General features: G+C 67.4%; 110 protein-coding genes and 1 tRNA gene (1 of these 111 running past the window's edge). 33 read left to right on the top strand and 78 right to left on the bottom strand.

Annotation, left to right across the window (positions count from 1 at the left end; genetic code table 11):
- The 29 genes from map to RU09_RS06565 form a co-directional block, all read right to left on the bottom strand.
- Positions 1-167 carry the start of a type I methionyl aminopeptidase gene (gene map / locus RU09_RS06710; RefSeq protein ID WP_042538790.1) on the bottom strand. Its footprint begins 682 nt before the window's first position, so only the first 167 of its 849 coding nucleotides appear in the window; it begins with the start codon at positions 165-167; its stop codon lies off the left edge, out of view.
- Between the two features lie 10 nt (positions 168-177).
- Positions 178-774 (bottom strand): adenylate kinase, encoded by a 597-nt coding sequence (locus tag RU09_RS06705; protein ID WP_042538788.1) that lies wholly within the window; start codon positions 772-774, stop codon positions 178-180.
- Positions 771-2,093: a preprotein translocase subunit SecY gene (secY, locus tag RU09_RS06700; RefSeq protein ID WP_042538786.1), complete on the bottom strand. Its 1,323-nt coding sequence runs from the start codon at positions 2,091-2,093 to the stop codon at positions 771-773. Before secY ends, RU09_RS06705 begins: the two co-directional genes overlap by 4 nt.
- Before the next feature lie 101 nt (positions 2,094-2,194).
- Positions 2,195-2,821 carry a 50S ribosomal protein L15 gene (gene rplO / locus RU09_RS06695; RefSeq protein ID WP_079113390.1) on the bottom strand — a complete coding sequence of 209 codons (627 nt, stop codon included), beginning with the start codon at positions 2,819-2,821 and terminating at the stop codon, positions 2,195-2,197.
- Positions 2,821-3,006 (bottom strand): 50S ribosomal protein L30, encoded by a 186-nt coding sequence (rpmD, locus tag RU09_RS06685; RefSeq protein ID WP_042538783.1) that lies wholly within the window; start codon positions 3,004-3,006, stop codon positions 2,821-2,823. Before rpmD ends, rplO begins: the two co-directional genes overlap by 1 nt.
- Positions 3,006-3,680: a 30S ribosomal protein S5 gene (gene rpsE / locus RU09_RS06680; protein WP_052492887.1), complete on the bottom strand. Its 675-nt coding sequence runs from the start codon at positions 3,678-3,680 to the stop codon at positions 3,006-3,008. Before rpsE ends, rpmD begins: the two co-directional genes overlap by 1 nt.
- A 20-nt stretch (positions 3,681-3,700) precedes the next feature.
- Positions 3,701-4,060, bottom strand: a complete 360-nt coding sequence (gene rplR, locus RU09_RS06675) for a 50S ribosomal protein L18 (RefSeq protein ID WP_042538778.1) — start codon at positions 4,058-4,060, stop codon at positions 3,701-3,703.
- Positions 4,061-4,062: 2 nt separating this feature from the next.
- On the bottom strand, positions 4,063-4,599 hold the full coding sequence (gene rplF / locus RU09_RS06670; protein ID WP_042538776.1) for a 50S ribosomal protein L6: 537 nt from the start codon (positions 4,597-4,599) through the stop codon (positions 4,063-4,065).
- Between the two features lie 6 nt (positions 4,600-4,605).
- On the bottom strand, positions 4,606-5,004 hold the full coding sequence (rpsH, locus tag RU09_RS06665) for a 30S ribosomal protein S8 (protein ID WP_042538774.1): 399 nt from the start codon (positions 5,002-5,004) through the stop codon (positions 4,606-4,608).
- A 120-nt stretch (positions 5,005-5,124) separates the two neighbouring features.
- Positions 5,125-5,715, bottom strand: a complete 591-nt coding sequence (rplE, locus tag RU09_RS06660) for a 50S ribosomal protein L5 (protein ID WP_042538772.1) — start codon at positions 5,713-5,715, stop codon at positions 5,125-5,127.
- A complete protein-coding gene (rplX, locus tag RU09_RS06655) occupies positions 5,715-6,074 on the bottom strand; it encodes a 50S ribosomal protein L24 (protein ID WP_042538767.1) in 360 nt (119 codons plus the stop codon). Before rplX ends, rplE begins: the two co-directional genes overlap by 1 nt.
- A gap of 3 nt (positions 6,075-6,077) precedes the next feature.
- Positions 6,078-6,446 carry a 50S ribosomal protein L14 gene (gene rplN, locus RU09_RS06650; protein WP_042538766.1) on the bottom strand — a complete coding sequence of 123 codons (369 nt, stop codon included), beginning with the start codon at positions 6,444-6,446 and terminating at the stop codon, positions 6,078-6,080.
- The gene (gene rpsQ, locus RU09_RS06645) at positions 6,443-6,760 is read right to left on the bottom strand and encodes a 30S ribosomal protein S17 (protein ID WP_042538763.1); all 318 of its coding nucleotides are present in this window, start codon (positions 6,758-6,760) and stop codon (positions 6,443-6,445) included. The genes rplN and rpsQ overlap by 4 nt, the downstream gene beginning before the upstream one ends.
- Entirely contained in the window at positions 6,760-7,077 is a 318-nt protein-coding gene (gene rpmC / locus RU09_RS19015) for a 50S ribosomal protein L29 (protein WP_017829202.1), read from the bottom strand. The genes rpsQ and rpmC overlap by 1 nt, the downstream gene beginning before the upstream one ends.
- A complete protein-coding gene (rplP, locus tag RU09_RS06635; protein ID WP_042538761.1) occupies positions 7,077-7,496 on the bottom strand; it encodes a 50S ribosomal protein L16 in 420 nt (139 codons plus the stop codon). The genes rpmC and rplP overlap by 1 nt, the downstream gene beginning before the upstream one ends.
- Positions 7,496-8,251 (bottom strand): 30S ribosomal protein S3, encoded by a 756-nt coding sequence (rpsC, locus tag RU09_RS06630; protein ID WP_042538759.1) that lies wholly within the window; start codon positions 8,249-8,251, stop codon positions 7,496-7,498. Before rpsC ends, rplP begins: the two co-directional genes overlap by 1 nt.
- Complete coding sequence (gene rplV / locus RU09_RS06625; protein WP_042538756.1) at positions 8,251-8,649, bottom strand: 50S ribosomal protein L22; 399 nt, start codon at positions 8,647-8,649, stop codon at positions 8,251-8,253. The genes rpsC and rplV overlap by 1 nt, the downstream gene beginning before the upstream one ends.
- A 25-nt stretch (positions 8,650-8,674) precedes the next feature.
- Positions 8,675-8,956: a 30S ribosomal protein S19 gene (gene rpsS, locus RU09_RS06620; RefSeq protein WP_017829205.1), complete on the bottom strand. Its 282-nt coding sequence runs from the start codon at positions 8,954-8,956 to the stop codon at positions 8,675-8,677.
- 12 nt (positions 8,957-8,968) lie between these two features.
- A complete protein-coding gene (rplB, locus tag RU09_RS06615) occupies positions 8,969-9,808 on the bottom strand; it encodes a 50S ribosomal protein L2 (RefSeq protein ID WP_042538755.1) in 840 nt (279 codons plus the stop codon).
- A gap of 20 nt (positions 9,809-9,828) precedes the next feature.
- On the bottom strand, positions 9,829-10,152 hold the full coding sequence (gene rplW, locus RU09_RS06610; protein ID WP_042538754.1) for a 50S ribosomal protein L23: 324 nt from the start codon (positions 10,150-10,152) through the stop codon (positions 9,829-9,831).
- The gene (rplD, locus tag RU09_RS06605) at positions 10,149-10,811 is read right to left on the bottom strand and encodes a 50S ribosomal protein L4 (RefSeq protein WP_042538752.1); all 663 of its coding nucleotides are present in this window, start codon (positions 10,809-10,811) and stop codon (positions 10,149-10,151) included. The genes rplW and rplD overlap by 4 nt, the downstream gene beginning before the upstream one ends.
- A 2-nt stretch (positions 10,812-10,813) precedes the next feature.
- Entirely contained in the window at positions 10,814-11,473 is a 660-nt protein-coding gene (rplC, locus tag RU09_RS06600) for a 50S ribosomal protein L3 (protein WP_042538750.1), read from the bottom strand.
- A gap of 8 nt (positions 11,474-11,481) precedes the next feature.
- Positions 11,482-11,790 carry a 30S ribosomal protein S10 gene (gene rpsJ / locus RU09_RS06595; protein WP_005050520.1) on the bottom strand — a complete coding sequence of 103 codons (309 nt, stop codon included), beginning with the start codon at positions 11,788-11,790 and terminating at the stop codon, positions 11,482-11,484.
- 861 nt (positions 11,791-12,651) lie between these two features.
- Positions 12,652-12,864 carry a hypothetical protein gene (locus tag RU09_RS06590; protein ID WP_042538748.1) on the bottom strand — a complete coding sequence of 71 codons (213 nt, stop codon included), beginning with the start codon at positions 12,862-12,864 and terminating at the stop codon, positions 12,652-12,654.
- A 159-nt stretch (positions 12,865-13,023) separates the two neighbouring features.
- Entirely contained in the window at positions 13,024-14,043 is a 1,020-nt protein-coding gene (locus tag RU09_RS06585; protein ID WP_042538746.1) for a M23 family metallopeptidase, read from the bottom strand.
- Positions 14,043-14,549 (bottom strand): hypothetical protein, encoded by a 507-nt coding sequence (locus RU09_RS18680; RefSeq protein ID WP_197065980.1) that lies wholly within the window; start codon positions 14,547-14,549, stop codon positions 14,043-14,045. The genes RU09_RS06585 and RU09_RS18680 overlap by 1 nt, the downstream gene beginning before the upstream one ends.
- A gap of 78 nt (positions 14,550-14,627) precedes the next feature.
- Complete coding sequence (locus RU09_RS06575; RefSeq protein ID WP_082041053.1) at positions 14,628-16,139, bottom strand: sugar transferase; 1,512 nt, start codon at positions 16,137-16,139, stop codon at positions 14,628-14,630.
- A 69-nt stretch (positions 16,140-16,208) separates the two neighbouring features.
- Positions 16,209-17,945 carry a DUF4012 domain-containing protein gene (locus tag RU09_RS18255; RefSeq protein ID WP_042538742.1) on the bottom strand — a complete coding sequence of 579 codons (1,737 nt, stop codon included), beginning with the start codon at positions 17,943-17,945 and terminating at the stop codon, positions 16,209-16,211.
- Positions 17,946-18,018: 73 nt separating this feature from the next.
- The gene (locus tag RU09_RS06565; protein ID WP_052492886.1) at positions 18,019-20,091 is read right to left on the bottom strand and encodes a glycosyl hydrolase; all 2,073 of its coding nucleotides are present in this window, start codon (positions 20,089-20,091) and stop codon (positions 18,019-18,021) included.
- Between the two features lie 166 nt (positions 20,092-20,257).
- Here RU09_RS06565 and RU09_RS06560 point away from each other — a divergent pair, with 166 nt between their 5' ends.
- Both RU09_RS06560 and RU09_RS06555 read left to right on the top strand, forming a co-directional pair.
- Positions 20,258-21,385: a glycosyltransferase gene (locus RU09_RS06560; protein ID WP_042538740.1), complete on the top strand. Its 1,128-nt coding sequence runs from the start codon at positions 20,258-20,260 to the stop codon at positions 21,383-21,385.
- Complete coding sequence (locus RU09_RS06555; RefSeq protein ID WP_042538738.1) at positions 21,382-22,347, top strand: glycosyltransferase family 4 protein; 966 nt, start codon at positions 21,382-21,384, stop codon at positions 22,345-22,347. Before RU09_RS06560 ends, RU09_RS06555 begins: the two co-directional genes overlap by 4 nt.
- Here RU09_RS06555 and RU09_RS06550 read toward each other — a convergent pair whose 3' ends face one another.
- The 5 genes from RU09_RS06550 to RU09_RS06530 all read right to left on the bottom strand — a co-directional run bounded on the left by RU09_RS06550 (position 22,348) and on the right by RU09_RS06530 (position 28,411).
- Positions 22,348-23,448: a glycosyltransferase gene (locus RU09_RS06550; protein ID WP_042538736.1), complete on the bottom strand. Its 1,101-nt coding sequence runs from the start codon at positions 23,446-23,448 to the stop codon at positions 22,348-22,350. It abuts the gene before it with no gap.
- Positions 23,445-24,494, bottom strand: a complete 1,050-nt coding sequence (locus RU09_RS06545) for a polysaccharide pyruvyl transferase family protein (protein WP_042538734.1) — start codon at positions 24,492-24,494, stop codon at positions 23,445-23,447. The genes RU09_RS06550 and RU09_RS06545 overlap by 4 nt, the downstream gene beginning before the upstream one ends.
- Before the next feature lie 129 nt (positions 24,495-24,623).
- Positions 24,624-26,294: an ABC transporter ATP-binding protein gene (locus RU09_RS18675; protein ID WP_231567484.1), complete on the bottom strand. Its 1,671-nt coding sequence runs from the start codon at positions 26,292-26,294 to the stop codon at positions 24,624-24,626.
- Positions 26,287-27,138: an ABC transporter permease gene (locus tag RU09_RS06535; RefSeq protein ID WP_052492885.1), complete on the bottom strand. Its 852-nt coding sequence runs from the start codon at positions 27,136-27,138 to the stop codon at positions 26,287-26,289. Before RU09_RS06535 ends, RU09_RS18675 begins: the two co-directional genes overlap by 8 nt.
- Positions 27,139-27,244: 106 nt before the next feature.
- Positions 27,245-28,411 carry a nucleotide sugar dehydrogenase gene (locus tag RU09_RS06530; protein ID WP_042538732.1) on the bottom strand — a complete coding sequence of 389 codons (1,167 nt, stop codon included), beginning with the start codon at positions 28,409-28,411 and terminating at the stop codon, positions 27,245-27,247.
- Between the two features lie 40 nt (positions 28,412-28,451).
- Here RU09_RS06530 and RU09_RS06525 point away from each other — a divergent pair, with 40 nt between their 5' ends.
- A complete protein-coding gene (locus RU09_RS06525) occupies positions 28,452-30,785 on the top strand; it encodes a glycosyltransferase (protein ID WP_042538869.1) in 2,334 nt (777 codons plus the stop codon).
- 16 nt (positions 30,786-30,801) lie between these two features.
- Here RU09_RS06525 and RU09_RS06520 read toward each other — a convergent pair whose 3' ends face one another.
- Positions 30,802-31,851, bottom strand: a complete 1,050-nt coding sequence (locus RU09_RS06520) for a hypothetical protein (RefSeq protein ID WP_042538729.1) — start codon at positions 31,849-31,851, stop codon at positions 30,802-30,804.
- Positions 31,852-31,947: 96 nt separating this feature from the next.
- Between RU09_RS06520 and RU09_RS06515 the strand changes: the two genes are divergently transcribed.
- The 5 genes from RU09_RS06515 to RU09_RS06495 all read left to right on the top strand — a co-directional run bounded on the left by RU09_RS06515 (position 31,948) and on the right by RU09_RS06495 (position 42,054).
- On the top strand, positions 31,948-32,916 hold the full coding sequence (locus RU09_RS06515) for a hypothetical protein (RefSeq protein ID WP_042538727.1): 969 nt from the start codon (positions 31,948-31,950) through the stop codon (positions 32,914-32,916).
- Between the two features lie 15 nt (positions 32,917-32,931).
- The gene (locus tag RU09_RS06510; RefSeq protein ID WP_042538725.1) at positions 32,932-35,271 is read left to right on the top strand and encodes a glycosyltransferase; all 2,340 of its coding nucleotides are present in this window, start codon (positions 32,932-32,934) and stop codon (positions 35,269-35,271) included.
- A gap of 11 nt (positions 35,272-35,282) precedes the next feature.
- On the top strand, positions 35,283-37,661 hold the full coding sequence (locus RU09_RS06505) for a glycosyltransferase (protein WP_042538722.1): 2,379 nt from the start codon (positions 35,283-35,285) through the stop codon (positions 37,659-37,661).
- Positions 37,662-37,718: 57 nt separating this feature from the next.
- The gene (locus RU09_RS06500) at positions 37,719-40,784 is read left to right on the top strand and encodes a glycosyltransferase (protein WP_156145886.1); all 3,066 of its coding nucleotides are present in this window, start codon (positions 37,719-37,721) and stop codon (positions 40,782-40,784) included.
- Between the two features lie 151 nt (positions 40,785-40,935).
- Positions 40,936-42,054, top strand: a complete 1,119-nt coding sequence (locus RU09_RS06495) for a polysaccharide pyruvyl transferase family protein (protein WP_042538718.1) — start codon at positions 40,936-40,938, stop codon at positions 42,052-42,054.
- Between the two features lie 87 nt (positions 42,055-42,141).
- Here RU09_RS06495 and RU09_RS18885 read toward each other — a convergent pair whose 3' ends face one another.
- The gene (locus RU09_RS18885) at positions 42,142-45,276 is read right to left on the bottom strand and encodes a glycosyltransferase (RefSeq protein ID WP_442922286.1); all 3,135 of its coding nucleotides are present in this window, start codon (positions 45,274-45,276) and stop codon (positions 42,142-42,144) included.
- Positions 45,277-45,516: 240 nt separating this feature from the next.
- Between RU09_RS18885 and RU09_RS18875 the strand changes: the two genes are divergently transcribed.
- Both RU09_RS18875 and RU09_RS06485 read left to right on the top strand, forming a co-directional pair.
- On the top strand, positions 45,517-45,714 hold the full coding sequence (locus tag RU09_RS18875) for a hypothetical protein (RefSeq protein WP_231567481.1): 198 nt from the start codon (positions 45,517-45,519) through the stop codon (positions 45,712-45,714).
- A gap of 747 nt (positions 45,715-46,461) precedes the next feature.
- On the top strand, positions 46,462-48,603 hold the full coding sequence (locus RU09_RS06485; protein WP_042538714.1) for a hypothetical protein: 2,142 nt from the start codon (positions 46,462-46,464) through the stop codon (positions 48,601-48,603).
- 115 nt (positions 48,604-48,718) lie between these two features.
- On the opposite strand, the gene RU09_RS06480 is transcribed toward RU09_RS06485, so the two are convergent.
- The 13 genes from RU09_RS06480 to RU09_RS06425 form a co-directional block, all read right to left on the bottom strand.
- Positions 48,719-49,729, bottom strand: a complete 1,011-nt coding sequence (locus RU09_RS06480) for a hypothetical protein (protein ID WP_042538712.1) — start codon at positions 49,727-49,729, stop codon at positions 48,719-48,721.
- Between the two features lie 111 nt (positions 49,730-49,840).
- The gene (locus tag RU09_RS18050) at positions 49,841-50,503 is read right to left on the bottom strand and encodes a VanZ family protein (protein WP_052492884.1); all 663 of its coding nucleotides are present in this window, start codon (positions 50,501-50,503) and stop codon (positions 49,841-49,843) included.
- 193 nt (positions 50,504-50,696) lie between these two features.
- Positions 50,697-51,887 carry an elongation factor Tu gene (tuf, locus tag RU09_RS06470; protein WP_042538710.1) on the bottom strand — a complete coding sequence of 397 codons (1,191 nt, stop codon included), beginning with the start codon at positions 51,885-51,887 and terminating at the stop codon, positions 50,697-50,699.
- Positions 51,888-52,035: 148 nt separating this feature from the next.
- Positions 52,036-54,153 (bottom strand): elongation factor G, encoded by a 2,118-nt coding sequence (gene fusA / locus RU09_RS06465; RefSeq protein WP_042538708.1) that lies wholly within the window; start codon positions 54,151-54,153, stop codon positions 52,036-52,038.
- Between the two features lie 84 nt (positions 54,154-54,237).
- Complete coding sequence (gene rpsG / locus RU09_RS06460; RefSeq protein WP_042538706.1) at positions 54,238-54,708, bottom strand: 30S ribosomal protein S7; 471 nt, start codon at positions 54,706-54,708, stop codon at positions 54,238-54,240.
- A gap of 5 nt (positions 54,709-54,713) precedes the next feature.
- Positions 54,714-55,082: a 30S ribosomal protein S12 gene (gene rpsL / locus RU09_RS06455; RefSeq protein WP_042538704.1), complete on the bottom strand. Its 369-nt coding sequence runs from the start codon at positions 55,080-55,082 to the stop codon at positions 54,714-54,716.
- Positions 55,083-55,295: 213 nt separating this feature from the next.
- Positions 55,296-55,943 (bottom strand): hypothetical protein, encoded by a 648-nt coding sequence (locus RU09_RS06450; RefSeq protein ID WP_042538702.1) that lies wholly within the window; start codon positions 55,941-55,943, stop codon positions 55,296-55,298.
- Between the two features lie 59 nt (positions 55,944-56,002).
- Positions 56,003-56,434, bottom strand: coding sequence for a hypothetical protein (locus RU09_RS06445; protein WP_052492890.1), 432 nt, complete (start codon positions 56,432-56,434; stop codon positions 56,003-56,005).
- Between the two features lie 68 nt (positions 56,435-56,502).
- Positions 56,503-57,543, bottom strand: a complete 1,041-nt coding sequence (locus tag RU09_RS06440) for a hypothetical protein (RefSeq protein WP_042538699.1) — start codon at positions 57,541-57,543, stop codon at positions 56,503-56,505.
- Between the two features lie 132 nt (positions 57,544-57,675).
- Positions 57,676-57,828, bottom strand: a complete 153-nt coding sequence (locus RU09_RS18480) for a hypothetical protein (RefSeq protein WP_153302240.1) — start codon at positions 57,826-57,828, stop codon at positions 57,676-57,678.
- 72 nt (positions 57,829-57,900) lie between these two features.
- The gene (locus tag RU09_RS06435) at positions 57,901-58,824 is read right to left on the bottom strand and encodes a sugar ABC transporter permease (protein WP_042538698.1); all 924 of its coding nucleotides are present in this window, start codon (positions 58,822-58,824) and stop codon (positions 57,901-57,903) included.
- Position 58,825: 1 nt separating this feature from the next.
- Entirely contained in the window at positions 58,826-60,430 is a 1,605-nt protein-coding gene (locus RU09_RS06430) for an ABC transporter permease subunit (RefSeq protein ID WP_042538696.1), read from the bottom strand.
- Positions 60,431-60,497: 67 nt separating this feature from the next.
- Positions 60,498-61,706 (bottom strand): sugar ABC transporter substrate-binding protein, encoded by a 1,209-nt coding sequence (locus RU09_RS06425; protein ID WP_042538694.1) that lies wholly within the window; start codon positions 61,704-61,706, stop codon positions 60,498-60,500.
- A 187-nt stretch (positions 61,707-61,893) separates the two neighbouring features.
- On the opposite strand from RU09_RS06425, the gene RU09_RS06420 reads away from it, so the two are divergent.
- Together RU09_RS06420 and RU09_RS06415 are read left to right on the top strand one after the other, a co-directional pair.
- Positions 61,894-62,382, top strand: a complete 489-nt coding sequence (locus tag RU09_RS06420; protein WP_042538692.1) for a YajQ family cyclic di-GMP-binding protein — start codon at positions 61,894-61,896, stop codon at positions 62,380-62,382.
- 439 nt (positions 62,383-62,821) lie between these two features.
- Positions 62,822-63,457 carry a GntR family transcriptional regulator gene (locus tag RU09_RS06415; protein ID WP_228385561.1) on the top strand — a complete coding sequence of 212 codons (636 nt, stop codon included), beginning with the start codon at positions 62,822-62,824 and terminating at the stop codon, positions 63,455-63,457.
- Between the two features lie 19 nt (positions 63,458-63,476).
- On the opposite strand, the gene RU09_RS06410 is transcribed toward RU09_RS06415, so the two are convergent.
- The 6 genes from RU09_RS06410 to RU09_RS06385 all read right to left on the bottom strand — a co-directional run bounded on the left by RU09_RS06410 (position 63,477) and on the right by RU09_RS06385 (position 69,464).
- Positions 63,477-64,484, bottom strand: a complete 1,008-nt coding sequence (locus RU09_RS06410) for an alpha/beta hydrolase (RefSeq protein ID WP_042538690.1) — start codon at positions 64,482-64,484, stop codon at positions 63,477-63,479.
- A 28-nt stretch (positions 64,485-64,512) separates the two neighbouring features.
- The gene (locus RU09_RS06405; protein ID WP_042538688.1) at positions 64,513-65,562 is read right to left on the bottom strand and encodes a hypothetical protein; all 1,050 of its coding nucleotides are present in this window, start codon (positions 65,560-65,562) and stop codon (positions 64,513-64,515) included.
- A gap of 62 nt (positions 65,563-65,624) precedes the next feature.
- Positions 65,625-67,019, bottom strand: a complete 1,395-nt coding sequence (locus tag RU09_RS06400) for an FAD-dependent oxidoreductase (RefSeq protein WP_042538686.1) — start codon at positions 67,017-67,019, stop codon at positions 65,625-65,627.
- 58 nt (positions 67,020-67,077) lie between these two features.
- The gene (locus RU09_RS06395; protein WP_042538684.1) at positions 67,078-68,139 is read right to left on the bottom strand and encodes a polyprenyl synthetase family protein; all 1,062 of its coding nucleotides are present in this window, start codon (positions 68,137-68,139) and stop codon (positions 67,078-67,080) included.
- Positions 68,140-68,184: 45 nt separating this feature from the next.
- Positions 68,185-68,904, bottom strand: a complete 720-nt coding sequence (locus RU09_RS06390) for a class I SAM-dependent methyltransferase (RefSeq protein WP_042538682.1) — start codon at positions 68,902-68,904, stop codon at positions 68,185-68,187.
- Positions 68,901-69,464 (bottom strand): hypothetical protein, encoded by a 564-nt coding sequence (locus RU09_RS06385; protein ID WP_042538680.1) that lies wholly within the window; start codon positions 69,462-69,464, stop codon positions 68,901-68,903. Before RU09_RS06385 ends, RU09_RS06390 begins: the two co-directional genes overlap by 4 nt.
- 62 nt (positions 69,465-69,526) lie before the next feature.
- Between RU09_RS06385 and RU09_RS06380 the strand changes: the two genes are divergently transcribed.
- Entirely contained in the window at positions 69,527-70,786 is a 1,260-nt protein-coding gene (locus tag RU09_RS06380) for an isochorismate synthase (protein ID WP_042538678.1), read from the top strand.
- A 21-nt stretch (positions 70,787-70,807) separates the two neighbouring features.
- Here the strand turns inward: RU09_RS06380 and RU09_RS06375 are convergent, their stop codons facing one another.
- The 3 genes from RU09_RS06375 to RU09_RS06365 are packed head-to-tail and all read right to left on the bottom strand — an operon-like array spanning position 70,808 to position 73,723.
- On the bottom strand, positions 70,808-71,650 hold the full coding sequence (locus RU09_RS06375; protein ID WP_042538676.1) for a polyphosphate kinase 2 family protein: 843 nt from the start codon (positions 71,648-71,650) through the stop codon (positions 70,808-70,810).
- Positions 71,651-71,693: 43 nt separating this feature from the next.
- The gene (gene menD, locus RU09_RS06370) at positions 71,694-73,358 is read right to left on the bottom strand and encodes a 2-succinyl-5-enolpyruvyl-6-hydroxy-3-cyclohexene-1-carboxylic-acid synthase (RefSeq protein ID WP_042538674.1); all 1,665 of its coding nucleotides are present in this window, start codon (positions 73,356-73,358) and stop codon (positions 71,694-71,696) included.
- A complete protein-coding gene (locus tag RU09_RS06365; RefSeq protein WP_042538672.1) occupies positions 73,355-73,723 on the bottom strand; it encodes a PLD nuclease N-terminal domain-containing protein in 369 nt (122 codons plus the stop codon). Before RU09_RS06365 ends, menD begins: the two co-directional genes overlap by 4 nt.
- An 89-nt stretch (positions 73,724-73,812) precedes the next feature.
- Between RU09_RS06365 and RU09_RS06360 the strand changes: the two genes are divergently transcribed.
- Positions 73,813-74,226, top strand: coding sequence for a hypothetical protein (locus RU09_RS06360; protein WP_042538670.1), 414 nt, complete (start codon positions 73,813-73,815; stop codon positions 74,224-74,226).
- A gap of 87 nt (positions 74,227-74,313) precedes the next feature.
- On the top strand, positions 74,314-74,967 hold the full coding sequence (locus RU09_RS06355) for a DsbA family protein (protein ID WP_042538668.1): 654 nt from the start codon (positions 74,314-74,316) through the stop codon (positions 74,965-74,967).
- A 1-nt stretch (position 74,968) separates the two neighbouring features.
- On the opposite strand, the gene RU09_RS06350 is transcribed toward RU09_RS06355, so the two are convergent.
- A complete protein-coding gene (locus tag RU09_RS06350; RefSeq protein WP_042538666.1) occupies positions 74,969-75,370 on the bottom strand; it encodes a MerR family transcriptional regulator in 402 nt (133 codons plus the stop codon).
- Positions 75,371-75,419: 49 nt separating this feature from the next.
- Here RU09_RS06350 and RU09_RS06345 point away from each other — a divergent pair, with 49 nt between their 5' ends.
- Entirely contained in the window at positions 75,420-76,400 is a 981-nt protein-coding gene (locus RU09_RS06345; RefSeq protein WP_197065979.1) for an oxidoreductase, read from the top strand.
- Positions 76,401-76,420: 20 nt separating this feature from the next.
- Here RU09_RS06345 and RU09_RS06340 read toward each other — a convergent pair whose 3' ends face one another.
- Positions 76,421-77,578 (bottom strand): PQQ-dependent sugar dehydrogenase, encoded by a 1,158-nt coding sequence (locus RU09_RS06340; protein WP_231567480.1) that lies wholly within the window; start codon positions 77,576-77,578, stop codon positions 76,421-76,423.
- Between the two features lie 126 nt (positions 77,579-77,704).
- On the opposite strand from RU09_RS06340, the gene RU09_RS06335 reads away from it, so the two are divergent.
- Positions 77,705-79,780: a bifunctional lysylphosphatidylglycerol flippase/synthetase MprF gene (locus tag RU09_RS06335; RefSeq protein ID WP_042538859.1), complete on the top strand. Its 2,076-nt coding sequence runs from the start codon at positions 77,705-77,707 to the stop codon at positions 79,778-79,780.
- A 9-nt stretch (positions 79,781-79,789) separates the two neighbouring features.
- Here RU09_RS06335 and arfB read toward each other — a convergent pair whose 3' ends face one another.
- Together arfB and RU09_RS06325 are read right to left on the bottom strand one after the other, a co-directional pair.
- Positions 79,790-80,230 (bottom strand): alternative ribosome rescue aminoacyl-tRNA hydrolase ArfB, encoded by a 441-nt coding sequence (arfB, locus tag RU09_RS06330; RefSeq protein WP_042538664.1) that lies wholly within the window; start codon positions 80,228-80,230, stop codon positions 79,790-79,792.
- A 34-nt stretch (positions 80,231-80,264) separates the two neighbouring features.
- Complete coding sequence (locus RU09_RS06325) at positions 80,265-81,566, bottom strand: MFS transporter (RefSeq protein WP_231567479.1); 1,302 nt, start codon at positions 81,564-81,566, stop codon at positions 80,265-80,267.
- A 70-nt stretch (positions 81,567-81,636) separates the two neighbouring features.
- On the opposite strand from RU09_RS06325, the gene RU09_RS06320 reads away from it, so the two are divergent.
- Together RU09_RS06320 and RU09_RS06315 are read left to right on the top strand one after the other, a co-directional pair.
- Entirely contained in the window at positions 81,637-82,251 is a 615-nt protein-coding gene (locus RU09_RS06320; protein ID WP_042538662.1) for a TetR/AcrR family transcriptional regulator, read from the top strand.
- Positions 82,252-82,340: 89 nt separating this feature from the next.
- Positions 82,341-83,534 carry a low temperature requirement protein A gene (locus RU09_RS06315; RefSeq protein ID WP_042538660.1) on the top strand — a complete coding sequence of 398 codons (1,194 nt, stop codon included), beginning with the start codon at positions 82,341-82,343 and terminating at the stop codon, positions 83,532-83,534.
- A gap of 33 nt (positions 83,535-83,567) precedes the next feature.
- On the opposite strand, the gene RU09_RS18475 is transcribed toward RU09_RS06315, so the two are convergent.
- Positions 83,568-83,643 (bottom strand) — tRNA-Met (locus RU09_RS18475).
- A gap of 136 nt (positions 83,644-83,779) precedes the next feature.
- Between RU09_RS18475 and RU09_RS06310 the strand changes: the two genes are divergently transcribed.
- Entirely contained in the window at positions 83,780-84,706 is a 927-nt protein-coding gene (locus tag RU09_RS06310) for a hypothetical protein (RefSeq protein WP_042538658.1), read from the top strand.
- On the opposite strand, the gene RU09_RS06305 is transcribed toward RU09_RS06310, so the two are convergent.
- A complete protein-coding gene (locus RU09_RS06305; protein ID WP_042538656.1) occupies positions 84,703-85,689 on the bottom strand; it encodes a helix-turn-helix transcriptional regulator in 987 nt (328 codons plus the stop codon). The two genes, RU09_RS06310 and RU09_RS06305, sit on opposite strands and share 4 nt — an antisense overlap.
- 61 nt (positions 85,690-85,750) lie before the next feature.
- Between RU09_RS06305 and RU09_RS06300 the strand changes: the two genes are divergently transcribed.
- Both RU09_RS06300 and RU09_RS06295 read left to right on the top strand, forming a co-directional pair.
- Positions 85,751-86,788 carry an ATP-binding cassette domain-containing protein gene (locus tag RU09_RS06300; RefSeq protein ID WP_082041051.1) on the top strand — a complete coding sequence of 346 codons (1,038 nt, stop codon included), beginning with the start codon at positions 85,751-85,753 and terminating at the stop codon, positions 86,786-86,788.
- Entirely contained in the window at positions 86,785-87,567 is a 783-nt protein-coding gene (locus RU09_RS06295) for an ABC transporter permease (protein WP_042538654.1), read from the top strand. The genes RU09_RS06300 and RU09_RS06295 overlap by 4 nt, the downstream gene beginning before the upstream one ends.
- Positions 87,568-87,625: 58 nt before the next feature.
- Here RU09_RS06295 and RU09_RS06290 read toward each other — a convergent pair whose 3' ends face one another.
- Positions 87,626-88,624 (bottom strand): NADP-dependent oxidoreductase, encoded by a 999-nt coding sequence (locus RU09_RS06290; protein WP_042538652.1) that lies wholly within the window; start codon positions 88,622-88,624, stop codon positions 87,626-87,628.
- A 34-nt stretch (positions 88,625-88,658) separates the two neighbouring features.
- On the bottom strand, positions 88,659-89,372 hold the full coding sequence (locus tag RU09_RS06285; protein WP_042538650.1) for an SDR family oxidoreductase: 714 nt from the start codon (positions 89,370-89,372) through the stop codon (positions 88,659-88,661).
- Positions 89,373-89,477: 105 nt separating this feature from the next.
- Here RU09_RS06285 and RU09_RS06280 point away from each other — a divergent pair, with 105 nt between their 5' ends.
- Positions 89,478-90,080: a TetR/AcrR family transcriptional regulator gene (locus tag RU09_RS06280; protein WP_042538648.1), complete on the top strand. Its 603-nt coding sequence runs from the start codon at positions 89,478-89,480 to the stop codon at positions 90,078-90,080.
- A 21-nt stretch (positions 90,081-90,101) separates the two neighbouring features.
- On the opposite strand, the gene RU09_RS06275 is transcribed toward RU09_RS06280, so the two are convergent.
- The 5 genes from RU09_RS06275 to RU09_RS06255 form a co-directional block, all read right to left on the bottom strand.
- Positions 90,102-91,508, bottom strand: a complete 1,407-nt coding sequence (locus RU09_RS06275) for a DUF6716 putative glycosyltransferase (RefSeq protein WP_052492883.1) — start codon at positions 91,506-91,508, stop codon at positions 90,102-90,104.
- On the bottom strand, positions 91,505-92,377 hold the full coding sequence (locus tag RU09_RS06270) for an N-acetylneuraminate synthase family protein (RefSeq protein ID WP_042538646.1): 873 nt from the start codon (positions 92,375-92,377) through the stop codon (positions 91,505-91,507). The genes RU09_RS06275 and RU09_RS06270 overlap by 4 nt, the downstream gene beginning before the upstream one ends.
- 85 nt (positions 92,378-92,462) lie before the next feature.
- Complete coding sequence (locus RU09_RS06265) at positions 92,463-93,671, bottom strand: acylneuraminate cytidylyltransferase (protein WP_042538851.1); 1,209 nt, start codon at positions 93,669-93,671, stop codon at positions 92,463-92,465.
- A 56-nt stretch (positions 93,672-93,727) separates the two neighbouring features.
- Entirely contained in the window at positions 93,728-95,086 is a 1,359-nt protein-coding gene (locus RU09_RS06260) for a polysialyltransferase family glycosyltransferase (protein WP_042538644.1), read from the bottom strand.
- Complete coding sequence (locus RU09_RS06255) at positions 95,083-96,063, bottom strand: glycosyltransferase family 2 protein (protein ID WP_042538642.1); 981 nt, start codon at positions 96,061-96,063, stop codon at positions 95,083-95,085. Before RU09_RS06255 ends, RU09_RS06260 begins: the two co-directional genes overlap by 4 nt.
- A gap of 154 nt (positions 96,064-96,217) precedes the next feature.
- On the opposite strand from RU09_RS06255, the gene RU09_RS06250 reads away from it, so the two are divergent.
- Both RU09_RS06250 and RU09_RS06245 read left to right on the top strand, forming a co-directional pair.
- Positions 96,218-97,111, top strand: coding sequence for a hypothetical protein (locus RU09_RS06250; RefSeq protein ID WP_042538640.1), 894 nt, complete (start codon positions 96,218-96,220; stop codon positions 97,109-97,111).
- Between the two features lie 37 nt (positions 97,112-97,148).
- A complete protein-coding gene (locus RU09_RS06245; protein WP_042538849.1) occupies positions 97,149-97,451 on the top strand; it encodes a DUF4229 domain-containing protein in 303 nt (100 codons plus the stop codon).
- A gap of 1 nt (position 97,452) precedes the next feature.
- Here RU09_RS06245 and RU09_RS06240 read toward each other — a convergent pair whose 3' ends face one another.
- The 4 genes from RU09_RS06240 to RU09_RS06225 are packed head-to-tail and all read right to left on the bottom strand — an operon-like array spanning position 97,453 to position 99,842.
- The gene (locus RU09_RS06240) at positions 97,453-98,430 is read right to left on the bottom strand and encodes a 1,4-dihydroxy-2-naphthoate polyprenyltransferase (protein ID WP_042538638.1); all 978 of its coding nucleotides are present in this window, start codon (positions 98,428-98,430) and stop codon (positions 97,453-97,455) included.
- A gap of 54 nt (positions 98,431-98,484) precedes the next feature.
- On the bottom strand, positions 98,485-99,132 hold the full coding sequence (locus RU09_RS06235; protein WP_197065981.1) for a dihydrofolate reductase family protein: 648 nt from the start codon (positions 99,130-99,132) through the stop codon (positions 98,485-98,487).
- 34 nt (positions 99,133-99,166) lie between these two features.
- Positions 99,167-99,457, bottom strand: a complete 291-nt coding sequence (locus tag RU09_RS06230) for a DUF4287 domain-containing protein (protein WP_042538633.1) — start codon at positions 99,455-99,457, stop codon at positions 99,167-99,169.
- A 22-nt stretch (positions 99,458-99,479) separates the two neighbouring features.
- Positions 99,480-99,842, bottom strand: a complete 363-nt coding sequence (locus RU09_RS06225; RefSeq protein WP_042538631.1) for a cupin domain-containing protein — start codon at positions 99,840-99,842, stop codon at positions 99,480-99,482.
- 45 nt (positions 99,843-99,887) lie between these two features.
- On the opposite strand from RU09_RS06225, the gene RU09_RS06220 reads away from it, so the two are divergent.
- Entirely contained in the window at positions 99,888-100,931 is a 1,044-nt protein-coding gene (locus RU09_RS06220) for an ArsR/SmtB family transcription factor (protein ID WP_082041049.1), read from the top strand.
- A gap of 33 nt (positions 100,932-100,964) precedes the next feature.
- Here RU09_RS06220 and RU09_RS06215 read toward each other — a convergent pair whose 3' ends face one another.
- Positions 100,965-101,426, bottom strand: a complete 462-nt coding sequence (locus tag RU09_RS06215; RefSeq protein ID WP_042538629.1) for an Lrp/AsnC family transcriptional regulator — start codon at positions 101,424-101,426, stop codon at positions 100,965-100,967.
- Positions 101,427-101,498: 72 nt separating this feature from the next.
- On the opposite strand from RU09_RS06215, the gene RU09_RS06210 reads away from it, so the two are divergent.
- Complete coding sequence (locus RU09_RS06210; RefSeq protein ID WP_042538626.1) at positions 101,499-102,938, top strand: DUF6421 family protein; 1,440 nt, start codon at positions 101,499-101,501, stop codon at positions 102,936-102,938.
- A 105-nt stretch (positions 102,939-103,043) separates the two neighbouring features.
- Positions 103,044-103,685 carry an SDR family oxidoreductase gene (locus tag RU09_RS06205; RefSeq protein ID WP_042538625.1) on the top strand — a complete coding sequence of 214 codons (642 nt, stop codon included), beginning with the start codon at positions 103,044-103,046 and terminating at the stop codon, positions 103,683-103,685.
- A gap of 15 nt (positions 103,686-103,700) precedes the next feature.
- Here the strand turns inward: RU09_RS06205 and RU09_RS06200 are convergent, their stop codons facing one another.
- Positions 103,701-105,170: an MFS transporter gene (locus tag RU09_RS06200; RefSeq protein ID WP_042538624.1), complete on the bottom strand. Its 1,470-nt coding sequence runs from the start codon at positions 105,168-105,170 to the stop codon at positions 103,701-103,703.
- Positions 105,171-105,259: 89 nt separating this feature from the next.
- Between RU09_RS06200 and RU09_RS06195 the strand changes: the two genes are divergently transcribed.
- On the top strand, positions 105,260-106,327 hold the full coding sequence (locus RU09_RS06195) for a threonine aldolase family protein (RefSeq protein WP_042538623.1): 1,068 nt from the start codon (positions 105,260-105,262) through the stop codon (positions 106,325-106,327).
- Between the two features lie 90 nt (positions 106,328-106,417).
- On the opposite strand, the gene RU09_RS06190 is transcribed toward RU09_RS06195, so the two are convergent.
- Positions 106,418-107,017, bottom strand: coding sequence for an NUDIX hydrolase family protein (locus tag RU09_RS06190; protein ID WP_042538622.1), 600 nt, complete (start codon positions 107,015-107,017; stop codon positions 106,418-106,420).
- A gap of 113 nt (positions 107,018-107,130) precedes the next feature.
- On the opposite strand from RU09_RS06190, the gene RU09_RS06185 reads away from it, so the two are divergent.
- The 4 genes from RU09_RS06185 to RU09_RS06170 all read left to right on the top strand — a co-directional run.
- Positions 107,131-107,787 (top strand): alpha/beta hydrolase, encoded by a 657-nt coding sequence (locus tag RU09_RS06185; protein ID WP_442922281.1) that lies wholly within the window; start codon positions 107,131-107,133, stop codon positions 107,785-107,787.
- Between the two features lie 257 nt (positions 107,788-108,044).
- Complete coding sequence (locus RU09_RS06180) at positions 108,045-109,769, top strand: ABC-F family ATP-binding cassette domain-containing protein (RefSeq protein ID WP_042538620.1); 1,725 nt, start codon at positions 108,045-108,047, stop codon at positions 109,767-109,769.
- Between the two features lie 111 nt (positions 109,770-109,880).
- Positions 109,881-114,455 (top strand): ATP-dependent helicase, encoded by a 4,575-nt coding sequence (locus tag RU09_RS06175; protein ID WP_042538618.1) that lies wholly within the window; start codon positions 109,881-109,883, stop codon positions 114,453-114,455.
- Between the two features lie 34 nt (positions 114,456-114,489).
- Positions 114,490-115,343 (top strand): EI24 domain-containing protein (locus RU09_RS06170; RefSeq protein ID WP_156145885.1); only part of this gene is annotated, 854 nt, incomplete at its 3' end.

Below are 115,343 nucleotides of genomic sequence, written 5' to 3'. Positions count from 1 at the left end.
GCACCACGGGCGAGGATCACGCGGTTGGCCTCGGCGTCGAGCTCGAGGGTCGTGACCCCCGGTCGGATCAACGGCCGGACGGCGTCCAGCGCCGCGGCAGTGATGAGGCCGGGCTCGACCATCGCTCGCAGCTGAGCCGCATTCTTGTAGATCGACTTGCGGAACATCGCGCGGTGTTCAGGCCGCGAGACGCAGGCCGCGAGCGACGAGAGCCGCGAAGACGCGCTCGGTGATCTCGTCGAGCGAGCCGACGCCGTCGATCCGGTCGACGATGCCACGGGGCCCGTAGACCTCGAGGATCGGGGCCGTCTCGTGCTCGTAGATGTCCAGGCGGTGCGCGATGGCCTCGTCGGTGTCGTCCGAACGGCCCTGCTCGGCCGCACGGAGCTTCAACCGCTCGATGCTCTCCTCGCGGGGAACGTCGAGAAGGATGACCGCGTCGAGCGACTCGCCGCGAGCGGACAGGAACGCGTCGAGATGCTGCACCTGGGCGGCGTTGCGCGGGTAGCCGTCGAGGAGGAAGCCGTTCGCGGCGTCGTCCTGCGACAGGCGATCGCGAACGATCTCGCTGGTCAGCTCGTCGGGAACGAGGTCTCCCTTGTCGAGGACAGCCGTGACCTGCTGGCCGAGCGGCGTGCCCTCTTTGATGTTCGCGCGGAAGATGTCTCCGGTCGAGACGACCGGGATGCCGTACGACTCGGCGATGCGGACACCCTGGGTGCCTTTGCCCGAGCCCTGCGGACCGACGATGAGAAGACGAGCTGATCGAGTCATCGGAGGAGCCCTTCGTAGTGACGCTGCTGCAGCTGGGCGTCGATCTGCTTGACCGTCTCGAGACCGACACCCACGATGATGAGGATCGACGCGCCGCCGAACGGGAAGTTCTGGTTGGCGCCGACGGTGGCGAGAGCGATCAGTGGGATCAGCGCGATCAGACCGAGGTAGATCGACCCGGGAAGCGTGATGCGGGTGAGCACGTAGTCGAGGTACTCGGCGGTGGGACGACCGGCACGGATGCCGGGGATGAACCCGCCGTACTTCTTCATGTTGTCTGCGACCTCGACCGGGTTGAAGGTGATCGCGACGTAGAAGTACGTGAAGCCGATGATCAGCAGGAAGTACACCGCCATGTAGATGGGGCTGTTGCCTGTCGTGAAGTTCGCGCTGATCCAGGTCACCCATGCCGCCGGCTCGGAGCCGTCCTGCGGAGTGTTGAACTGCGCGATGAGCGCAGGGATGTACAGCAGCGAGGAGGCGAAGATCACAGGGATCACGCCGGCCATGTTGACCTTGATCGGGATGTAGGTGTTGGTGCCGCCGTAGGTGCGACGACCGACCATGCGCTTGGCGTACTGCACCGGGATGCGCCGCTGCGACTGCTCGACGAACACGACGAGCGCCATCACGATGATTCCGACCAGGAGCACCAGGAGGAAGACCTCGAAGCCCTTGCTCTCCCAGATGAGCCACATGGCGCCGGGGAAGGTGGCGGCGATCGAGGTGAAGATGAGCAGCGACATGCCGTTGCCGATGCCGCGCTCGGTGACGAGCTCGGCGAACCACATGATGAGTCCGGTGCCTGCGGTCATGGTCATGATCATGAGCAGCTGCGCCCACCACACGTCGTTGGTGAGGAGGTTCTGGCACGCCGCGATGTCGGTCGTGCCGAAGAGCTGACCGCTGCGGGCCACGGTCACGAGCGTGGTCGACTGCAGCAGCGCCAGCGCGATCGTGAGGTACCGCGTGTACTGGGTCAGGCGGGCCTGGCCGGCCTGGCCCTCCTTGTGCAGAGCCTCGAAGTGAGGGATCACGACGCGGAGGAGCTGCGTGATGATCGTCGCGGTGATGTACGGCATGACGCCGAGCGCGAAGATCGAGAGCTGGAGGAGCGCGCCACCCGAGAACAGGTTGACGAGCCCGAGGAGTCCCTCTGTCCCGGAGTTCAGCGCGAGGCACTCCTCGACGTTCGGGAAGTTCACGAACGGAGCAGGCACATTCGAGCCGAGCCGGTAGATGGCGACGATGGCGAGGGTGAAACCGATCTTCCGACGCAGGTCGGGCGTGCGGAAGATCCGCGCGATGGCGCTAAACAAGGACGTCCTCCTGAAAGGTTGCCGATCCCTGAAGGACGGCTGAAAGAACAGGCTAACCCATAAGAGGGGCCGGAGAATCTCCGACCCCTCTCATGAAGTGGTTACTTGACGGATCCGCCGGCCGCCACGATCTTCTGCTCGGCAGAACCCGAGACCTTGTCGACCGCTACGGTGAGCTTCACGGCGATGTCGCCGTTTCCGAGAACCTTGACCTTCTCGTTCTTGCGAACGGCACCCTTGGCGACCAGGTCGCCGATGGTGACGTCGCCACCCTTGGGGTACAGCTCCGCGAGCTTCTCCAGGTTCACGACCTGGTACTCGACGCGGAACGGGTTCTTGAACCCGCGCAGCTTCGGGGTGCGCATGTGCAGCGGCATCTGCCCACCCTCGAATCCGACGCGAACGGTGTTGCGAGCCCTCGTACCCTTGGTACCGCGACCCGCGGTCTTGCCCTTGGAGCCCTCACCGCGACCGACACGGGTCTTCGCGGTGTTGGATCCGGGAACCGGACGCAGGTGGTGCACCTTCAGCACGCCGGGGCGGGATGCCGGAGCATCCTTCTTCGGCGCAGCCTTCTTGGCAGCGGGCTTCTTGACGGCGTCGGCCTTTGCCGAAGACGCCTTTGCAGGTGCCTTCTTGGCGGCGGGCTTCTTCTCGGCTGCGGCCTTGGGAGCGGCAGCCTTCTTCGGGGCCTTCTCGGCCTCGACGGCTTCGTTCTTCTCAGCCATTAGTCGATCTCCTCAACCTTGACGAGGTGGGCGACGGTCTTGACGTAACCGCGCGTCTGCGCGTCGTCGGGGCGAACGGTGCTGTCACCGATGCGCTTCAGACCGAGGCTGCGCAGCGTGTCACGCTGGTTCTGCTTCTCGCTCACCTTGGATTTGACCTGCGTGACCTTCAGGCGCGCAGCCATCAGGCACCTACCTTCTGTGCGGCGATGGCGTCAGCCTCCGCACGGACAAGACGCGCGGGTGCGACCTGGTCGAACTCGAGGCCACGACGTGCGGCGACCGCACGGGGCTCCTCGAGCATCTTCAGGGCCGTCACCGTCGCGTGCACGATGTTGATCGTGTTCGACGAGCCGAGCGACTTCGAGAGCACGTCGTGGATGCCGGCGCACTCGAGCACGGCGCGGACGGGACCACCGGCGATGACACCGGTACCGGCAGCGGCCGGACGAAGCAGGACGACGCCTGCTGCAGCCTCACCCTGCACGGGGTGCGGGATGGTGCTGCCGACGCGCGGCACGCGGAAGAAGTTGCGCTTGGCCTCTTCGACACCCTTGGCGATCGCCAGGGGGACCTCGCGAGCCTTGCCGTAGCCGACGCCCACCAGACCGTTGCCGTCACCGACGACCACGAGAGCGGTGAAGCTGAAGCGACGACCACCCTTCACGACCTTCGAGACGCGGTTGATGGTGACCACGCGCTCGAGGAACTGGTTGTCCCCACGGTCGCGGGAGTTGCGGTCACGGCCACCCTGGTTGCGGTCACCACGGCCACCGCCGCGGCGGTTGTCGCGCTGAGACGGCTCTGCCTGCGTGGTGCCGGTGGCAGTCTCGGAAGTGGCAGCTGCCGCTTCGGTCACTTCGTTCTCCTTGTTGTCACTCACAGTGCCAGACCCCCTTCGCGGGCGCCGTCGGCGATGGCGGCGACACGACCGGCGTAGCGGTTGCCGCCACGGTCGAACACTGCCTCGGAAACGCCGGCAGACTTCGCACGCTCGGCGAGAAGCTCGCCGACCTTGCGGGCCTTGGCGGTCTTGTCACCCTCGAGCGAGCGCAGGTCGGTCTCGAGCGTCGATGCCGACGCCACGGTGTGACCCTTGCTGTCGTCGACAAGCTGCACGAAGACGTGGCGAGCCGAGCGGTTGACGACGAGACGCGGACGCGACTCGGTGCCGACGACCTTCTTGCGAAGGCGGGCATGACGACGCGCGCGGGCGTCAGACTTTGACTTGAGAGCCATGGTTACTTACCACTCTTTCCGGCCTTGCGACGCACGATCTCGCCGGCGTAGCGCACACCCTTGCCCTTGTACGGCTCGGGCTTGCGGATCTTGCGGATGTTCGCAGCTGCCTCGCCGACAGCCTGCTTGTCGATACCACTGACCGTGAGCTTGTTGGTGCCCTCGACCGTGAGCGTGATACCGGCGGGCGGGTCGATGAGGACCGGGTGCGAGAAGCCGAGGGCAAACTCGACCGAGCTGCCCTTCTGTGCCACTCGGTAACCGGTTCCGACGACCTCGAGACCCTTGGTGTAGCCCTGGGTCACGCCGATGATGTTGTTGTTGATGAGCGTGCGGGTCAGGCCGTGAAGCGACCGGGACTCGCGCTCGTCGTCGGGACGGGTGACGAGAACCTGGTTCTCCTCGACCGCGACCTCGATGGGCTTGGCGACCGTCAGGGTGAGCTCACCCTTGGGGCCCTTCACCGCGACCTCACGGCCGTCGACCGAGATGGTCACGCCCGCGGGAACGTCGATGGGAAGTCGTCCAATACGCGACATTTTCGATTACCACACGTAGGCGAGAACTTCTCCGCCCACGCCCTTCTGCTCTGCCTGACGGTCAGTGAGAAGACCGGAGGAGGTGGACAGGATGGCCACGCCGAGTCCGCCGAGGACCCTGGGCAGCTCGGTGGACTTCGCGTACACGCGGAGGCCGGGCTTCGACACGCGCTTGATGCCCGCGATCGAACGCTCACGGTTGGGACCGTACTTCAGCTGCAGGGTGAGGTTCGTGCCGACGCGAGCGTCAGTCGTCTCCCATCCGGCGATGTAACCCTCCTGCTGGAGGATCTCGGCGATGTGCGTCTTGAGCTTGCTCGACGGCAGGGTCACGGAATCGTGATGCGCCGAGTTCGCGTTGCGCAGACGGGTCAGCAGATCTGCGACCGGGTCTGTCATTGTCATTGTTGTTTTCCTTTGTTCATGAGGTTCCGGCTGCCGTTACACGACAGACGGCCTGCGATGACACGCAATCTTCAATTGTACGGGATCGGGCGGGGCGCTGTGCGCCCCGCCCGAAACCGCTTACGCCTTGGCGTCTTCCGTACGGAAGGGGAAGCCGAGGTGACGCAGAAGCGCGCGACCTTCGTCGTCCGTCTTCGCGGTGGTGACGACAGTGATGTCGAAACCGCGAACCCGGTCGATCTTGTCCTGATCGATCTCGTGGAACACGCTCTGCTCCTGGAGACCGAAGGTGTAGTTGCCGTTCCCGTCGAACTGCTTGCCCGACAGACCGCGGAAGTCGCGGATGCGGGGCAGAGCGAGTGAGACGAGACGGTCCAGGAACTCCCACGCACGGTCACCGCGGAGGGTGACGTGTGCGCCGATGGCCTGGCCCTCGCGCAGCTTGAACTGCGCGATCGACTTGCGAGCCTTCGTGACGAGCGGCTTCTGACCGGTGATCTTGGTGAGATCGTCGATCGCGCCGTCGATCACCTTGCTGTCGCGGGCCGCTTCACCGACACCGGTGTTCACGACGACCTTGACCAGACCGGGGATCTGCATCACGTTGGTGTAGCCGAACTCATCCTGCAGCTTCTGCTGGATCTCGGCCTTGTACTTCGCCTTCAGGCGGGGCTGGATCTTGCCAGCCACCGCAGCGTCGGTGGTTGCCATCAGAGGTCCTTACCTGACTTCTTCGCGTACCGCACACGAACGGTGCGCTTGACGCCGTCCTTGGTCTGCTCCTCGACCCGGTGGCCGACCTTGGTCGGCTTCTTGGTCGAGGGGTCGACGAGTGCGACGTTCGAGATGTGGATGGAGGCCTCGACAGTCTCGAGGCCGCCCGTCTTGGTGCCACGCTGCGTCTGACCGACGCGCGTGTGCTTGGTGACGTAGTTCACGCCTTCGACGATGATGCGGTTCTTGTCGGCCAGGATCTCGAGGACCTTGCCCTGCTTGCCGCGATCTCCGCCACGCTCCTGCGTCGCTCCGGTGATGACCTGAACCAGGTCACCCTTCTTGATCTTCGCCATGACTTAAATAACCTCCGGCGCCAGCGAGACGATCTTCATGAACTTCTTGTCACGAAGCTCGCGACCGACCGGTCCGAAGATACGGGTGCCGCGGGGCTCCCCGTCGTTCTTCAGGATCACGGCGGCGTTCTCGTCGAACTTGATGTACGAGCCGTCGGGACGACGCGTGGACTTGACCGTACGGACGATGACGGCCTTGACCACATCGCCCTTCTTGACGTTTCCGCCCGGGATCGCGTCCTTGACGGTCGCGATGATCGTGTCACCGAGACCGGCGTAACGACGGCGCGAGCCGCCGAGCACACGGATGGTGAGCAGTTCCTTCGCGCCGGTGTTGTCGGCGACCTTGAGGCGGGATTCCTGCTGGATCACTTGGCCTTCTCCAGAATCTCAACCAGACGCCAGCGCTTCGTGGCGCTGAGCGGGCGGGTCTCGTTGATCAGGACGAGGTCGCCGATGCCGGCGGAGTTCGCCTCATCGTGCGCCTTGACCTTCGAGGTGCGGCGGATGACCTTGCCGTAAAGCGGGTGCTTCACGCGGTCCTCGACCTCGACCACGATGGTCTTGTCCATCTTGTCGCTGATGACGTAGCCACGACGCGACTTGCGGTACCCACGGGCATCCGCATCGCGAACATCGTGTGCTGCGTGCTCAGCCTCGACGGCAGCTTCCTTCTTGGTGGCCATCACTCAGCCTCTTCCTTCACGGCGTCGTCGGCGGAGTCCGCCTTCTTCGCCTTCGACTTGGTCGCCTTCTTGGCCGGAGCCTCGACGGGAGCGGGCGTCGCACGGATGCCCAGCTCACGTTCGCGGATCACGGTGTAGAGACGCGCGATGTCGCGCTTGACGGCGCGGATGCGGCCGTGGCTCTCCAGCTGGCCGGTGGCCGACTGGAAACGGAGGTTGAACAGCTCCTCCTTGGCCTTACGCAGCTCCTCAACGAGGCGCTGGTCTTCGAACGTGTCGAGCTCTGCCGGAGCGAGCTCCTTGGTGCCGATCGCCATTACGCGTCGCCCTCCTCGCGCTTGATGATGCGTGCCTTGAGAGGCAGCTTGTGAATGGCACGGGTCAGTGCCTCGCGAGCGAGTTCTTCGCTCACGCCTGAGACCTCGAAGAGGACGCGACCCGGCTTGACGTTGGCGACCCACCACTCGGGGGAACCCTTACCGGAACCCATGCGGGTCTCGGCAGGCTTCTTCGTGAGGGGACGGTCGGGGTAGATGTTGATCCACACCTTGCCGCCACGCTTGATGTGACGCGTGACCGCGATACGAGCGGACTCGATCTGACGGTTCGTCACGTAGGCAGGCGTGAGCGCCTGGATCCCGTAGTCGCCGAAGGAGACCTTCGTGCCACCAGTCGCCTGGCCGCTGCGACCGGGGTGGTGCTGCTTACGGAACTTGACCTTGCGGGGAATAAGCATCAGGCAGACGCTCCTTCTGCGACAGGGGCCTCGTTGCGCGGCGCGCGGCGGCGGTCGCCACCACGGTCGTCACGACGGGACTTCGGTGCGTTGGCCTGCTCGCGAGCAAGCTCCTTGTTGGTCAGGTCACCCTTGTAGATCCAGACCTTCACGCCGATGCGGCCGAAGGTGGTCTTCGCCTCGTAGAAGCCGTAGTCGATGTTCGCGCGCAGCGTGTGCAGCGGCACACGACCCTCGCGGTAGAACTCCGAGCGGCTCATCTCGGCGCCGCCGAGGCGGCCGGAGACCTGGATGCGGATGCCCTTGGCTCCAGCGCGCTGAGCGCCCTGGAGACCCTTGCGCATCGCACGACGGAACGCCACGCGAGCAGAGAGCTGCTCGGCGATGCCCTGTGCGACGAGCTGAGCGTCAGCCTCGGGGTTCTTGACCTCGAGGATGTTCAGCTGGATCTGCTTGCCCGAGAGCTTCTCGAGGTCGCCGCGGATGCGCTCGGCCTCGGCGCCACGACGACCGATCACGATGCCCGGACGGGCGGTGTGGATGTCGACGCGGACGCGGTCACGGGTGCGCTCGATCTCGATGTTCGAGACACCGGCGCGGTCGAGCTGCGTCTTCAGCAGGTTGCGGATCTTGATGTCCTCGGCGACGTAGTCGGCGTAACGCTGACCCGGCTTCGTCGAGTCCGAGAACCAACGCGACACGTGGTCCGTGGTGATGCCGAGGCGGAAGCCGTACGGGTTTACTTTCTGTCCCATTACTTGCTCGCCTTCTTGTTGCTGTCGCTTGCAGCGGCCGGGGCCGCCTCAGGCGTCGAGAGCACGACCGTGATGTGGCTCGTGCGCTTCTTGATCTGGAAAGCGCGACCCTGTGCACGGGGGCGGAAACGCTTGAGCGTCGTGCCCTCGTCTACGTAGGCGTTAGCCACGTACAGGTCCTGCTCGTCGAGGTACTCGCCGTCACGATCCGCCTTGACCTGCGCGTTGGCCATGGCCGACGCGACAAGCTTGTAGATCGGCTCACTGGCGCTCTGCTGTGCGAACTTCAGGATCGCCAGAGCCTCCTGGGCCTGCTTGCCCTTGATGAGCGCGACGACACGACGAGCCTTCTGAGGGGTCACGCGGATGTGTCGCACGCGTGCGATGGACTCCACCATTTCTCTCTCCTCTATCGCCACCGCGTCAGCGGCGGCGGCCCTTCTTGTCGTCCTTCTCGTGGCCGCGGAAGGTGCGGGTGGGCGCAAACTCGCCCAGTTTGTGGCCGACCATGGTCTCGGAGACAAACACAGGAATGTGCTTGCGACCGTCGTGGACCGCGATCGTGTGACCCAGCATGGCCGGGATGATCATGGACCGGCGAGACCAGGTCTTGATGACGTTCTTGGTGCCGGCTTCGTTCTGCACGACCACCTTGCGAAGCAGGTGATCGTCGACGAAGGGGCCCTTCTTAAGACTGCGAGGCATCTTCTCTTACTCCTACTTACGCTTCTTGCCGGCGTTACGACGACGCACGATGTACTTGTCGCTTTCCTTGTTGGCGTGACGGGTGCGACCCTCAGCCTGGCCCCACGGGGAGACGGGGTGACGTCCACCGGACGTCTTGCCCTCACCACCACCGTGCGGGTGGTCGACCGGGTTCATCGCGACACCACGGACGGTCGGGCGGACGCCCTTCCAGCGCATGCGGCCGGCCTTGCCCCAGTTGATGTTCGACTGCTCGGCGTTGCCGACCTCGCCGATGGTCGCGCGGCAGCGCGAGTCGACGTTGCGGATCTCGCCCGAGGGCAGACGCAGCTGGGCGAAGTTGCCATCCTTGGCGACGAGACGGACGGATGCACCGGCCGAACGTGCCATCTTCGCGCCGCCACCAGGACGGAGCTCGATCGCGTGGATGACGGTACCCGTCGGGATGTTCTTCAGCGGGAGGTTGTTACCCGGCTTGATGTCGGCACCAGCGCCCGACTCGATGACGTCGCCCTGCTTCAGCTTCGCCGGCGCGAGGATGTAGCGCTTCTCGCCGTCGAAGTAGTGCAGCAGCGCGATGCGAGCCGTGCGGTTGGGGTCGTACTCGATGTGAGCGACACGGGCGTCCACGCCGTCCTTGTCATTGCGACGGAAGTCGATGACGCGGTACTGGCGCTTGTGGCCACCACCGATGTGACGGGTCGTGATGCGGCCCTGGTTGTTGCGACCACCGGTCTTCGAGAGCGGGCGCAGCAGCGACTTCTCCGGCGTCGATCGGGTGATCTCGGCGAAGTCAGCCACCGACGAGCCGCGACGGCCCGGGGTCGTGGGCTTGTACTTGCGAATAGCCATTATTGTCCTTATCCCCCGGATCAGCCGATTGCCGTGAAGATGTCGATGGTGCCCGACTTCAGGGTCACGATGGCACGCTTGGTGTCCTTGCGCTTGCCTGCGCCGAAGCGGGTGCGACGAGCCTTGCCGACGCGGTTGAGGGTGTTGACCCCAGCGACCTTGACGCCGAAGATCTTCTCGATGGCGAGCTTGATCTCGGTCTTCGAAGCGCGCGGGTCCACGAGGAAGGTGTACTTACCCTCGTCGATGAGACCGTAGCTCTTCTCGGACACGACCGGCTTCAGGATGATGTCGCGCGGGTCCTTGTTCAGGGCCGTCTGGAGAACAGCTGCCTGCTCGCTCATGCGGAGACCTCCTGGTTGGCGCCGGACTTGGAGGCGATGAAGCCCTCGAGCGCGGCCTGGGTGAAGACGATGTCGTCGGAGACGAGCACGTCGTAGGCGTTGAGCTGGTCGAACGTCAGCACGTGCAGGTTCGACAGGTTGCGGATGCTCTTCAGCGTCACGTCGTCGTTGCGCTCGATCACGACGAGCACGTTCTTCGACGAGACGACGTTGGTGAGGAAGTTCACCGCGGTCTTGGTCGAAGGCGTGCCGTTGATGCCGAAGGTCTCGATGGCGTGGATGCGGTCGCCGCGGAAGCGGTCGCTGAGCGCACCCAGGAGGGCGGCCGCGATCATCTTCTTGGGCGTGCGCTGCGAGTAGTCGCGCGGCTTGGGGCCGTGCACGATTCCACCGCCGGTCATGTGCGGCGCGCGGATCGAGCCCTGACGGGCGTTACCCGTGCCCTTCTGCTTGAAGGGCTTGCGGCCGGCACCCGAGACCTCACCGCGACGCTTGGTCGAGTGGGTTCCCTGGCGAGCCGCCGCGAGCTGCGCGACGACGACCTGGTGGATGAGCGGGATGTTCGTCTTGGCGTCGAACAGCGCGGCGGGAAGCTCGATCGAGCCAGCCTTCTTGCCGTCTGCGTTGAGGACGTCAAGCGCGAGAGTGGAGTCAGCCATGATCAGGCACCCTTCACTGCGTTGCGGACGTAGACGATACGGCCACGAGCACCGGGGACGGCGCCCTTGACGAGCAGCAGACCCTTCTCGATGTCGATGGCGTGCACCGTGAGGTTGAGGACGGTCACGCGCTCGCCACCCATACGGCCGGCCATGCGCATGCCCTTGAAGACGCGGCTCGGGGTCGACGATGCGCCGATGGAGCCGGGCTTGCGGTGGTTGCGGTGCGAACCGTGCGAAGCCGAGACACCCTTGAAGTTGTGACGCTTCATGACACCGGCGAAGCCCTTGCCCTTGCTCGTGCCGACGACGTCGACGAGCTGGCCTGCTTCGAAGGTGCCGTCGACCGTGAGCTCCTGGCCCGGCGTGTAGTCGCCGGCATCCGCGGTGCGGATCTCGGTGACGTGACGACGCGGCGTGACGCCGGCGGCCTCGAAGTGGGCGGTCAGCGGCTTGTTCACCTTGCGCGGGTCGATCTGGCCGTAGGCGATCTGAACGGCGTTGTAGCCGTCCTTCTCGGGGGTACGGATCTGCGTGACCACGTTCGAGGCGAGCTCGATGACGGTGACGGGAACGAGCTTGCCGCTCTCGTTCCAGACCTGGGTCATACCGAGCTTGGTGCCCAGCATGCCCTTGGAAATCTTGGAGTTGATATCAACCATGTCCGACCTCAGAGCTTGATCTCGATGTTGACATCGGCAGGCAGGTCGAGACGCATCAGCGAGTCGACAGCCTTGGGCGTCGGGTCGATGATGTCGATCAGACGCTTGTGGGTGCGCATCTCGAAGTGCTCGCGGCTGTCCTTGTACTTGTGGGGCGACCGGATGACGCACACGACGTTCTTCTCGGTCGGCAGGGGCACGGGGCCGACGACCGTTGCGCCCGCGCGGGTCACTGTGTCGACGATCTTGCGTGCGGACGTGTCGATGACCTCGTGGTCATACGACTTCAGGCGAATGCGGATCTTCTGTCCCGCCATTGTCTGCTCTCTCTCTTTAAGCGTCTTACCGACCTGGGCCGGGTGACCCAGGGGCATTGGACGCACGTCGGCGCTGTTCGCGCCTCGGCACTCAGACGGCTCTCGCGAGTCGATCTGCTGCACCACTGTTCTGCTGTCATCCCGCACGCCTCGCAGCGAGCGGGTGTCCGACCTCCGCCGCGCACGGCGAAGCCCTCGTGATGAAGATGTCGGGATCGTTCTGCCACCCGCGGCCTAGGTCCCTGCGCGTCTGCGCCGCCTATGCACTGTCGTGATGGTGATCCGGCCACGCTGAGCGCGCCGGAATGTCGAACCTGTCTATTCTGCCACGGCCGATTTCACTTGCGCAAACCCGGGCGTGTCGCGTTCGCTGTGCATCCGCTGGACTCGTCCGTCCGGGGTCGGATCGACGTGCCCGCGATGCCCCGCTCGATCGTCAGAAAGGCGGTGAGAGCGGGGCGAGGCATCCCCATGCCTCGCCCCGCTTGGGGAGGGCGTTCAGTGCGAGGGGGCACACCGAACGCGAGGAGCCCGGCGTGAAGGGACGCCGGGATCCTCGACCGAGGGCGCGGCGAAGCGACCGCCGCGCGGGCGGGATGACGTCTGAGCGCACAGAGTGCGCGCGTCGCACGATGATCCCCAAAATCGTTATCCCCAGTTTGACGCGGCGAACCGCGTGAGTGCGGGAGGTCGAACCCCTTCGACATCCCTGATCGCAAGTTCCCCAGGCGATCGTCTCCCATTCTAAGGGGACGCTGTCGTGAAACGCGATACCGCCGGGCGGAATACTTGGTGCCGGATGCAGAAGAGCGGCGACTCCCCCGATGGAGGAGTCGCCGCTCTCGGTCTCAGTCGAGAGACCTATTCGTTGCCGACGGCCTTGTCGGCGGTGTCGCGGATCTCGTCGATCTTGTCGGCGGCCCCGGGCGCGATCTTCTTGGCGAAGTCGGCGACGCCGTCGAGGACCTTGTCGCTGATGTCCTCGGCCTGCTCGCTCTTCACTGCCTCGGCGATCTTGTCCTTGTTCTGCTCGTACAGGTCTTTGCCCTTGTTGACGGTCTCATCGATACCCATTGCGGGCCCCCTTGTATCCGTTCTGATGCGCCGGGTCCCCGACGCACGTTCATTCTGCACGCAATGGGTTTCCGGTGGAAGTATTTCGGACCGGAACGTCATCCGACGCCACCTGCCGCGGTGGCCCCGACGCCGGCACCCGAACGGAGGACGTCGGAGCTACGACTGCCAGTAGTTCTTCTTGAACACGACCTGCTGCACCCTGATACCCGGATTGAGAGCGCGGATGTCGGCGTACAGGCGCAGCGGACCCGAAAGGAAGTACGGCAGGGTGTAGAGACCGTATGTCGGCGAGTTCGCCGCCGTCGCATTCGTCGCCGGGACCTCGAGCATCGGTTGAGGCGATGTGCTGACAACCGCTCCACTCGCGTTGAGAGTCTGTGCGACGACGCGTACCTGGAATCCCTTGGTGACCCCTGTCGCCGTGAGATAGAGCGAGAGCTCGCCCGTCTCCTTGATGGTCGCGCTGCTCTCAGCCAGCCAGAAGGCACCAGGGGCTACCGGGATGCGAGCCCACGCCCCCTCCGGCAAGACGGCGTTCCACGACAGTGTCGATGACTTATGAGTGGGCACAGGATCCTCCGCTGGGGGCTGGTAGGGACCGGTTTCGACGTAGTTCTCGAAGTCGACCGAGTTGGTGAATCCCAGCTGCAGCGGCGTGCCGCCGATCCAGAGGGAGACGTGGACATGGGGACCGTAGCCTGCATCACTGCCGAAACCGGATGCGCCCGAGTACGCGATCACCTGTCCGCGGGCGACGCGCGCACCCAACGGGACCGTGCTCGACTGCAGATGCAGATAGCGGATGTAGTTGCCGTCGTCTGCCCGCAGCGCCAGGTAACGTCCGGTCGCGGTCGTCGTGGAATCCTTCCGATCCACGATCACGCCGTTGGCGGCCGCCCGGATCTGCGTGCCGGTGATGACCGCATAGTCGGTGCCCGGCTCGCCCGACGGCGGATTGCGGTTCTTGTGCCCCTGCCAGGAGCTCGAGATGCGCACGTCGCCACATGGGCGGAGGTAGGTCCCCGCCGCAGTCGCGCTGAGGCCCGGGGAGAACAGATCCCACCCGATGGCCGACGCACCGAGCGCCGTGCCCGCAGCCACCAGCATCACGCGCCGCGAGAAGATGGGCTTCGGCGTGGGGCTGCCCGAGAGCTCAGCGTCAGCCGCGCCGCACACTAGCGATCGCCGCCTTCGTTCTCGCCACGGATCAGGTTCTCGATCTGCTCTTCCGGGAGCGGCTCGAGCGACGCCGACGACATGCCGAGCACAGGCGCCGAAGGCGAGCCGCCGATCGTGCACTGCGCCTGCGCCTCCAGCCCGGAGGCCTGAGCCGGGACCAGCACGAGCCATTCGGGCGAGACCAACCTCTGCTCGATGCGGGTGTCTCCGATGGTGAAGGCGACGTCGGCAGGGAACGCCGAGAGCGTCGCGTCGACGCAAATCTGCGCCAGCTCCTCGCCGGCGAAACCGCCGAAGTCGCCGGACGGAGTCTGCGTCGGTTCCGGGGTGGCCGGGGGCTCGGAGGTGGGTGCCGTCACCGACGGGGTGGGGCCAGGAGTCGAAGCCGTCGATGTCGGCACCGGGCTCGACGTGCTCGGCAGCGCAGCGCAGCCCGAGGCACCACCGATGAGGACGACAGCCAGAGCACTCGCGGCGACACGCCGAGCAAGGGGGGATCTCATGATTTTGAATGTACCCAGCGCTGGGCCTCAGCCGTGGATGCGACGCGGACAGTCGCCGGGAATCTTCGCGGCCCGGACTCAGTGCGCAGTCGCACCGGGGGCGACCACCGTGCGGACGGTGCGGAACAGGATGATGAGGTCCTGCATGAGCGACCAGTTCTCGACGTAGTAGAGGTCGAGACGGATGGTCTCCTCCCACGAGAGCGAGGAGCGTCCGCTGACCTGCCACAACCCGCTCATGCCGGGCTTGACGAGCAGTCGTCGATGCGCGAAGTCGTCGTAGAGCGCGACTTCCGTGGCACGCTGGGGTCGCGGACCCACGAGACTCATGTGCCCGAGGAACACGTTGACCAGTTGGGGCAGCTCGTCGATGGAGTGCCTGCGGAAGAAGCGCCCGACCCTCGTGATGCGCGGGTCGTCGTTGATCTTGAACAGCGGCGTGCCGGCGTCGCCCTGCAGATCGAGGAGAGTCGCGAGCTGGTCGTCGGCGTCGGCGACCATCGATCGGAACTTCAGCATGCCGAAGGTCTGCCCGCCGCGTCCGATCCGCTCCTGACGGAAGAAGATGCCACCCGGCCCGTCGACGCGGATCGCGATGGCGGCGATGAGGAAGACCGGCGACATGACGACGAGCAGCAGCGAGGACCCGACGATGTCGAAGGCCCGCTTGAGGAACCGCTTGGCGCCTTCCATGCGCGGGAAGTCGACGTGCACAAGCGGCAGACCGGCGACAGGTGTCGCATGCATGCGAGGACCCGCGATATCCGTCAGCACGGGGGCCATGATGAGTTGGATGTCTCGGTCGGAGACGGAGTACCCGAGGCGGCGCATCGTCAGAGGGTCGAGATCGTCGGATCCGACGATGATCAGCGCGTCGAAGCGCACCTCGTCGAGCACCCTCTCGACGTTGGCGATGTCGCCGAGCACCTCGAAGCCCGAGATGTCGGCAGCGGAGGTGCTCTCGGTGATCACCCCGAGGATCTCGTACCCGCTGCTCTTCGCCCGCCGGATCTCGCGCCCCACGAGGGCGACCTTCGACGGCTCGCCGATCACGACCGCCCTGTGCAGGTACTGCCCCGTCTTCTGCCGTCCGCGCAGCCACTGTCGGCACATCCACCGCGACAGCAGGAGCAGCAACAGCCCGAGGGGGAAGACGACGGCGACGAGCGCGCGCGAGAGCTCCATGCCGAGGAAGAAGGCGACGGCGACCGTCACCGCGAACACCGCGATCGACGCGTTGAAGATGCGACGGTACTCGTCTGCTCCGTGCCCGACGGTGTGACGATCGCGGGAATCGGTCGCGTCGAGCGCGATCAACCAGAGGATTCCGATCACCGCGAGCACCAGGAGATAGGACACTCGAGGCCCGCCCGGCCAAGAGACTCCGGTGAGCAGACTCGGGAGCACGATGAGGGAAGAGATGATCAGCGCGAGCAGCACGACGATGACATCGTTATAGAAGAGACGGCTCGCATACAGCCGAGTCCATGCAACGCGCCTCGCCTTCTTCGCCGGAAGCGCGGCGGTGCTCCTCGGCGAACGCGAGGCGCTGGAGCCACCGTGCTCGAGTTGAACGACGACGACTCTCACCCCCCTTGACCGCGCTGACGCTAGAACGCGAGCAAGTATATCGCTCCGCTTCAGGGCCCGGGGAAGACCTCAACCGGCGCAGTCGTCGGTGACGACGGGCTTTTCGCCCCGCACCATCGGATTCGTCTGCAGCGCGAGCGGCCCATAGTCTCCGTCCGATCCGACGAAGGTCGCCGTCACATCGATCGAGTCGCCCGGGTCGAACCAGGCCTCGAAAGCGACGACCGGCCGGCCGAGGTCATCGATGTCGCGGTGCATCACCGAGACCTCGTCGCCGTTGAAGGTCGCGTCTGTCAACGTGGTTCCCGGAGGACCGTAGATGAAGATCCAGTCGCGGAAGCGAGCGCCGAAGGTCATGCTCTGCACATAGCGGGGCAGTGCCTCGGCCTGCCGCTGGGTCAGGGGCAACGTGAGCGAACCGGTGGCGGTGAACGTCGTGTCGCCTGCCTCGCAGGTCGCCGTGGCCGTCGTCGCGGTCTCCGTGAAGTAGTCGATCTTCGACCCGTTGCTGTTGTTGAAATAGATGCCGACGGTCGTCGCATCGGAGTTGTCCGTCGGCAGAACGCCGCTGATCCTCTCCCCGTCGATCGCTGCGGCGACCTGAGCGTCATCGCTCCAAGCCAGCACGCTGCCCTGCGATGCGCTCTCGGTGATCGCCCACATCATGTCCTTCAGATCGAAGTCGCCGGAGGCGATCTTGTCGAAGACCGCGGCCGCCGTGTCGGCGAAGAAGCCGTCGACGAGCTCGGGCTCCTTGTAGGAATCCCAGCGCCCGTAGACCTCACTCAGCAGCAGCGACACCGCGTTCTCTTCGGAGAGGACTTCACCCGACGCCAGCTCGATCGGCCCTGTCGCCTTGAGGATACGAGACAGTGCGAGAGGGTCGATCGAGATCACGCCGGTGATCTCGTCGTCGGCGATGTCGCGCTGCCACCAGGCGCGCATGATCTTCGCCGCGGTGGGGAAGTCAGGGCGGCTCATGCTCGTGTTGATGTGGTCGACGAGATAGCTCGTGTACAGCTCGATCGCGCTCGGGGGCACGTCGACGTCGACGGCCACGCCGTTCTGGTAGTTGCCGCTGTCACCCTGCGCCCCGATCGCGATCGACCCCTCGTCGACCTTCACGAGGGTCTGTGCGGCGGCGCTGCCTCCGAGGGCGAGCGTCTCGGCGTTGTTCTGGAAGACGAGCAGGTAGTTGCGTTCGCCGTCACCTCCGAGCAGCGTCGGGAGAACCGCGATCATGGGAGCGGCCGCCGACATCACCTCGTCGACCTGATCGACGCCCTCGCGCACGACGGAGACGAGGAAAGGAGACTTCGAAACGGACTCCAGCCCGTCAGCGAGTTCAGCCACGTGCTGTGCCTGATCGTCGGTGGCATCGAGAAGCCGCTCGGTGATCGAACCCTTGGAATCCTCGTCGCCCATCACGGGCAACGCGACACCGTTGACGAGCGCATCGAGCGACTGCGCCGCGAGGCGGACCCCTCTGAGGTTGTCCCCCACGACCGGGACCCACTCCATGACCCACCAGACGGGGTCGGATGCTGCGGCACCCGCGCTGGCGGCGCTTTCGGACAGTTCAGGAAGCACATCATTGACGTCGCCGCCGCCCTGGATCTCCGCGATGAGATCCTGACTCTCGACGAGGCCGTTCTTCACCGTGATGGCACGCAGCCCGACCCAGCACACGGCGACGAGGAACGCGATGACGATCAGGATGACAACGGTCCAGATGCGGCGCCGCCGACGCTGACGGCCCGATCTCGGTTCGTCGATGCCCTGCGCATCCTGACTAGCTGCGCTCATGACCGGCTTGCCTTTCGTGCGGGAGTCATCTGGTGAATTGTACTGGCGCCACCTGGGGCCGCCTCCGCGGCTCTCACTCTGCTTCCGATGAGATGAAGACCGGGGACGCGCCGAGGGTCAGCGTGACCTCGCCGTCCTCGGGAACCATTGACTGCGTCTGCCCGGACATGTCTGTGACCGTCAGCGGGACATCCGTTGCGAAGGTGCGCTGCACTTCTCCCTGCTTCGCCCAGGCGATGCGGGTCTCGTCGTCTCCTGATCCGAACACCTCGACCGTGGTCGTGTCATCCGATTCGTCTGAGACGAACGCTTTGTCGCGCAGCTGCGTGATCATCAGCGCCTGAGCGAAGGCTCCGGGCTTCGGAGCCAGAGCGACGACGTCGGCTCTGGGCCCGTTCTCATAGAGCCCGAAGTTCGACTCGCCCGCGGCGGGGTCGGCAGCGTCGTTGACGAGGTCGTACCAGAAGTACTTCTCGACGCCGTTCGCGAAGGCCAGGGCCTGATTGCGCACCATCATCTGCCCCTGCTCGAGCAGGGAGACGCCGTCGTAGTGCGTGGGGAATCCCATCTCGGTGACCCACACCGGGCGCGTCTCGCCCGCGACCTCCTGCATGTCTGCGTAGGACTGCTGCACGGTGCCGGCGATCAGATCGGCGTCGCGGTTGATCCATGACTCGTAGGGGTGATAGCTCGCCGCGTCGGTCACCGCCATGCCACCGGCCTGCCAGAACCCGGTGAACCATTCGCTGTCGTAGAGCGCTGTGGAGCCTGTGACGATGGGGAGATCCGGATACGCCGTGGTGACGTGGTCGCGCACGGACTGCGCGATCGGCACGTAGCAGGCGGGCGCCGGCCCGCAGGCCGTGTCGTTCTCGCGATGGTTGAACTCGTTCAGCACTTCGAGACCGACGAGGTCGAACCGGTCGGCGACGGCCTTCGCGTAAGCGCCGTACGCCTGGATCGCCTCCTCGTTTCCTGGCGCCTTCCTGGCGCCGTAGAGCCTGTTGCCGTAGACGACGAGGCCCAGCAGCTTCACGTCGTTCGCGTGCATGCGCTCGAACTCGCGCACATAGTTCTGGTCCCACACGTATTGGCCGGCGACCTTCTCGTTCCGCTCCCACGAGATGTCGTTGCGCACTTCGGCGAAGCCGATCGCGGCCGCCAGAGATCCGGTGCCGGCGAAGGCCTCCTTCTCGACGTGGGATCCCACGCCGAAGCGTCCGTCCTGGCTCACGGAGAAGCCGTCGGCGTCGATCACGGCGACATCCGTCTGGATCTGCCGCCCTGAGGAGTCGCTGACGGCGACGGTGTAGTGCCCCTGCGACACCCCGGTCAACGGCAGGGCCGACAGTGGGCCTGCGGAACCGAACTCACCGGTGATCGGCTCACCGCCGGCCGTCGATGTGGCGCTCCACTGCACAGGGCCCTCAGCGAGGGAGACCGCGAGCAGTGCGGACTCGTCCGTCATGATGAGAGAGTCGTTGACGATGCCCGCCGGAGTCTGCACGGCTTCGAACGATCCGTTGGGCACGAGGTTGTCACCGCCGGCCGCGGTGATCGACACCTCGTCGATCCCGAACCCGCGCACGGCACCGGAGAGCACGACATCGAACGTGGATGCGGCGGCCTGATCGGCCGCCGATGTGAACGGGAACTCGATCGTCTCCCACTCCGCATCGAGCTCGGGAAGCGTGAAGGTCTGGCCTGCCGCGTTCAGACGGACGCCGGTTTCGGTCTTCTCCTCTGCGAGCACCCGCACCGAGACGCTGAGCGTGTACTCCGTGTCCGGAGCGAGTGCGACCGGAGCAGACGCGGCGATGATGTCCGCATCGTCAGCCGGAGCATCCACCCGCAGAGACACCGCGCCCTGCGCGGCGTCTCCGACTTCGGGAAGAACCGTGCCGACCACTCCGCGATCTGCGAGGGTCCATCCGTCGATCGATGCCCGTGCCACGTTCGTCACCGGAACCACGGCCGGCGACTCGGTCGCGACCGGCTCGGGAGTGGCGTCAGGCGATGCCTCCGCGCGAGGCTGCGCCTGCTGTCCGGAGATCACCATCGCAGCCGCGGCACCGCCGCCGACAAGGAGCACGGTGACCGCGCTCGCGATGATGATCGTCTTCTTCGTCGCGCGCAGAGCCATCATGTCCTTTCCCCCGAGTGTTCGTCTCCAATGTATCGGGTCGCACTCGGGACGAAGCTGACAGCCGCCCGGGGCTCACCCGCCGAGAACTTCCCTAGACTCGACGCATGCTTGCAGAGGCCCAGCCGACACTGCGCGCCCGCGTGCCTTGTGGTGCGAGGTCGGCGCTGTGAGCGGTGTGCTGGTGCACGAATGGCTCGCTCCGAGAGGCGGCTCCGAGAATGTCTTCGAGGCGCTGAGCCGGGTCTTCCCGGACGCAGCCCGCTATTGCCTGTGGAATGAAAGCGAAGGCCGCTTCGTCGTCGATGGCGAGACATGGCTGGCCCGCACACCGCTGCGCGGACGCAAGGCCGCAGCCGTCGGTCTGATGCCGCTCGCCTGGCGGACTCTTCCGGGCGTCGATGCGGACTGGATCCTCACGAGCTCGCATCTCTTCGCACACCATGCGAGATTCGCGGGCTCCGGGCGCGGCGCCCCGAAGCTCGTCTACGCCCACACCCCGGCGCGCTACATCTGGAACCCCGAGCTCGATGTGCGCGGCGACACGTTCGCCGCGAGGGCCGCCGCGAACATGCTGAAGGGGCTCGATCGCAGGCGTGCTCAGGAACCGGTCGCGATCGCCGCGAACAGCGTGTTCGTGCAGAAGCGCATCGCCCAGGCGTGGCATCGCGAGAGCACGGTGATCCACCCTCCCGTCGATGTGACGGCTTTCCTCCGTGCACCGGAACCGGACGAACGCGATGAGGCCGCCCTTGCGCTCCTGCCTGAGACATTCCTCCTCGGCTTCTCCCGGTTCATTCCCTACAAGCGCCTTGATCTCGTGATCGAGGCCGGCATCGCCGCCGACGTGCCCGTCGTTCTCGCGGGTGCGGGACCGGACGAGGCACGTCTGCGCTCGTTCGCCGAGGAGCGCGCACCCGGTCGGGTCTTCTTCGTGCGGTCGCCGGGAGCGGAGCTCTACCGGGCGCTGCTGCAGCGCTGCATCGCCCTCGTCTTCCCCGCGGTGGAGGACTTCGGCATCGTCCCCGTCGAGGCCATGGCAGCGGGCCGACCGGTGATCGCCCCCGCCGTGGGTGGGACGGGCGAGACGATCGTCGACGGCAGCACCGGCGCGTTCGTCGAGCACTGGTCGACCGACGAGCTGCGCCGTGCGGTCGAGGTGGCCGCCGGCGTCTCACCCGAAGCCTGCCGAACGCAGGCGGAGAAGTTCTCCGAAGCCGTGTTCGCCGATCGCATCAGGGAGTGGGTGGCGGAGTCTGTCGACGGCGCACGCCAGCCGGAGACGAGGAGCGCGTGACCGTTCTCGTCGACGACCGGTATCGCGGCACGCACGGCATCGGCCGCTATGCCGCGGAGGTCCTCCCCCGGCTGTCTCTGCCCTGGGCACCCCTGCATCTCGGTGGCACCCCGTTCTCCGCGGTCGACGCGTTCCGCTCCGTGGGTGCCGCCGCCGCTCCCGGCGCTCTCGTCTACTCGCCCGGCTACGGTGCGCTCCTCCGTGCTCGAAAGCAGCTGCTCACGCTGCACGATCTCATCCAGCTGAGCGCCCCGGGGCTCGACCGCTGGAAGTTCGCGGCCTACTACTCCGGTCCGGTCAGAAGCGTCGTCCGCAGAGCAGGCGCCGTGCTCACCGTCTCCGAGACATCGGCCCGAGCGCTTCGTTCGTGGGTGAACGACGACGATGTCGAGATCGTCAATGCGGGCAACGGGTGCTCTGACGCCTTCCACCCCCGCGCAGGCGCGCTGCAGCAGTCCGATCCCTACGTGCTGTTCGTCGGCAACGGCCGCGCCCACAAGAATCTCGACGTGGTCCTCGACGCCCTGGTCTCGGCGCGCGACGTGCGCCTCGTCGCCGTGGTTCCCGAGCGCGAGATCGCCGACCTCGAGACCAGGGCCACGCAGCGGCTCGTCGACGCCCGAGTGCGCTGGGTGAGCGGAGTCGACGACGAGAGGCTCGCCGATCTCTATCGGGGCGCTGCGGCGACCGTGATGCCCTCGACGCTCGAGGGGTTCGGCCTTCCGGCCCTGGAGTCGGTCCGCTGCGGCACCCCTGTCGTGTACTGGGCAGGGTGCGAATCGGTCGCGGAGATCGTCGGAGACCGCGGTCACGCGGTGTCCTCCCCCGGCGATGCGCAGGAGTGGGCGCACGCGTTGACCGAGGCCGTGGCCGCCCGGCGACGGGTCGCACCACCCGAGGGCTACGACTGGAATCGCACCGCGGGGATCGTCTCTGAGACGATCACCCGACTGCTCGGCTGACTAGGTTCTGCGTCGCTCGACCGACCAGAGGAAGTCCTCGAGCGAATCGGTCTTGCGCTCCCACGATGCGGAGGATGCCGCGTCCATGCCGGCGTGGTTCGGCGACGGGTGTCCCAAGGCGCGTTCCAGCGCGGCATCCGCACCCCGGTCGTCGTCGTACACCTCGATGCCGAGATCGGATGATTCGCGGATGCCGGGCGTCTCGCGCGCCACCACGGCCAGACCAGCCGCGAGGTATTCGTAGAGCTTCATCGGGCTGCGGCCGGCATTGAGCGGACTGTCGGAGAGCGGCAGAAGGCCGACGCGCGCCGTGTGCAGCAGCGCCGGAATCTCGGCGTAAGGAACGGGCCCGATGATGTCGACGTTCGACGGCACCGTGTGCGGCGGGCGGGCGTCGGGACCGGCGATGACGAAGCCGACGTCTGGTCGTGCTCGCGCCCAGGCGACGACGCGCTCCCAGTCGAATCGGCCGTCGAGCGCACCGACGTAGACGCACCGCGCCGCACGGGCGCGATCCTCGCCGACCTGCGGTGCGAAGCGGACGACCTCAGCGCCGTTGCCCAGCACGAGCGAGGGGGTGCCCAGGGTGCCGAGTCCGCGCAGGACTTCGTCGGAGGTGGCGATCACGCCGTCGACCTCGGCGAGAATGCGTCGCTGCAGGGCGTGTTTCACCCCATCGGGGTACAGATCGGTGGGCCGATAGATCACACGATGCGAGAGCGATCGCACAGAGGCGTCCCACAGCAGCGGCTGATCGATGAGCACGGCGTCGAATCCCCCGGCGATGCCTTCGTGCTGCAGCATCCGGGCGACGCGGGGAGCTCCGACCGGCGCTGGCAGGATCGTGCGCGGGACGACCTGCAGCACCCCGTCATCGTCTCGCCGAGCGCGACGTGGCACGCCTGCCAGCTGCTGACGATCGACCCGTCCGGTCAACCGATGGATGAGCGAGATCGGGGTGCTCAGATGCACGACGTCCGCTCCACGTTCGGACAGCACACGGGCGTAGTGGTGGCTGCCGACACGGAAAGCGCCGAAAGGATGACTGTGCGAGAGGAACAGGATGCGCGCGGGCGCGGCTCGCACCGCCGAGTCGGTCATGCTCGCACCCGACGCACAGTGTCGCGGATCTCCTGCTGAATGCCGTCGAGCGTCGCCGCCGCGATGCGCACGCGTGCGGAGACCTCCGCCGCGCGTTCGGGCGCAGGGAGAAGCGCCGCGCGCATGCGCGTCTGGTCGCTCGCGGACGAGTCGACCGAAACGCCGTGCAGCCCGATGGCCGCGAACGCCTTCGTGATCTTCATCGTGGGGCCGGGAACCAGTTCGACGGGAACCGCCCCGCTCAGAGCGGCGAGCACGAGCACGTGCATGCGGTCGCTGACGACGACCTGCGCCGCCTCGTAGCGCTGCCGGAGGCTCTCCTCCTGTACGAGGGGATCGGTATCGCCCCAGGCGTCGAACTCGCCGCCGAGCAGCTGCGCGAGCTCACGCGCTCGGCTCTCGTCTTCGCGCACCTGCACGACGGTGCGGATCGAGAGGCCTGCACGCTCGGCGGTCTCACGCACTGCATCCAGCCACTCCGCATCCGGCAGCGGGCGCGCACCCCGCAGACTCACCAGCAATTCGGAGCGCTCACCCCAGGGGAGCCCGGCGCGTGTCCCCGCCGAGAAGCCGATGTCCGGTGCGAGCCTGCCGCACCGCGCGGTCGCCAGCGTCGCTTCGTCACGCCACAGCGTCACCTGCGAGAGGCGAGCCGCCAGGCGATGAATGGCGAGAGCAGGCCACGAGGGCGCACGGATCCCCCTCGGTGGACGGACGACCACCCCGCCCTTGAGTCGGACGATCAGAGTCTCGGCCAGGAAGACGAGCTCCCTGAGACCGTTGCCGCGGTCGAGCGGGATCTCTCCCGCTTCGAACACCAGCACGGGGTGACGCGGAGCCAGAACGAGAAGCCGGAGCCAGCGCGGCACCGACTTCTTGGTCCGCAGCACGAGGGACCCGGCAGGCACACCCAGTTGTCTCAGCCACACATCGGGTGCATCTCCGGTGTAGGCGACCAGCTCGTCACTCGTGCCCACCGCCCATGCGAGCGTCTCGCGGCGGATGAGCGCGTCGCCGAGGTTGCCCGCGGGGCCCGTGAGCGACACGAAGGTTCGAGTGGCGCGGGGCGCTCTGGACGATCGTGGAACCCGGCGGCGCATGAGGTAAATCTAGTCTGTTCGCCGAGGCGAGCCGTTCACGGATGCCGCGCGCTGTGGTGCTGGCGCGCCGCGTGCTCAGGGTGTCGTCGCGCCGGTTCCGGGATCGAAGACGGGCGGCTCGGTGATCGGCGGGGTCGTGGGCTCCGGCGTCGGCTCGGTGGGCGGCGTGCTCGGCTGGGGCTCGACAGGCACTTCAGGAGCCGGCGGGGTGACCGGCTCGGGCTCCGCCGGCTGGGAGGGTCGCGGCTGCGACGGGGAGTCGTCGTAGTCGGGCTCTTCGGTCTCGACCGGCAACACGCGCGTGACCGTGACGGGAGCACTGACCCGCACGCCATCCTCGTTCTCAGCGGTCACCGTGTAGACGACGGTCTCGGTCGCGCAGGAGAACGGCACGGCGCGATCGGTGAGATTCGCCGGCAGGGCTGCGGCGAGCGGCAGCTCGAGCGCGTCGACCTGGGTCTCAGCCGCCGCGATCGCGACACTCTTGGCATCGTCGATCTGCCAGCTCAGCAGCACCTGACCTTCGGCTTCTTCCGAGGCGCACTCGACAGTGGCCGTGTTCGCGGTGAAGCTCTTGATCACGGGGTCCGCCGCGGGGGTGGACGGCTCGGGCGTCGGACGCGCGGACGGCTCGGCGCCGACCGGTGCCGCGACGCTGCTCAAGGTTCCGATGATCGCGCCGGCGGCCACCGCGAGAAGCACGGCGACGCCGGAGAGCACCATCAGCAGGACGCTGCGCTTCCTCGTGCGCCTCTCTGCCCGACGATGCCGGTCGCGCCGGGCGAGCGCGCGCGGCTCCTTCGCTCCGGAAGACAGCGCTTCAGCTGCGGATGTGCCACCCGCCGCGCGAAGGCTCTGCTGCTCGACACCGTCGGCATCGAAGCCCACAGCGATGGGGGCGTTCTTCGTCGAGGGCCTGGGCGCCGAGGCTGCGCCGACGGCGTTGGACCCCGGGTTCTTGGTCCAGGCGACGTACTCGTCGATCACGTCGTCGGTGGGGCCATCGGCGATGAGCTCGCCCTTGTGCACCCACAGCACCCGCTCGCAGGTCTCCTTCAGCGAACTGGTCGAGTGGCTGACGATCATCACCAGACCGGCACTGGCGCGCAACTCGTTGATGCGTTTCTCGCTCTTGGTCCTGAATCGCCGGTCGCCCACGGCAAGCGCCTCGTCGATGAGGAGAATCGAGTGCGCCTTTGCCGACGCGATCGCGAATCGCAACCGCGCCGCCATGCCTGAGGAGTACGTGCGCATGGGGTGATAGATGAAGTCGTTGAGTTCGGCGAAGTCAGCGATCTCGTCGACGTGCTCGGCCGCCTCTTCCGGAGTGAAGCCCATCGCCAGCAGTCCGAGGCGGATGTTGTTCTCGCCCGAGAGCTCAGGCACGAGAGCCGCGTTCACTCCGAGCAGCACGGGGCGCTCTCTGGCGAAGATGCGCCCCTCCGAGGGCGGGATGAGCCCGGTCATCGCCCGGAAGAGCGTCGACTTGCCCGAGCCGTTGTGCCCGACGACGCCGATCGACTCACCCTCCGTGGCGGTGAAGCTCACCCCGCGCAGCGCGGGGACGGTCTGCAGGTCCCGTCCGCCTTTGAGTGAGCGCAGACTGAATAGGGATTCGCGGGTGGTCATCCGCTTGCCCGATGCGTACACGCGGTAGTTGATGTGCACGTCGTCCGCCACGATCATGGCGCGGGGCACCTGATCGGCGATGACGGTCTGCTGGCCGGGGAGAAGGAGATCAGTCACTGAGGCCATACTTCGGTTCGGCTTGCCAGAAGTAGATCACGCCGCCGACGATGACCACGAGGGCCCAGATCGGAGCAGCGATCCACGCGAGCAGCGGAGCGGTGTAGCCCTCGAGCAGGACGTCGCGCGCGATGGCGATGAACTCGTAGATCGGGTTGAGGTGCACGATGGTGAGCAGCGTCGGGTAGTCGGCGAGCGCTCCGTCGACATCGAAGAAGATGCCGCTTGCGTAGAACAGCACACGGGTCACGATCGGGATCAGCTGCTGGACATCTCTCGTGCGCACGGAGACTCGAGCGACGACGAGCGCCACCCCGAGGTTGAACACGCCCATGACCGCGAAGACCGGGACGATGAGCAACCATGACCAGGAGATCGGCTCGCCGAAGATGAGCAGAAGGATGCCGAGTAGCAGAACGACCGGGATCATCCGCATCGCCTGCTCGGCGATCACGGAGATCGGAAGCAGTATGCGCGGGAAGCCGAAGCTCTGCACGAGCTTTGAGTTGCTGGTGATCGCCTTCGAGCCGTTTCCGAAGCAACCGGTGAAGAACTCGAAGACGAAGACGCCGACGATGAGGAACTGCACGAAGTTCTCTGGCCTCGCGGCGCCCGAGAGGATGAAGTGGAAGATCACGCCATATGTGATGGCGAGCGAGAGCGGCTTGAGGACGATCCAGAGCACGCCGAGGCGATTCGGCAGCAGACCCGAGATCAAGCGGCTGCCCGCGAGCCGCACTGAGAAGGCACGAAGTCGCCACGTCTCTGCCAGATAGTCACGCAATCGGGGGCGTGTGCCCACCTCAGTCAGACCGGCGGTCGCGGGCACAGCCATCGCTCCCATTCGGAATCCTCTACCTCTCTCTACCCCGATGCGCGGTGAGTGTGCACCCGGGCGGCATATCGGATTATGTTACCCCACACGCCGATTCCGCCACCCGGGAGGCGACTCAGTCGCGGCCGTAGATGTCGCGGGTGTAGATCTTGTGGGCGACGTCGTCGAGCGCATCCGTCGAGCGATTGGCGATGATGACATCGGCCCGGGCCTTGAACTCGTCGAGGTCGCGCACGACCTCCGAGTGGAAGAACTCGTCTTCGTCGAGGGACGGCTCGTAGACGACCACCTCGACGCCCTTCGCCTTGATGCGCTTCATGATGCCCTGGATCGACGACGCCCGGAAGTTGTCAGAACCCGACTTCATGACGAGGCGGTAGACGCCGACGGTGCGGGGCTCTCGGGCGAGGATGTCGGTGGCGACGAAATCCTTACGGGTGCTGTTGGCATCGACGATCGCGGCGATGAGGTTCTGCGGCACCTTGGAGTAGTTCGCGAGCAGCTGCTTGGTGTCCTTCGGCAGGCAGTATCCGCCGTAGCCGAAGGAGGGGTTGTTGTAGTGCGACCCGATGCGCGGGTCGAGTCCCACGCCCTCGATGATCTGCTTGGTGTCGAGCCCGTGAACGACCGCATAGGTGTCGAGTTCGTTGAAGTACGCCACGCGCAGCGCCAGGTAGGTGTTGGCGAAGAGCTTGATCGCCTCGGCCTCTGTCGACTCGGTGAGCAGCACCGGCACGTCGGTGGCGATCGCGCCCTCGAGCAGAAGCTCGGCGAAACGCTCTCCGACGGGGCCTCGGTCTCCGACGACGATCCGCGAGGGATAGAGGTTGTCGTGCAGCGCCCGCCCCTCTCGCAGGAACTCCGGGGAGAAGACGATCTTCGACTCCGGATGTGCCGCCTTCATCCGCGCGGTGAACCCCACCGGCACGGTCGACTTGATCACGATCGCGGCATCGGGAGCCACCGCGAGCACGGTGTCGATGACGTTCTCGACCGAGGACGTGTCGAAATAGTTGGTGACCTCGTCGTAGTTCGTCGGCGTCGCGACGACGACGAACTCGGCACCCCGATAGGCCGCGTCAGCATCGACCGTCGCGGTGAGGTCGAGTTCGTGCGTGGCGAGGTAGTCCTCGAGCTCGACGTCGGCGATCGGCGAGACCCGACGACTGAGCATCTCCACCTTCGCAGGGTCGATGTCGACGGCGAACACCTCGTGGTGCTGGGCGAGGATGACGGCGTTGGACAGGCCGACGTATCCGGTCCCTGCGATGGCGATCTTCATGCCCTCAGGCTATCCCGACCCGCGGATAGACTCGTCCGCGATGACACTGCGCCCTCTGCTCACCATCGTCATGCCGGTCTCGGGTGACGATGCGACCGTCGCGACTGCTCTCGAGAGCGCCCTCGCGCAGACCCTCGTCGACATCGAGATCATCTGCGTCGACGATGCGTCGACCGACGGCACCGCCGCCGTGCTCGAGCGGTTCCGGCAGCGCGACCCCCGCGTGCGCGTCGTGCGCCATGAGCACAACCTCTCGGCGTTCCAGGCACGCCGCACCGGGGTCCTGGCGGCGAGCGCCGAACGCGTGATGTTCCTCGACGGCGACGACGAGCTGACGCCGGATGCCGCAGCGACCGCGGTCGCGCAGGCCGAGGCGACGGATGCCGACATCGTCGGGTTCGGCGTCACGGTCGTCGAACGAGACGGCCGCACCGGCAGTCCCTACGAGGTGCGACTGCAGCCGCCGCAGCATCCGCTGATCGGCAATGACGTTCTGAGCGGGCTCTTCCCGGTCGGCAAGCCGGCACAGGGCCAACTCTGGCGATTCCTGTTCCGCACGAGCGTGCTGCGCGAGGCATACTCCCTGGTGGCCGACGACCTCTCGCTCGCCCGCGTCAACGACCTCCCGCTGCTCTTCCTCGCGGCGGCGATCGCGACCAGCTACACCGCCGTTCCCGACAAGCTCTACCGCTACCATTTCGGGCGCGGCGGCAGCGGCCATCGCGTCGACACCGTCGGACGCGCGCAGTTCTATACGGGGGCGATCACCTCGGTCGATGCGATCGGGCCGGCTGTCGAGGCACTCGCCGCGTCACATGCCGACCCGGCCCTCGTCCGCGACACCTACGAGTCCGTGCGCCTGTCGATCATCGGGTACGTGTGCTTTCAGCTCGTCGAGCACAGCGACGACGCCGTGCTCGACAGCGCTCTCGCGCATCTGCACACCGTCGCGAGCGGAAAGGACATCGTGCATGCAGCCGCGCAGTTCTATCCGGGGACGCTGAAAGCCCTGAAGTTCCACACGACGTGGCAGGGCCCGCCCGAGGGTTCTGCGCGCAGCATCCTGCTCGTCACGTCGACGCTGCGCACCGGGGGCGTCTCGGCCGTGCTCACCTCGCAGGCGCGATATCTGCACGAAGCGGGTTATCGCGTGACCGTCGTGGCGCGCAACGGCGGGAGCGACGCGAGCGTGCTGCCGGTCGGCATCCCGTTCATCGAGCTGGCCTCACGTCAGCTCCCCGCTCAGCTCACGCAGTGGGCTGAGATCTGCCGAGCGCAGGAGGTCGATGTGATCATCGACCACCAGGTGCTCTACATGGACACCTGGCCGGAGTTCGCCCTCGTGGCGCGAGCCGAGGGCGCGGCGACCATCGGCTGGCTGCACAACTTCGTCGCGCGCCCCGTATACGACGGCAACGATCGACTGACGCTCATCGAGCGGTGCAGCCCCACTCTCGCCCAGCTCATCACGCTGTCGCCACTCGATGTCGCCTACTTCCGGCTGCGCGGCATCGACCACGTCGCGTACCTGCCGAATCCCCCGTCGCCGCTGATGCTCGAGTCGGCGGCTCACTCGGGTGCGAAGCCCGCGCCGTCGGGTCGGCTCGAGCTGGTGTGGTGGGGACGACTCGAGCAGCGCACCAAGCAGGTGCGGGAGCTCGTCGAGGTGGGCGTGCAGCTGCGCGCTCTCGGTGTGCCGTTCAACCTCACGATCATCGGCCCCGACTGGGATGACGTCACCGCGAAGAAGCTCAACACGCTCGCACGGCGGCGGGGCGTCGGCGACGCCGTCACCGCCGTCGGGCCGCGGCGAGGAGCTGCCCTTGTCGCCGCGATCGACGCTGCGGATGCGTTCATCTCGACGAGCATCATCGAGGGGTACCAGCTCACGATCGCCGAGGCACAGGCTCGGGGGCTTCCGGTCTTCATGTACGAGCTGCCGTGGCTCACCCTCGTGCAGGAGAACCAGGGCGTCGTCGCCGTACCTCAGGGCGACGCACGGGGGCTCGCCTCCCGGCTCGCCGAGACGCTCGCGGATCCCGAACGCTATGCGCAGCTGTCGCTGGCGTCGTTGGATGCTGCGTCACGGGCTCGCGAGGATGATTTCTCTCAGCTGTATGTCGACCTGGTCACCGGCGGTCTTCCACCGAAGTTCGCACCGCAGCCGGCTCTCGATGATGCGCGGCAGCTGCTCGGCCTTCTGGTGTTCTTCGCCGAGCGCGCGGAGGGTCGCACCGTCGCGTCCACGGACTCGGCGACATGGGGCAAGCGCATGTGGCAGTCCGCGGCACCACTCGGGCGCGCAACCCTGCGGCGCCTCCCCGGACTCCAGCCGCTCGCACACCGCGCGAAGGGGTGGCTCGGCGCGCGCTGAGGCCCGACCGCGGGCGTTACGCCACTGCGTCCATCGCCGCACGGATTCGTGCGGTGAGGTCTGCGATCTCGGCGCGGGCGACGTTCACCGCTGGTGCGAGCGTCGGAAGGTGTGTCTCGAATCGAAGGGCGAAGTCGCCGAACTGGTCGTACCGACCGACGAGGTCGCCGAGACCCACCGCCGCCAGCAGGCGGGAGATCTTATGCGGGTCGCTTCCCGAGCCGATCGGGTACGCCCCCTCGGTCGCGCCCATGATGAGGCCGTGTGCCCGGTCGCTGACGACGGCGAGCGACTGCCGATACACGCCGCGCACGTATTCGTCGAGCACGTCGTGCCGCATGCTCGAGGGCATCACGTACTCGCCGCCGAGAGCGCTCGCGAGGTGCACCGCTCGCGGCGCGTCACGCGCCACCTGCGCCACGGTGACGATCCGGGTCTGCGTCGCAGCCGCGAACGCGCGCACGTCCGCGAGCCACTCCTCCCCCGGCCAGGCGCGGTCGAAGCGCATCGTCACGGCGATGAGCGGCCGCTCGGTTGCCGGCGCCCAGTCGTCGACAGACGCACCCTCTGAGTACGCCCAGTCCGGCGCGAAATCGCCGAAACCGGCACCATCGCGAGACCCCAGGTCGCGCCACGACATCACCGAGGCCTCACGCATGACCGGATCAAAGGCGACACCCTGCAGCCTGTCGACGTTCTTGATGCCGATGCCCGCGAAGATCAGCGCCCCTCCCGCGTCGAGAGCGCGCGCACACTCGGCAGCACGCGCCAGGACAGGAAAGTGACCCGTGCGCGGGTTGATCTCACCGGCGTTGAACGCAAGCACCGGACGAGCCGTCGCGGCTTCGGCAGCTGACCAATCCGCTCGAGAGTTGTAGACGGTGAGGTCGGTCGCAGGCGCGAACCCCGCCATGAAGTCGCTCGTCGCTTCCCCGAGATGGAGATGCACATGCCGTCCCTGGCCTCGCAGAGCGGCGAGATATGCCAGCCGCAACGCAGAGTCACCGAGGTTGTCGTCCTGCCCGCTGAGGTGGGCGAAGACATGCTGAGTCGGTTTCACAATCACTGCACCCCACTATATGGTGGCTCTGTGTTCTCCGTGCCCGTTCCCAGGACGGGGGCAGCGACTGAACAGGGCGCGACAGAGGCTTCCGTTCCGACGGTGCTCGTCACCTCCCGTCCCCCTCGTCATCGGGTCGACTATGTCGACCAGCTCATCGGCGACGACTCCGAGGGGCGAGCGCCGAAGGATGCGGTGTTGGAGTTCCGCACCGATCCCTTCCGCGCACACGGGGTGGATGTGATCCATCTGACCGATATCGCCACGGTCCTCGGAGACCATGGTGCCCGTGCGCGCACGAGGCGCGCGAAACGCTTCGTCAGGTTCCTGCGGCGACGACGCATCGCACTCGTGCGAACACTCCGCGGAGAGGAGGCGAATCGCGGCATCTCTCGAGCAGAGGCCATCGTGGACGGCGCCGCCACCACGGTGCTGGCCTTGTACCCCATGACCGCGGCGGATGGACGACCGGCGCAGGTCGTAGCCCACAGTCACCTGCGCGACCGGTTCCTCGGCTTTCCTCGGCAGGAGTCCGTGCCAGGGCGCCTGCTGATCACGGCGGTCACGACCCTGCATCCATCGTGCCGAACCGCGCTCGCCGTGTTCGGCATCGCAGACCTCCCCAACTGGACGCTGCGCGTCGCAGGCAAGGTGCCGGTCGGGCACGAGGAAGCGTACATGCGCACCGTCGCTGATCACCCCGAATCGATCTCCTTGAGGGACGAGCTCATCTCCGATGCCATCTGCGTCTCCGAGGTGAGTCAGGCCGAGATCGTGATCATCGGCGAAGCCGAAGCCTACGGGTCGCAGAGCATCCTCATGCTCGCCCTGTCCCTGGACCGACCGATACTCGTCGAAGACACGGATCAGACACGGTCGCTGGCCGAGGAGGTAGGCGCCTCCTGGGTGCGACGTCACACCGGTCCGCTGACCGCCGATGTTCTCGAGAGAACACTCGCCGCGTTCCGAGCGGATCCTCCCACCGGTCGACCGAACCTCGATTCGCGTGCCCCCAACCTGATCAGCGCGCAGTACAGCGCCGTCTATCGCGGCGCCGCAGCGGCGCGCTGACCCGCACCCACTCCTATGACGACGCCCACCACTCCCCTCGTCTCGTTCATCATCGCTGTGGACGCAGCCGCAGACGCCGTCGACCGCAGCATTCGGTCCTGTCTCGCGCAGTCGCTCGCCCAGATCGAGGTCGTGTGCGTCCTCGCCGACGGGTCCGACTCCGTCGCGGCAGACCTCTCGTCCGATGAACGCGTCGTCATCATCATCGAGCCTTCTGATTCAGCTCACACGCAGCTCCGTCGGGCGGGCGTCGGAGCTGCGAAGGCGCCGTACGTGCTGCTGCTCGAACCGGGAGACGCAGTGCAGCGTGGCACGGCGCTGCGCCTGCATCGACGCGCCGAGGAGACAGGTGCTGAGCTCGTCGGATTCGCCCTCGATGCGACAGAGCCTCGCCGCCACCGCGGGAAGCGCTCTGCCGACGCCGGCCACCTTCACGGAGCCGACATCCTCCGCGCCCTCGTTCCGCGAGACACTGCGGCCGAGCTGGATATCTCGCGTCACCTGTTCCAGACTCGCCTGCTCAGACAGGCATACGCCGCAACTGCCCCTGACCACCTCGTCGATGAGCGCGCCACCGTGCTCCTCGCCTATGCATCGGCCGCCTCGTACGCGGCCGTCAGCACGGTGGAACATGTCGACCGTGCGTCCCACAGCACTGTCGAGGCTGCGCCGGAGCGCCGCTTCGAGCGAGCACTGCATGGCATCACCTCGTTCCAGGCCGTCGAGGCGATCATCCGGGAGCGGGCACGTCACAGCTCCGACCCCGAACCGCTGCTCGACGGCTACTCCACGGCCTATCTCACCGTCATCGGGGAAGCGCTCGACGCCTTCGCCGCGCTACCAGAGGAGATGCGCGCTCGCGGGTATGAGGAGTTGCGTGCCTGCGTCGCCGACTTCGACCTCATCTCGTCCGCCGTGACGTTCGCTCCCGACGCGATCCCGGCGGTCATCGCTCACGGGGAACGCCTCGAACTAGGTCGCACTCCGGTGCGCAGCGTGCTGTTGACGACCAACGTGCTGACCACGGGCGGGGTCTCCGGCGTGCTGCTCACCCAGGCGCGGTTCCTGATCGAAGCGGGGTATCGGGTGACGATCGTCACGCACCGCGCCGGGAGCGCCGAGTCGCTCGTTCCCGAGGGGGCGACGCTCGTGCAGCTGAGCGGCACCAGCCGACGTCAGCGCGTGACGCAGTGGGCGCAGCTCTGCCGCCGCTTCGACGTCGACGTGGTCGTCGATCACCGAATCCTGTACTCGCGCGACTGGCCGTCTTTCGCGCTGGCCGCCCGCACAGCGGGGGCGGCGACCATCGGCTGGGTGCACAACTTCGCCGGGCGTCCCACTTACAACGGAAACGACCTGCAGTCTCTGTTGCAGACCCACCTTCAGGCGCTCGCGCATCTGGTGGTGCTCTCTCCACTGGATGTGGCGTTCTGGAAGCTACGGGGCATCCGCCATGTGAGCCACCTTCCGAACCCGCCGTCGCCCTTCCTCCTCGCCGCAGAGGGAGCACGCGGCGAGAAGCCGGCGCCGATCGGCCGGCGTCTGGAGCTCGTCTGGTGGGGTCGACTCGAAGAGCACACCAAGAAGGTCACGCAGCTCGTGGAGGTCGCGTCGGCACTGCAGCGGCTCGGGGTCGATTTCCGCCTGCGGATCGTCGGACCCGATTGGGCGGACATGAGTGCGGATCGCCTGCGGGCTCTCGCGGCGGCCCGAGGAGTGGCCGAGCGTGTCGAGGCCACTGGGCCGCAGCACGGCGCGGACCTGCTCGAAGTGATCGACTCGTCCGATGTCTTCGTCAACACGAGCATCATCGAGGGCTACCCTCTGACGCTGCCCGAGGCGCAGTCGCGCGGCCTTCCGGTCGCGATGTACGACCTGCCGTGGCTCTCCCTCATTCAGGGCAACGCGGGAGTCATCACCACCCCCCAACAAGATCCCGAAGCTCTCGCCGGGGCGATCGCCGACCTCGCCGCCGATCCGGCGCGATACGAGTCGATGTCCCGCGCCTCGGTGGCAGCGGCTGCCGACGCGACCTCGCACGATTTCGCTCAGCTCTACCAGCAGCTGCTGCGCGGGGAGCTCCCGACCGACCACTCCCCCGAGCCGACGCTGGAGGACGGACGCAAGGTGCTCGAGCTCCTCGTCTTCTTCGCCGAACGAAGCACCCCACCCCCTCGTCCCGTACCGGATCGGTCACCGACGATCACCCCCGCGCTCCGCACTCAGTCGCGAACTCTGGCTCTCGGCAGTCGCATCGAACGCCGGCTGGCCCCGCTGGGCCGACGCGTCATCGATGCAGCCCCGTGGCTGCGACCGGCAGCGACGAAGGTCAAACGCATGCTTCTGCGCCGATAGCGAGAGACCACATGAACGCGACTCCCCTCGTATCCATCGTCGTCCCTGTCTTCAACGACGCGGACGTGATCAGCAGCGCACTCGACAGTTGCGTTCGGCAGACTCTCACAGCCATCGAGATCATCGTCGTCGACGACGCGTCGACGGACGACACCGCCGCGATCGTCGAACGCCACATCGCGAGCGACCCTCGTATTCGACTGATCCGTCAGGAGCAGAACGCGTCGGCGTATCAAGCACGTCGCACCGGGATCCTCGCGGCGAGGGCCGAACACCTGCTCTTCCTCGACGGCGACGATGAGCTCGCCGAGACCGCCGCCGAGGCGGCGCTCGCGAAGGCGACAGCGACCGGCGCCGATCTCGTGCAGTTCGGGGTGGATGTGGTGCATCTCGACGGGAGCACCGGCGGGCTCTTCGAGTCGCGTCTGCAGCCGAAGCACCCGACGCTCTCCGGAAGCGACGTGCTGCGTGAACTCTTCCCGCTCGACCGCCCCGCCCAGGGGCAGCTGTGGCGTTACCTGTTCCGCACGCGCATCCTCGCCGATGCTTACGCCCTCACGCCTGCAGATCTCGTGCTGCCGAGGGTCAACGACCTGCCGATCATGTTCCTCGCAGCATCGCTGGCCAGACGCCTCGAGTCGATCCCCGACCGTCTCTACCGCTATCACTTCGGGCGCGGCGGGAGCGGTCGGAAAGTGCGCGATCTCGCCACCGCTTCGTTCTACGCGGGCGCCATCCGATCAATCGATTCGATCGAGCCCGCGGTTCGACGGATCGCCCGCACGAGCGACGACTCCGATCTCGTGCTCTCGAGCTACGCATCCGTCCGGCGCGCCATAATCGGCTACACCACTCGCTATCTTGCGGAGCACACGCGAGTGGATCTGCAGGGTGCGGTGTTCGCCGACCTCTTTACGCGTGCGTCTGCCGGTGACATCGTGCAGTCCACCGCACTGCACTGGCCCAAGGCGATAGACACACTCGCCGCGCACGGTGACGCGATCCCCCTTGCACCTCGGACGGTGCACAGCATCGTTCTCGCCACCAATCACCTCCGCACCGGCGGGATCTCGGGCGTCGTGATCTCTCAGGCACGTGTGCTGCAGGAGGCCGGGTTGCGGGTGACGATCGTCGCGCGTGAGGCGGGGAGCGATCTCTCGAGCCTTCCGGCCGGGGTGGGGTTCGCTGAGGTGTCGGCGGACACCCTCGCCAGCGCGATCGCCCAGTGGGCCGAGGTGTGCGCGCACCATGAGGTGGATCTCGTGATCGATCATCAGTGGCAGTACTCGACGTCATGGCAGGCCTTCGCCCTCGCGGCGCGCGCAGAGGGGGTCGCCACCATCGGCTGGTCGCACAACTTCGCCGGCCGATCGCTGTTGCTCGGTCTCGCACGACTCGAATCCGCCCCCCGCTATTTTGCTCTGCTCTCGCATCTCGTCGTGCTCTCCCCCCTCGACGTCGTCTTCTGGAAACTGCGAGGGATGCCGCGCGTGTCGTATCTGCCCAATCCGCCGTCCCCGAACCTGCTCACCGCTGGGATCGTGGCCGCCCCGAGACGCGCGCCTGCCGGCCGGCGGATCGAACTCGTCTGGTGGGGGCGCCTGCAGGAGCGAACCAAACGTGTGAGCGAGCTGATCGACGTGGCTGAGCACCTCGACCGGATGGGCGTCGATTTCAGGCTGCGGATCATCGGCCCTGACTGGCGCGACATGACGGCCGGCCGGCTGAACGGACTGGTCAAGGAACGGGGACTGGGCAAGAGAGTCCAGGCCGTAGGACCCCTACATGGCGCAGCGCTCCTCTCGGCGATCGACTCCTCCGACCTCTTCGTGAACACCAGCATCATCGAGGGCTACCCGCTCACCATTCCCGAAGCGCAGTCGCGCGGTCTCCCCGTCGCGATGTACGATCTGCCGTGGTTGGCCGTGACCCACGGAAACGACGGCGTCTCGGCGACGAGGTGGGGGGATGCTGAGGCGCTCGCCCGGCGGGTCGCCGAGATCGCTGCCGATCCATCCCGCTACGCACGCATGTCACGCGCGTCGCTGGTCGCGGCTGGTCGCGAGCTGTCCCACGACTTCCCCTCGTGGTACCGCGAGCTGGTGTCCGGCACGCTACCGTCCGCGCTGTCGCCTGAACCGACTCTCGCCGACGTCCGGCAGATCGTCGACCTGTCCATCATGTTCGCCGAGCAGCATGCGGCAACGCGCGCGCCTTCTCGAAGCACGAGGCAGCGCGACGGAGGCGAAGACGCCGGAACGAGCAAGCGGGGTGCGTTCGCACGACACATCTGGCGAAAGATGACCCCCGCGGCGCGGGCTGTGCTCGCGCGCGCACCATGGCTGAGGCCTGCCGCTGAGCGCGTGAGGCGTGCGATCGCCTCGACATGAGTGCGGACGACATCGAATAGCATCAGACAGAACGTCATATATCAGGGGGAATCGCGAGTGTCGGTAGCAGGATTGAAGAAGACGGCGCGGGCTCAGTACATCGAGGCACGCCGCGTGTACGCCACGGGCGCGTTGCTCAGGAGCGGGATTTTCGACCACTCCTACTACTCGGAGATCTTCCAGCTCAAGGGGCTGACACCTCGACAGGCGCTGCAGCACTATCTCGCTCACGGCATCGGATCAGGGTATTCACCACACCCGCTGATAGAGATCGAGTTCTTCCCCTCGACCATCCGTAATGCGACTCGCGCGCGAGACGGCCTGGCGACGTTGCTCAGCTATCTGCGCAGCCCCAACGCGCGAACACACGCATGGGGGCCGTTGTTCGATCCACGACTCACAGATGAAGACCCCCTCGAGCTGATCTCCCGTCTCCGCCCGGACCAGCTGCTCCCCGTCCCCGAGGGCTTTGCGGGCGCCGTTCCGACTTTCGGTGAGGCACGCAGGGCGGCCCTCGATTTCGCGGAGACCCACCGGGACCAGATGGCCGCCGCGCTGCCTCCGCGACGCAAGAGCTGGGATCACAAAGAGACACAGCAGTGGATCACGAGCATCACATCGGCGGGTGCGCCCTCGCGGGCGCTCGTCTCCGTGATCATGCCGGTTCTGAATCGAGCCGATCTCGTGGGTGTGGCGATCGAATCCGTGCTCGCGCAGACGCATGATCAGTTCGAGTTGATCGTCGTCGATGATGGGTCGACCGACAACACGCGTGACGTCGTCGCGGAGTACGCCCGCACCGACCCTCGGGTGCGCCTTCTCGCGGGGCCACACGCGGGCGTCGGAGCCAGCCGCAACACCGGGCTGGAACAGGCACGCGGCGAGTTCATCGCGTTCCTCGACAGTGACAACAGCTGGACCCGCAGATTCCTCGAACTGTCGTTGGCTGCCCTCGACGCGGCTCCCGACGTCGTCGCGTCCCATGCAGGACTGCGACTGCACGGCGACGACGAGGTCGCCTATCGAGGAGGCGATGCGCAGCTCTCCGACCTTCAGCTCGGAAACTCCGTCGACCTGAATGTGCTGGTCGTCCGAGCGCAGGCCCTGCAGACCACTGGCGTCTTCGACGTCACGCTGCGCCGCTGGGTGGACTATGACCTCGTCCTTCGGCTGGCGAAGCTCGGACGTCTCGAATACCTCCCGTTCGTCGGATGCGAGTACGACAACAAGAGTGCCGACGGGCGTATCACTCAGAATGAGTCACAGCATTGGCAGTGGGTCGTCACTGAGCGCAACCTCATCGACTGGCAGGCCACGCGCCGGTCCGTCGTAGATCGCGTCGCCGATCGCACGAGTCTCGTGACTGTCGTCGCCGGATCGACAGGGCATGCAGCTCGCTCGATCGACCGTCTCCTGCATTCCTTCGATGACGACCTCGAGGTCGTCATCATCGACAACGGTTCACGTGCTGCGGTCGGTCGGCATCTGACCCTCCGTTACATGAGCGAACCGCGAGTCCGGTACGTTCGCCTCCCGGCGAACAACAACTTCGCCCTCGCGGCCAATTACGGATTCTCCCTCACCACGGGCGCCCAGGTCGCGTTCCTCGACCCTGATGCGGATGCCCGAGACGGTTGGCTCGAGGCACTGTCGACGAGGCGGCGGGAGCGCGGGGCAGCCGGTGTTCAAGCCCTCCTGGTGAACCGGGACTACACAGTGCAGCACGCCGGCTATGCCTTCTACGATGAGCTGCCCCTGCCGAGTGGGCTTCTCGCGAATCTCACAATCGACGACGCCGCAGTCGTACGGACTGATGACCTGACCGCCATCAGCGCCAGCGCCAGTCTTTTCGACGCCGCGATCTTCGCCGAGCTCTCGGGGTTCGACCCGATGTATGCGAATGGGCTCGAAGACGTGGACTTCTGCCGCCGGGCGAAGCGGGAGATGCCCACGGCTCGATTCGAATGCGAACCGCGAGCGATCGTCGTTCATCAGCCGGGCACCAGTGCCTATCGCGAACGCCGACAGGTGCAGAATCGCCGCACCTATCTCGAGCGTTGGCACGGACAGAGCACACCCGACGACCGAGACCGCTACGGCGCTCTGGGTATGACGGTCGCCGGCTTCGCGCCGACCTTCAGCCCTGGGCAGCCGACGGCCAATCCAGTGCTGCTGAGAGAGTCGCGTCGTCTGGAGACCGCATCCGCGACATCGCCCACGCAGTTGCGCTGGGCCATCAAGACCGGCGTTCCGTGCACGCGGGGCGGCGATCACTGGGGCGACATCCCGTTCGCGGCCGATCTCGCACGTGCACTCAGGTCTCAGGGGCAGCAGGTGGTCACGGATCGGCACGAGGCCTGGACCCGGTCGACCTCGTACCTCGACGACGTCGTGCTGACACTGCGAGGACGCCACGCGATCCCTCCGCAGCCCGGGGCTGTCAACATCCTCTGGGTGATCAGCCGACCGGAGCTGGTGACTGTCGACGAGGTTCGCGGATACGACCTCGTGTATGCCGCCTCGGAGAAGTGGGCCGCGTGGATGTCGGCACGCTCCGGTCGAACCATCGAGCCGCTTCTGCAGGCGACGTCGCCTGAACGCTTCCGGCCCGACCTGGACCCGGTCAGTGAGCCCGACGATCTGATCTTCGTCGGCGGAAGTCACGGGCACGAATTCGGACGCGCCATCGTGGGGATGGCTGTGCAGGCCGAAGCTCCTGTGGGCCTCTGGGGTCCCGGCTGGCACAAGTTCGCGCCCGAGCGGTATGTGCGCGATGGGTATCTCGACACCGATCGCCTGCCGCACGCCTACAGGTCGGCGAACATCGTTCTCAATGACCACTTCTCCGACATGGCGGAATGGGGTTTCATCAACAACCGCACGTTCGATGCCCTCGCCTGCGGAACACCGCTGATCAGCGACGCCATCGACGGCCTCGAGATCTTCGAAGGTGCCGTGGTCGTCGCGGACTCGGTTGAGCGTATGCGCGAGCTCGTCACCGATCGAAGCTGGATGCCGTCGACCGAGCAGATGACCGAGATCTCGTCGAGGATCCGAGCGGATCACTCGTTCGACTCACGCGCTCGCACGCTTCTCGCAGCGGCGCTGTCGCGGCGCAGCTGACGCTTGTATAGTTCGTGACAGCGTCGCCGGTCACAAGACCCCCCGAAGGTTCCGCGCCCGTCCCGCACGTGCCGGGTTCGACGAGCAGCTCCGGCGCCTCGGCCCGCTCTGACCTGAATGGCCGCATCCTGCAGGAAGACTTGGAGACCTAGTGCGAATTGCTCACTTCGGCACATTCGACGTCGCCAACTACGGCGATCTCCTGTTCCCCCGTCTTCTGGAATGGCGACTCGCGGACATCGCGGATGAGATTGTTCATATATCGCCGGTCGGCGGTATCCCGGTCTACCGCGACGTTGCCGTCAGCCATTCTCTGGCTGAGGTACAGCGAGCAGGAACCGAATTCGACGCCGTCGTTCTCGGCGGCGGGAACATCATTCATGACAACGGGACCAGCCTCGCCACCTACAAGAGCGTGAGCAGGGTGGCGTACCCGCGATTGTGGCTCGGTGCCACGCAACTCGCAACGAGACAACGGATTCCGCTGGTGGTGAATGCTCCTGGCGTTCCCAAAGTGCCGGGCAAGGTGGCGACTCCCTTGATGCGTCGCTTCGCCGCCAGAGCCGACTACCTCTCTGTTCGTGACACCTACAGCCAAGAGGTACTCCGATCCATCGGTGTCCCGGGAGTCACGGTGGTACCGGATTCCGCGTTGGAACTCCGCGACATGTTCACCGCGAGCGCCCCTGCGAACCTGGACGTGCCGCCGCGTCTGGCGGCGATGTTGGACTCCCGGTTCGCAGCTGTGCACATCAATGCCCGTTACAAGGGCGGCGATGTCACCACGCTCGCCAGACGTCTCGATGAGCTTTCAGCGACACTTCAGGCGACGATCGTACTCATCGCCATAGGGCCGTGCCACGGCGACGACGACTTCGCCGAGACGGTGGCAGCACAGATGCAATCCGATCCCGTCGCGTTCAGCGCGCCGAAGGCTGTCGAAGACATCGCCTACGTGATCTCTCGCTCCTGCGCGTACATAGGCTCGTCCATGCACGGGTTCATCACGGCCGCGTCGTTCGGAGTTCCCGGACTGATCGTCGCCAGCCACGCCGCCCAGCACAAGTTCCGGGGAGTCCTTGCTCACCTCGACGCCGAGGAACGCCTCGTCTCGAGCTGGGACGAGGCCCATAATGTCCTCGGCTCCCGCGGTGAGAACGCCGCACTGGCCCCCGTGGATAGCGAGCCGGCTCTCCGCAGAATCGACGAACACTGGGGTGAGCTTCGAAGCGCGTTGCAGGGCGCTGCCCAGACGGTCGCCGTCCGGTAGCGACCGTGCCGGGTCAGGGCCCGCAGCGCGGACACCCGCTGTCGGCCCGTGCGAAGGAGCCGACTCGGTCGCCCGCGATAATCCGCCCTACTGCGGGACTCTCGCGGTGATCACGGCTGATCTCAGGAATTGGTCGAAGCGCGGCTGCTGCTCCGAGAGCATGCCGTTCTCGACCAGCCAGACCCGGCCGTCGATACGCGATCCTTCGGCCTCCACTTCGGCGGACATGCGACGGAGGGCGTCAACCCATGCCTCGTGCGAGTTCGCGACCACTGTGATCCCGGGGATTGACGTCTCCCGGTACGGCCCGACGGCGCTGCCGATGGTACGCAGTCCCATGGCGAGATGTTCGAGAAGCCTCAGGTCAGCCAGGGACGTATTCAGCTCCGTGCCCGTCAAGGGCGCGATCGCGAAGTCGCTTCGCTCGGCGCATTCATGTAGCCATTCGACGGACTCGGGGAACTGCCGAGCGCTCTCCGGCACCTCGACGCTCTGCAGCCACGGACGACCGTCTCGCAGAGATTCCACCTCGTCTTCGTGGGCGATTCCGATCAGCATGAGTTCGAAGTCGGGGCGTGTGGCCGCGAACGCATCGAGGGCGGGGAGCACGAGATCGAGATTCGCCCGGTGTGTACGGTCTCCGAAATAGAGGGCGCGGACTTTGCCGTCTCGCACCCGCGGGCTGACCGGCACGCTCCAAAGACGATCACTCAGCGCGGCGGGGAACACCTCAACTGGTGCATCCATGTCCGCCAATCGGTCACGGCCCGCTTCTGTCGACACCGAGAAGGCCGTCGCACCTCGCAGCAGCCCCATGGGCGCAGGTGCATCCGCGTCATCTCTCAGGCGCGCACTGCTCTCGGAGTCTGCGGGCATCAGCTCGCCGACTTCCTCGATCACGAGCGCTGCGCCGGCGGCGTCGAGCGCGGTGATGAGGTCAGTGACCGCTGCGGCGGGTACCGCGTCGCGCTGCACGATCAATCCATCGACCAAGCCTTGACGCACAGATGCGATCGCGCCGTCGGGCGTGACCCGCAGGAAGTCCACATCGCGGGCCACCGAGTTTCGCGTGCGCTCCCACAGACGGGCATATGTCGACGCAGGGGCTCGCGTGAGGTCGCGTGAAGAACGGGAAAGAACACCGACTCGGAGCGTGTCAGACGAATCGGCTTCGGATCCGGCGAGAACTCGACGATAGATATCGAGATACCGGACCGCCATCTGCTTCGTCGTCCAGGCGATACCCCAACCGTGCTGCCAATCGCTGACACCGCGCAAAGCCTTCACGCGTGCTTCACGATCGTAGAGCGCCTCCGTCATCTGGCTGAGCAGCGAAGGCCCGTCCATGCCTTCGAGCACCCACCCCGCGTTGAAGCGTCTCACGCGCTGCGCGACGTTGGGGAAGTCGAGAACGAAGACGGGAATGCCGACGCTCCACATCTCGGTGAGGGTATGGCAGTAGGTTTCGTCCCAGATCGAGAGCACCGCTCCCGCGTGGGGCGCGATCTTCTCGACGAGTTTGCCGAAGTTCTCACGCTTGTAGGCGCCGTGGTAGACGACTCGTGATCCCTTGGATTCGAACTTCTCTTTTATCGGTCCGAGAATGTGCCACTCGATCTGCCCATGGGCATCGGCGTCCGCCATCGAGCGCAGAATCTCCGCTCCCTTTGCCGCGTTGATGCCCCCTGGCACCAGAATTCTGAGGGGCTCTCCGTATATCGGGCGCGCGGCGACGAACCTGAGGACGTCGAAGTCTCGGCCGTGTTCGATGACACTGAACCGTTCGGGATCCATCTCGGGAAAGTGGTAGAGGATCAGGTCGCGGGCGCTTTCCGACGTGGTGACGAATGCGTCGCACATCCGGATCGCACGCCAGAAACGATCCTGCCACCACTGCAGCCAGTCGCCTGTCGGTGTCGGGTAGTCCTGTACCGGCCAGCCGGAATCGCGGTACACCGAACCGGACCCGACGTACTCGTCGCCCAGGTACGTGCCCCGATCATCGATCAACTTCAGATTGGGAGACAATGCGTAGTAGTCGTGAAACGACACGACGACCTTCATCCCGAGCTGAGTCGCGATCCCCGGCAGCGACAACGAGTGCCACAGAAGATGTCTGATGTGTACGATGTCGAAGTCACACTGCCTGAGCCACGTCCCGATCACGCTGTCGTACTCGGGCGAGATGTGACCGATCGGCTCGAGCTCGTGGTCCAGTTCGTGTGTGTGCACTGGGTGCAGCTCGCCGTCGACAACCCGGCTCAATGTCATCTCCCGCGAATCGCAGCGCAGCACCCAAGGCTCCACGGCATCGTCGAGCGCGTTCATGAGGTCCGCATTCGTCTGAGGCGTCCCACCCGTCGTCGTCGAAATGGCATAGAGGACGCGCGGAAGCGCCACAGTGCTCGTGGATGCCACGGTCAGCGCCACGTGTGCGCGGTTTCGCGCGATCGCAATCTCCGGACTCTCTCGGAAAACGCGGATCGCATGCTTGTATTCAGGGTATCGAGCGTCTACAACCGCTCGGCCCGCGGCGAGCAGCTCGGTCTTGCTATCACCGAAGCTCTTCGATCGATCGTGGAAGACATAGGTGCTGTCATCGATGACATGGATCCAACCGGCTCGGCCTGCGCGCATGCAGAAGTCGTTCTCTTCGCCGTAACCACGTGGAAAAGCCTGCGCATCGAGCGGTCCGATCTCCTCGATGCAGAGTCGGCTGATCCACATGCAGAAACCGTTGCCGGTGGGAACTCTCGGATACACCCTCACCGACTCTCGGCGGAACGCGCGCGCATAGGCGATCTCGTCGACCCCCGCCGGCAGTGGATTCTCGTTTCCGATTCGCGGCGCCGAGAACGCTCCGGCTCGGTCAGACATGGCGGTCACTGTCGCGGTCCGAGGCGAGTTGGCGGCGGCCGCGAGCATGCCGTCGAGCCATCCGGGTGTCACTCGCGCGTCGGAGTTCAGGAGCACGACGTCGTCGTCCCCGGCTTCGACGATCCCCCGGTTCACAGTCCTCGTGAATCCCATGTTCGTCTCGTTGGCGAGGATTCTGATCCTCGTGTTGTCGCGGTGGCGAGCAAGTACTTCCTTCACCCGTGCATCAGGTGAGCAGTCGTCGATCAGCAGGATGCTGGCAGATCCAGGGGTGTGAGCCAAGAGACGCTCTATACAAACCGACAGATCGTCCGGCGCGTTGTAGATCGGGACGATGATGGTCACCCCACGGTGCGAAGGCTCCTCGAAGCGGACGCTTCCCCCCTGTGACTGGCGCGGGTGCGAGCTGAAGCGATAGTCGTCGCTCGTCGTCTGGTCCGGGAACCGCAGCGAAAGTGCGTGCTCAGCACCGTCAGAGACCCATCGGTGCAGCGGATTGGCGAATCTCACTCCGCCCTGACCGTTGGCGAGACCAGCCTTGCGCAAGTCATTTCGGGGTAGCGAGTTCTTGACCGTCAGATATGGATGACCGTCGAGAAGCACTTCCACATCGAAGACGTCGTCCGGCCAGTTCTCATTGATGGCCCATCCGCGCACGTCAGCGGCGTCGGTGACTTCGAGGCTGCCGCGGTACGAGTCTTTGAGGGCTGCGGTGCTCACCTCTCTCTCGAGCATGATCGACCCGTCTGCGGGATCGCGGAGCGACACCACGACAGATTCTGACGAGGTGCGGAATCGGCCGATGGGAACGTTGAATCCCCATGCTCCCGCTCCGTCTTCCGTGGCGAGCTCCGGAACTGCGCGGTCGCACATGAAACCTGAAGCCACGCGATGTTCGTCCAGGTACACGTCGGCAACGACCGGGTCGTTCCTGCCGTTCAGCTTCACCCAGCCGCTCAGCGCCCCCTTCTTGGGCTCGCGGATGGCACCGCGCCAGGGCGTGCCGCTGAAAGGCGCCCCGAACTCTCGCTCTGCGATCACTTCGCCCGATCCGCTCGCCAACACTGCGACCTTCACCCGATCCCCGAAGGTCGCGGATGCGGGGAGTTCCCACACGAAGCCGTGCCTGCCGTGCGTGTCACCGGCGGAAACCAGGTCCTTTCGCAACCGATCAGCGGGGACGTTCTCGGCAACGAGCAAGCCGTCGAGCTTGATGTCGAGGCGAAGGCTCGCTTCGTCATCGTGACGACGAGCCCAGCCGAATACACCCCGCCCGTTGAAACCGTCGATCACTCCGATCAGTGCTGTCATTTCGGCAGCTCCACCCCTCCTAGTACGGCGCGCAGAAGACCTGCCTTAACGGATCACGAGCCCAAGCCAGAGTATCGCACGGCCTTGCCCGACCAGGATCCGCACCCCCCTGTGGTGTCCCTCGGGCAGCTCGCGAAGGAAGGTCGGGCGCCAGCGCACGCATGTACGCTACTGAAGGCAGACACGCCTACACACGGAGATATGGGGAGTGGCTGAACAATGAGCGACTACGTGTTCATCAGTGATCGGACCGGCCAGGCTGCGCAGATCGTCGACAACCGGGCGTCTGCCCTGATCGCGGCGCTGGGGTATCGCGCTGAAGGCACGGAGCGGTTCGTCTCAGCGAACCGACGCATGGCAGCCATGCAGTTCTCACGCTCGACTCACCTCTATCGTGCCGGCGACCAGAGGCACACGGATCGAGACGGAGCCGTCACCCTCCTCAAAGGCCACGCGATCAGGCGCGGGCGGGACGACGCGCATCTCCTACCTGCCGAGGCGATCGCCCGCGAGATCAGAGGCGGAGGCTCGCCGACCCTGCGCGAACGCCTCGCCGGCGACTACGGTATCTGTCACTTCGATGGAGATGACGCGGCCTTCGTCAGCGACCCCCTGTCCATGGTTCCGCTCTTTTACCACGAGGCGTCAGACGGGACAAGCATCGTCGCGACGCGGCCCCGTCTGATTCAGGCTTTGGTGCCGCACTTGGGCTTCGATTTCAGAAGCCTCGCTTGGCAGGCCATCGCCTTCTGGCCGCTGGGCGAGGACACCCTCGTCAGCGGCATTCGTCGCGTTCCGCAAGGCGGCTGGCTCGGGGTCAAAGACAGCCGAGTCCTGGTCCATCAGCGCCCCCTCTCGTATCTGAATCGGCAAGACGGCGGCGAGATGCGGGCAGAACTTCAACGGGACCCGGAGGCGGTGCTGGACCGTGTGATCGGCGAGATGGCTGCCTCGCTCAGAGCAGTGTTCGACACGGGAGCGAGGGTGAATCTGGCGCTCACGGGTGGTCGCGACTCACGAGCCATCGCCGCTCTGGCCACCATGACCGGGCCGCTGCCAACCACCCTCTCGGCTTTCTCGAACGGTGTCCCTGACCACCCAGACGTGGCTGTCGGACGTAGCGTGGCGGACGCTATCGGCGCGGAGTTCACCAACAACATTCCCAAGCCGGCAAGCTTCTCCTCCGGAGACATATTCAGGCAGCGACTTGGAGCGGTCTTCCGCTACGACGGAATGCTGCCGGTCTGGGATGGTGGAGGAAGCCCGGGCATTTCGCCCGCGGTCCTGCTCCAGGGCCACGTGGGTGAGGTGTATCGGGACAAGTGGTTCAGCACTCCCTATGATTCCCCCGAGGACTTCGCTCGTAGGATGTTTGCAGGAAACAATGTCGACCCCAACGATCTCTTGCGGACCGACGCTGCCGCCGAGCTCAGAGAACAGCTGGCTGACCGTGCACGCTACTACGTCGACAGCGGTGCCAGCGTGGCTCAGCTCGGAGGGGTCTTCCGCATCGAGGGCATGCAGTCTTGGGAAAGCGCTCAGTTTTCCCAAGGGGCGTTGTGGGCGAGCCACCCGGTGCATCCTCTCTACGACCCGGATCTGATCGACCTCTCCTTCCTGGCGCCGCAGGAATGGCGCAACGACGAGCGCATTCATTACGAGATCATCAAGAGAAGCGCTTTCAACCTGGTCGACTTGCCGTTCGCTGAACACGGTTGGCATCAGGGTCTGGAGCTGAACGCGGGTTGCAGTGCCGTCCATGTCCCCCCCGTGCGGAACACTCGCCAACTTGTATCGGCATCGGGCTGGCAGTCCGCGCTGTTCTTCAAGTCCCCCTTGCAGAGGCGCTTTCTTCAGATCATCGACGAATGCGGATCGAGTCCGCTATGGGACTACTTCGACAAAGAGAAGACACGATCCGCGATCACCACCGCGCGCGCGGACATCCCCTCGATCAAGATGACCCGGCTCTATTCGCTGCTGACGTCCCTGTGCTACTCGCACGGCTACGAGCTCCCGCTCAAGTTCAACGCGGCGGCGGGAACGGAAACCCTCGAGGCCCGAACCGTATTGCGCGCGAAGTCAGGAACCACAGCGCTTTTCGACGGACGTCAGAAAGGAGCGCTTGTCGATATGTCTGCCTCCGACACGCTCGATGGCGTTCCCGTAGTGGACGTGCCCGACCTCGTCATCGATGCCGCGACTGGAAACGACGCGGCTTTTGCGAGAGACACCGACGTCTACGATCTTCATCTCGAACTACGGCAGGCAGCCAGCGAGAACCGCAGACTCGAAGCCGAGCTACGCACAGCACGGCGCGAACTGGATTCGTTGCGGAAGGGAGACACGCGGACGGCGTGATCAAGCGCCTGACTGTCTTCGCAAACGAACACGAGAGTCCACCGGCACGGGTGGCAGCTGCCCTCGATGGTGGGTTCCCCGATCGGGGACGTCGCCAACCCGCCAGAATGCCCTCTTACGACCGGGACGTACCGCGCGGCACCCGCCGGTCGGCAAGGAACGCTCGCGACTGCGCGGCGCGCGGTGAGCTGATGCTTCTCCAGGCCTCGAGGAACTCGGGCTCAAAGGGCTCTGCGATACCACGTGACGCACGGTAGAGCGCGAACGGCAAGGCGTTCTCGTCCGAGTAGACGCGAGAAAGGTAACGCTCGGCGTTCCCGGTGAAGATAAGGTCAGGCTCGATCAGTTCGACCATCTCGCGGTGATAGAACCTGGTCCTCAGACACACCACCCGGGTGAAGACTCCACTCAGATGTTTCAGCATCAGCCTGAAGAAGGAGTCTCCGAACAACAGGACCGTCTTGTTGATCGGCGCTTCCGGACTGAGGAGGATGTCGATCATCCCGTCGTTGAAGCCGCCTCCGCTGTTGAACTCCTGCACTTCCCAATCAGGATGGAGCTGGAGTGCCTCTTGAAAGCGCTCCGGATTCAACTTGCTCCCGAGATCTCCTGGCCACCGGCGTGGTCGCATGATCCTACTCGCTACTCGATCGAGTGCCTCGGGCGCCTCCACCCCGACAGCCGCCATCATCTCGCGCAGGACGACGAGCGAGCCTGTGTGCGACAGATGGGTGTCAAGAGGCAAACTGCTGTTGGGCTGCTGCCGAAGCTGGTTCACGGGATAGACGACGCGCGGAACCATCGTCGCCGGAAGCTGCTCCAGATACGTCTCTCCCAACCGGACGACCGGTTGGAACGGAAAGTCCTCAGTCAGGACGGACTGCTTGTCTGGGAAGATGACATGCGCGTAACCCACACCTCGCGTGGTGGTGTCGGCAGCGCGAGCCTCGAGGTTGCGAGAGAAGACGCGAACGGACTCCGGCGCCGGTGTCAGCTCGCCGGTCGCATACTTGAGCGGCTGCTGATTTCCGCCGGCGAGAAACGCGACTCCGCTGCTCGACACCAGAACGTCGTTCTCGATACGCCAGTCCGAAAGGGTCCCTCGATCTTGATCTCTGGCGTTCATGGCGTACCTCCGGTCAGGATGCTGGTTGTCCAGCCCACGAAATCCTATCGGCCTGCCTGTAGTCGAACTGGCCCCCGCGCTGCACCGGACCCGTAAGCACGGCTCGCGCCGCTACACAGGAATCCGCACCGTAGGCGCGTCACCCGTCTCCCAGAAGTCCGCGTCCAGCACACGAGTCACCGGATCGGGCTCCTCGGCCCACGCCGGCACCGGCTGCGACGTCTGCGTCGCGCGAGCCACAGCACGAGCGGCGTTCTGCCGCTGCAGTTCGGCGGCGGCTGCACGACGCTCCCACAGCTCGCGCTCGATCATGGTGCGATCTCTGGCGTGAATCATCGCCCTGAGGATCATCGCGAGCAGCAGGCCCGTGTATCCGCCGATCGTGTTCGCCAGCACGTCGAGCACGGTCGATACGCGCTCGTCGAGCGCGATGCCCTGCGTGAACTCGATCGCTCCCGAGAAGGCGGGCAGCAGGAAGATCGCGACCCACCACGCTTTGCGTGCGAGTGCGAGGCCGAGCAGGAAACCGAGCGGCACGAACATGCCGATGTTGGCGGCGAACTCGAGTTCGTTGTAGTCGAATCGCTCGGGGACGCCGAGGTTGTGCAGCGCACGGAGCACACGCCCCGCGATGCTGTCGAACTCGAGCTGCTCAGGCTGCGGCCACATCGTGACCAGCAGCACGAACGCGGAGTACACGATCAGCAGCAGCGTCGAGATCCACAGCCGCGCGTGGCTTCGCGGCGGCGGGGGTCCCACCTGGATCTGTGTCATGGTCGCGTTCCTCTCTCACGCCCGAGGTCGGGCGACGGCGATGCCCGCAGGCAGGCTCGGGCCATGTTATCCGTCACGAGTCGCGTCTCACCGCGAAGTCGCCGAGAACCTGCGCGCTCACGACATGTCCGCACCCGGGTACGACAAAGGGGCCGGACCCGAAGGCCCGACCCCTGTGCGAGAAAGCAGATGCTTACTTGATGATCTTCGTGACCGTACCGGCGCCGACGGTGCGTCCACCCTCACGGATGGCGAAGCCGAGGCCCTCTTCCATGGCGATCGGCTGGATCAGCTCGACCGTCACGTCAGTGGTGTCGCCGGGCATGACCATCTCGGTGCCCTCAGGCAGCGTGATGACGCCGGTGACGTCGGTGGTGCGGAAGTAGAACTGCGGGCGGTAGTTCGTGTAGAACGGGTTGTGACGCCCACCCTCATCCTTCGACAGGATGTACGCGGTACCGGCGAAGTCGGTGTGCGGCGTGACCGAACCCGGCTTGACGATGACCTGACCGCGCTCGACGTCCTCACGCTTCGTGCCACGGAGCAGGAGACCACAGTTCTCGCCGGCCCATGCCTCGTCGAGCTGCTTGTGGAACATCTCGATACCCGTGACCGTGGTCTTGACGGTCGGACGGAGTCCGACGATCTCGACCTCGGAGTTGATGGCCAGCGTGCCACGCTCGGCGCGGCCGGTGACGACGGTTCCACGACCGGTGATCGTGAAGACGTCCTCGACGGGCATCAGGAACGGCTTGTCCTTGTCGCGCACGGGGTCCGGAACGTTCTCGTCCACGGCCTCCATGAGGTCGAGGATCGACTGAACCCACTTCTCGTCGCCCTCGAGGGCCTTGAGAGCGGAGACGCGGACGACAGGAGCGTCCTCGGCGAAGCCCTGCGAAGCGAGCAGCTCGGAGACCTCGAGCTCGACGAGCTCCAGGATCTCCTCGTCGTCGACCATGTCGGACTTGTTCAGCGCGACGAGCAGGTACGGCACGCCGACCTGCTTGGCGAGCAGCACGTGCTCACGCGTCTGAGCCATCGGGCCGTCGGTGGCGGCGACCACGAGGATCGCGCCGTCCATCTGAGCAGCACCGGTGATCATGTTCTTGACGTAGTCGGCGTGGCCGGGGGCGTCAACGTGCGCGTAGTGGCGCTTCGGGGTCTCGTACTCGATGTGCGAGATGTTGATGGTGATTCCACGCTGGCGCTCTTCCGGCGCCGAGTCGATGGAAGCGAAGTCGCGCTGCACGTTGGTGTCAGACGGGAACTTGTCAGCAAGCACCTTCGAGATCGCTGCGGAGAGCGTGGTCTTGCCGTGGTCAACGTGACCGATGGTTCCGATGTTGACGTGCGGCTTGGTCCGCTCGAACTTGGCCTTAGCCACTGGGTCCTCCTCAGGACGTCATGTAGAGGGTGCCGGGCACTGGTTTGCGACCGGTTCTCTACGGGTGTGAATCTCAGTTTAGTAGAGAGGGAATGTGAAGTTGTAGGTGACCTGGGAGCCGAGCCGAAACCCGGCTCCCAGGAAAGTGTTACTCGCCGCCCTGGTGCTTCTGGACGATCTCGTCGGCCACAGCGCGGGGAACCTCAGCGTAGCTGTTGAACTCCATCGAGTAGACGGCGCGACCCGAGGTCTTCGAGCGCAGGTCGCCGATGTAGCCGAACATCTCGGACAGCGGCACGTGCGCACGGACGACCTTGACGCCTGCGGCGTCTTCCATCGACTGGATCTGGCCGCGACGCGAGTTCAGGTCACCGATGACGTCGCCCATGTACTCCTCGGGAGTACGCACCTCGACCGCCATGAGCGGCTCGAGGAGCGTCGGGTTGGCCCGACGAAGAGCTTCCTTCATACCCATGGATCCTGCGATCTTGAACGCCATCTCCGAAGAGTCGACGTCGTGAGCAGCACCATCGACGATCGTCGCCTTGACGCCGACGATCGGGTATCCGGCGAGCACGCCGACGTTCATCGCATCCTGGAAGCCGGCATCGATCGAGCCGATGTACTCACGCGGGATGCGACCACCGGTGACCGAGTTGACGAATTCGTACGTCTTCTCGTCGTCGAGGTCGAGCGGCTCGATGTTGAACTGGATCTTCGCGAACTGACCCGAACCACCGGTCTGCTTCTTGTGCGTGTAGTCGTACTTCTCGACGCCCTTGCGGATCGTCTCGCGGTACGCGACCTGCGGCTTGCCGACGTTGGCCTCGACGTTGAACTCGCGCTTCATGCGGTCGACGAGGATGTCGAGGTGCAGCTCGCCCATGCCCTTAATGGTCGTCTGACCGGTCTCGGGGTTGAGCTCCGTGCGGAAGGTCGGGTCCTCTTCAGCGAGCTTCTGGATGGCGACACCCAGCTTCTCCTGGTCGGCCTTGGTCTTCGGCTCGATGGCGACCTCGATGACGGGCTCGGGGAACGTCATCGACTCGAGGACGACCGGCGAGGCCGGGTCGGTGAGGGTGTCACCGGTGGTGGTGTCCTTCAGACCGATGACGGCGTAGATGTTGCCCGCAGTGACCGAGGGGACCGGGATCTCCTTGTTGGCGTGCATCTGGAAGATCTTTCCGATGCGCTCCTTCTTGCCCTTGGTCGAGTTGACGACCTGGGCTCCGGAGTCGAGCTGGCCCGAGTAGACGCGCACGTAGGTGAGGCGACCGAAGAACGGGTGCACCGCGACCTTGAACGCGAGAGCCGCGAACGGATCCTTCGCGTCGGGGTGACGCTCGATGATCGTGTCGTAGTCCTTGGGGTCGTGAGCCTGGATCGAGCCCACGTCGAGCGGGTTCGGCAGGTAGTCGACGACCGCGTCGAGCATCGGCTGGACGCCACGGTTCTTGAACGCCGAGCCGCAGAGGACCGGGTAGATCTCGGAAGCCACGGTGAGCTTGCGGATCGCGCCCTTGATCTCGGCGACGGTCAGGTCTTCGCCACCGAAGAACTTCTCGAGCAAAGCGTCGTCGGTCTCGGCGACGGTCTCGAGGAGCTGCTGACGGTACTCGTCTGCCTTGTCCTTGAGGTCGGCGGGGATCTCCTGGACCTCGTAGGAGGCGCCCATGGTGACGTCACCCTTGGAGTCACCAGCCCAGACGAGCGCACGCATCTCGACGAGGTCGATGACGCCGACGAAGTCGTTCTCTGCACCGATGGGCAGCTGGATGACCAGCGGCTTGGCGCCGAGGCGGTTGATGATGGTGTCGACGGTGAAGTAGAAGTCCGCGCCGAGCTTGTCCATCTTGTTGACGAAGCAGATGCGGGGGACGTTGTACTTGTCAGCCTGACGCCACACGGTCTCGGACTGGGGCTCGACGCCCTCCTTGCCGTCGAACACTGCGACAGCACCGTCGAGGACGCGGAGCGAGCGCTCCACCTCGACCGTGAAGTCCACGTGACCGGGGGTGTCGATGATGTTGATCTGGTTCTTGTTCCAGTAGCAGGTCACGGCGGCAGACGTGATCGTGATGCCGCGCTCCTTCTCCTGCTCCATCCAGTCGGTGGTCGAGGCACCGTCGTGGGTCTCGCCGAGCTTGTGGTTGACGCCCGTGTAGAACAGGATGCGCTCGGTGGTGGTGGTCTTGCCGGCATCGATGTGAGCCATGATGCCGATGTTCCGAACCTTGCTCAGGTCGGTGAGCACGTCTTGTGCCACAGGAGTGTCCTTATCTTTTTGGCAGTCGTACTGCGAAGAGGGGGTGCCTGCCCCCGGCGTGTGGCCGGGGGCAGGCGAAGCTGTTTACCAGCGGTAGTGAGCGAACGCGCGGTTCGACTCGGCCATCTTGTGCGTGTCCTCGCGGCGCTTGACCGCTGCACCGAGACCGTTCGACGCGTCGAGGATCTCGTTCTGGAGACGCTCGGTCATCGTCTTCTCACGACGACCCTTGGCGTAGCTGACGAGCCAGCGCAGCGCGAGGGTGTTCGCGCGGTGCGGCTTGACCTCGACCGGAACCTGGTAGGTCGAGCCACCGACGCGGCGGCTCTTGACCTCGAGAGTCGGGCGCACGTTGTCGAGCGCCTTCTTCAGAGTGGCGACGGCATCCTGACCGTTCTTCGCCTCGACGCCCTTGAGGGCGTTGTAGACGATCGACTCGGCGAGCGACTTCTTACCGTCGACCAGGATCTTGTTGACCAGCTGGCTGACGATCGGAGCGCCGTATACCGGGTCGTTGACGACGGGACGCTTGGGGGCGGGACCCTTACGAGGCATTGGACTCAGCCCTTCTTTGCGCCGTAGAGGCTGCGAGCCTGCTTACGGTTCTTGACGGCCTGGGTGTCCAGGGCGCCACGGACGATCTTGTAGCGAACACCGGGGAGGTCCTTGACACGACCACCGCGGACGAGCACCAGCGAGTGCTCCTGGAGGTTGTGACCCTCGCCCGGGATGTAGGCGGTCACCTCGGTGCCGTTGCGGAGCTTCACACGAGCGACCTTGCGCATCGCCGAGTTCGGCTTCTTCGGGGTGGTGGTGTAGACGCGGGTGCAGACCCCGGCCTGCTGCGGGTTCGACTTGAGTGCGGGCGCCTTGGTCTTGGTGACCTTGGGCGAGCGACCCTTGCGAACCAACTGCTGAATGGTTGGCACGTTCTCTCCTCATAATGCTGCACGGTGACAGCGTGATGGGTTTCACATCAGTGACCCACCGGCACGCCGGAATCGACGTGCCTTTGTGGTGGTGGGTATGCCGTGGGGGCGGACCGGCATGGTGCCGACGCCCAGCGCGCACGTCGAGACGTGCACACACCTGATCAAGTGTAATGCCACGTAACGTGGTGGTCAAATGAGGGCTGCAGCGATCTACGACTGATCCGCGTCGAACGGGGAGTCGAGCGAGTCGGTGAGTTCAGCCAGCAGCGCCTCGATCTGCGGCTCGACATGCTGCGAGATCGCAGCCTGGATGTAGATGCGGTGGCGCAGCAGGATGCCGCAGATCTCGCGACCGACCATGTTCGCGTACTCGTCGGCGAGGGCGACCTCTTGACGCAGGGCGACCTTCGCCTCGTCGCTCAACGGGGGCAGAGGCGGCAGATCGGCGACTGCCTCGTCGGCCATGCCGGCGATCGTGAAGAGGAACGGGGCGCCCGGAACCGGCTCGGGGTCGAGCGGCAGCCCGTCGAACTCGGGATCCAGACCGTCGGCCGGGCGGTAGCTGCGTGCCCGGTTGCGCGCGGCCTGCTGGTCGAGTTCGCGCTGCAGCATCGGCAGGTTCCTGGCGGTGTACTCGGCCACGGCGTGGTCGACGATCGTCTTGATCCGCGTGGAGAGACCGTGCTGCACACCGTGCGGCGTGTTCGAGCCGATGCCCGCCGCAGACAGGATCGGCGACCCCAGACAACGTCGACAGGGCGCGACCCGACCGCGATGGGTCGCCGGCTCCCAGCGCGGCACCCAGCGCAACCAGGCCTCGACGGCCTGGTCGACCTGCGTCTCCAACGAGCGCTCCACACCTAGAGCGTACGGCGCGGCCGCCGCCGACGTGGAGATTTCCACGCCACGGCGGGGCGTCACTCGTCTTCTTTGCGCTCCCAGGGCCACTGCGGATGCTGAGCACGCGTGCGCCGGAGCGCGATGCCGCCCCAGGCCGCGATCGCGGACGCGACGAGGAGCACCGCGCTCGCTCCCCCGCGCACGAGATCACCCGCGACGACCGTCGCGACGATGATGTCGCCACTGGCGGCGGCGACGCCGATCCACACGACGACCAGGTGCGCGAGCGCCGTGGCCAATGCGACCGCCGGCGCCGACACGAACGACGGCTGCGTCCGCCGCAGCGACGACCACAGCGACAACGCGAACGCCACCACGGCCGCCAGCATCCCGATCGCGCCGGGCAGCTGACCGAGACCGGGGACGGCGATGATGTCGCTGTCGGTGGCGATGCTCACCGCGCCGAGGCCGAACACCGCCAGCGCGAAGAAGCTGATGGAGGCGAGCACCAACGCCAGAATGACCGAAACCCCCGGGGACTCGGGTCCACGGGGGTTCGGTGACGACATGTTCGTGACTACCTCGCCAGCGTCGGGCCGGCCTCGAGCGTGCGCTCGTACTCGCGCTGCGCTTCGGCGTTGAGCTCGGTCTTGCGTGCCCCGCTGCGGGCGACCCATGCGCCGAACCAGATGGTCAGCTCACGGGCGAAGACGAAAGCCGCGATGGCGAGCGGGTGGAAGAGCTGCGCTCCGATGAGCTCGCTGCCCTCCCGAGCGGTGAGCAGCCAGAACGGCGCCTCGAAGAGCGCCCCGAGGATGTGCCCGCCGTAGGCGATGAGACCGACGATGATGCCGAAGACCACCCAGAGTCCCCAGCGTCCGCGGTTGATGAAGGCGCCGAGCAGCCAGAAGCCGAGGAAGAACCCGACGACCGGAACCCAGTAGCCCCATGTCATCAGCGGAGCGAGAGCGGCTTCGCCGATGTTCTCGCCGGTGATGTCACCCGCGACGGCACGGAGGCCGAGCGTCGCGCCCAGGTAGAGGATCGCGAAGGCGATGGTCGCGAGCAGGCCGATCGCGCCCGCGGTGCCGCGGTTGCCTCGTTCACGGGGCGGCTCGGGAGCCTGGACGAAGATCGGCTGCTGCTGGATCGGAACGACGACCGGCTCGGCGGCTGCCGGCTCCGACGGGACGATCCGGGTCTCCGTCTGGTCGGCCGACGAGTACGCGGCTCCGGCCAGGGCGGACTGCTCGTGCGCGGCCGGCGGCGTGTACGCGGCCGTCGCGTCGGCATCCGTGTTCCAGGACTTCGTCGCGTCGGCATCCGTGTTCCACGACTTCGTCGTGTCGTCTGCGTCGTCGAGGTACTTCGGGTCGTTGAGCTCCGGCGTCGCGAAGGTGCCGGGGTGTTCGTTCTCGGCAGCCTCGAATGCGGCGACATCGGGGTCGACGGCGGGCTGGGTCGGAGCGGGAGCCGACGTCTCGTGCGTGGGATCCGCGGGCGTGCCATGCACGCCTGCACTCGCTGCGGCGGCGTCGTCGAGTCCAGCGTTCGCGCTGTCGACGACGTCGTTGACGTCTTTCGGCCGCTCGGGCTGTGGAACCTCGGGGTCACTCATGGGTGCGCCTCTCATCGGATGTGTGCTCTGCGAGATTACCGCCGCGCGCCCGCGCCCCGACGGAGGCGTGCCGACGTGTCGCTGAGCCCGTGATCACGCATCTCGTCCTCAGGACGAGATGCGGCGGCATCGTCAGCGAAGGGTGGCGCGAAGGGCGTCGCCGATGAACGACGCGACGACCGGCACGATCGGCATCGAGAACCAGATCAGGGCGCCCACCACGCCGATGCACAGCACTGCGGCGATCCAGCTGATCACCGCGTTTCGCCCCGCGACACGCGTCATGCCATCACGCTACGACCGCCGGCGCCGCGCCGGCGGTCGCAACGCCGCGAACGATGCGACCACGACCGCAGGTCAGCCCTTCGTCGCGCCGGCCGTCAGCCCGCCGACGATGTATCGCTGAAGGAAAAGGAAGAGGATCATCACCGGGATCGCCGCCATCACCGCGCCGGCCGAGAACGCCGACCAGTCGGCGTAGCGCGGGTTCGCGACGAGCTTCGTCAGGCCGACGACCAGGGTCTGCTGGTCGACGTCGACGAGCATGACACTCGCGATCACGTACTCGTTGACCGTGCCGATGAACGACAGCAGCGCGACCACCGCGAGGATCGGGGCGACCAGCGGCAGGATCATCGTGAAGAAGATGCGGGCGTGACCGGCGCCGTCGATGCGGGCGGCCTCGTCGAGCTCCATCGGGAGGGTGTTGAAGAAGCCGTACATCAGGTAGGTGTTCACGCCGAGCGCGCCACCGAGGTAGACGAGGATCAGACCGGTGTGCGTGTTCAGGCCGATGGCGGGGAACCAGTCCCCGAGCGTCGACATCAGCAGGAAGATCGCCACCACGGCCAGGAGCTGCGGGAACATCTGCACGACGACGATCGTCACGAGGCCGATGCGACGGCCGGCGAAGCGCATGCGCGAGAAGGCATATGCAGCCAGGGCGCCGATGAAGACGGTCACGGCGCCGGTCACCACGGCGATGACCAGCGTGTTCAGGAACCACAGGCCGTAGGGGTTCTGCGGATCGCTGAGGATGCGCACGTAGCTGTCGAAGCCGAACGCGGAGAAGAGCTGGTTCGAGCCGGTAAGCGTGCCCTTCGGATTGAGAGACGCCGAGACGACGTACAGCAGCGGGAAGAGCGCGAAGGCGCTCACGACGATGGCGACCACATGGCGCCATCCGGTGTCTGCGAACCACGCGCCGAAGCTGCGGCGACGGGCCGCGAGGTTCTGCGCGACGGCGACGGGGCGGGCGGTGCCGGTGTCCGTGGTGCTCATGTCAGTTCAGCTCCTCGAGGGCCTTGGTCTTGCGGAAGCTGATGATCGAGATCGTCGCGACCACGATGAAGATCAGGATCGTGAACGCGGAGGCGAGGCCGTAGTCACGGGACTGACCCGTGAACGCCACCTTGTAGACCATCGAGATCAGGATGTCGGTGTGCCCGACCGGGATGCTGACGTCCTCGAACCGCGGCCCGCCCTTTGTCAGCATGTAGATCAGGTTGAAGTTGTTGAAGTTGAACGCGAAGGACGAGATCAGCAGCGGCGCGACCGTCACGAGCAGCAGCGGCAGCTTGATGCGGCGGAAGACCTGCCAGGGGTTTGCGCCATCCATCACGGCGGCCTCATTCACGTCCTCGGGAATGCCCTGCAGGGCGCCCATGCAGACGAGGAACATGTAGGGGAAGCCCAGCCAGAGGTTGACCAGGAGCACCGACACCTTCGCGAGGTTCGGGTCGGTGAGCCACGGGATGTCCGCTCCCCCGAAGATCACCTGGTTGATGAATCCGAAGCTCTCGTTCATCATGCCTGCCCAGACGAGGGCCGACAGGAACGCCGGGAACGCATACGGGAGGATCAGGATGATCCGATAGCCGTTGCGGAACCGCATCCGCGTGTTGTTGAAGACCAGTGCGAGCAGCAGTCCGAGGAAGAACGTGGTCGCGACCGAGAGCAGTGCGAACACGAAGGTCCAGATCGTCACCGAGATGAGCGGACCGCGGATGTTCTCGTCGCTCACCGCACGAACGAAGTTGTCGAAGCCGACGGTGGTCTGCCAGCCGGGCAGCAACTCGGCGCCGTCCTCGGCGATGAACGACCCCTGACCGGTGTCGGAGTACACCGCGCCGGTCGTCGTGTCGGTGATGGTGTCGGCGTCTGCGTCGTACTCGAGCGTCGAGACGTACAGGTACCCCTTCTGTCCGTCGGGGGCGCGCAGGCTGCCGTCATTGGGGTCGTCGCTGAAGGGAACCGAGAGCTGCTCGAGCTCTTCCGACAGGGTGAACACCTTCGCGAGCGGGAGCGTGGTCCAGCCGTCGACGGCCACGGCCTGATCGCCCTCGAACTCGGCGTCGACCTCCTGCAGGGGCTGCTCAGCGGTGCCGAGCAGCGCGTCACCCGACTCGGGGTCGGTCACGAGCAGACCATAGGTGCCGAACTGCTCGACGACCGTGACCGGATAGGTGGCGGAATCCTCGACACGCTCCTGGGCGGAGGCGAGGAGCGACGAGATCGCCTGGTCCTTCGTGCCGTTGTGCCCGGTGCCGTAGTTCGTGAAGCCGATGTACCCCGTGTACAGCAGCGTGAACACCTGGAAGATGATCAGGAAGATGATGCCGGGGGTCAGATACTTCGCGGGAATTCGCTTGCGCGAGAAGTAGATGTAGTTGACGAGCACCGTGACGGCCACGACCAGGCCGAGCACCAGCCACTCCTGCTGGCCGAAGAGGACGAACGCCGCGTACAGCGCGATGGCGTCGACGACGGCGAGCAGCAGGATCTTCAGCAGCATCCAGCCGATGGGCCCGGACGCGGCCTCGGCGATCTTCGCCGCCTGGCGCTGGCGCTTGTTCAGTGGAGCCGTGGGCTCAGCGAGTTCTGTCATCTCGTCCCCGTCGTCGAGCTGCCGGGGCGGACGAGGTCCGCCCCGGCAGGGATGGTGCTGGGTGTCGTTACTTGATTGCTGCGGTCACGTCGTCGACGAGCTTCTGCCACGTCGTCGTCGGGTCGGAGCCGTTGATGATGGCAGCCTCTGCGACGCCCCAGAACTCCCACACGGAGCCCATGGCGGGGATGGCCGGCATCGGCACCGCGTCCTCACCGACGGCCTGGAAGCCGGCGATGATCGGGTCGGATGCTGCGGAGTCGGCTGCGGCCGTCAGCGCGGGCAGGACGTTTCCTGCCTTGAACAGCTCGAGCTGCACCTCTTCGGTGCCGATGTAGTTCACGAGGAAGTCGTTCGCGGCGACCTTGTTCTTCGACTCGGAGCTCACGAAGAAGCCCTTGACGCCGGCGAACGGCGAGGCGGTCTCGCCCGTGGGGCTCGGGATCGGGTCGATCGCGACGTTGATGCCGGCGTCGGTCGCGGCGCCGACGTTCCACGGGCCGGTCAGCCAGAAGGCCGCGGTGCCGTCGAGGAACTGCTGCTTGGCGATCTCGCCGTCGATGTCGGTGTTCAAGGTGCCCGCTGCGCCCTGAGCGGCGAGCCAGTCGGCGAAGGCGAAGCCGCCCTCGCTGCCGAGCTGGAGGTCGCTCGAGTCGTAGCTCCCCGAGTCGTCGGTGCCGAAGACCGGGGCGCCGAATGCCGTCTGGAACGGGTACAGGTGGTACGGGTTGCCCTCGGTGCCCTGCTCGACCACGAAGGTGCCCTTCGAGACCATGTCGTCGAAGCTCGTCGCGGCGGCGGGGACCATGTCGGCGTTGCGCAGCACGGCGATGTTCTCGACCGCGTAGGGAAGCATGTAGACGGTGCCGTCGTAGGTCGCAGCCTGAAGTGCGACGGGCAGGTAGTCGGCCGACGAGTCGCCGAGCTCGAGCGGTGCGACGACACCGTTCGTGGACAGCTCGCCGAGCCAGTCGTGCGCTCCCATGACGACGTCGGGGCCCTTGCCGGTCGGCACCTGCTGGATGAAGTCGTCCTTCATGTCGTCGACGGACTTGCCCACGAGTTCGACCTTGACCCCGGTCTTCTCCTCGTAGGAGTCGGCGGCGCTCTGCAGCGCGTCGACACGCTCGGCGTCGACCCAGACGGTCAGCGATCCGCTGCTCTCGCCCTCGGCCGAGTCGCCGCCATCGGTCGCGGTCGAGCAACCGGCAAGCGTAAGAGTCGAAACGATCGCGATGACGCCGGCGGCGACGATGCCCCTCTTGTTCACCTTCATTGGTGTGTCCCTCTCTGAAGTGCTGTGGCCTGCAGGACTGCAAGCGCTTACAGTATGCATCGAGATCGTCAGGAATCGCAATGCAAGAAGCCTTCGATATCAAGCTGTAACCGCGGAATGTCGGCTGAGGCGTGATGGAAGCGCTTCCAAGCGAGCATGAAAACGACGGTGTCGATACACTTTGCTTATGGCTGACAGTTCCTTTGACATCGTCTCGAAAGTGGATCACCAGGAGGCCGAGAACGCCCTGAACCAGGCGCGCAAGGAGATCGAGCAGCGCTACGACTTCAAAGGCACCGGCTCGTCCATCGCCTGGAGCGGCGAGCAGATCCTGATCATCGCCGGCACCGAAGAGCGTGCGAAGGCCGTTCTCGACGTCTTCCAGTCCAAGCTCATCAAGCGAGGCATCTCGCTCAAGAGCCTCGAGTCGGGCGACCCGTTCGCGAGCGGCAAGGAGTTCCGAATCGTCTCGACCCTCAAGGACGGCATCTCGTCGGAGAACGCGAAGAAGATCAACAAGATCATCCGCGACGAGGGCCCCAAGGGTGTGAAGAGCCAGATCCAGGGCGACGAGCTGCGCGTGCAGTCCAAGAGCCGTGACGACCTGCAGTCCGTGATCTCCCTGCTCAAGGGCTCGGACCTCGATCTCGACCTGCAGTTCATCAACTACCGCTGACCTCGCAGATCTCAGGGGGACGGATGCCGAGGCATCCGTCCCCCTTCTCTATGCCCGCCGATCGCATTCCGATATATGGGGCGAAGTGCCCGAGACTGGATGCAGTCGCGTCCCGAATGCGACAGACGATGCGGCGATGCATGACGCGCTGCCGAACCACGGCTCCGCGCTTCGCGGATCGCGGTTCCCGCCTTGTGGGGACTGGGCGCAGTACAGCTCCGTGCACGCCATCGTCTGTGGCCGGCGGGTGTCCCAAACACCCGTCGGCCACAGAAATCACCCGTACTTGATCCCGCGACGACGCACCGAGCGCGAGCCCCGACATGCTCGTCCGAAAACTCGTCTGTGGATTATTGGCATCGCGATCCACTTCGTGATGTAGTGGCCGTCCGGGCACATCATGGGGAGCCCGGATCTGGAAAGCAACTGGGGGCAGTCCATGAACACCAACAGCTCGATGACGAGTGTCAGAGAAAGCAAGCAGCTCTTAGCAGAGGAGGTTTTTCAGCACATCGGCGCGCAGATCGTGGACGGTGTGCTGGAGCCGGGGTATCGCATCCGCGATGTCGATGTCGCCGAAGAACTGCATGTGTCGCGGACTCCGGTGCGAGAGGCGTTACAGCGCCTCGAGCGTCTCGGGCTCGTGACGATGTACCCGAGCAGATACACCGAGGTCACGGCGGTCACACCCGAGACCGTCGAGCAGACGCTCGAGTTCGCGGGGTATCAGGCGGGGATTGCGGCTCGAATGGGCGTCGCGCGGATGAGCCAGGAAGAACGCGAGAGCCTCGCCGAACTCGTCGAGCAGATGTACACGGCGCTCGATGACGACGTGCACATCTCCAACACGAGGTGGGCGGTGTTCTCGTTTCTGAGCACGCGCAGCCGGAACGCACAGCATCAGGTGCTGATCAACGATGCGAGCATGGCGCTGTTCCGCAACCTCCGCGGCTGGAGCGTTCCCGAGAACGACCGGGAGCGCATGCTCCAGGTCTATCGGGACTTCCACGACGCGGTGCTGCGCGGCGATGCCGATGACGCAGAGCGTCAGGCCCGACTGATGCACTACGTCTGACCGCTGCGTCTGATCGCTGTCAGCGCGCGGCCGTCCAGCCTCTGACCCACCGGTCGAGGCGACGATACGCTTCCTCTCTCGCCTCATGGCGAGAGAGGAAGACGTCGTGCAGGGCACCGTCGATGCGCTCGACAGTGACAGACGGACCGAGCTTCAGCGCCGCCCGCGCGATGTCGTCGACCACCAAGACCGAGTCTGCTCGGGTGAGGTCTTCAGACCATCGTGTGGGCGTCGCCGAGCGTGCGGAGAGCAGCACGCACACGGCTGCGTCGATCGTCAGTCCTGCCGCGACCTTGGCGTGTCCGGAGAGGATCGCGTGGAACCACCCCGCGTGCACGGCCATCGTCTGCGCGGGTCGCCACGTGAGGTTCACCTCGACAGGATCCTCGGGGTCGGCGACCTCCTGCTGCGCCCGGGTGTAGAACCCGAGATCGACCTGCGGGGCGACCTCGCGGGGAGCCCACCGCGCCTGGAGCTCGGCGACGGGGGCGATCAGCGGGCGGGCCGATGCGACCTGGAACTCGAGCCACGGACTGTTCAGGATCACTGCATCCGCTGTCTCGGGGTGCCGCGATGCCCACAGGCTCAGTGTGAGCCCGCCCGTGGAATGTCCGAGAAGCACCAGGCGCCGCGTGGATGCGGTCGTCTCGGGGCTGCGGCCCATCGCGTGCAGCGCCGCAGCGATGTCCTCGTCGTACGCGCCGAGGTCGGTGATGTACCCGGGCGTCTGACCGTCGCGCAGACTGCGTCCGTACTTGCGCAGGTCGAGGGCGAAGAAGCGCGCACCTCGCGCGGTCCAGAAGCGAGCGAGTCTCTTCTGGAAGAAGTAGTCCGACCAGCCGTGCACGTAGAGCACGTCGACGTCATCGAGCGGAAGACGATGCCCCCGCATGCGATTCCACCACGGCTGCTCCCGCGGCAGGGCTCGCACGAGAGTGGCGACCAACGGCCCCTCGTCGTCCTCACCGAGTTCGAGCGTGAGCTGGTCGAACTCGTCGCCGAGAACGTCCGGTATCCACTCAGGCATGCCGCCAGGCTAGCCGACGGCGTGCGGGCTACTCGGGAGCGGTGTGTCCGACCGTGAAGTTGCGCACGACCTTCTCTGCCAGAGGAGCCGGGTCGGCGGCACCGGATCCGTTGTCGTAGGTCATCAGTCGGATCCAGTCGGGGCCGACGCGCACGTCGAGGATGTTCTCGCCGTTCTGGCCCTCACTGGCCTTGGCGGCATCGGCGCCCTCGACCTCGACGGGGTCGCCATCGAGCTTCTCGAACGCCCATGCTCCTGCGGGAAGCGTCGTGAGGATCAGATAGCTCGATCCCTCGTACTCGCTTCCGGCCGACTTGAAATAGCAGATGCGGGAGCCGTTGACGACCTCGTACACCTCAGCAGGGATCCCCCAGCCGCCGAAATCCGTGAAGAGAGCCGCGTCCGACACTCCGAATGCGGCGTCCACCTGCTCCGGCGTCACGAAGCGCTCGCACGGAGCACCCACGATGTCGCTGTCGACGTACTCGACCTCGCGCGTGCTCGACGCCGCCGACGCCGCGATCCCCCGCAGCGCCTCTTCGATCGGAGAGGTGTCGTCCGCGCCGAGATCGGGGTCGACGACGGTGGCCGACAGCAGCACGTCTCCGTCTGGCAGCTCGAACCCGCAGCGTCCGTTCTCACAGCTCGCCGCTTCGCCCCAGAAACCCTGACGCTCGGTCGCGCCGGCGATCACCGCCTGCGCATCGGGGACGATCGTGACCTCCCAGTTGCGCTCCGCGTCGCCTGCCGAGCAGGCGATTCCGCCGGCCCGCTGGAACATGTGCTGCGCCGGACCGGGAAGCCAGCTCATCGCCGACACTGTTGAGAGCACCGGCTCGACAGGTGTCGACGGCTCGCCCACGAGCTCCGCCATCGTCGCGGCGACGTCGTCGCACGTCACGTCGAACGCCGTCTCCGGCTCGACGATCGGCGCCGGTGTCGGTGTCGGTGTCGCCGTCTGAGACGGCGACACCGACGGCGAAGCCGAGGGCTTCGGCTCGGCTGTCGGCTCGGCGGTGCACCCTGAGACGAGCAACAGGGCAGCAGTGCCGAAGACGATCAGAGAGCGCAGTCGCATGCACTCAGCCTAAGGATGCCGGCTCTCCGACACGCGAGGTGCCGACAACGATCCGGTGTCGGTCACTCTCCGCGAGAGACGCGCACCATCTCGACACGCGGCACGACCTTGACGCGGGCACGCTCCTGCGGCGCGCCGAGGGCGACCTCGTGCTCGTCGAGTCGATGCCAGCCCTCGAGGTCGGTCCACTTGACGCCGCGTTCCTGCAGCAGCGCGGGGATCGCCTCTTCTGAAGGGTCCTCCGGGTGCCACCACGACCCCTGGTCGTTGATGATGTGCCGCACGGTCTCCATGGCATCCGACTTCGTGTGGCCGATGAGCCCGACAGGTCCGCGCTTGATCCAGCCGGTGGCGTAGATGCCGGTCATCTGCTGGTTCGAGTCCTTGGCGAGCACCTGGCCCTCGCGGTTGGGGATCACGCCGTGCTTCTTGTCGAAGGGCACGCCGGGGAGCGGTGAGCCGAAGTATCCGATCGCGCGGTAGAGCGCCTGCAGCGGCACTTCGCGCATCTCACCCGTGCCCACTGCGCCGCCCTGTCCGTCGGGCTTCGTGCGCTCGTAGACGAGAGCCGCCACGCGGCCGGCTTCGTCCTTGCGGACCTCGACCGGGCGGGCCCAGAAGTGCAGGTGCAGGCGACGGGATGCCGTTCCCCCTGCGTTGTTCGCATCGCCTCTGGCGTCATTGACCGACGGGCGCTTGCGCCACGACTGCAGGATGCGGTCGATGACCATGACCTGCTTGTTGCTGGCCACGGCGTCCTTCGACGCCTCGTCATAGTCGAAGTCCTCGTCGTACACGACCATGTCGACGTCGCGCAGCTCGCCGAGCTCGCGCAGCTCGAGCGGGGTGAACTTGACCTGCGCGGGGCCACGGCGACCGAACACGTGCACGTCGGTGACCGCGCTCGCCTTCAGCCCCTCGTAGACGTTCTCGGGGACCTCGGTGACCAGCAGGTCTTCCGCGTGCTTCGCCAGCATGCGGGCGACGTCGAGAGCGACGTTGCCGTTGCCCAGCACGCCGACCGAAGCGGCATCCAGCGGCCATTCGCGCGGCACGTCGGGGTGTCCGTCGAACCAGCTCACGTAGTCGGCTGCCCCATAGGCGCCGACCGCATCGATGCCGGGGATGTCGAGGGCGGTGTCTCGGATCGCGCCCGTGGCGAAGATCACCGCGTTGTAGTGGTTCTTCAGATCATCGAGCGTGATGTCCTCACCGAAGCGCACGTTGCCGAACAGACGGATGTCGCCGCGGTCGAGCACATCGCGGAGCGCGTTGATGATGCCCTTGATGCGGGGGTGGTCGGGGGCCACTCCGTAGCGGACCAGGCCGTAGGGTGCCGGAAGCTGCTCGAAGAGATCGATGGAGACGTCGAACTTGCGCTCGGCCTTCAGCAGGATGTCGGCGGCATAGATGCCGGCGGGGCCCGCTCCGACGATGGCCAGTCTGAGCTTGGTCATAAGGGGTCCTTTCGTATGCCGTCACGCCCGACGCACGCGGCCGATGGCCGCGACGCGGTCAGCTGGAGCGTTCGACGAGGGTCTCTGCGAAACGGGTGAGCGCATCGCGCACGGTGCCGCGCGGAAGCGCGGTGAGCGCATCGATCGCATCCCGGGTCCAGGAATGCGCGAGCGCGAGGGTCTTCTGAGTGCCGACGTGGTCTCGGAGCTCGGTGAGCGGGCCGTCGAGGATCCCGGGGTCCTCACCCTCGGCGATGCGGGTGACCCCGTCGTCGATGCGGGCGGCGAGGTCGATCGACGCGTCGTCGGTCTCGGCCTTCAGCAGCAGGTACGGCATCGTCGGAACGCCGGCGCGCAGGTCGGTTCCCGGCACCTTGCCCGTGTCCTCGGGCTTGGCCGACAGGTCGATCACGTCGTCGAGCAGCTGGAAGGCGACGCCGATCTTCTCGCCGTACACACGCAGCGGCTCTTCGTATTCCGAGGGTGCGTTCGAGAAGATCACGCCGCCCTGCGTCGCCGCGGCGATCAGGGAACCGGTCTTGTCGGCGAGCACCTGGAGGTAGAACTCGATGGGGTCGTCTCCGGGCTGCGCACCGAGAGTCTCGTGCATCTGGCCGAGGACCAGACGCTCGAAGGTGTCGGCCTGCAGGCGGATGGCGCGCTCGCCCAGACGCGACATCAGCTGGCTCGCGCGGGAGAAGAGGATGTCGCCGGTGAGGATCGCGATGTTGTTTCCCCACACCGCGTGCGCGGCGGGGACGCCACGACGGCGGTCGGCGCCGTCCATGACATCGTCGTGGTACAGCGATCCGAGGTGCGTGATCTCCAGCGCCTTCGCGACGTCGATCACCTGCTCGGTGTTGCCGTCGCCCAGCTGGGCCGCCAGCAGGGTGAGCACAGGGCGGATGCGCTTGCCCCCCGCCTCGTAGAGGTAGCGGCTCGCGGCGTCGGCCAGCGGGTCGGCGACGCGCACATCGTCGGCGAGACCGGTCTCGACACGCTCGAGACCGTCTTCGATCGCCTGAGCGATGCGTCGACCTGCAGTGCCGATGAAGACACGGTCGCTGAAACCGAGACGGCTCGCCAGTCGCGAACCCGGGGCTACGCGGCTCGAAGTCACGGTCTCAGCCTACCGTCGTCAGCCGTGCGGGTTCGCGCGTCGTACTCACGCGGCCTTGAACGCCCGGTGCAGTGCGACGATCCCGAACGAGAGGTTGCGGTACTCGACCTCGGTCCACCCGGCCTCGCGAATCCACGCAGCGAGCTTCTTCTGATCCGGCCAGTCGCGGATCGACTCGTTCAGGTAGTCGTACGCGTCGCCGTTCGTGCCGGCGATACGGGCCACCCGAGGCAGCACCTGCGAGTTGTAGAAGCGGTACCCGGCACGGAACAGGGTGCCGGGCGGGGTCGAGAACTCGTTGATCACGAGGCGACCGCCCGGCTTCGTCACCCGCAGCAGTTCGCGGAGCGCCTTCTTCGGATCGTTGACGTTGCGGAGGGCGTACGACATGGTGACGGCGTCGAACTCGCCGTCCTCGAAGGGCAGATCGGTGGCATCCGCCTGCACGAAAGAGAGATTGCGGATGCTGCCGTGGCGCCGCTTGCCCTCGGCGAGCATGCCGGGCGAGAAGTCGGCGGCGACGACCTGCGCTCCGCTGCGGGCGAGGGATGCCGACGACGACGCGGTGCCCGCACCGAGGTCGAGGATCTTCTCCCCCGGCTTCGGGGCGACGGCCCTGGTCGTGGCTGCGCGCCAGAGGGCGTCGTTGCCGACCGTCATCGCCGTGTTCGTGCGGTCGTAGCCCGCGGCGACCTGGTCGAACATGCCGCTGACGCGGGCCGGGTCCTTGCCGAGATCGGCGCGGTTTGCTTCGTTCGAGGTCACGTGCCCAGTCTAGGCGCGAGGTGCAGGGCATCGAGGCGATCGAGCCAGAGATCCGGAGTCGCATCGTCGAACGGAGCGGTCTGATCGCGCACGCGCTGCTCGAGGTCGAGCGCGAGTGCCTCGAGCCGGGTGATGATCTCGGCGGGATATCCGTACTGCACGATGTGCTCGGCCCACTCGTCGCGGTCGTCGACCCAGATGCCCCGCGGCCCATCGACCCGCACGACGTCGAGGTCCATGTCGATGCCGACCGCGAGCAGCGGGTCGTCCGACCAGCGCACATCCCATCCGATGTCGATGTAGACGCGCATGCCCTTCGGATGATCGCGATTCACGGTCAGGGCGAAGTCGGGCTGTCGCGGCACCAGCGTCACGTTGGGGGTCTCTGCGATGTAGGCCGCACCCGGTCGAGCGCTGGGCCAGCCGGCCGGCTGGCCGATCCAGTCGCCCCACTCGTCCGCACCGAGATACACGCACTCGTGCCGCCAGTGCGGCGAGCCGTCCCATTTGCGCCACTGGAAGATCATCTCGGTGCCGGGTTCGGGGCGGGCGTCGCTCATGCACTCAGCGTAAGCGGGGTCACTCACATCCCGGTCGACGAGCGACGAACTAGGCTGGAGGGGTGAGCAGCAGGCTGGTCGTGGAGACCCGAGAGATCGATCCGGTCGAGGATCTCCTGGCCTACGCCGACCCGTCGCGGCCCCTCGCCTGGCTGCGCCGCGGTCACGGCATCGTCGCCGTGGGAGACGGCGTGGTCGAGACGATCCGCATTCCCGCAGGCGCTGCGTCCATGCGCTCGGCCGCCATCGCCGCCGCCTGGCGAGACCTGGCGGAGGATGCCGAGATCGACGACGACCTCCGGCTTCCCGGCTCGGGGCTCGTCGCGTTCGGTGCGCTGACCTTCGACGAGGACTCCGCCGCCGACAGCGTTCTCGTCGTGCCTGCGCTCGTGATCGGCCGGCACCATGGGCGCACGTGGCTCACCCGCATCCGCTCGACGTCGCACTCCGCGGCCGAACCGCAGCCCGATGCGTCGACGATCGGCTACGGCCCCCATTGGGCCGGCACGGTCGGGCCGGGGGCGCAGAGCCCGCAGGGCTATCAGGACTCCGTCCGCCAGGCGCTCGACCGCATCGCCGGTGGCGCCCTCAGCAAGGTCGTGCTCGCTCGCGACCTCACCGGCAGCATCCCCGCCGGATCCGACCTGCGCCGCCTCGTGCGCGCGCTGTCGACCGGATACCCCGACACCTGGGCCTTCGCGGTCGACGGGCTGATCGGCGCGAGCCCCGAGACGCTCGTCACCGTGCAGCAGCGCACCGTCACCGCCCGTGTGCTGGCCGGAACCATCGGCCGAGGGGCCGATGCGGATGCCGACACCACGGCATCCGCTCACCTGGCCTCGAGCACCAAGGATCTCGACGAGCACGAGTATGCGGTGCAGAGCGTGCTCGCCTCGCTGCGCCCGCACACGCGCGCGCTGGCCGCGAGCGAGCAGCCTTTCCTGCTCAAGCTGCCGAACCTCTTCCACCTGGCGACCGATGTCGAAGGCGAGCTGGCCGACGGCGGCTCGTCGCTCGATCTGGTCGGCGCCCTGCATCCGACGGCCGCTGTGGCAGGAACCCCCACATCCGCTGCGATCGCGGCGATCCGCGAACTCGAACCGTTCGACCGCGGTCGCTATGCCGGCCCGGTCGGGTGGGTCGACGGAGCCGGCAACGGTGAATGGGCCATCGCGCTGCGCTGCGCGCAGTTCACTCCCGCCGAGACCGACATCGCCGTCACCGCCTATGCGGGCGCGGGAATCGTCGCCGGCTCGGACCCCGAGTCGGAGCTGCTCGAGACCCGAGTCAAGTTCCGTCCGCTGGTCGACGCCCTCGCCTGAGCGACGCCGGTCGCCACCCGGTCAGCTCGCGGCGAGACGCTTCTTCTCGGCCTCGACGTCGAAGTCGGCCGCCGGCCACTGCGGATCGATCTGCTGCAGTGCGTCGAGCAGCAGCTCCTGCACGGCGAGGCGGGCGAACCACTTGTGGTCGGCCGGGATCACATGCCAGGGTGCCGCAGCGGTCGAGGTGCGCTCGAACGCCTTCTGGTAGGCCGCCATGTAGTCGTCCCAGAGCAGTCGCTCGTCGACATCGCCCGGGTTGTACTTCCAGTGCTTGTCGGCCCGCTCGAGCCGCTCCATCAGCCTCTCCTTCTGCTCGTCGCGAGAGATGTGCAGCATGACCTTGATGATGCGGGTGCCGGAGGCCGCGACCTCGGCCTCGAACTCGTTGATCGCGTCGTACCGCCGTTCGATCTCGTCGGACGGGGCCAGCGACCGCACCCGGCCGATGAGCACGTCCTCATAGTGCGAGCGGTCGAACACCCCGATGAACCCCGGCTCCGGCAGCCGCTTGGCGACACGCCACAGGAAGTCGTGCGCGAGCTCCTCCTCCGTCGGCGCCTTGAACGCCGTGAGCGCGACACCCTGCGGGTCGACGCCGCCGACGACGTGCCGCACGATGCCTCCCTTGCCCGCCGAGTCCATCGCCTGCAGGATCAGCAGCACCGAGTCCTTCGCGACTCCGACGCGACTCTCGGCGAACAGCCGCTCCTGCAGCTGATTGAGCTCGTCGAGACCGGACGCGAGATCGCGCTTGCCGTCGGCCTTCGCGCCGCTGTATCCCGGAGTGCTCTGCGGATCGACGTCGCAGAGACGGAATCCGTCGCCGACCTGGCGGGTCTTGGCCCACTCGTGCGCTGTCATGCGTTCATCCTGCCACTGCGGATGCACGCCACGCCGAACCGGATCAGCGCGTGAGCGGCACCTCGATCAGCTGACGACCACCGGCCGGAGCGGTGAGAGCCTGATCGAGCGCCGTGCGGGTCGTGACGCGCTGATACTCCCACCCGTAAGCGAGGGCCAGCTGCTCGAGACGCACCGTGTGCGGGGTGTAGAACGCTCTGTCGAGGTCGGCGCGAGCCGCTGTGCCCGCGACCTCCAGGCCGTCGAAGATCGTGCCGCCGCCGTCGTTGCCCACGATGACCTGAATGCGCGGTTCGTGCTCATCGGGTGGCAGCAGCAGCGCTCCGACGTCGTGCAGGAAGGCGAGGTCGCCGAGCAGCACGCGGGTGACCCCCGGGGCTCCCCCGGCCTGACTCGCGAGAGCGATGCCTGTGGCAGTCGCGATCGTGCCGTCGATCCCGGCGAGTCCGCGGTTGGCGTGCACCGGGACCTTCTTGCCGCCGAGCACCGAGTCGGCCACCCTGACGAGGCGCGACGAGCCGAAGACGAGCCGGTCGTGCGGCCAGGTCGCCCGCCAGACGGCGTCGGCGAGGAGTTCGCGATCGAGCGGGCGGCGCACGGCAGCCAGCTCGGCCCTCACGGCATCACGTCGAGCGGACGGATCGGTGGAGGTGAGACCGTCCTGGTCGGGGGCGCGTTCGCTGAGGTCGACGGCGCGAGCGGCGGATGCCGTGAGCCAGGCTCCGAGCCACTCGCGATCGGCGGGGCCGGCGGCGACCGCGACGGACGCCGCAGGCGTCGTGCGCCCGTTGAGGTCGAGAGCCTCACCGCCGCGGCGGACGGCGATCACCTCGACGTCTCCACGCGACAGCAGACGGGCCACCTCGCGGCTGAGAGTCGGATGCCCGAGCACGACGGCGCGCTCGATGCGGCCGCCCAACTCGTCGTCGCTCAGCAGCGCTCGATAACCGTGCACGACCTGGCGTCCGAAGCGGGCACCGCTGACGATCTCGGCGATCAACGGCCAGGATCCGGCGTGTGCGACCTCTTCGGCATCCGGCCCGGCATCGGCGCCCGCGATCACGACCGTACGCGGCCCGCGCTCGAGCACGAGCGGCTCTGCGGCGACCGGCCTCGGAGCCTCGCCCGGTGCGATGTCGACAGCGGGAACGTCGCCAGACAGCGGCTCACGCGACGGCAGATTCAGGTGCACGGGGCCTGAGACTCCGGGGAGGCCGTGCTCGGCATCGGCCCCCATCGCGGCCGCGACGGCTCGCACCGCCAGACCTGACCAGTCGCCGTCACCGGGAACAGGTGCGTCGATCTGCTCGCGCACCCAGGAGGCGAACATGCCCGGTTGGATCGTCGCCTGGTTGGCTCCGACTCCGCGGAGCTCGGGCGGGCGGTCGGCCGTCAGCAGCAGCAGCGGCACTCCTGAGTGGAAGGCCTCCATCGCCGCCGGGAGGAGATTCGCGGCGGCGGTTCCCGAGGTGCAGAGCACTGCGGCGGGGACTCCGGTCTCACGCGAGAGACCCAGTGCCGTGAACCCTGCGACGCGCTCATCGATGCGCACATGCAGGCGCAGGTGCCCCTGGTTCGCGGCGTGCACTGCGGCGAGCGCGAGCGACTGAGATCGAGAACCCGGCGAGAGCACGAGATCGCGGACGCCGTGGGCGATGAGGTCGGCGATCAGGGATGCCGCGGCATCCGTCGCCGGCGATGCTGTCACGGACGCGTGTCCGGCGCCGTGCCGTCCGGTGCGGTGCCGTCGTCGGTCTCGTCCTCGAGCTTCGCGAGCTCCTCTTCGAGGCGGCGGATGCGGGCATCCTGTTCGCTCTTGCTGATGCTGCGGAGGAACTGGGGGTCGTCGTCGGGGGCGATGATGCGGATAGCCCCGCCGTTGTCGTTGGCGCGGCGGCGGCCGAGCGTGAACCAGAGGATCCCGCCGATGACCGGGATGAAGACGACGATCGCGATCCACGCGGCCTTGGGCACGCCCCGGTGCCGCGTCGGCGGCTGCACTGCGCAGTCGACGATGCTGAACACCCAGAAGATGGCGGCCAGGAAGCCGCCCACGATCAACAGTCTCGCCACCCCTCCAGTGTAGGCGGGTCTGCGAGACGTGGACCTGTGGGGGTGCCGTCGAGCGGTCGCCGATGCCCGATTGTTAGACTGCGCGCACCATGCATGCCCCGTCGACGCGACTGCGACACCAGGGCGTCGAGCGGATGCTGATCCTCCGGGTCGCTCTCGCGCTCGGCCTCGCCCTGCTGCTCGTGATCGGCGCGTGGTCTACGTCGCATGGCAAAGCAGATGCGCACGCGACGCTGTGCCTCGCGCCGGGTGCGAGCGCCGCGTCGCTCTCGGGCCACCATGACGGTGGCGGCACCGCGATGGATGCGGCCCCGTCCGATGCCGGGATCGTCGTCGCCGCGCTGTGCTGCTTCGTGCTCGTGCTGCTCCTCCTCCGGTTCGGCAGACGCGGCGGTCTCATCCGCACCGGCATCCCCGTGCGTGCGTCTGCTCCGCCTCGCGCGGGCCCGCAGCGGTGCATCCCCGCGCTCACCCTCACGCAGCTGTCGCTCTCCCGCACCTGAATCAGGCACGCCGTTCGTCGGCGACCCCCGGCCGCACTCTCGTCGCGGCCTCATCACCCTGCCTGATCCGAACCGTTGGAGAACCCCATGAAGACCCCTGTCAAGGCGACCCTGATCGCCATCGCCGTCGCGATCGTCCTCGCGATCGTCGGCATCGTCTATGCCATGTCGCAGCAGGCCGCTGATCCGGCTCCGCCCGAGGGTGAGAAGCTGCAGACCGTCCGCACCGACTCGCACGTGCTCGACGACGGAGGGGCCGGAGCCGTCACGGTCGTCGAGTTCCTCGACTTCGAGTGCGAGGCGTGTGCCGCGTTCTACCCGATCGTCGAAGACCTGCGTGAGCAGTATGACGGCGAGATCACCTACGTCGTGCGGTACTTCCCGCTGCCGGGGCACATCAACTCGACGCAGGCCGCTCTCGCCGCCGAGGCCGCGGCAGAGCAGGACCGCTTCGAGGACATGTACCACCGGCTGTTCGAGACGCAGGCCCAGTGGGGCGAGCAGTCGGAGGAGACTCCGGAGGTGTTCCGGGCGCTCGCCGTCGACCTCGGACTCGACATGGCCGCCTACGACGCGGCGGTCGCCGACCCGGCGACGCTCGAACGCGTGCAGGCCGACAAGAGCGACGGCGAGCGGCTCGGAGTGCGCAGCACCCCCAGCTTCTTCATCGACGGCGAACCCGTCGTGCTGGAGGCGTGGGATGACCTCGAGGCGGCGATCGAGGAGGCTGTGAACGGGTGAGTCAGAGAAGGCCGCGGGCGACGAGCGCCTCCTGATAGCCCGCGGCCTTGTCGTGGATCACCTGTCGACAGGCGATCAGCGACTCGATCTGCGCATCGAGTGAGCGTTCGTGTGCACGCAGCAGGGCGAGTCGCTCGGCCTCATTGCCGCTGCCCGCTCGCACGAGGGCGGCGTATTCGCGCAGCAGCGCGATCGGCGCCCCGGACTCGCGGAGCCGCCCCAGCAGGGCGAGCCATGCGAGCGAATCGTGGGCGTACACGCGCCGCCCGCCGGAGGTGCGGGGCACATCACGAGGGAACAGCCCCTCGGCCTCGTACCAGCGCAGGGTGTGCACGCTCACGCCGGCCAGGCGCGCGAGCTCGCCGATGCTGAACGTGCGCGTCGTGTCGACCACATCAACCATGAGGACTCCTCCTTGACTTCGAGTGCACTCTAGATCGTACGGTCGGATCATGACAGCTCCTCTCGACATGATCGCCCGCCAGCAGCCGCTCTCGTCGGAGTTCGGCTACCGCTCCACCGCGGCCGAGGTGATCGCGGGCACAGACCTCGCCGGCAAGACCGCGATCGTCACCGGCGGCTATTCCGGACTGGGACTCGAGACGGTGCGCGCGCTGGCGGATGCCGGAGTGCGCGTGGTCGTTCCGGCACGGCGTGTGGATGCGGCGCAGCAGGCACTCGACGGGATCGCGGAGGCGGCGGTACGGGGCGCCGATCTCAGCGACCTCGACTCCGTCGCGGCGTTCACGGAATCGGTGCGCCGCGACGGTCAGCCGATCGACCTCGTGCTGAACGTCGCCGGCATCATGGCCACCCCGTTCGGTCACACGGCGCAGGGCTTCGAGTCGCAGTTCGGCACCAACCACCTGGGTCACTTCGCCCTGGTGGGCGGGGTGGCGGACCTGCTGTCAGACCACGCCCGCGTCATCTCGTACTCATCCGGAGGGCACTTCCGATCCCCCGTGCGGTTCGACGACATCGACTTCGCGACGACGCCCTACGACCCCTGGGTCGCATATGGGCAGTCGAAGACGGCGAACGCTCTGTTCGCCGTGGGCCTTGCGCGACGCGGCGCCGAGCGCGGCATCCTCGCCTTCTCGGTGCATCCCGGCGGGATCATGACCGAGCTGCAGCGGCACGTTCCCCGTGAGGAGCTGCTCTCTCGCGGCTGGATCGATGAGGACGGCACCCCGAACCCGCGTTTCAAGACACCGACTGAAGGTGCGTCGACAGGGCTCTGGGCAGCGACCGCCACGGAGCTGATCGAGCGCAGCGGTGCGTATTGCGAGGACTGCTCGATCAAGGGGATCGTCGCGCCCGACCACAGCGACATGACCACCGGCGGGGTGAAGGAGTGGGCGATCGACCCTGAGGCCGCCGAGCGACTCTGGGCGCTGTCGGTCTCCGCGACAGGCGTCGACGCCTTCGCCTGAGTCTGACCGCCGCGGCCCGATCAGTCGAGAGAGAGCCGGAGGATGCGGTCGTCTCCGTCTGACGGATCACCGCGTCCGTCGGTGTTGTTCGTGAGGATCCAGGCGTCTCCTCCCGGCCCGACCACGACATCGCGGAGGCGGCCGAACTCGCCGACGAACTGTTCGGTGCCGGCCGTCAGATCATCGAGCGGCACCGTGCGCAGGCGCTCGCCCCGGAGGTTCGCGATCACGATGCTCGAGCCCGTCACGGCGATGCCGCTCGGGCTCGCAGTCTCCGGCCGCCACTGCTGCACGGGGTCGATGTAGTCGCCGTCGTCGGCGATTCCCTCGACCTCGGGCCAGCCGTAGTTGCCGCCGGGCTCGATGACGTTGAGTTCATCCCAGGTGTCCTGCCCGAACTCGCTCGCGTACATGCCGCCTTCCGCATCCCAGGCGATGCCCTGCGGATTGCGGTGCCCGTAGCTGTAGACGGGTGAGTCGTCGAAGGGGTTGTCTGCGGGAACCTCTCCCTCGGGTGTGAGCCGCAGGATCTTGCCCGACAGCGCGTCGAGGTCCTGAGCGCTGTCACGATCGCCCGCGTCGCCCGTCGTGACGTACAGCATCCCGTCGGGCCCGAACGCGATGCGTCCGCCGTTGTGGTTGCCGGCTGCGGGGATGCCGTCGATCACCACGGTCGCGGGCCCCAGCGACAGTCCTCCTGCGTCCCCGACGATCGTCCGCCGCTCGACACGGTTCTCGCCCTGCGCCGTGAAGTACGTGAAGAGCTCGCCGTCGCTCACGGCGAGCCCGAGCAGTCCGCCCTCGCCACCGGGTTCCACGCCGTCGATGACAGCGACCTCGTGCACCTCGCCGGTCTCGCCGATCTCGAGCACGCGGGCACTGTGGCGCTCACTGACCAGAGCGGCATCGCCATGGAAGGCGATCGACCAGGGTGCTTCCAGCTCGTCGACGAACGACTCGGATGCCGGCGCCGACACCGGGTTCGGTGCGGGGGCGCAGCACGCCAGCAGGAGAACTGCGCTGACGGATGCGGCGGCGAGCGCGGCAGCGGTGCGCGGCCAGGCAGGTGAGGGGCACGGCATCCGATTCGCAGGCATGAGTCCATCCAACGCGTTCTTCGCGCGGAGCGACAGGGACGATCCAGGCGTCGTCGCGTGGGCCGCGTCGGTCGGGGTCATCGCGGGCCTGCTTCTCGCCGGGGGGGTTCATGACGGTCGGCGGCGTCGGATTCCGAGGGGCATGGAGCCACTATGTCCCGCGGCGTCTCACTCCGGAAGATGCGTCGCCCTCGCTACGCTGAGCGCATGACCGAGGCGCGAACCCCCACATCGCATCCTGTTCTCGCCGTGCTGCGACGCATGCCGGCCACCCTCACGATGGTCTCGGTGATCCTCGTCGTCGGCGTGGTGTGGCAGGGACTGTGGAGCCCGTTCGAGAACACGGACCTGTTCGGCACCGTCGCATACGGTCTGCCCAACCTCGCGCAGGGCATGTGGTGGACGCCGTTCACCGGCACGTTCTTCGTCAACGCACCCTGGGTGTACGTCTTCACGATCTCGGGATTCTGGGGCATGGCGTACCTCGAGTACCGCCGCGGCACCAGGGTCGCGCTCGCCTATTACTGGGTCGGGCAGCTCTTCGCGATCCTGGCCACCGCACTCGTGCTGTTCTTCGCCTCGCAGCTGCCGTGGGCCTGGGCTCAGGAGCAGGCTCAGGCGCTCGATGTCGGCGCCTCGGGCGGCACCATGGCCTGCATCGCCGCGGCGATCGGACTGTTCCGGCCGCCGTGGCGGGTGCGCGGGTGGCTCGTGCTGCTCGGATTCGTGTTCATCGCGATGCTGTTCTGGGGCGCGGTCGCGGATCTCGAGCATCTGCTCGCCGTGCTGCTGATCCTGGTCGTCGATCGCACCCTGCGCGTGCAGCGGACCACCGTGCGCGAACAGCGCCTGATCGCCGTGATCTCCCTGCTGGTGCTGGGGGCGGTCGAGATCATCACGACCCTGGTGGCGACCGACGGCCCGTTCGGTCCGACGGAGCCCGTGTCGGGAGGATTCATCGACCTGGCGATCGACCTCGTGGTCATCGCCGTGCTCGTGAACGGACTGCTGCGAGGCCGCCGCTGGTCGTGGGTGCTCGTGATCCTGCTCGGACTCTTCAACATCCTGATCGCGGCGCTCGTGCTCATCCTGATCACCGTGTTCTCGCAGGCTCAGGTCGACGTGCGCTGGGATGGCGAGACCGAGCTCGCTCTCGCCAACGGCTTCCTCTGGGTGATCCTGCTCGTCTACCTGGTCGCGGTGCGTCGGGCGTTCCGGGCGAAGCGCAAGTCACCGCTCGGAATCCAACCCGCCCCGACCGTCGATGACGTCAAGACCGAATTGCGCGCGCACGGCGGCGGGACGCTGTCCTGGATGACGACGTGGGAGGGCAACAGCTACGCCCGCAGCGCCGCAGGGATCGTCGCGTACCAGCGCCGGGCCGGGGTCGCGCTCGCGCTGGCCGACCCGATCGGACCCTCGGCGTCGCGTGCAGACGCTGTCGCGGAATTCATCCGCACCGCCGAGCTCGCGGGCCTCGTGCCGTGTTTCTTCAGCGCCGACGATGCGACGCGGGATGCCGTGCCGGCGGGCTGGCGCAGCCTCGTGGTCGCGGATGACACGATCGTCGACCTGCCGGGCCTGGAGTTCACCGGCAAGCGCTGGAACTCGGTGCGCAGTTCGCTCAATCGAGCAGGACGCGAGGACATGACCTTCCGGCTGACCCGACTCGGCGACGAGTCGTGGGGGGTGCGGCAGCAGCTGCGGGCGATCTCGGAGGCCTGGGTCGGCGACAAGGACCTCCCCGAGATGCGGTTCACTCTCGGCACGCTCGACGAGGCCGAGGATCCCGAGGTGCGACTGGCTCTGGCGCTGGCCCCGAACGGCGACGTCGACGGATTCCTGTCATGGCTGCCGGTCTACGGCGAGGGCGGCACCGTGCGCGGATGGACGCTCGATCTGATGCGGCGCCGGGATGGCGGCTTCGGGCCCGTCATGGAGTACCTGATCGGATCGTCGGCGAAGCAGTTCTCGGAGGAAGGCGCCCAGATCATGTCGCTCTCGGGGGCTCCGCTCGCCCACGACTATCCGCCGGATGCCGGCATGATCGCCGTGCTCAGCGACCGCCTCGCCGAAGCACTCGAACCCGTCTACGGTTTCGCGTCGCTGCACCGCTTCAAGCAGAAGTTCCATCCGCGCTACGAGACGATGTACCTGCTGTTCCGCGATGAGGCCGATCTCGCGGCCATCGGCACGGCCCTCACACGAGCCTTCCTGCCGGATGCCACGCTGCGGCAGTTCGCGGGCGCCGGTCTCGAACTGGTGCGCGGCAGCAAGGACTGATTCGGCCCGTCAGCCGTCGCGCGGCGGTCTGCGCAGTCTCTTGACGTCAGTGCGCTGCTTCTTCGCGGTCAACCGACGCTCTTTCGATCCGCGGCTCGGCTTGGTGGCGCGGCGGGGAGGTGCGGGCGGACGCAGCGCCTCGCCGACGAGTGCCACCAGCCGCTCCCGCGCCGCGTCACGGTTGCGCAGCTGCGCGCGGTGCTCGGAGGCGGCGATCGTCAGCACCCCGTTCACCAGACGGCCGCTCAGTCGGTCGAGCAGACGCTCGCGCTGGTGTGGCGAGAGCACGGCACTGCCGGCAGCATCCCAGACCAGCTCCACCCGGGAATCCGCGGTGTTCACACCCTGCCCACCAGGGCCGGACGACCGGGAGAAGCGCCACGACAGCTCGGCCTCGGGGATCGTGAGACCCGCCGAGACCCGCAGGCCGGGGCGATGAGGGGTGGCCATGCATCCATCATCCCCCCGGCGTGGGGTGCGCGCGTCAGCCGACGGTGTCGACGGCCTCGAGCGGGACGCGGTTCGCGGTGCCCGCTGACGGCTGCTCTCCGGCATCCCTCTTCGCGATGTTCGCGATGTGCGCCCGGCCGACCACGATCGCAGCGACGACCATGAGCGCGGCTCCCAACCAGTACGGCGCCGCGTGGCTGACGGTGACGTAGAGCGCGCCCGCGATCAGCGGCGCCGCGGTGTTCATCGCGGCGTTGAGCGATTGGGTCGCCCCTCCGAGCCAGCCCTGCTCGTCGTCGCCGACCGCGTTCGACATGGCACCGTCCAGCGCTGCTGTGGCGGCTCCCTGCCCTGCGGCGAGCATCAACGCACCGACGATGAACACCCACGGCTGCGCGAAGACCGAGGCGACGACCGCAAGGCCGACGAGTCCGATCGTCTGCGCGACGATGCCGCTGATGATCACACCGCGCTCGCCTATGCGAGGCAGCAGGATGCCGAGCAGCACGCCCTGGATGAGGATGTCGATGATGCCGACGCCCGCGGTGAGGAGACCGATCTGGGTCGGCCCCCAGCTGATCGAGTCGAGCGCCAGCACACTGAAGTTGTTGACGAAGAAGCCGAACGGCAGCGCGAGCAGGCCGAATCCGATCATCAGTCCCCGCAGCTCCTTGCGGCCGAACGCCTCGGTGAAGACACCGAACGGCTGGATCTCACGGATCGAGATGCGCTCGATGCGGTTCTCGGGCTTCAGGCTCTCGGGCAGCAGGAAGATGCTGAGGATCGCGATCGTGAGGGCGACGGCCGCGGTGAGGAAGACCGGCAGCTGCAGGCTCACTGCCGCGAGGAGTCCGCCGATGGCGGGGCCGATCATCATGCCGATCCCCGAGAGAGCGCCGAGCAGGCCGAACCGCTGAGCGCGCTTCTCGGGCGGGGTGATGTCTGCGAGGTAGGCGAAGAGCGCCGGCAGGTCCCCGGCGGTCACCCCCTGGATCACGCGAGCGAGCACCAGGACCCAGATCGCACCGCCGATGCCGAAGAGGGTCATCGCGAACGCCGCTCCGAACGCGGCGGCGATGATCACCGGGCGTCGACCGAAGCGGTCGGAGAGGCGGCCGAGGAAGGGGGCTACCAGGAAGGCGCACAGGCCGTTGACGGCTTCGAGCACACCGACCCAGATCGCGAGATCGCCTTCGTGCGAGACGTACTGCAGCACGACGAAGGGCAGGACGGGGAGCACGACGGTCATCCCGATGACGGTGAGCATCGTCAGCACGATGAGCATGATCCAGGCGCGCTTGTCGCTGCGCGCGAGCGGGTTCTTTAGTGAAGTCACTCCGAAACTGTATCAATACCAGTTTTGGTGTCAAGCCAGTTTTGGATCGAATGCGCGATACGGTGGAGGCATGACGAATACCGAGCCACTCGGACGCCGGGAACGCAAGAAGGCGGCGACCCGCAAGAACATCTCCGATGTCGCGACGATGATGTTCCTCGAGCGGGGCTTCGACAACGTCAGCATCCGCGAGGTCGCCGACGCCGCCGACGTCTCGCCCACGACGGTGTTCGCGCACTTTCCTCAGAAGGAGGCGCTGGTCTTCGACGAGGACGACGAGCAGCGCGACCGGCTCGTCGGCGCCGTCCGAGACCGACCGGACGGCACCACGATCAATCGGGCGATCCGCGACTTCTACACCGCAGAGGTCGGCGCCAACATCGATGAGCACGGCAACGACGTGACGCGGATCTTCCTCGCCTTTCTCAACGAGACGCCCGCACTGCGCGACTATGCCGCCAAGATGTGGCTCCGCCACGAGGATGCCCTGTCGGATGCGATCGCCGACGAGCTCGGAGTCCCCGAGCCGACCCCGGAGATCCGCGTCTACTCGCGTTTCGTGCTGCAGATGCAGCTGCTCGTGAACGAGAACGACGACCAGCTCGGCATCCTCGACGCCGGGTTCACGGTTCTCGAGAACGGGTGGGCTCCGGTCGAGGCGGCGCTCACGGAGTCGCCGGACTGACCCGCGCTGGAGCTGCGCGGTCTCACGGCGAAGCGCCTGCCGCGCGCGGGTCCACTCCCCCCGACGAAAAGCGATGCCAAGCTGGTGACATGGCATTCGGGATGGCCCGCGACGTGTTGCGCCCCACAGACTCTCCGCGCGCGGATCGAGTGACCTATGTCGAGCTGTTCTTCGACCTCGTGTTCGTCCTCGCGCTGACCCAGCTGTCTGCCTACCTCTACGAGAATCAGACGCCTTTGGGCGCTCTGGAGGGCGTCATCATGGTGTGCGCCCTGTGGTGGGCGTGGGTGTCGACCACCTGGGTCACCAATTGGCTCGACCCCGTCACGCTCCCCGTGCGCGGGGCGGTGATCGCACTGGCCCTCGTGGCGCTCGTGATGAGCGTCTCGATCGCTGAGGCGTTCGGCGATCGCGCATGGGCGTTCGCCATCGCCTACGTCGTCCTCCAGGTGGGACGCACGGTCTTCATCGTGTGGGCGACAGCCCGTCACGACCGGCGGGTGGCCGGCGATTTCTCCCTCCTCCTCTGCTGGGCGGTCGCCGGCGGCGTGTTGTGGATCGTCGGCGCGCTGCTGCCCCTCGGGTGGCAGCTGCCGTTGTGGGCCGCCGCGCTGGCTCTCGAACTGCTGGGCACCGTGCTCGGTTTTCCGGTGCCCGGACGGGGGAAGGTGCAGCTGAAGACCTGGGATCTCTCCGGTCCGCACATCGCCGAGCGCACGTCCCTCTTCGTGCTCATCGCACTCGGTGAAGGCCTGCTGGTCACCGGCTTCGCGTTCGTCGACAAGGAATCGTCCGTCGCATCCATCGCTGCCTTGGTGACGGCGTTCGTCGCCGCCGCGGCGACCTGGTGGATCTACTTCGATCACGGCGAACGCATCGGCGCCGAGGCGATCGAGGCGTCAGGCGAACCGGCCCGGCTCGCTCGCACCGTCTACACATGGGTGCATCTTCTGATCATCGCCGGCATCGTGCTGATGAGCGTGGGCGACAAGGAGATGCTCGCGCTTCCCGACCAGCGCGGCCTCGCCGCGGCCGTCGTGGTCGTCGGCGCGCCGTTCCTCTTCCTCACCGGCACCGTGCTGTTCCGCCGCGTGCTCGAAGGGCGCTGGGCGCGAGCGCAACTCGTCGGTCTGGTGGCTCTCGCTCTGCTCGCCGTTGTGCGGCTCGCGGGCTTCACCGTCGACGCGCTCACGCTGTCGATCACGACGGCGACGGTTCTCGTCGGTGTCGCAGCGGGCGAGACCCTCGAGCGTCTGCGTCGCGGTCGCCGCGCAGGGGGCTGACCGCGGGTGGGTCGCGGGCAGAGCCCGAACAAGTGGACGCGACGGCGGGAGTCGAACCCGCCACGCCTTCAGGTATGAACTGAGGCCCGGGACCGCCCGGATCGCCGCGATGGGAATGACGCTACCCGGCTGCGACCGGGAAGGCCAGGATCGTTGCGGGGATTGACAGAGTGCGTCCCCGCATGACAAGGGGCGTCACGCCGCGTCACACGGCGGCGTCCGCCGAGCGGTGTAGCGTCTCGAACATGGCAGCCGCAGACAGTCCCGCGACGACCCCGCAGAAGACCCACCGCTATCTCCGTCTGTCGCTGGTGCTGATCGTGTTCGCCCTGCTCGTGAGCGTCGCGCTGCAGAGCTTCGTGGTGATGTGGGAGCCGATGATGTTCGGCTGGAATCCGCTCCACTCGATCAGCCACGCGATCTACACGCCGGCCCGCGACGTCTTCGCCGGAGCGCTGATCGCGACATCCGTCGTCCTGCTGGCTCTCTCAGGACGCAGCCGGGCGACGACGCTGCTCGACGTATGCGCCGTCTTGGCGCCGCTCATCGCGATCGTTCCGACCGGGCTCGCCGACACTCGCGCGGTCGGCCACATTCCGTGCCCGATCGCCACGGAGTGCATCCCCGCGGGATACGTCGGCAGCGCCAAGGCGGGGATCGCGGTCTATGCCGTGGTGGTGGTGGCCGTGGTGATCACGATGGCGGTGATCCGCCGCCGCACGCGCACCCCGAACCGGGCGGCCGTGCTGGTGTCGTTGTTCGCGCTCGTCACGGCCGCTGTCGTCACGGCACTCGCCTTCGCCCCGGCGCTCAACGAGTACTTCCCGTTCAACTTCTGGCCTGTGAACAGCATCCACTTCGCAGTGACCCTGCTGTTCTTCGGAGTGTTCGCGGCGGTCCCGATCCTCTACGCGGGCGGCCCACTCGAGCCAGGCGAGACTCCGCCCACACCCCGGCAACGATCGGTCTATCGCTGGATCGCGGGGCTGCTCATCGCCGACCTCGTGCTGCTCGTGGTCGCGGTGCTCTTCCGTCAGACCTTCGGGGAGACGCCCGTCGTGCTCATCGGCGAGGCGGTCGCCCTGATCCTGTTCGCGGCATTCTGGTGGGTGCAGACGTTTCAACGGTGGAACGACCCGAACCCTCCTTCGATCGCCGCACCCCGCCCTTAGTCGCGCGGATCGGGAGCCGGCGCATCGAGTGCCCGCAGCAACCGCTGCACCGACTCCCGCAGCTCGGCGCGATGCGGCTCGGGGAAGCTGGTCGTGTATTCGACGCCCTCGGGGATCCAGAGCAGCGCGTACATCGCCTCGCGCCAGTCCGAGCCGCCGAAGGGCCAGCGCGTGCGATTCTCACCCTCGGGAGTCGCGCCCTCGGACCAGGGCCCGAACATGTCCTGCATCTCGGGGAACGGCAGCTGCATCACGGCATCCGCCTCGATCTTCTGCGGCGACCACGACGCGGCGATGAGCACCCGCTCGTCGATCTCCTCGGTCGAGATCTCGCGTCGTGTGAACAGCACCCTGGTGTGCTCGACCGAGACGATCCGGTCGACGCGGAAGGTCCTCCAGTCATCGCGGTCGAGATCCCAGCACAGCAGGAACCATTTGCGGCCCGAGGGAGCGAGCGCGTGCGGCTCGACCCGACGCACGCTCTCGGCACCCGCTCCGTCGACGTAGCGCATCCGCACACGCTCGTGGTCTCGGGTCGCGAGAGCGATCTCCCCCAGCACGACGGGCGAGACCACCGGGGCGTCGCCGATGCGCGGTGGCTGCACGGCGGCGGCGAGCGCATTGACCCGCTGACGCAGCGCCGACGGCAGCACCTGCTCGAGCTTCGCAAGTGCCGTCAGCGTCACCTCGGCACCGCCCACCAGCTGCTGCGTCGCGGCGACGCGAAGACCGATCGCCATCGTCACCGCCTCGTCATCGGTGAGCAACAGCGGGGGCACGGCACTGCCGGCCTCGAGGCGGTATCCGCCGGCCGCTCCGGGCGTCGACTCCACGCGGTATCCGAGCTCTCGCAGCCGATCGACGTCGCGGCGCACCGTGCGCTCGGTGACGCCGAGCCTGCTCGCCAGTTCCGTGCCGGGCCAGTGCCTGTGCGTCTGCAGCAGATTGAGCAGGGCGAGGGCTCTGGAGGTGGTGTCGGACATGTCTCAAGATTGACAGAAATTGCGGACAGGATCTGTCCTGATTGCGTTCTAGCCTGCTGGCATGTCGAACGAATCCATCATCGAAACCGAAGGCCTCACCAAGGTCTTCACCGTCAAGAAGACGTCGGTCGAAGCGGTCACCGACCTCTCCTTCACTGCGGTGCGCGGCGAGCTCGTCGCGTTCCTCGGCCCGAACGGCGCGGGCAAGTCGACGAGCCTGCGGATGCTGACGACGCTCATCCCGCCGACGTCGGGGACCGCCCGCGTCGTCGGCCACGACATCCGCACGGATGCGGCCGGAGTTCGCGCACGCATCGGCTACGTCGGTCAGCTCACGAGCGGCAGCTTCTCGCAGCGGGTGCGCGATGAGCTGCTCAGCCAGGGCGCGTTCTACGGCATGAGCCGGCGCGACAGCATCCGTCGCGCCGATGAGCTGATCGAGTCCCTCGATCTCTCCTCGTTCGCGGCCCGCACGGTGCAGCAGCTCAGCGGAGGTCAGAAGCGCCGGCTCGACATCGCGCTCGGTCTCATGCACGCGCCGCCGCTGATCTTCTTGGACGAGCCGTCGACCGGTCTCGACCCGCAGAGCAGGGCCAATCTGTGGGAGCACATCCTCGACCTGCGCACCCAGCACGGCACGACCGTCTTCCTGACCACGCACTATCTCGAAGAGGCCGACCGCTACGCCGAGCGGGTGATGGTCATGGACAAGGGCCGCATCATCGCCGACGACGACGCGGCAGCGCTGAAGGCGACGCTCGCCGGCGACGTGCTCACCTTCGGCTTCGCGAACGATGCGGATGCCGCGAACGCACGCCCGGCCGTCGCTCGCCTCAGCGGGGCCGAGGTGTCGCTCGACGACGACTCGCTGACGCTGGCCGTGCCCGACGGCGACCGACTGCTGCCGGTGATCGTGCGCGAGCTGGATGCCGCCGGCATCCTGGTGCGTCGGGCGACCGGCGTCCCACCCACCCTCGACGACGTCTTCCTCGCTCTGACCGGGCGCACGCTGCGCGAAGCGGGCGAAGGCACCGCCGATGCATCCGAGTCCGATGCCGCAACCGGGGTCGAGAACGACAAGACAGGAGTCCTCTCATGACCACCAGGACCGACACCCTCGTGCGCGCGAATCTCATGCGCGACACCAGGAACGTGTTGACCCGCGAGCTCAAGCCGGTGCTGCGCGACCCGTTCACCCTGATCTTCAGCCTGCTGCAGCCGCTCGTGTTCCTCGGCCTGTTCGCGCCGCTCCTCATCGGCGGGTCCGGCCGACCGGCCGGAGAGACCCTCGCCTGGTTCGTGCCCGGCGTGCTCGTGATGATCGTGCTGTTCGGCACCGGCGCCACGGGCTCGAACCTGCAGTACGAGATGATGACCGGCTCGCACGAGCGCACGCTGGTCGCACCGCTCGCGCGCTCATCGCTGCTCGTGGGTCGTGCGCTCAAGGAGATCGCGCCGATCGTGGTACAGGCTCTGATCATCGTGCTGATCGCGTGGCCGTTCGGGTTCGCGATCAACCTGCCGGGCCTGTTCATCGGGCTCGCGCTGCTCGCGGTCTTCGGCGTCGGACTCGGTTCGCTGTCGTACTCGCTGGCGTTGGCCACCAAAGACCGCGAGTGGCTGTTCTGGGGAGTGCAGCAGTCGCTGATCTTCCCGTTGCTGATCCTGTCGGGCATGCTGCTGCCGCTCGACGACGGCCCCGCCTGGATGCGGGCGGTCGCATCGGTCAACCCGGTCAACTGGGTGGTGCAGGCCGAGCGCGCGCTGTTCGCGGGCGACCTGGGCGATCCGACCGTGCTGTGGGGGTGGGTCTCGGCGCTGGCGGTGGCGGTCGTCGGACTCGTGGTGGGAGTACGGGCTATCCGTCGCAGCAGCTGACGCGACACGTCCGCACCGCCGACCCGATGTCCGGGCGGGCGGTGCGGACGTCGCGCGATCAGCGCTCGAGGGTGGCGACGATCTTTCCCCGGCTGCCCCCGGACGCGAGATCCGCGAGCGCGGCGGGTATCTGCCCGAACGGATAGGTCTTCGCGACGACGGGCCTGAGCGCACCTCCGTCGACGAGGGCCGCGATGCGACTCAGCTGCTCGCCATCCGCGCGCATGAAGAGGAACTCGTAAGTGACTCCGAGCCGCTTCGCCTGACGTCGGATCCGTCGGCTCAACACGGCGATCGCGAGGCGCACCATCACGCCCAGCCCCATCCGCTTCGCGAACGCCGGGTCGGGCGGCCCCGAGATCCCGACGGCGAGGCCGCCAGGCTTCAGGACCCGCAGCGACTTCTCGAGATTCTCGCCGCCGAGGCTGTCGAGCACGAAGTCGTACTCCGAGAGGATCTTCTCGAAATCCTCCGCGCGGTAGTCGATCACGACGTCGGCGCCCAGCTCGCGGACGAAGTCGGCGTTCGCCGCGCTCGCGGTGGTGGCGACGATCGCGCCGAGATGCTTCGCGAGCTGGATCGCGATCGAGCCCACGCCGCCGGACCCCGCGTGGATCAGCACCCTCTGCCCCGGTCCGACGTGGCCTCTCTCCACCAGCGCCTGCCACGCCGTGAGAGCCACCAGGGGCAGCGACGCCGCCTCAGCCATCGAGATGCCGTCCGGAATCAGTGCCAGATCCGCTTCCGCCACCGCGATCCGTTCCGCGAACGCCCCCATCCGATTCTGATCCGGCCGGGCGAACACCCGGTCACCGGGACGGAAGGACTCGACCAGGCGGCCGACCCGGATGACCGTGCCCGCCACGTCGTTGCCCATCACGACGGGCAGAGAGTACGGCAGGATCTGCGCGAACTCGCCTGCCCGGATCTTCTCGTCCAGCTGGTTGAGGCCGACGGCCTCGACCGCGACCAGGACGTCTCGCTCCCCCACCTGCGGCTCTTCGACCTCGATGAGTTCCAGCGGCTGCTTGTACTTGGTGAGCACGACTGCGCGCATCGTCTTTCCCCTGTTCGTTCTCGTTCGACCGGGATCAGCCGGCCGCGGGCTGGAGCTGCGGGTAGACCGCCTCGAGCGGCGCGCTGAGCCCGGCCTTGAGCTGCACGGAGATCTCGTCGGCGAGCACCTCGTACTCCCCGCGCTCGGTCGCGTCGAGGATCGCACGCACCAGCTCGGCGGGGTCGGTCTTGGGGTCCGACACGTGCTCTGCCATCGCCGTGTCGACATAGCCGACGTGCACGCCGACGACGTGCACGCCCGACGGAGCCAGCTCGAGACGGAGCGAGTTGGTGGCCGACCACAGCGCCGCCTTCGTGGCGCTGTAGATGCCGCCGACGGCGAACCAGGCGAGAGCGGAGTGGATGTCGATGACCGTCGCTCCGTCGCGACCCGACTGCAGCGGGGCGTAGGCCCTGGTCAGGAAGAGCGGTCCGAGGAAGTTCGTCTCGACGTTGTGGCGGATCTCATCGTCCGTATGCGTGAGGATCCCCGCGGTCGGCACAGAGGCGCCGGCGTTGTTGATGAGCACCGTCACATCAGGTGCCGCCTCGACGACGGCGCGGATCGACTCCGCATCCGTGACGTCGAGTCGCAGGGGCACCACCCGCTCGTCGGCCCACTCGCGCGGCGTCCGCGCCGTGGCGTACACCTTGGCCGCTCCGCGCGCGAGCGCCTCCTCGACGAAACGGGTGCCGATGCCCCCGTTCGCTCCGGTGATGAGGACGACTGCGCCGTCGAGTGAAGGCATGGAATGCTCCTTGATGTTTGGGACAATGTGGTGTCTGCTGAGTTCGCACGTAAGCGACTGCAGTCATAACTGAGCCCAATCAGTTTATATTCCCGAGAGGACGAGATGTCGACCCCAGCACCGACCCTCGGGCGCCGCGAGCGCAACAAGCAGCAGAAGCTCGAGCGCATCACCGCGGCCGCGACTGAGCTGTTCGCGCAGCACGGCATCGACGACGTCACCACCCAGCAGATCGCCGAGAAGGCAGATGTCGGCACGGGCACGCTATTCCTGTACGCCAAGACGAAGGGCGAGCTGCTGCTGCTCGTGCAGAACGCGCACTACGCTGTCGCGCTCGAGGCCGGACGTGCGGCCGCCGAGGCGACACCGGACACGCTCGACGCCGCGATGGCTCTCCTCCGCCCGATCATCGAGTGCAATCGCGCCCAGATCGAGAACGGCCGCACCTATCTCCGCGAGATGGTGTTCGGCAATCCGACCGACTCGCACCATGCCGAGGCTCTGCGCATCGTGGGCGACACCGAGAACGCGCTGGCGGACATCCTGCGGCGCGATCCGACCATCGACGACAATCGGGCTGCCGCACTCGCCCGGATCGTGTCAGCGGTGATGTTCGTCACGATGGCGGCGAGCGTCAATGCCGAGGCGAGCATCGATGAGATCGCCCAGGACGTGAGGGCGCAGGTCGACGCACTGCTCCGCCCCTGAGCCCGATCGCCCGCCGGTGTCTCAGCGCCGGATCGAGTCGTGGAACGGGTTCGGCTCGAGGGTGATGTCGGTCGTCGCGTCGGCCCAGGTGCCGCCGTCGCCGGACGCGCGGCCGCGGCGCAGAGCAGCGAGGAGCGCCGTCGCAGGCACCCCCACGGCGAGAGCAGCAGCGCCGCCGAGGGTGCGGTCCTTCGAGCCGAGCACGCTCGCGCGGTGCCACGCCTCGTGAAGCGCGCCGCCTCGGGCTGCCGGCACGCGCTTCGCCGGCAGAGCACCGGCCCGGCGCAGAGCGACCAGCTGCTCGACGTGGTTCCACCAGGTCGACTCGGCCGCCGGGTGGAAGTAGTTGTCTCGCAGCCAGGCGGGGTGCGGATGCCGGAATCGACCGGCCACGACCTCGTTGCGCCCGCCGAGCAGCCCACTGCCGACGAAGACGGTGTTGAGCAGGCTCTTGCTGACGCCGAACGAATCGAGCGCGATCACAGGCACACCGAGTGCCACGGCTTCGACGGCCGCGGTCGAGCTGACGGTCACGAGTCCGGCCGCCGTCGAGAGCGCGGCAGCCATCGAGGAGTAGGAGACCACGAGGTTGTCGGGACGCCGGGCAGGCAGCAGCTCGAGATACGGATCGCGCTCGAGGTGGGTCTCGGACTCCCCCGGGCGCGAGCGCAGCTTGACGACGACTCGACGATTCGGGTCGGCCTCGGCTGCCCTGACGAGGGTGGCGGCGATCTCGGCGCGTTCGTCCCGTCCGACCGGCACCAGGGCCTGCGCCGCGAACACGATGTCGGTCGCCGGCATCCGCACGGCGCTCGGAGTCGGAGGACGATCGGCGATGAGGGTTCCTGCGGGGTGGCCTGCGTCTGCGCCGAGCACCCGGGCCCGGTCAGCGGCGAGCATCCGCGATCGCGATCGGGCGAACGGCAGTGTGGCCAGCGCCGTCGGCACCTGCACGCCGATCCGGTGGCCCAGCTCGGCGAACGCGCGTTCCTCACGGTGGGAGTGCACCACGAGCAGGTCGGCATGGCGGCGGTACTCGAGGGCGCCCCGCTGGGCGGGGATCGCCATTCCCGGCAGACCCGCTACGACCACCGGGCGGTGCGAGAGCGTGTCGACCAGGCGCCCCATCAGGCGCACGAACGGCCCGCGCCCGGCGAGCAGGACGACGTCGGGACGCTGTCCCTCGAGCCACGCGGCAGCCTGCGTGAAGCCGATGCGGGTGACGTCGTCCGACAGCATCCCGGTGCCGGCCAGCGCCGTGCGCTGCTGATCGACGCTCGCGGCCAGCGGTGTCTGCACCAGCAGCAGATGCGGACGGATGCCGGGCACACTGCCGAGCAGCGACGCCGACCACTTCACGAACGAGTCGGCGTCGGCGATCGCGACGACCCGCAGTGCGCCCGACCTGCTCGTGCCCGGTTCGCTCATGCGGAGATGCGCCGCAGCTTCGCCATGGGCGCGCGCTCGCTCTCGAACACGCGCTTGACTCCGTCGCCCAGAGCCATCTCGATCACACGGATGTCGCGCACGAGGTGCTCGAGGCCGGTGGGCTCGAGGGATGCCGCATGGTCGGAGCCCCACATCGTGCGGTCGAGCGTGATGTGGCGTTCGACGGCGACCGCGCCGATCGCGACGGCGGCGAGAGAGATCTGCAGACCGCGCTCGTGGCCGGAGTAGCCGACCGGCACTCCGGGGTAGCGGTCGCGCAGCGTGGCGATCGCGCGGAGGTTGGCCTCCTCGGGCTCGAGCGGGTAGGTCGACGTGGCGTGCATGAGCACGACGCGGTCGGTGCCGAGCGTGGACAGGGCGCGGTCGATCTGCTCGATCGTCGACATGCCGGTCGAGAGGATGATCGGCTTGCCGGTCTCGCGCAGCGCGAGGAGCAGCTCGGTGTCGGTGAGGCTCGCCGAGGCGACCTTGTGAGCCACGACGTTGAGGTCTTCGAGGAACTCGACGCTGGGCACGTCCCAGGGGGACGCGAACCAGTCGAGTCCGAGCATCGTGGCGTGGTCGCCGATGGCGATGTACTCGTCGCGGCCGAACTCGACGCGGCGACGGTAGTCGAGGTAGCTCATGGTGCCCCACGGCGTCTCGCGCGGGACATCGCGCATGTGCTCGGGGGTGGAGATCTCGGGAGTGCGCTTCTGGAACTTCACCGCGTCGGCTCCCGCCTTCGCCGCGACGTCGATCAGACGCTTGGCGATGTCGACGTCGCCGTTGTGGTTGAGGCCGATCTCCGCGATGACATAGGCGGGGTGGCCGCCGCCGATCACGCGTGAGCCGATGCTGACAGTCATGGTTCCTCCGGTCGTCGAAATGGCCTTCTCCCCTGAGTACGCGCCGAGAATGAACGCCACACGACAGGAGGGTTACCGGCACCGGTCAGGCGGGCAACACCCGTTCGATCAGCTCGCGGACGGCACCATGTCCGCCGGCGCGGCTCAGCACGACACGGGCCGCCTCCAGCACGAGGGGATGCGCGTCGGCCACCGCGACCGGCCAGCCGACGATGCGCAGGGCCGGGAGATCGTTGACGTCGTTGCCGAGGTACGCGATGTCGGCGAGCGGGATGCCGACCTCCTCCGCCCACCCCCGCAGCGCCGACTCCTTGTCGTCGATGCCGTGCAGCACCGGCACGCGGAGTTTCTCTGCCCGAGCGCGCACGACGGCGTTGACCTCGGTCGAGAGGATGAGCATCGGGATGCCGGCGCGCCGCAGCAGCGACACCCCCATGCCGTCCTCGCGGCTCACCCGCACGCGTTCGACGCCGTCGGCGTCGACGGTCGCGGTGTCGTCGGTGTGCACCCCGTCGAAATCGGTGACGATCGCTCGCACCGGCACCCGCTCAGGGCTCTCGTGGAGGGCGGCGAGCGCGCGGGCGATGCGCAGCTGCTGTTCGTCGTCGATCTCGATCGCCGTCCACTCGGGCACCTCGGCGATGCGGATGCGGCCGAAGAAGCGATGCCTCGCCTCGCGGAATCCGTCGGCGCGGAACACGTAGAACGCCCCCGTCTCGAGGAAGTGCGGCTCGCGATCCTGACGCCGAGGGCGATGCGCGGCATCGTGGTTGAGTGCGACGGCCGCGCCGGCATCCGCTCGCCCTTCGCCGCTCGATTCTCCTCGGCCGCGGCGCGACCACAGGAATCCATAGGTCTCGTGGGCGGCGAACACGCTGTCTGCCCTGCGCTCGCGCACCTCGCGCACCGCACTCGACAGGGCGTCCTGGGCGATGAACGGCGAGGTCGCCTGCAGGAACGCGACCACCTCGGCCGGCTCCCCCTCGCCTTCGAGCACGTCGAGCGCATGCAGGATCGCGGACTCCGACGAGGCCGTGTCGCCGGAGATGTCCGCCGGTCGCCGCACGACTCTCGCCCCGGCTGCCTCGCTCACCGCGGCGATCTCATCGTCATCGGTCGAGACGACCACGAGGTCGATGCCGTCGGTCTCCGACGCAGTGCGCACGGCCCGTTCGATGAGCGGCACCCCGCCGACGCGTCGCAGGTTCTTGCGCGGCACGCCCTTCGACCCGCCTCGCGCCGGGATGATCGCGACGACCCTGCCCGCTGCTGCCTTCTGCTGTTCCGCGCTCATGTCGCTCGTCCCCTCGCCGTCGTCGCCGTCGTCGCCCGTCATCGCTGTCATCCTGCTCATCGCCCTCTGAGCACCCGCCATGCGCGGGCGAGTCTGCGCCGCGCTGCGAGCACTGTGAGCCTCGCCTGCTCGACCCGGCCGATGCCGCCGACCGGGCGCAGCGCTCGACGCACGGCCGTCTCGCGCGGGGCTCCCGGGAGGCGCAGCTCGGCCAGCCTCTCGGGGGCGAAGTACCGATCTCGATCGGAGGGACGGATGCCGCTCAGCAGCTGCTCGGCCCGACCGCGGAGGTGCCCGGCGACGACGGGCTGCATGGCATAGCCGACCGCGTCGATCAGCAGCTGCATGCGCTCGGGGTCGCGATACGGGGAGTCTGCTCGGGTGAGCGCATCGACGATCGTCGCCGGCACCCGGTTGCTGTTCTCATACGGAGTCAGCCGCGCGAGCACGGTGTCTGCCCCGACCGCATCGATCTCGCGGCCGAACAGCGCCTGCACGGTCGGCAGCGCGGTCGAGAACCCGGCGATGACGGCTGTCGCGTCGATGCGTTCGGCCAGCATCTCTGCGGCGAGCGCGCCGCGGTACTCGCGGAAGTCGATGCCGTGCACCCGTGCCCGGTCGCGCAGAGCGTCGCTCAGTCGAGGCGGGGCGGCGGGGTGCGGTTTGAAGACGATGTGCTGCGGTCGCCGGCTCGCCGCGCGGTCGATCATCTCCTTCTGCAGCGCGATCTCCTCGCCCTCGCTGACCAGTCCGAGAGCCGAGAGGTACTGCCCGAGCACGAGCACGGTCGACTCCCCATCGAGAGCGCTGTCGAGCTCTGCCGTGTCGTCGACCGCCGCGGCGGTCTCGCAGAGCACCGCGCGGAACAGGTCGGGTGAGACCGGCACCGGCGTCGCGGTGGGCGCACCCACCAGCGGTGTCAGTCCCGGCACCACGTCGGCGTGCACGACGCGACCGATCCGAGCAGTCACCGTGTGCGGCATCCGCACCCGCATCGGCGAGTACGTCATCAGCCCGTCGCCGATGATCGTGAGTCGCGCGTGCGGGAAGAGCAGCATCAGGGTGCGCGCCGGGGCGATCTGCGGGCTCTGCACGAGCAGTTCGAGGTCGCCGGGGTCGATGTTCCACGCCCGGAGCAGCAGGCGGCGCAGCAGCGGCAGGTCCGAAGCATGGGGCTTCCACGAGCTCGGATGCAGGGGGCCGAGCATCGCGTCGAGATCTTCGATGCGGTCGAACCTGTCGCGGAGGCTCGCCAGTGCGGGGTCGGCGGCGATGCTCACCGATGTCTCGGGCACTCGCGACGACACGAACGGAACGAGGATGCGCTCACCGTGGTCGCCGAGCAATCCGCCGTCGAGCGCTGCGGCTGCGGTGGCCAGCCCGTAGGCGCTGTGCACCGCGAAGAGCTGCGTCATGCGGCGATCCCGACCGTGCGCAGCAGCGGCGCCAGCACGCGGCGCCGGGGTCCGTCGAGACGCGACAGCACCGCCGATGCCTCTCGTTCAGGCAGACGACCGAGCAATGCGCGCAGGCCGGCACGCATCTCGCCGCGCAGCGACGGGGTCATCCTCCTCGACCGCACGAGGTGGCGCGACGAGAGCGCCATCACGCTCCACACCGCCTTCGGCAGGAACCGGTCGGACTCGGCATCCGCCTCGACGATGTCGAGCACCTCACCCATCGCGCGCACGAAGTCGAGCTGTCGCCGGTCGCGCACCTGGGTGAGCGATGTCGACACCCCGCGGCGGTAGAGCAGGGCCGGGGCGTCGACCACCGCGAACGAGCGGGCCTGCAGGTGCAGCCGCCAGATCCACGGTCGATCCTCGGCGGTGAAGAGGCCCGGTGTGAAACCCGCGAGCCCCTGGTCGATCAGGCGTCGGTGCATGATCCCGGCCCAGGCGAACGGGTAGTCGACCATGGTCGGCTCGTCGTCGGGCAGGATCGCCTCACGCGGCGAACCGACGGTCTCCCGCCACGGGTACGGCGCCGGCACGAGGGCGCGCACGCCGGCCTTCACCGTGACGTGGTCGGTGCGGAGGAAGTCGCAGCCCAGCTCGTTCAGCCGCCGGGCCAGCACCGAGAGTCGCTGGGGCTGCATCCAGTCGTCTCCGTCGAGGAAGCAGAAGGCGTCGCCCTCGACATGCTCGAGCCCCTGGTTGCGGGCACTCGCGAGCCCTTTCGGCCGAGGGTTGACGATGACCTCGGCGTGCGGGAACCGCTCGGCGTATCGCCTCATGAGCGTGCCGGTGTCATCGCGCGAGCCGTCGTCGATCGCCACGAGCTTGAGCGAGGCAGGGTCGTCGAACTGCCGTGTCAGCGTCTCGAGCGTCGTACCGATGTAGGCGCCTGCGTCTTTCGCGGGCAGGATGACGGTGACGAGCGGTGTGCGCACAGAACTCCCCCGGGTCGACGGTCTCGGAATGCTCGCAGGCGCTCCTTGCCGGTCGGGGGCCGGCGGGTGAACGCACGGTGACGCGATATCGGCCGACCCACCGGTGCCCTCTGCCGGATTCGCACCTGGCCCGACGATCGGCGACGATGGGTGCATGCTCTGGCCGTTCGGAACCACCTGGCGCCCGGTGCGCCAGAAGCGCCGCGCCACGGTCGACCTGCGGTGGCTGAGCGCTCGCACCTGGACGCGCCGCTGGTATCCGCAGGGCGTCGATCTCGGTCTGTGGCACGGGCGCCGCACACTCGCTGTCAGCTGGTTCCGTCAGCGGCTCGACGGTCACCACCTGGCGTCCCGCGTCGCGTTCGTCGACCTCGAGCGCTCTCGCCATCTCGACGTGCTGCTCGCCATCGACGAGGGCGGAGAGCTGCAGCCCGCCCCGATCCATGCCGGCGGCCTCGCGTGGTTCGACGATCGGCTGTTCGTCGCGGCGACCGGTCGCGGCATCTGGGAGTTCGACCTCGCCGACATCCGCCGGGTGCGGGGCGCCGAGGCGCGACGCATCGCCGGTGCGAGCGGTCGAGGCCTGCGCGCCTCCGCACTCGTCGCGGTGCGCACCCGCGTGCACCCGATCGAACTGCGGTGCTCATACCTGGGTCGCGTGTTCGACGACGACGGCACGCCCCTGCGGCGAGTGCTCATCGGCGAGTACACGAAAGACGACGCGGGGCGGATCGCGGAGTTCACGGTGCCCGACGCCGATGACGACGACTTCCGCGAAGAGAGCCGCTTCACCCCCGGCATCACGCAGATGCAGGGAGCGGCACGCTGGGGCGACCGGCACTTCGTCTCGCAGTCCGACGGCATGCGCCCCGGCGCGCTGTGGACCGGCAGCCGGGACGCCCTGGTGCGCGATCGGGTGCCCCTGCCCGTCGGCTGCGAGGATCTCGCTCTCGACCTCGACGCGAAGCTGCTGTGGTCGCTCGGCGAGCACCCGTGGAAGCGCGTCGTACGCGGCATCCCCTTCCAGTCGCTCGGCCTGGACGGCTGACAGCAGACCCCTCAGCTCGCGAACGTAGACTGTGCGGGTGAAGAACCGTGCACCTTTCCTCGTCTACACCGTGCTGCGTCTGCTGGCCTTCCTCGTGCCCCTGGCGATCATGTGGTTCTTCTTCCCGATCTTCCGCGAGTACTGGTGGCTCGCCGCGATCTTCGCCGCCCTCATCGGCATGAGCATCTCGATGCTGTTCCTGCGCCGACCTCTCACCGATGCCTCAGCGCGGATCGTCGAGCGTCGCGGAGGCCGCAGCTCCGCCGAGCAGGACGATGCGGATGCCGAGGACGAGGCGATCGCCGGCGAGGCCGGCGCCACCACACGTCGCGAGGACTGACTCAGCCGGCGAGCGCCCAGAAGAACGCGCCGGCGTAGAGGAGTGCGGTCAGCGATGTCAGGGCCAGTGCCGTGACCAGCTCTTTCGCCTGGCGGTAGGTCCAGACGATGAGGATCGCCGGGAGTCCGGCGAGCAGCGCGAGCAGACCGATCCACGCGATCGGGTACAGCAGTGCGATCAGCACGAGGATGCCGAACGGCACGATCACGAACAGAGTGAACAGCACCTGGGTCGCCCGCTTGCCGATCAGCACCGTCAGGGTGCGCTTTCCGACCACGCGATCCTGGTCGATGTCGCGCAGGTTGTTGGCGAGCAGCACAGCACAGGCGAAGAGACCGGCGGCGATCGCTCCGAGCCACGCCTGCTGCGGCAGCTCGAAGACCTGCACCCACGTGGTGCCGAGGGTCGCGACGAGTCCGAAGAAGATGAAGACGAACACCTCGCCGAGCGCGTTGTATCCATAGGGTCGCTTGCCGCCGGTGTAGAACCAGGCGGCGATGATGCAGGCCGCACCGATCGCCAGCATCCACCACTGCTCGGTGCGGATGACGATCGCGACGCCGACCGCCGCGGCGAGCGCGAAGAACACGAGAGCCGCGACGAGCACGGTGCGCGGCTTCACCCGACCGGATGCCGTCAGTCGAGCCGGCCCCACACGCACGGCGTCCGTGCCGCGGATGCCGTCGCTGTAGTCGTTCGCGAAGTTGACGCCGATCTGCAGCAGCACGGCGACCGCGAGGCACGCCAGGGCGATCACCCAGTGGAACTCCGGACCGGTGCTGCGTGCGGCGCCGGTGCCGATGACGACCGGGGCGACGGCGAGCGGCAGCGTGCGCAGACGGGCGGCGCCGATCCAGTCGCCCAACGTCACGGGCCCGGCGTCGATGACGGCCTGGCTCGCGGGGTTGCCGCTCGCCCGCTTCGCGGGATTGCCGCTCACACGGGTCTGGTTCTTCTTGCGCTTCGAGGATGCTGCCACGCAGGGAATCCTACTGGGGCCGCCGATGGACGATGCGCGGACGATGCCGCGGGCTCAGCCCCGGCGGAAGGTCAGATGCGTGACTCCCGACTCGGCGACCTCGGACTCGACGTCGTAGCCGTTCTCGATCCCGCGCAGACCGTCCCAGATGCGCTCGCCTCTGCCGAGCACGAGCGGGTTCACCGCGAGGTGCACCCGATCGACCAGTCCCGCCCCGAGGAACTGCCGCACCACGTCGATACCGCCGCCGATGCGCACATCGCCCCCGTTCGCGGCGTCCAGAGCACGCGGCAGCACCTCTTCCGGGCTCCCGTCGACGAAGTGGAAGACGGTGCCGTTCGCGAACTCGATCGAGTCGCGCGCAGTATGGGTGAGAACGAAGACCGGCACCTCGAACGGCGGTTCATCGCCCCACCAGCCGCGCCACTGCGGATCGTCCGGGAACTGGTGCAGACCGAACATCCCCGCGCCCATGATCTCGGCGCCGATCCCCTCGAAGTAGGCGTGGGCGTACTTCTCGTCGACTCCGGTCGTGCCTGCTCCTGAGTCGTCACCGAGAACGCGGCTGCGGAACGTCCGCGTCGCGGCGTAGGCAGCGACCAGACGCGGCCAGTCGTCGCCGAAGGGGTTCTCCGGTGTCTGGTCGGTGGTGGTCGCGAATCCGTCGAGGGAGACGTTGAGATCGACGCGGACGGCCATGATTCTCTCTCTTCTGTCGTGTGCCGGGAGACGCAGGTCAGGGGTTCGGGTTGCTGTCTTTGCCGTCGAGCCAGAGGGTGTCGGACGCGTCACCGTGCGCTCCGCCCTTGCCGACGTGCTTGTCGCTGATCTTCGGGCCTTTGAGGATCACGTGCACCATCGCCTGCGCATGGCCGTGGCCGAGGCCGTAGTCCTGCTTGAGCCAGTTGAGGACCACGGTCGACTTGGTCGACTCGTCGAACCCCTGCTCCTTGGCGAGTGCGATGAACTGGCGAGGCGTGAGGCCGGTCTGGGTCTCGACCTTGTCGAGGTATGCCTGGAAGGACATGGATGCTCCTGTGCGTGGTCGTTCAGTCGTCGGAGAGGAAGGTCTGGATGATCGTCGCCGACGCATGGATGCCGATGATGCGCAGCATCCCCTCGCCGACGTTCGTGAAGCAGTGTGGCACGAAGGCCGGGCCTGTCGCGGTGTCGCCTGCGGAGGCGACGATCGTCTCATCGCCGACCGTGATCCGCGCCGTGCCCTCGAGCACCACCCAGGTCTCGGGGTAGGGGTGCCAGTGCAGGCCCGGCCCCTCGCCGGGCTGATTCTCGACGTAGAAGTACGAGATCCCCGCACCGTGATCCGCGCCGACGAACCTGCGGCTGCGTCCGGAGCCGATGCGGATGTCCGCGGCGGCGACGGCTTCGAGAGCAGATGACGTGGTGTTCATGAGCCCAGTCTCGACAGGCGCGCACGCTCGTCCTAGAGTTTCGATGTGGATCGAAACTCACACGCGGGTCGACCCGATACACCGGTCGAAGGCGTCGAGCACCCCGACCATCGCGTCAAGTTCCACCTCAGCCCCGGCGACATCCAGTCGGTGCGATTCGGCATCTCCCCCGGCCACGAACTCGCCCACGCAGTGCGCGTGCTGCTGCGCCCGGAGCAGCACCCGCTGCAGTGGGGGTGGCTGCGGGCCGTGCGCGATCGATTGCCGCGCGAGAGCTTCCAGCTGCTCGCCGTGGTGATCGGCGACGACGGCTACATGCCCGACTTCCTCACGGCGGCGCCGGGGTGGGACATGACGCCCGAGGCCGAGCTCGCGGCGCTGCGCATCACACCGCTGGATCCGATGCGGGTCGACTTCGGCAAGATGGTGATCCGCTCGTCGGGATCCCGCCGGCGGGCGCTGCGCGAGATGCAGGAGCAGCCGACCCGTGCCCGCGAGATGATCGCCGACGCCTGGTCGGCGGTGTGGGATGCCGCGCTCGCTCCCGTCTGGCCGCAGCTCGAACGTCTGCTGCGATCCGACATCGCCGTGCGGTCGCGGGTGATCGCCACCTCGGGGATCCGAGAGATGGCGGGTGGACTGCATCCGACCGTGAGCTGGGGCGACGGGGCCGTGCGTGTCTCCCTTCGCCGCCACAGCGAGCTCGTCGACTGCCACGGCAGCGGACTGGTGCTGGTGCCGTCGGTGATGTCGTCCTGGGGATGCATGGTGCTCACCGAACCGCCGGCCCAGCCGACCCTGTTCTATCCCGCGCGGGGCGTGACCGCCGGCTGGTCCCGCAACGCGAGCGAGATCGCCACGTCGCTCGGCGCCCTCCTCGGCCCGGCGCGCGCGACGATCCTGCTCGAGGCCGGCGTTGCCCGCACCACCTCACAGGTGGCTCAGGATGCGGGGATCGCCGTGTCCACGGCATCCCACCACCTCACGGTGTTGCGCGACGCCGGCCTGATCTCAAGCGAACGCGACGGCGCAAGGATGCTGCATCTGCGCACGCCCCTCGGGGAGGCGATGGTCGGCGCGGTGCTGTGATCAGCGCGGTGTTGTGAGGGACGCGCGCGTTCTCTACTCGTCTTCGGGGGCGACCGAGATGATCGGCCGGTGCTCGTAGTAGGTCTGCAGCACGACCGTCGTGCGGGTGCTGACGTTCGCCGCGAGGCGGATGTCGCGCACGAGCTCTTCCAGCGCACGCGGCGATGCGACCCGCACGAACAGCATGTAGCTGGCGTCGCCGGCGATCGAATGGCACGCCTCGATCGCGTCGAGGTGCTCGAGAAGCTCGGGGGCGTTGTCGGGCTGGGCCGGGTCGAGAGGGGTGATCTCGATGAACGCCGAGAGAGGGGTGCCGACCAGCTCGGGGTCGAGGATCGCACGGTAGCCGGTGATGACGCCTCTGGTCTCCAGGCGGCGGAGTCGCGACTGGACGGCCGAGACGGAGAGCCCGACGGCGTCGGAGAGCTGAGACAGCGTCGCACGCCCGTCTCGTGAGATCTCGGCCAGGATCGCGCGGTCGACGGAGTCATCCATGGATGTAATATTATCGTCAGGATTCCGTATATGCCGGAATCTTTCCGTGAAAGTCTCCGATCGGAGGTCCCGATGTCCATCATTTCCGCCAACAGCTCCGCTGCACAGGCCATCGTCGGCGAACCCGAGGTCGTCGAAGACGCATCGACCGCGGAATTTTCCGCAGCGTGGGCGCAGCTCAAGGACGCGGCGATCGCGATCCGCGAGATGCAGATCAAGGACGGCTCGATCCCGGATGCTGCGCACCACGCCGCAGCCCGTGATCTCGTCGGGGCGGTCACCGCCGGCATCCGCGCCCTCGCCCCGGCCTTCCCGCACGACGCCGAGTACCTCGCCGCGTCGATCGTCGATTTCGACCGCTGGGTCTCCGAAGGATTCGGCGTGCCGGACTTCTTGGATTCGCTCATGGCCTTCCAGCCTCAGCAGCACCGGGTCGACGGCATCCGTCATCTGGTCGTCTTCCCGATGTACACGCAGAACGGCTCGAGCGATCGCCTCGTCGAGGCGCTCATCGTCGAGACCATCTGGCCCGAGTTCATCGCGGCCCTCGAGGCCGGCGACTACGGCAACAAGCTGTTCGTCTCGCTGCGGCTCGTCGACTTCACGCCCGGGTACGACACGAACTCGGCCGTGCTGTTCCCCGAGACCGTCGCGATGCGCGAGATCCCTTCGTTCACGTGGGGCGCGATCTTCCAGGACCGTGAAGCAGCCCGCTACCGTCGGGTCACCCGCGCGGCCGCCGAGATCACCAAGCTCGAGCTTCCCGAGCGCGCCGCCGCGATGCTCGACGACCAGGCGCTGACCGAGCGCGCGTTCGTGATGTGGGACATCATCCACGACCGCACCCACATGCGCGGCGACCTGCCGTTCGACCCGTTCATGATCAAGCAGCGGATGCCGTTCTTCCTCTACTCGCTCGAAGAGCTGCGGTGCGACCTGACCGCGTTCCGCGAGTCGGTGAACATCGAGCGGTCCCTGCGTGCGCGTGCCGAGGCCGGCGAGAGCCTCTCCGACTCCGAGCACGAGATGCTCGACCACGCGGACCTCGTGCAGTACGCCGTGATCTTCGACCGGATCTTCCGCTTCGCGATCACGGGATCGCGTGTGCGCAACTACGACGGTCTCGGTGGACAGCTGCTGTTCGCCTGGCTGCACCAGCGCGGCGTGCTGCACTGGACCGACACCGCCCTCGCGTTCGACTGGGCTGCCGTGCCCGATGCGGTCGTCGCCCTCGGCGATGCGATCGACGAGCTCTACTGGCGCTCGATCGATCGCCCGAAGACGGCTCACTGGCTGGCCGCCTACGATCTCGTCCGTTCCGTGCTCACCCCGAACCCCGCCTCGCGTTGGGCCCGCGGTCTTCCGGACGAGATCCTCGCCGGCGCCCCGAAGGGTTTCACCGACGCGGTGCTGGACGACGAGTTCCCCCTCTCCATGTTCTTCGAAGCCCTCGACAAGAAGATGAAGCCGGTCATCGAGTCGACCGTCGGCATCCGGGGCACCGACGACTGACTCGCGCATTTCTGGGGTCCGGTCGCGGGGGCGATCGGACGCAGCATCTGCGGCCATTCCTGCCCGGGGTGGCCGCAGAACTGTTTCTTCACGAGAGTTGAGCACATGAGCGTCACCGACAGAACCGTCCTCCTCGCCGGAGCCACCAGCCCTTCGGGACTCGCGCTCGCTCGGGCACTCGTCGACGCCGGGGCGCGGGTGATCGCCACCGGTCGCTCCGCCGAGCGGCTGCAATCGCTGCGGTCGATCGGAGCCCAGGTCGAGGTGGCTGACGCGACCTCACTGGAGGCGATGACGGAGCTGGCCTCACGGCTCGACACGGTTGACGCGGTGATCCCGCTGGTCGGCGGCTGGCGCGGCGGCGGCGGGCTCGCCGGACAGTCCGATGACGACTTCCGCGCCCTCCTGCCGGCGCTCGATGCGGTGCGTGCGACCAGCCGGGCGTTCGACGCTGCACTGCGTGCGTCGGATGCCGGACGTTTCGCGATCGTCTCGTCCACCGCCGTGGGGCGCCCTCTGGCGGGCGGTGCGAACTACGCGGCCATCAAGGCGGCGAGCGAGGCGTGGACGCGCGCCGTGGCTCAGGGCTTCGCCAAGGCGGCCAGGGATGCCGGGGAGCCGCTGCGCGCGGCATCCGTCGTGTTCCGGGCGAAGGCGCTCGACCCCGAGTCACTCGCACCGCGTGTGCTGGCCCTGTGGGACGGCGACGCCGCCGATCTCAACGACCAGATCCTCACGCTCGACTGACCCGGTCGACCGCGGCTAGCGACGCGCCTCGGGCACTTCGGGCGGCAGCCCCCGCAGCGGCGGCGGGGAATCTGCGATGCGGTCGTCGACGCTGCGATTCGCGACCGCGTCTGCCCCTGCAGCGTCGCTGGCATCGCCGTCCTCCACAGCATCCTCGCCGTTCGGATCCTGCTCCGGGGCGTTCGCATAGAGCTCGGTGAGCTTGCGATACGACTTCGTGAAGAACGCGAGTGTGGCAGCCACCACCATGATGATGCCCGCGAACAGGCAGATCAGCGCGATGCCCCGAGCGTCACCCGTGCCGAGCAGCCACTCCCACTGCTGCTGCCCCTCGGAGGTCTTCATGTACGGGATGATCAGGAACTCGGCGATCGGCGCGATCAGGAACGCCGTGATCGGGGCGGCTGCGGCCTCCATCGCGGCGGCGACGCCGAACACGCGCCCCTGCCGGTCGTAGCGGACCACCTTCTGGATGATCGTCTGCTCCGCCGCCTCGACAGGAGGCACGAGAGCCATGTAGATCCACATGCCGATCACGTAGAGCGGCCACCACTCGCGCAGCATGAACACCGAGCCGAGGATGCCCATCGCGATCACGACCAGCAGCAGCGTGCGCATCGGCTTCGCGCCGAGGCCGAACTTCGCCACGAGCCCGCCGCCGATCAGGAACCCGGTCGACGCGAACGCGAGAGCGAACCCCCACATCTGGGCGTCGAAGAGAGTGAGACCGTAGGGGTCCATCAGCGCCATGTACACGCCGCCGATGAGGTTGTTGAAGGTCGAGAAGATGATCAGCGCGAACAGCCCGGGCGCCAGACGGATGGCCGCCACGCTGCCGCGGAAGTCGAGTGCGCTCTTGGCGTCGGGGCCGGGGTGCGGTGCCCCCTCGGGGATGCGGATGAAGAGCAGGTGCACGAACGTCAGCGCCATCGCGCCGATCGCGATCGCCAGAGTCCACCCCATGCCGAGGAAGCCGATCGAGAGCCCCGAGAACACGCTCGTCACGAGGAAGGCCAGCCCCTGCACCGTGCCGACGAGGCCGTTGGCGTTGGCCCGCCGGTCTTCGGGCACCAGCAGCGTGACCGTGGTCGAGAGCGCGATGTTGCGCAGCTGCTCGATGACCCCGCCGAACAGGATGATCGCCGAGAACAGCCAGAACCACGGGCCGCCGAGGTCGAGCAGCGCCGACTCGGGCTGCCAGACGTAGAGCACCCCCGCAATCAGGAACGCGACCGCCGAGATGACGCTCGAGAGCAGCATCACCGTGTGCTTGCGGTTGCGATCGACGATCGTGCCGAAGATCATCGCGAAGAAGGCGACGAACAGCATGTAGGCGCCGCCGATGATGCCGGTCGCGAGCACCGACTGCGTCTCGATGTACACCCAGAACGTCAGCGCGAACCACAGGAAGCTCGTCGTCACGTTCGCGATGAGCGTGTTGACGAGGACGTTCGCGAAGGCCGTCTTCGCTGCGGTGCGCTCCATGATTAGAGGGTAGGCGGGGCCTCGGACATTCGGTAGGGCGGTTCCGCAGCGCGGCGTCAGCGGCCGGCATCCGGCAATAGGCTTGTGCGGTGAGTATTCAGCATGACCCCGCCGTCCGGGGCTTCGCCAGCGACAACTATTCCGGCGTCCACCCCGAGGTCCTCGCGGCCATCGCAGCGGCGAACGGCGGCCACCAGGTCGCATACGGCGAGGACGCCTACACGGCGCGTCTGCAGGAGGTCTTCCGCGCGCACTTCGGAGAGGGCGTCGAGGCCTTCCCGGTGTTCAACGGCACCGGCGCGAACGTCACCGGCCTGCAGTCGATGCTGCCCCGCTGGGGCGCCGTCATCGCGGCGTCCACCGCTCACATCAACGTCGACGAAGGCGGTGCCCCCGAGCGGATCGGCGGGTTCAAGATCCTCGCCGTGCCGACGGACGACGGCAAGCTCACGCCCGAGCTCGTCGACCGCGAGGCCTGGGGCTGGGGCGACGAGCACCGCGCACAGCCGCTCGTGGTCTCGATCACGCAGTCGACCGAGCTCGGCACCCTGTACTCCGTCGACGAGATCCGCGCGCTCGCCGACCACGCGCACGAACGCGGCATGATGCTGCACCTCGACGGCGCACGCATCTCGAACGCGGCCGCGGCCCTCGACGTGCCGTTGCGCGCCTTCACCCGCGACGCCGGTGTCGACGTGCTCAGCTTCGGCGGCACGAAGAACGGAGCCATGCTCGGCGAGGCCATCGTGGTGCTGAACCCCGAGGCGTCGACGGGTCTGCAGTACTCCCGCAAGTTCAACATGCAGCTCTCGTCGAAGATGCGGTTCGTCTCGGCGCAGCTCATCGCGCTGCTCGAGGGCGACCTGTGGCTGCGCAACGCCCAGCACGCGAACGCCATGGCCCAGCGCCTGCGCGGCGCGATCGAGGCCGGCATCGCCGCCGGCGAGATCACCGGAGTGTCGTTCACGCAGCCGACCCAGTCGAACGGCGTCTTCGCGACCCTTCCCGACGGCATCGCCGACCGGCTGCGCGAGAAGTTCCGCTTCTACGACTGGGATGCCGCGCGCAACGAGGTCCGCTGGATGTGCGGGTTCGACACCGAGGAGTCCGACGTCGACGAGTTCGTCGCAGAGCTCGCGCGCCTCACCACGCGCTGAGAATTCGGTCGCGGCGCCCGCGACCGACGAGAGAGACCCACCATCAGAAGTCGTGACGGTGGGTCTCTCGCGTATGCGGTGACTGCGCCGCTAGCGGAGCAGACCGAGATTCGCGAGCGCCAGACGGATGAGCGTGCCGCGCCCACCCTCCATCTCGGCGGCGACCGTGTCCGACGCCGCCGCCTCCGGCGAGAACCACGTGACCTCGAGCGCGTCCTGTCGCGGCTCGCACGTGCCGGTGACCGGCACCACGAACGCGAGCGAGACGGCGTGCTGACGGTCATCGTGGTAGGCGCTGACCCCCGGGATCGGGAAGTACTCGGCGACCGTGAACGGCAGTGGCTGGGGCGGGAGCAGCGGGAACGCCATCGGGCCCAGGTCGTTCTCGACGTGGCGGAACAGCGCATCGCGGATCGTCTCGCCGAACCGGACTCGACCCGAGACGATCGTGCGCGTCATCTCGCCCATGGGGGTCGACCGCAGCAGGATGCCGATCTCGGTCACCTGGCCTGAACCGTCGGTGCGCACCGGGATCGCCTCGACGTAGAGCATCGGCAGGTGGCGTCTCGCCTCTGCGAGCTCGTATTCGCTCAACCACCCCGGATTGGAGTCGCGCGAGGGCTGTGCGGAGCCGAAACCCTCGAGGCCGTCGTCGGGCTCGGGATCGGGATCAGGTGTGCGGACGGACATGTCTCCTTTCTACCAGCCGCATCCTCGCCCGAACACCGACTTGCGGCCACGACCGGCATACGATCCGACGATCAGCGCCTGCGCGTGTCAGAGGGCGCTGGCAGGATGGACGGGTGAGCGAAGAACTGATGATCGACGGGCTCCTCACGCGCTGGTCGACCGAAGACCGCGCGGGGATGCCGCTGCTGGTGCTGCTGCACGGATACGGCGCCGACGAGCACGACCTGTTCGGCTTGGTGCCGTATCTGCCCGAGGGCATCGCCGTGGCATCCGTCGCCGCCCCGCTCGCACCCCCGTGGCCGATGCCGGGGCGCTCCTGGTATGCCATCGAGGGCCTCGACGGCCGCAGCGCCGCGTCGGTGACGCTGGCGGCAGAGGCATTCCTGCGCTGGCTCGACGATGCTCGGGAGGATACTCCTGCGGTGGCTCTCCTCGGCTTCTCGCAGGGCGCCGCCGTCGCGCTCCAGGCCATGCGCCTCGCCCCGCAGAGCATCGACACCGTGGTGGCGCTCAGCGGCTACGCCGCGGCCGGCGAGCTTCCGGGTGACGAAGCGCTGACCGAGTCGCGACCGCACGTCTTCTGGGGCCGAGGCACGAACGATCAGGTGATCCCCGAGGCGCTGGTCGCCCACACCGCAGAGTGGCTGCCCTCGCACTCCGAGCTGTCAGGGCGGGTCTACACCGGACTCACGCACAGCATCTCGGAGGAAGAGCTCCGCGACGTGCACGTCTTCCTCACGAAATGGCTGGAGCGGGCCGCCAAGGCCTGATCGAGCCTGTCCGCAAGTGCGACACGCCCGGGGTTGCGAAAGTCCGACACGCCCGGGTATCGTCGTGGAGTCCTGTCCGCCGTGTCTGGAAGTCCTTTGATCTGATCCGTCGCCTCCGCGCTCGCCTTTCCGCGCGCTGACCCGACGATCGCCGACTCCACGGCAGACCACGCCCGCTGTCCTCCGACAGCGCCCCGCTCAGACGGGGCCCTCGGGCGACCGGTGTCAGTGCACCCTCGCACTCGTCAGGAGACACCATGTCAGTACCCACCCTCCACGCGTCGGTCACCCTCGACCGACTCACCTTCACCTGGCCGGACGGCACCACCGCGCTCGACTCGGTCTCGGGATCGTTCGGCTCCGGTCGCACCGGGCTGGTCGGCCGCAACGGCGCCGGCAAGTCGACACTGCTCCGCCTCATGGCGGGCGAGCTGAATCCCACGACCGGATCCCTCACCACGACTGGCGAGGTCGCGTACCTGCCGCAGCAGCTCACGCTCGACGTCGACCGCCGGGTGTCCGAGCTGCTCGGAGTCGCCGAAGCCCTCGATGCCGTCCGAGCGATCAGCGCGGGCGATGTCGACCAGGCGCACTTCGACGCGGTCGGCGACGAGTGGGACATCGAGGCACGAGCCGAGCAGTCCCTGGCCGAGGCGGGCCTCGCCCCCGAGTTCCTCGACCGACGTGTCGGCGAGTTGTCGGGCGGTGAGGCGGTGCTGGTCGCGATCGCCGGCATCCGTCTGCGGCGTGCACCGATCACCCTGTTCGATGAGCCGACCAACAATCTCGATCGGGAAGCCCGCGCGAAGCTGGCGGCCATGGTCAGATCGTGGAAGGGCACGCTCATCGTGGTCAGCCACGATCTCTCGCTGCTCGAGCTGATGGACGACACCGCCGAGCTCTACGCCCAGACGCTGAGCGTGTTCGGGGGCCCGTACTCCGAATGGCGAGCCTGGCTGGATGCCGAGCAGGAGGCCGCCAGGCAGGCAGAGGTCACGGCGAAGCAGGAGTTCCGCAAGGAGAAGCGTCAGCGCATCGAGGCCGAGGTCAAGCTCGCGCACCGGTCGCGCACGGCGAAGAAGGCGGAGATCGAGAAGCGCGTGCCGAAGATCATCGCGCACGGTCGCAAGATGGCCGCGGAGGTGTCAGCGGGAAAGCTGCGCACCGAGGTCGGCGCGAAGGAGGATGCCGCTCGCACCGCGCTCGATGAGGCGGGGCGCCGTCTGCGCTCGGATGCGTCGATGAAGATCGAGCTTCCCGACCCCCAGGTGTCGCGCTCGCGGCGCATCGCCATGATCGGCGACGGCGAGCGGTCGTGGATCGTCCAGGGCCCCGACCGCGTCGCCCTGATCGGGCGCAACGGCGCCGGAAAGACGACGCTGCTCGAGCGGTTGGTGGCCGGAGCCGGCGTCGGCGGCGGCGTCGGCGTCGGCGTCGGCGTCGGCGTCGGCGTCGGCGAGTCAGCACCGATGCCGACGATCGGTCCGGATGACGGCTCTACCGCCCTCTCGGAGGAATCCCTGCTGAATACGGAACGGCCGGCGCTGACGGCGACGGCGCTCACCGACCGCATCGGCTACCTGCCGCAGCGGATCGACGGGCTCGACGAGAACCGGTCGGTGTTCGAGAACATCGCGGATGCCGCGTCGCAGGTGCCCGAGAAGGAGCTGCGCAACCGGCTCGCCAGGTTCCTCATCCGAGGAGCCACGGCCGAGCGCCCTGTCGCCGCCCTGTCTGGCGGCGAACGCTTCAGGGTGTCGCTGGCCAGGCTGCTGCTCTCGGATCCCGCACCGCACCTCGTGGTGCTCGACGAGCCGACGAACAACCTCGACATCGACACCGTCGACCAGCTCGTCGAGGCGCTGCGGGCCTACCGCGGGGCGGTGCTGGTCGTGAGTCACGACGACGCGTTCCTCGCCCGTCTCGACCTGGGGCTCACGCTCGAGATCGACGCCGAGGGCGCGCTGCACGAGGCGCTCTGACGAGGTGGCGCCCGCCGGCGGGCGGGCGCCACCTCGGATCACGCCTACCGCATGGTGGTCTCTGGGGACAACGGCCGCCCCGATGTCGGTGGCACGGGTGATGATGGACTGATGGGTGACGTGCTCGACCGCTTCACTCCTGCCACGCAAGACTGGTTCAGGGGTGCGTTTCCCGAACCCACTCCTGCGCAGGCCGGTGCGTGGAATGCCATCTCAGCCGGCAAGCACGCGCTCGTGGTGGCTCCGACCGGGTCGGGCAAGACCCTCTCGGCCTTCCTCTGGGCGATCGACAGCGTGTTCCGCGAGCGTACCGAGCAGCCCGCCAGGGCCAGAGACGGCTCGCGCACGCGCATCCTCTACATCTCACCGCTGAAGGCTCTCGGCGTCGATGTCGAGCGCAACCTGCGCTCTCCGCTCATCGGCATCGGGCAGTCGGCCAGGCGCCTCGGGGTCGAGGCCCCCTCCGTGACCGTCGGCGTGCGCTCGGGCGACACGACGTCGAGCGACCGCCGCAAGCTGGTCTCCGATCCTCCGGACATCCTCATCACCACCCCCGAGTCGCTCTACCTCATGCTCACCAGCCGCGCCGGCGAGACTCTGCGCGACGTGCACACGGTGATCATCGACGAGGTGCACGCGGTCGCCGCGACCAAACGCGGAGCACACCTCGCGGTGAGCCTCGAGCGTCTCGACGCGCTGCGCCGCACTCATGGCCATGACGAGCCGGCCCAGCGCATCGGACTGTCGGCGACCGTGCGCCCTATCGACGAGGTCGCACGATTCCTCGGCGGCGCCGCCCCGGTCGAGATCGTCGCCCCGCCCGCATCGAAGACGTTCGAGCTGGGCGTCATCGTCCCGATGGACGACATGACCAATCCGCCGCCGCCTCCCGGGGCGCCGAAGGATGCCGGCGATGCCGCCGATGCGGAATACACCGAGGTCACCGGCTCCGTCTGGCCGCACGTGGAGGAGGCGATCGTCGACCGCATCCTGCAGAACAAGTCGACCATCGTGTTCTCGAACTCGCGAAGGCTGGCCGAACGGCTCACCGGGCGACTGAACGAGATCTACTCCGAGCGCATCGGCGTCGCCCTGCCCGAGGCATCGGTGCCGGCGGCCATGATGGCGCAGGCGGGTGCGACAGCCGGCGCCGACCCCGTGCTCGCCAAGGCACACCACGGCTCGGTCTCGAAAGAGCAGCGGGCACAGGTCGAGGAGGAGCTGAAGTCCGGCGTCCTTCGCTGCGTCGTCGCGACGAGCAGCCTCGAGCTCGGCATCGACATGGGTGCGGTCGACCTGGTGATCCAGGTCGAGGCGCCGCCCTCGGCAGCCTCCGGGCTGCAGCGAGTCGGTCGCGCCGGCCACCAGGTCGGCGAGATCAGCCGTGCGGCGCTGTTCCCCAAGCACCGGGGAGACGTACTGCACACCGCGATCGTCACCGAGCGGATGCTGGCCGGCAAGATCGAGGCGATCCAGGTGCCGCGCAACCCGCTCGACATCCTCGCCCAGCAGACCGTCGCGGCGAGCGCCCTCGGCGAGATCAGCGTCGAGGAATGGTTCGAGACCGTGCGTCGCTCGGCGCCGTTCCAGTCCCTGCCGCGGTCGGCCTACGAGGCGACGCTCGACCTGCTCGCCGGACGCTACCCCTCCGACGAGTTCGCCGAGCTGCGCCCTCGCCTGGTGTGGGACAGAGACGCCGGCACGCTGACCGGGCGTCCCGGCGCCCAGCGCATCGCCGTCACGAGCGGCGGCACGATCCCCGACCGCGGACTCTTCGGCGTCTTCGTCGCCGGCGAGTCGACCGGTGCCCGCGTCGGCGAGCTCGATGAGGAGATGGTCTACGAGTCGCGCGTCGGCGACGTGTTCACGCTCGGAACGACGAGCTGGCGCATCGCCGAGATCACGCACGACCGCGTCAACGTGATTCCCGCATACGGCCAGCCGGGCAAGGTGCCGTTCTGGCACGGCGACGGAATCGGCCGCCCGTTCGAACTCGGCGAGGCGCTCGGCAGGTTCTCCCGCGAGGTGTCGGCGGCCACTCCCGAGAAGGCCGCTCAGCGCCTGATCGACGCCGGTCTCGACGAGCAGGCCAGGATGAACCTGATGGCGCACCTCACCGAGCAGCGCGAGGCGACAGGCACCCTGCCGACCGACCGCACCCTCACGGTCGAGCGCGGGCGCGACGAGGTCGGCGACTGGCGGGTCATCCTTCACTCCCCCTACGGCATGAAGGTCCATGCACCATGGGCTCTGGCGATCAACGCCCGGATCCGCGAGCGCCTCGGAGTCGAGGGCTCGGCGGTCGCGAGCGACGACGGCATCATCGTGCGCATTCCGGATGCCGAGGCCGAGCCTCCCGGCGCCGAGCTCTTCGTGTTCGACCCCGACGAGCTCGAGCAGCTGGTCACGCAGGAGGTCGGCGGATCCGCGCTGTTCGCCTCCCGCTTCCGCGAGTGCGCCGCCCGTGCCCTGCTGATGCCGCGGATGAACCCGAACAAGCGCACCCCGCTGTGGCAGCAGCGACAGCGCTCGGCGCAGCTGCTCGAAGTCGCCCGCCGGCATCCGACATTCCCGGTGATCCTGGAGACCCTGCGCGAGGTGCTGCAGGACGTCTACGACCTGCCGTCGCTGCGCACGCTCGCGGTGTCGATCGCCGACCGACGCATCAGACTCGTCGAGACCCAGCCGTCTCAGCCGTCGCCGTTCGCGCGCGACCTGCTCTTCGGCTACGTCGGCGCATTCATGTACGAGGGCGATTCGCCGCTGGCCGAGCGTCGGGCGGCCGCCCTCTCGGTCGACCCGGCGCTGCTCGGCGAGCTGCTCGGCACGGTCGAGCTCCGCGAGCTGCTCGACCCCGACGTCATCGCGCAGTTCGAGCGCGAGGCGCAGCGCCTCGATCCCGAGCGCCGTGCGCGAGGTCTCGAGGGCGTCGCCGACCTGCTGCGGATGCTGGGTCCGATGGATGCGGTCGAGATCGACGCGCGACTCGACCCCGAGACCGGTTCGGCCTCCGACCACCTCGCCGCGCTGATCGACGCGCGCCGCGCGATCCCGGTCACCGTCGCCGGAACCACGCGCGTCGCCGCGATCGAAGACGCCGGCCGCCTGCGCGATGCGCTCGGCGCGGCGCTGCCCACCGGCATCCCCGTCGCGTTCCTCGAACCCCTCGCCGATCCGCTCGGCGATCTCGTCGCACGGTACGCCCGCACGCACGGCCCCTTCACGACGGATGCCATCGCTACGCGCTTCGGCCTGGGCGCCGCGGTCGCGCGACACACGCTGCAGAGGCTGGAGCACTCGGGTCGACTGACCAGCGGCTACTTCCTGCCCGAGGCCTCCGGAACGGGCAACGAGACCGAGTGGTGCGACACCGAGGTGCTGCGCCGACTGCGGATGCGGTCGCTCGCCGCGATCCGAGGCAGCGTCGAACCGGTGTCGCCCGAGGCGTATGCGCGCTTCCTGCCCGACTGGCAGCACCTCGGCCGTCCGCTCGAAGGACTCGACGGCGTGCTCGCCGTGATCGAGCAGTTCGCCGGGGTGCCCATTCCCGCGAGCGCCTGGGAGTCGCTCGTGCTGCCCTCTCGCGTGCGGGACTACTCCCCCGCCCTGCTCGACGAGCTCACGGCCGCGGGAGAGGTCATCTGGTCGGGTCACGGCACGCTGCCCGGGCGTGACGGCTGGGTCTCGCTGCACCCTGTCGATCTCGCGCCCTTCACACTCCCCGAACCCGACGACGAGATCGCCACCGATTCGCTCGAGGCCCGGGTGCTCGCCGCACTCGAGGCAGGCGGGGCGTACTTCGCCGCCCAGCTGAAAGAGATGGCCGGCGCCGAGAACGAGCAGTCCGTGCTCGAGGCGCTGTGGTCGCTGACCTGGGCGGGGCGTGTGACGAACGACACCTTCGCCCCGATCCGGTCGCTGCTGGCCGGGGGGTCGCAGGCTCACCGCGTGACGCGACGCGCCCCGCGCACCCGCACCTACCGGGGCATGTCGCTCGCGCGCACCGCGGCGCGCCCCTCATCGATCGGCGGACGCTGGTCCCTGCTCCCCTCGGTCGACACGGATGCCGCTCGGCGGGCGACCGTCACAGCCGGCCTGCTGCTCGACCGCTACGGCGTGGTCACCCGTGGCGCCGTGCAGGCCGAGGGCGTGCCGGGCGGCTTCGCCCAGACATACCGGGTGCTCGCGGGATTCGAAGAGGCCGGGCACTGCCGACGCGGTTACGTGATCGAGAGGCTGGGTGCCGCGCAGTTCGCGGCATCCGCCACCGTCGACCGCCTGCGCACGTTCGCGGGGCTCGCCGACCCGCCCCCACGCAAGGCCGTGACGCTCGCCGCGACCGACCCCGCCAATCCCTACGGCGCAGCGCTCGGGTGGCCCAAGCGCGACGAGGTGTCGCATCGTCCTGGGCGCAAGGCCGGCGGCCTGGTGGTGCTCGTCGACGGTTCACTCGTGCTCTACCTCGAACGCGGCGGGCGCACGGTGCTGTGTTTCACCGACGACTCCGAGGTGCTGCGCGCCGCGGGATCCGACCTCGCCGCGACGGCGCGCGCCCGGCGCCTCGACACCCTCACGGTCGAGAAGGTCAACGGCGAAGGCGTCTACGGCACCGAGCTCGCCCTCGCGTTGCAGGAGGCGGGGTTCGTCGCCACGCCCCGCGGCTACACGCTGCGCAAGGTGATCTGAGCGCCGCCATGACCGCTGCTTCTAGGCTGGACGCATGATCGGGGAGTTCGTCTACGGCATCCGCACGCTGCTGCGCGGCTTCGGCACCTGGCGACGCCGCCCCGGCCTGATGGCCCTCGGACTCGTGCCAGGACTCATCGCGGCGCTGGTGCTGCTCGCAGGTCTCGTGCCGCTCGCGCTGTCGCTCGGTCCGATCTCCGACGCCGTGACACCCTTCGCCGACGGCTGGATCCCCGAGTGGCGATCGGTCTTCCGGGCCGCTGTCGGCATCGTGATCTTCGCCGCGGCGCTCGCTCTGGCCAGCGCCGTGTTCAGCGCCCTGGCCCTGGCCATCGGCGACCCGTTCTACCAGCGCATCTGGCGGGCCGTCGAGGCTGACCTCGGCGACGCGCCGCCTTCCGACGGCGGCGGATTCTGGATGGCGGTCGGTGAGGGACTGCGGTTGGTGCTCCTCGGCATCCTCATCGCGATCTTCGTGCTGGTGCTCGGCTTCGTCCCTCTCGTGGGCGGCGTCCTCGCAGCGGTCGGAGGCGTCGTGCTGTCGGGCCGCATGCTCGCACGCGAGCTCACGCAGCGAGCCTTCGACGCCCGCGACCTCACTCCCGCCGACCGTGCAGTGCTGTTCCGCGGCAATCGCGCGCGGGTGCTCGGCTTCGGCGTCGCGACGCAACTCTGCTTCCTGATCCCCGGAGGTGCGGTGGCCGTCATGCCCGCCGCCGTGGCAGGCGCCACGACTCTCGCGCGCACCATGCTCGAGCGCACGCCCCTGGCGCAGCAGACCTCGCCTCCTCTCGCGACCCTGCAGCCGGCACAGCCCGCACCGCCCCTGCAGCCGGCACAGCGCGCGCAGCCCGCACCGCCCGCGCCGCCCGCGCCGCCCGCGCCGGG

Origin of the sequence: Microbacterium sp. MEJ108Y (assembly GCF_000834175.1) — a bacterium.
Lineage (GTDB): Bacteria > Actinomycetota > Actinomycetes > Actinomycetales > Microbacteriaceae > Microbacterium > Microbacterium forte.
Note: the sequence above shows the minus strand (reverse complement) of the source record. Positions and strands in the feature narration are given on the sequence as shown.

Coding starts and splice junctions, on each gene's coding strand:
- RU09_RS06315 (WP_042538660.1), top strand. CDS start 82,341: ATGGCATTCGGGATGGCCCGCGACGTGTTGCGCCCCACAGACTCTCCG.
- rpmC (WP_017829202.1), bottom strand. CDS start 7,077: ATGGCGATCGGCACCAAGGAGCTCGCTCCGGCAGAGCTCGACACGTTC.
- RU09_RS06250 (WP_042538640.1), top strand. CDS start 96,218: ATGCTCTGGCCGTTCGGAACCACCTGGCGCCCGGTGCGCCAGAAGCGC.
- RU09_RS06310 (WP_042538658.1), top strand. CDS start 83,780: ATGGCAGCCGCAGACAGTCCCGCGACGACCCCGCAGAAGACCCACCGC.
- rplV (WP_042538756.1), bottom strand. CDS start 8,649: ATGGTGGAGTCCATCGCACGCGTGCGACACATCCGCGTGACCCCTCAG.
- RU09_RS06360 (WP_042538670.1), top strand. CDS start 73,813: ATGCATGCCCCGTCGACGCGACTGCGACACCAGGGCGTCGAGCGGATG.
- RU09_RS06225 (WP_042538631.1), bottom strand. CDS start 99,842: ATGAACACCACGTCATCTGCTCTCGAAGCCGTCGCCGCCGCGGACATC.
- RU09_RS06345 (WP_197065979.1), top strand. CDS start 75,420: ATGACAGCTCCTCTCGACATGATCGCCCGCCAGCAGCCGCTCTCGTCG.
- RU09_RS06405 (WP_042538688.1), bottom strand. CDS start 65,562: ATGCGACTGCGCTCTCTGATCGTCTTCGGCACTGCTGCCCTGTTGCTC.
- RU09_RS06205 (WP_042538625.1), top strand. CDS start 103,044: ATGAGCGTCACCGACAGAACCGTCCTCCTCGCCGGAGCCACCAGCCCT.
- RU09_RS06385 (WP_042538680.1), bottom strand. CDS start 69,464: ATGAGCGACGCCCGCCCCGAACCCGGCACCGAGATGATCTTCCAGTGG.
- RU09_RS06505 (WP_042538722.1), top strand. CDS start 35,283: ATGAACGCGACTCCCCTCGTATCCATCGTCGTCCCTGTCTTCAACGAC.
- rplO (WP_079113390.1), bottom strand. CDS start 2,821: ATGGCTGAGAAGAACGAAGCCGTCGAGGCCGAGAAGGCCCCGAAGAAG.
- RU09_RS06320 (WP_042538662.1), top strand. CDS start 81,637: ATGACGAATACCGAGCCACTCGGACGCCGGGAACGCAAGAAGGCGGCG.
- RU09_RS06180 (WP_042538620.1), top strand. CDS start 108,045: ATGTCAGTACCCACCCTCCACGCGTCGGTCACCCTCGACCGACTCACC.
- RU09_RS06705 (WP_042538788.1), bottom strand. CDS start 774: ATGACTCGATCAGCTCGTCTTCTCATCGTCGGTCCGCAGGGCTCGGGC.
- RU09_RS06420 (WP_042538692.1), top strand. CDS start 61,894: ATGGCTGACAGTTCCTTTGACATCGTCTCGAAAGTGGATCACCAGGAG.
- RU09_RS06175 (WP_042538618.1), top strand. CDS start 109,881: ATGGGTGACGTGCTCGACCGCTTCACTCCTGCCACGCAAGACTGGTTC.
- RU09_RS06440 (WP_042538699.1), bottom strand. CDS start 57,543: ATGAGTGACCCCGAGGTTCCACAGCCCGAGCGGCCGAAAGACGTCAAC.
- RU09_RS06350 (WP_042538666.1), bottom strand. CDS start 75,370: ATGGTTGATGTGGTCGACACGACGCGCACGTTCAGCATCGGCGAGCTC.
- rpsQ (WP_042538763.1), bottom strand. CDS start 6,760: ATGGCCACCAAGAAGGAAGCTGCCGTCGAGGCTGAGCACGCAGCACAC.
- rplC (WP_042538750.1), bottom strand. CDS start 11,473: ATGGTTGATATCAACTCCAAGATTTCCAAGGGCATGCTGGGCACCAAG.
- RU09_RS06510 (WP_042538725.1), top strand. CDS start 32,932: ATGACGACGCCCACCACTCCCCTCGTCTCGTTCATCATCGCTGTGGAC.
- RU09_RS06265 (WP_042538851.1), bottom strand. CDS start 93,671: ATGAGCGCGGAACAGCAGAAGGCAGCAGCGGGCAGGGTCGTCGCGATC.
- rpsC (WP_042538759.1), bottom strand. CDS start 8,251: ATGGGACAGAAAGTAAACCCGTACGGCTTCCGCCTCGGCATCACCACG.
- rplF (WP_042538776.1), bottom strand. CDS start 4,599: ATGTCGCGTATTGGACGACTTCCCATCGACGTTCCCGCGGGCGTGACC.
- rplE (WP_042538772.1), bottom strand. CDS start 5,715: ATGGCAACCACCGACGCTGCGGTGGCTGGCAAGATCCAGCCCCGCCTG.
- RU09_RS06210 (WP_042538626.1), top strand. CDS start 101,499: ATGTCCATCATTTCCGCCAACAGCTCCGCTGCACAGGCCATCGTCGGC.
- RU09_RS06260 (WP_042538644.1), bottom strand. CDS start 95,086: ATGACGCAGCTCTTCGCGGTGCACAGCGCCTACGGGCTGGCCACCGCA.
- RU09_RS06295 (WP_042538654.1), top strand. CDS start 86,785: ATGACCACCAGGACCGACACCCTCGTGCGCGCGAATCTCATGCGCGAC.
- RU09_RS06565 (WP_052492886.1), bottom strand. CDS start 20,091: ATGATGGCTCTGCGCGCGACGAAGAAGACGATCATCATCGCGAGCGCG.
- rpsS (WP_017829205.1), bottom strand. CDS start 8,956: ATGCCTCGCAGTCTTAAGAAGGGCCCCTTCGTCGACGATCACCTGCTT.
- RU09_RS06485 (WP_042538714.1), top strand. CDS start 46,462: ATGAGCGACTACGTGTTCATCAGTGATCGGACCGGCCAGGCTGCGCAG.
- RU09_RS18480 (WP_153302240.1), bottom strand. CDS start 57,828: ATGACGCGTGTCGCGGGGCGAAACGCGGTGATCAGCTGGATCGCCGCA.
- RU09_RS06530 (WP_042538732.1), bottom strand. CDS start 28,411: ATGAAGATCGCCATCGCAGGGACCGGATACGTCGGCCTGTCCAACGCC.
- RU09_RS06200 (WP_042538624.1), bottom strand. CDS start 105,170: ATGGAGCGCACCGCAGCGAAGACGGCCTTCGCGAACGTCCTCGTCAAC.
- rpsG (WP_042538706.1), bottom strand. CDS start 54,708: ATGCCTCGTAAGGGTCCCGCCCCCAAGCGTCCCGTCGTCAACGACCCG.
- RU09_RS06590 (WP_042538748.1), bottom strand. CDS start 12,864: ATGGGTATCGATGAGACCGTCAACAAGGGCAAAGACCTGTACGAGCAG.
- RU09_RS06230 (WP_042538633.1), bottom strand. CDS start 99,457: ATGTCCTTCCAGGCATACCTCGACAAGGTCGAGACCCAGACCGGCCTC.
- RU09_RS06430 (WP_042538696.1), bottom strand. CDS start 60,430: ATGACAGAACTCGCTGAGCCCACGGCTCCACTGAACAAGCGCCAGCGC.
- RU09_RS06270 (WP_042538646.1), bottom strand. CDS start 92,377: ATGACTGTCAGCATCGGCTCACGCGTGATCGGCGGCGGCCACCCCGCC.
- RU09_RS06410 (WP_042538690.1), bottom strand. CDS start 64,484: ATGCCTGAGTGGATACCGGACGTTCTCGGCGACGAGTTCGACCAGCTC.
- RU09_RS06300 (WP_082041051.1), top strand. CDS start 85,751: ATGTCGAACGAATCCATCATCGAAACCGAAGGCCTCACCAAGGTCTTC.
- arfB (WP_042538664.1), bottom strand. CDS start 80,230: ATGGCCACCCCTCATCGCCCCGGCCTGCGGGTCTCGGCGGGTCTCACG.
- RU09_RS06375 (WP_042538676.1), bottom strand. CDS start 71,650: ATGACAGCGCACGAGTGGGCCAAGACCCGCCAGGTCGGCGACGGATTC.
- rplX (WP_042538767.1), bottom strand. CDS start 6,074: ATGGCGAAGATCAAGAAGGGTGACCTGGTTCAGGTCATCACCGGAGCG.
- RU09_RS06355 (WP_042538668.1), top strand. CDS start 74,314: ATGAAGACCCCTGTCAAGGCGACCCTGATCGCCATCGCCGTCGCGATC.
- RU09_RS06550 (WP_042538736.1), bottom strand. CDS start 23,448: ATGACCGACTCGGCGGTGCGAGCCGCGCCCGCGCGCATCCTGTTCCTC.
- RU09_RS06425 (WP_042538694.1), bottom strand. CDS start 61,706: ATGAAGGTGAACAAGAGGGGCATCGTCGCCGCCGGCGTCATCGCGATC.
- RU09_RS18680 (WP_197065980.1), bottom strand. CDS start 14,549: ATGAGATCCCCCCTTGCTCGGCGTGTCGCCGCGAGTGCTCTGGCTGTC.
- RU09_RS06190 (WP_042538622.1), bottom strand. CDS start 107,017: ATGTCCGTCCGCACACCTGATCCCGATCCCGAGCCCGACGACGGCCTC.
- rplR (WP_042538778.1), bottom strand. CDS start 4,060: ATGGCTCTCAAGTCAAAGTCTGACGCCCGCGCGCGTCGTCATGCCCGC.
- RU09_RS06535 (WP_052492885.1), bottom strand. CDS start 27,138: ATGGGAGCGATGGCTGTGCCCGCGACCGCCGGTCTGACTGAGGTGGGC.
- RU09_RS06340 (WP_231567480.1), bottom strand. CDS start 77,578: ATGACCCCGACCGACGCGGCCCACGCGACGACGCCTGGATCGTCCCTG.
- rplP (WP_042538761.1), bottom strand. CDS start 7,496: ATGCTTATTCCCCGCAAGGTCAAGTTCCGTAAGCAGCACCACCCCGGT.
- RU09_RS06435 (WP_042538698.1), bottom strand. CDS start 58,824: ATGAGCACCACGGACACCGGCACCGCCCGCCCCGTCGCCGTCGCGCAG.
- rplB (WP_042538755.1), bottom strand. CDS start 9,808: ATGGCTATTCGCAAGTACAAGCCCACGACCCCGGGCCGTCGCGGCTCG.
- RU09_RS06480 (WP_042538712.1), bottom strand. CDS start 49,729: ATGAACGCCAGAGATCAAGATCGAGGGACCCTTTCGGACTGGCGTATC.
- RU09_RS06305 (WP_042538656.1), bottom strand. CDS start 85,689: ATGTCCGACACCACCTCCAGAGCCCTCGCCCTGCTCAATCTGCTGCAG.
- rpsJ (WP_005050520.1), bottom strand. CDS start 11,790: ATGGCGGGACAGAAGATCCGCATTCGCCTGAAGTCGTATGACCACGAG.
- RU09_RS18255 (WP_042538742.1), bottom strand. CDS start 17,945: ATGAGCGCAGCTAGTCAGGATGCGCAGGGCATCGACGAACCGAGATCG.
- RU09_RS06415 (WP_228385561.1), top strand. CDS start 62,822: ATGAACACCAACAGCTCGATGACGAGTGTCAGAGAAAGCAAGCAGCTC.
- RU09_RS06275 (WP_052492883.1), bottom strand. CDS start 91,508: ATGAGCGAACCGGGCACGAGCAGGTCGGGCGCACTGCGGGTCGTCGCG.
- rpsH (WP_042538774.1), bottom strand. CDS start 5,004: ATGACAATGACAGACCCGGTCGCAGATCTGCTGACCCGTCTGCGCAAC.
- RU09_RS06215 (WP_042538629.1), bottom strand. CDS start 101,426: ATGGATGACTCCGTCGACCGCGCGATCCTGGCCGAGATCTCACGAGAC.
- RU09_RS18875 (WP_231567481.1), top strand. CDS start 45,517: ATGACCGTCGAGAAGCACTTCCACATCGAAGACGTCGTCCGGCCAGTT.
- RU09_RS06400 (WP_042538686.1), bottom strand. CDS start 67,019: ATGACCAAGCTCAGACTGGCCATCGTCGGAGCGGGCCCCGCCGGCATC.
- RU09_RS06280 (WP_042538648.1), top strand. CDS start 89,478: ATGTCGACCCCAGCACCGACCCTCGGGCGCCGCGAGCGCAACAAGCAG.
- rplD (WP_042538752.1), bottom strand. CDS start 10,811: ATGGCTGACTCCACTCTCGCGCTTGACGTCCTCAACGCAGACGGCAAG.
- RU09_RS18050 (WP_052492884.1), bottom strand. CDS start 50,503: ATGACACAGATCCAGGTGGGACCCCCGCCGCCGCGAAGCCACGCGCGG.
- RU09_RS06335 (WP_042538859.1), top strand. CDS start 77,705: ATGACCGAGGCGCGAACCCCCACATCGCATCCTGTTCTCGCCGTGCTG.
- RU09_RS06285 (WP_042538650.1), bottom strand. CDS start 89,372: ATGCCTTCACTCGACGGCGCAGTCGTCCTCATCACCGGAGCGAACGGG.
- RU09_RS06290 (WP_042538652.1), bottom strand. CDS start 88,624: ATGCGCGCAGTCGTGCTCACCAAGTACAAGCAGCCGCTGGAACTCATC.
- RU09_RS06525 (WP_042538869.1), top strand. CDS start 28,452: ATGACACTGCGCCCTCTGCTCACCATCGTCATGCCGGTCTCGGGTGAC.
- rpmD (WP_042538783.1), bottom strand. CDS start 3,006: ATGGCTGCGCGCCTGAAGGTCACGCAGGTCAAATCCAAGGTGAGCGAG.
- rplW (WP_042538754.1), bottom strand. CDS start 10,152: ATGAGCGAGCAGGCAGCTGTTCTCCAGACGGCCCTGAACAAGGACCCG.